The organism is Klebsiella sp. D-Nf1, from assembly GCF_002810515.1.
GTDB lineage: Bacteria > Pseudomonadota > Gammaproteobacteria > Enterobacterales > Enterobacteriaceae > Klebsiella > Klebsiella variicola.
In genome coordinates, this window is the sequence record NZ_PIOK01000013.1 from 1 (window position 1) to 86,124 (window position 86,124).

The window sequence follows — 86,124 nt, forward strand, 5'->3', positions numbered from 1 at the left end:
AGCAAGCTCTCTGTGCTACCGCTCGACTTGCATGTGTTAGGCCTGCCGCCAGCGTTCAATCTGAGCCATGATCAAACTCTTCAATTTAAGTTTGATGCTCGTGAATTAAACTTCGTAATGAATTACGTATGTTCACTCAGAGACTTGGTATTCATTTTTCGTCCGAGGACGTTAAGAATCCATGTCACTTTGAGTGCCCACACAGATTGTCTGATAAATTGTTAAAGAGCAGTGCCGCTTCGTTTTTCGCTGCGGCGCGGGGTGTGCATATTACGCTTTCCCGCTGCAGAGTCAAGCATTTATTTTTGCTTTTCTCTGCGAGGTTCTCACCGGAACCCCGCTGACCCGGCGGCTTGCTTGCCGTTGTTCCGTGTCAGTGGAGGCGCATTATAGGGAGTAATTCTGAGGTGACAAGGGGAAATTCAAAAAAACTTTTCGTTCGCTCAATTCTCCACCACAACGCGAGTTTTACGCGCTATTTGCTCGCCATTTGAGCGATTTCTCGAGCAAACCGGGATACCTGTTGCCAGTCGGTATAAACCACCTCTTTCCGGATATCCGTTTCGCCTCCAGTCATTTTCATAATCAGGCGGATCATAAACCGATCGTACCAGCGGTAGCGCGGGTAGCGCAGCGCGCCGGCAAACACCGCGCAGCTCTGCGGCTGCCACGGCGAGTTCAACAGAAACTTACGCGTATAGCTGTTGGTCTGCGGCGTACGCTTCTCGGGTTTACGGGCTACCAGGTTGACCGAGAAGAATGCTCCCGGCAGCGCCTGCAATGATGCCAGATGCTTTTTCACAAAGCGGTCCACCGCCGGATGAAAGTGCCCGTAGCGAATCGACGCGCCAATGACCACCCGATCGTAGTGATGCCATTCGACGACATCGGTACGATTCAGGTTCAAGGTATCCGCATCAATGCCCAGCTCTTTTAGCTCGGAGGCCAGAAACGAAGCGATTTCACGGGTCTGCCCGTCGCGGGTGGAGAAGAGTATTAAAGTTTTCACGAGCACTCCTGTTATTCGCGCCAGAAAGTGGGAGTAAAGAGCACCAGTAAGGTGAACACTTCCAGACGACCAAACAGCATATTAGCAATCAGGATCCATTTCGCGACCGGGTTCATGGTGGCAAAGTTGTCCGCGACAACGCCAAGCCCAGGCCCGAGGTTGTTCAACGTCGCCACTACGGAGGCGAAGGCAGAGAAGTCATCCACCCCGGTGGCAATAATCGCCAGCATACTAATGATAAAGACCAGCGCATAGGCGGAGAAGAATCCCCACACGGCTTCAAGAATACGTTCCGGCAGCGCGCGGTTACCTAACTTGATGCTATACACCGCATTCGGGTGTACCAGACGCTTAAGCTCACGGTTGCCCTGCTTGAACAGCAACAGGATACGGATCACCTTTAAGCCACCGCCCGTGGACCCGGCGCAGCCGCCGATAAATGCGGAGCAGAGCAGCAGCACCGGCAGGAACAGCGGCCAGCGCGCAATGCTATCGGTGGTGAACCCCGCGGTGGTCGCCATCGACACCACCTGGAAAAATGCCTGATTCAGCGTCGTCAGCACCGATCCGTACACGTTATGAAGCCATAGCACCAGCGTACAGATGATGACCAGCGTCAACTGGACGCCAATGAACATCCGAAATTCTGGGTCGCGCCAGTACACCTTCAGGCTGCGTCCGCTCAATAATGAAAAATGCAGACCGTAGTTACAGCCGGAGATCAGCAAAAAGATCGCGATGATGGAGTTAATCATCGGGCTATTGAAATAGCCGACGCTGGCATCATGAGTCGAGAAACCACCGATAGCGATGGTGGAAAAGCTATGACCAATCGCATCGAAGGCCGGCATACCGGCAAACCAGAGCGCCAATGCGCAGGCTATCGTCAATAACACATAGATAAGCCACAGCGTCTTCGCCGTCTCGGCGATACGCGGGCGCATCTTGTTGTCTTTCAAGGGGCCGGGCATTTCCGCACGGTAGAGCTGCATCCCCCCAACGCCGAGGATAGGCAGAATCGCCACCGCCAGCACAATGATCCCCATACCACCGAACCATTGCAGCATCTGCCGGTAAAAGAGAATTGCATGAGGTAACGAGTCCAGCCCCACCAGCGTGGTCGCCCCGGTCGTCGTCAGGCCGGAAAATGACTCGAAGAAGGCATCCGTCACCGTCAGGTTCGGCTGCTCGGCGAAAATAAAGGGCAAGGCCCCCACGCTCCCCAGCACGGTCCAGAACAGCACCACGATCAGAAACCCTTCGCGGGATTTCAGTTCGCCTTTTTGCTTACGATTCGGCCACCACAGCATGGAGCCAATCGCCAGCGCAACAAAAAAGGTTTGAGTGAAGGCCCGCCCCGCGCCATCGCGATATATCAGGGCCACTAATCCCGGAACGATCATCGTCCCCGAAAATAAGATGACCAACAGTCCAACGATTCGGGTTATGGCGCGAAAATGCATCTCTGGCGCTTCCTTTGATAGGCAAAAAAACAGAGGGGATTATTCGTCAATCTTCAGTAATTGCAATGAACCGCGACTAAAATCAGCCAGTTTTGCTGAAAAAGCCGCCACTTCGGCCCGGGGAAGCGCCACGCGAAGCCGAACCGACGCCAGATATTCGCTTTCGACTACGCTCCCGGAGAATTGGGCAAGCAGCGATTCGACGCCAGCCAGTTGCCCATACTCACATTGCAAAGTATATGCCGTTAGCGGCGTCTTGCGCTGCGTTGTCAACTGCGCCAGCGCCTGATGAACACCGCCGCCATAGGCTTTGACCAGGCCGCCGGTGCCCAGCAGGATACCACCGTAGTAACGCACGACGACAGCGGTTATCTCACCCACACCGCACCCCATCAACTGTGCCAGCATCGGTTTGCCCGCCGTCCCCGCCGGTTCGCCATCGTCAGAAAATCCCAGCTGTTGCGAATCATCAGGCGGCCCGGCGACCCACGCCACGCAGTGGTGACGGGCATCAGGGTGATCCGCTCTGACGGACTCGACAAAGGCTTTAGCCGCCGCCACGCCGTCGGTATGCGCCAACAACGTGATAAAACGGCTTTTTTTAATCTCCTCAACGACGGTAACCGGCGCCGCCGGGATTAACCAACTTTCCATTACGCCAGCTTCAGATCGCGCGTCATATTTTCAATGCTGTTTTCGTGGACCACCACGTTATCTTCGATACGGATCCCGCCAAACGGTTTCATGGCGTCAATTTTCTGCCAGTTGAAGTGCTTGCTGAACGGGCCTTCACGCCACGGCGCCAGTAACGACTCGATGAAGTAGATGCCGGGTTCAATGGTCAGCACCATGCGCGGCTCGATAATACGGGTGCAGCGCAGATACGGATATTTCGACGGCGCCGCCAGATGCGTACCGGTGTCATCCTGCATAAAGCCAGCAACATCATGTACCTGTAGACCCAGCGGATGGCCAATCCCGTGCGGCATAAACGGACCGGTCAGGTCATTCTCCACCATCGCCTCTTCGCTCATATCGGAGACTAACTGATGTTTACGCAGCAGCTTTGCGATGCGCTGATGGAACTGGATATGGTAATCAACATAACGGGTCCCGGCCTTCATGGTGCTAATCAGCGCCAGCTGCTCGTCATTAACGTCTTTAATCAGATGGGCAAAGTCGTTGTCGCCGTGTGCCGCCCAGGTTCGCGTCAGATCTGCGGCATAGCCGTTATATTCTGCACCGGCGTCGAGCAGGAAGCTGCGCATCTCCGCCGGGGCGCGATGATCCAGTTTGGTGTAGTGCAGGACGGAAGCATGCTCATTCAGCGCCACGATGTTGCTGTAAGGCACATCGGTATCACGATGGCCGGTGGCGGTGAGATAGGCCTGGTTAATATCGAATTCGCTCATTCCGGACTGGAACGCTTCATAGGCCGCGCGATGGCCATTGACCGCCGATTTCTGCGCTTCACGCATGCAGGCCAGTTCGTAATCCGTTTTGTAAGCCCGATAGTAGTGCAGGTAATCGATAACCCCTTTCGGGTTGATCTTATCCGCAGCGATACCCAGCCCCAGCGCGCGCTCCGGTACCGGCCCAATATAGCCGATATTACCGCGAGCGGCAGGCAGCTGGCTGCCGATGCCATCGGCCTTCGGCAGAGCAATGACGTCAACCTCTTCGGTCCAGAATGAGGTCGGCAGCGGCTCGACGTTGTGCCAGTAATCGACCGGCAGATAGAACCACAGCTTCGGTTTGTTGACGCCATCCACCAGCAGCCAGCAGTTAGGCACCTGGGTCACTGGCACCCAGGCTTTGAACTGCGGGTTGACCTTGAACGGATACGGATGGTCGTCAAGGAAGACGTTAACCAATTCACCGGAGTGAATCAGCAACGCATCCATTTGAAAACGGGTCAGCACGTCACGGGTACGTTCTTGTAGGGTAACAATATGATTTTTATAGAGCGCGGACAGGGATTCCATCTTTCATCCTTTGCTTTTATGGGATCGTGATACTCCGCATCTTAGCACATCACCCTGCGTGCGGGTGATTTCCGCCGGATGTGATCCGACCAGCAATTATTTAAAGAGTAATTTGCAATTCTTTAACATAAATTCCACACTCCGTTTCATCTGGTATGACCAGATCATATTGCTGGATTCAGGAGACTGACATGCTCTACAAAGGCGACACCCTGTACCTCGACTGGCTGGAAGATGGCATCGCCGAACTGGTGTTCGATGCCCCAGGTTCGGTCAACAAGCTTGATACCGCAACCGTAGCCAGCCTCGGTCACGCGCTGGACGTACTGGAAAAACAACACGATCTCACAGGTCTGCTGCTGCGCTCTGAAAAAGCGGCTTTTATCGTCGGCGCGGATATCACCGAATTTCTCTCGCTGTTCCTGGTCCCTGAGGAGCAGTTAAGCCAGTGGCTGCATTTTGCTAACAGCGTTTTCAATCGTCTGGAAGATCTTCCCGTCCCGACTATCTCTGCCGTCAATGGTTACGCGCTGGGCGGCGGTTGTGAATGCGTCCTGGCGACCGATTACCGCCTGGCGACGCCGGATCTGCGTATCGGTCTGCCGGAAACCAAGCTCGGCATTATGCCAGGCTTCGGCGGTTCCGTGCGTCTACCGCGCCTGCTCGGCGCCGATAGCGCGCTGGAAATTATTGCCGCCGGAAAAGACGTCGGCGCCGATCAAGCGCTGAAAATCGGCCTGGTGGATGGCGTGGTCGCAGCGGAAAAACTGCGCGATGGCGCGCTGGCGATCCTGCGTCAGGCCATTAATGGCGACCTGGACTGGAAAGCTAAACGTCAGCCAAAACTGGAACCGCTGAAGCTCAGCAAAATTGAAGCCACCATGAGCTTCACGATTGCCAAAGGCATGGTCGCGCAAACTGCCGGGAAACATTACCCGGCGCCGATCACCGCGGTGAAAACCATTGAAGCCGCCGCGCGTCTTGGTCGTGAAGAAGCCCTGGTGCTGGAAAATAAAAGCTTTGTCCCGCTGGCCCATACCAATGAGGCCCGCGCGCTGGTTGGTATCTTCCTGAACGACCAGTACGTCAAAGCGAAAGCGAAAAAGCTGACCAAAGATGTCGAGACGCCGAAGCATGCTGCTGTCCTGGGCGCTGGCATTATGGGCGGCGGTATCGCATATCAGTCAGCCTGGAAAGGCGTGCCGGTGGTGATGAAAGACATTAGCGACAAATCGCTGACCCTGGGCATGACCGAAGCGGCGAAGCTGCTGAACAAGCAACTGGAACGCGGCAAAATCGACGGACTGAAACTGGCCGGAGTGATCAGCACCATTCAGCCAACTTTGGAATACAGCGGCTTTGATCGCGTCGACGTGGTTGTTGAAGCGGTGGTGGAAAACCCGAAAGTGAAGAAAGCGGTGCTGGCCGAAACCGAGGCAAAAGTGCGCCCGGATACCGTGCTGGCGTCTAACACCTCTACAATCCCCATCAGCGAACTGGCCAGCGTGCTGCAGCGCCCGGAAAACTTCTGCGGTATGCACTTCTTTAACCCGGTGCATCGCATGCCGCTGGTTGAAGTGATCCGCGGCGAAAAAACCTCAGATAAGACCATCGCCACAGTTGTGGCCTGGGCCAGCAAAATGGGCAAGACGCCAATCGTGGTGAATGATTGTCCCGGCTTCTTCGTCAACCGCGTGCTGTTCCCCTACTTCGCCGGCTTTAGCCAGCTGCTGCGTGACGGGGCGGATTTCCGCAAAGTCGACAAAGTGATGGAAAAACAGTTTGGCTGGCCGATGGGCCCGGCTTATCTGCTGGACGTGGTCGGCATCGATACCGCCCACCATGCCCAGGCCGTCATGGCGGCGGGCTTCCCGCAGCGGATGCAGAAAGATTATCGCGACGCCATCGACGCCCTGTTTGACGCCAGCCGTTTCGGTCAGAAGAACGGCCTCGGCTTCTGGCGTTATAAAGAAGACAGTAAAGGCAAGCCGAAGAAAGAAGAAGATGCCGCAGTCGACAGCCTGCTGGCCGACGTCAGCCAGCCGAAGCGCGATTTCAGCGATGAAGAGATTATCGCTCGCATGATGATCCCGATGGTTAATGAAGTCGTCCGCTGCCTGGAAGAAGGCATTATCGCCAGCCCGGCGGAAGCGGATATGGCGCTGGTATACGGCCTGGGCTTCCCTCCGTTCCACGGCGGCGCATTCCGCTGGCTGGACACCATTGGCAGCGCGAAGTATCTCGATATGGCACAGCAATACCAGCACCTTGGCCCGCTGTATGAAGTGCCAGCCGGTCTGCGTGACAAAGCGCGCCATAACGAAGCGTATTATCCCCAGGTAGAGCCAGCCCGTCCGGTTGGCGCTCTGAAAACGGCTTAAGGAGTCACAATGGAACAGGTTGTCATTGTCGATGCAATTCGCACCCCGATGGGCCGTTCGAAGGGCGGCGCCTTTCGCAACGTGCGTGCGGAAGATCTCTCCGCGCACCTGATGCGTAGCCTGCTTTCGCGTAACCCGTCGCTTGAGGCGAGCGCGATTGACGATATTTACTGGGGCTGCGTGCAACAAACGCTGGAGCAGGGTTTCAACATTGCGCGTAACGCCGCGCTGCTGGCAGAAATCCCGCACTCGGTACCGGCGACGACGGTTAACCGTCTTTGCGGTTCCTCCATGCAGGCGCTGCACGATGCGGCCCGTATGATCATGACCGGCGATGCCAGCGTCTGCCTGATTGGCGGCGTTGAACACATGGGCCATGTGCCAATGAGCCACGGTGTCGATTTCCATCCGGGCCTCAGCCGTAATGTGGCGAAAGCCGCCGGCATGATGGGGCTGACCGCGGAAATGCTGGCGCGTCTGCACGGCATTAGCCGCGAAATGCAGGATCAGTTCGCCGCACGCTCTCACGCTCGCGCCTGGGCGGCGACGCAATCAGGCGCCTTCAAAGCGGAGATTATTCCCACCGGCGGCCACGATGCCGATGGCGTACTGAAGTCTTTTAACTATGACGAAGTGATCCGCCCGGAAACCACCGTCGAAGCGCTGGCGGCGCTGAGACCGGCATTTGATCCGGTGACCGGCACGGTAACGGCAGGCACCTCTTCCGCCCTTTCCGACGGCGCGGCGGCGATGCTGCTGATGAGCGAAAGCCGCGCCCGCGAGCTGGGGCTGAAGCCACGCGCCCGCGTCCGTTCGATGGCGGTGGTCGGCTGCGACCCGTCCATTATGGGTTATGGCCCGGTTCCGGCCTCAAAGCTGGCGCTGAAAAAAGCGGGCTTATCCACCAGCGATATTGACGTCTTTGAAATGAATGAAGCGTTTGCCGCGCAGATCCTACCGTGTATTAAAGATCTGGGGTTAATGGAGCAGATTGACGAGAAGATCAACCTCAACGGCGGCGCGATCGCGCTCGGACATCCGCTGGGCTGCTCCGGGGCGCGCATTAGCACCACGTTGATCAATCAGATGGAACGCAAAGACGCGCAGTTCGGTCTGGCGACCATGTGTATCGGTTTAGGTCAGGGTATTGCCACTGTGTTTGAGCGGATTTAATCGAAGGGTTATCTCAACGCCATTGCGACCAGAAACAGGCAGCAATGGCGAAGAGAGCAGGTTTAGTTGCCGTTCTTCCCGCCTGTCAGGGGCGGGTTTTTTCTTTTCAGATAAAGGCAAACGCATCGCCAAACAGGCGATCTTCGCGCGCGCCGCGTTCGTTGCAGAACAGGTCGCGGGCAATCTTGGCCATCTCAAAACGACCGGCAATGTAAATATCATGCTCGGCCAGCGTACCGTAATCCTGCAGCACGGCGGTGAGTACCGTACCGGAGCGACCACGCCACCCTTCTTCCGGTTGCTCGACCACCGGCTCGATGCGCAGATTCGGATGCTTGATGCTTAACGCTTCCAGCTCGGCCAGATCGTACAGATGCTTAGCCTCGCGGCCGCCCCAATAAATGGCGATATCGCGATCCGGGTTACGCGCCAGCGCGGTTAACAGAATAGAACGCACATAAGAGAAACCGGTGCCGCCGGCGATCAGAATCAGCGGACGTTCTTCGTCATCGCGCAGCCACGCTTCGCCATGCGGAATATCAACCTCAATTTCACGCTCTTTCAGAATGCGATCCATGACCGCCATCGCATACAGATTGAGTTCAGAAGCACCAATATGCAGCTCGATAAACGCGTGTTCCGACGGCGTGGAAGCCATAGAGAATGGACGCTTGTCGCGCTCGTCCATTACCACCATCAGATACTGGCCAGCGCGGAAAGAGAATGCCGCTTCCGGTACTAATCGAACGCGATACACGGTATCGGTAATCGCCTCCACTGAGGTCACTTTACAGCTTAAGGTTGTCATGCGTCCCCTCTGTCGGGTCTATAGAGCAAAACAGCGGCGTTAGCCCCGCTTACTGTTATTTAAAGATGGCCAGTTCATCCCAGATGGCGTCGATGCGCGCCGTCACCTGAGGATCTTTTTTGATTGGACGACCCCATTCACGCTGGGTTTCGCCAGGCCATTTATTCGTGGCATCCAGCCCCATTTTTGAACCCAGGCCGGAAACCGGCGAGGCAAAATCCAGATAATCTATTGGCGTATTTTCTACCAGTACCGTATCACGAGCCGGGTCCATACGGGTAGTGATCGCCCAAATCACATCGTTCCAGTCGCGTGCGTTGACATCGTCATCGCAAACGATCACGAATTTGGTATACATGAACTGGCGCAGGAACGACCAGACGCCCATCATCACGCGCTTGGCATGACCCGCATACTGTTTTTTCATCGTCACCACCGCCAGGCGGTAGGAACACCCTTCCGGCGGCAGATAGAAGTCGACGATTTCCGGGAACTGCTTTTGCAGAATGGGCACAAAGACTTCGTTCAGCGCCACGCCCAGCACCGCAGGTTCATCCGGCGGACGACCGGTATAGGTCGAATGATAAATCGCGTCTTCGCGCTGGGTAATGTGGGTTACCGTAAACACCGGGAAGCTATCCACTTCATTGTAGTAGCCAGTATGATCGCCATACGGGCCTTCCGGCGCCATCTCACCGGCCTCAATGTAACCTTCGAGCACAATTTCCGCGCTGGCTGGCACTTCAAGGTCATTGGAAACGCACTTCACCACTTCGGTCTTGGTGCCGCGCAGCAAGCCTGCGAAAGCGTATTCCGACAGCGTATCGGGCACCGGCGTCACCGCGCCAAGAATGGTCGCCGGATCGGCGCCAAGCGCTACGGAAACCGGGAAGCGCTCGCCGGGATGCGCCGCGCACCACTCCTGGAAATCCAGCGCGCCGCCGCGGTGGGACAACCAACGCATGATGAGTTTATTTTTGCCGATCAGCTGCTGGCGATAAATACCCAGATTTTGCCGCTCCTTGTGCGGGCCGCGGGTCACCGTCAGCCCCCAGGTAATCAGCGGCGCGGCATCTTCCGGCCAGCAGGTCATAATCGGGATTTTATTCAGGTCGACGTCATCGCCCTGGATGATTTTTTGCTGGCAGGGCGCGCCGCGCAGGCGTTTGGTCGGCATATTCAGCACTTGCTTGAACTGCGGCAGCTTATCAAACAGATCGCGGAAGCCTTTTGGCGGTTCCGGCTCTTTCAGAAAAGCTAACAGCTTACCCACCTCGCGCAGAGAACTGACCTCTTCCTGCCCCATCCCCAAGGCCACGCGACGCGGCGTACCGAACAGGTTGCACAGCACCGGCATGGTATAGCCTTTCGGATTTTCAAACAGCAGCGCCGGGCCACCGGCGCGAAGGGTCCGGTCGGCAATTTCGGTGATTTCCAGGTGAGGATCGACCGGCAGAGTGATACGTTTTAGTTCGCCCTGTTGTTCCAGGAGTGTCAGAAAGTCGCGAAGATCGTGGTATTTCATGAAAGTGTTATAGACCTCTCTACAGGCGGCTAATTATACGGTGTTCGGCGGCGCGATGCTGTAATTTTGTTAAATTAGCGTGAAAGAACGCTGAAATTTGGATTTCAATTATAATGGCTTTCGCGATTACACCAGCCATTTGTTATGCTTGCCGTTATTAGAAGTGGAATGAGTCATTATGCAAGCCTGGTACTTACTGTATTGCAAACGTGGGCAGCTACAACGAGCCCAGGAACATCTGGAACGTCAGTCAGTTAACTGCCTGATGCCGACGATTGCGCTGGAAAAAATCATTCGCGGTAAACGCACCATGGTCAGCGAACCGCTGTTCCCGAACTACCTGTTTATTGAGTTCGATCCAGAGGTGATTCATACCACTACCATCAGCGCCACCCGCGGGGTTAACAACTTCGTGCGCTTTGGCGCCCTGCCCGCTGTCGTTCCCTCGGCGGTGATTCATCAGCTCTCTATCTACAAACCAGAAGGCATTACCGACCCGGAAACGCCGCATGAGGGCGATAGCGTGCTAATCACCGACGGCGCGTTCGAAGGCTTACAGGCTATCTTCACCGAGCCGGACGGCGAAGCTCGTTCTATGTTGCTGTTAAACCTGCTGAATAAGCAAGTCCTGCAGAGCGTTAAAAATACCGACTTCCAGAAAATCTAAACGCCGTTAACGTCGATGCCAAACAGCGTCCTGACGTTTGCGTCCGTTTGCGCCTCCAGCCATTGCGTCTCTTCGCCCCGCCAGCTCGCGACGCTGGCCAGGATATGCGGCAAATACGCGGGCTCGTTACGCCGCGAGGCCGGTCTCGGCTTGAGGTCGCGCGGCAGCAGATAAGGCGCATCGGTCTCCAGCAGCAGACGTTCCGCCGGGATCGCCGGCAGCAGCTCGCGCAGCTCCAGTCCCCGCCGCTCATCGCATACCCAACCGGTAATACCGATAAACAGGCCCAGATCCAGGCACTCCTGCACCTCGCTGCGGCTGCCGGTAAAGCAGTGCAGCACCGCGCCCGGGATCTTCTCAAGCCAGGGTTTAAGCAACGCCAGAAACCGGTCGTGAGCGTCGCGGCAGTGTAAAAACACCGGCATCGCCAGCTCAGCGGCCAGCGCCAGCTGGGCGCTGAACGCTGCCTCCTGCGCCTGCGGCGTGGAGAAATTACGGTTGAAATCCAGACCGCACTCACCTATCGCCACCACCTGTGGCTCGCGGGCGAGGGTATAAATCGCCTCGGCGACCGCTGGCGACCAGCTGCTGCCGTCATGGGGATAAACCCCTGCCGTGGACCAGCAACCGGAATAATGGCTCGCCATTCTCTGGGCCTGCTGGCTCTCCGGCAAATTTGTGCCGGTCAGCAGCATGCCGTGAACCCCCGCCGCCCGGGCGCGCGCCACCACCTCATCATGGTCGCGGGAAAACTGCGAACTGGTGAGATTAACGCCGATATCAAACATGATCGCTCCCATATGACAACCGCCCTGACGGGCGGTTGGCGGTATTACTCTTCTCTGTGCTGTGCGGCTTCAGCTTCGGCCGCAGCGTCGTCATCACGCGTCAGGCGCTTCCCGGTGTAGAAGCGGGCGAAGAACACCCCGACTTCAAACAGACAGTACATCGGAATGGCCAGCAGCGTCTGCGAGAATACGTCCGGCGGCGTCAGCAGCATACCCACCACGAAGGCGCCCACCAGCACATACGGCCGTTTTTTGCGCAGCTCTTCCGGCGTGGTAACGCCCATCCAGCAGAGCAGCACAATGGCGACCGGTACCTCAAAAGAGACCCCGAAAGCCATAAACAGCGCCATCACGAAGTCGAGATAGCTGCGGATATCGGTCGAGACCAGCACCCCCTCCGGGGCAGCATGGGTCAGGAAGCCGAACGCCAGCGGAAACACGACAAAATAAGCGAAAGCCATGCCGATATAGAACAGCAGCGTACTGGATACCAGTAAAGGCACCACCAGCCGGCGCTCGTGCTTATACAGCGCCGGCGCGACGAAGGCCCATACCTGGTAAAGAATAATCGGTACTGACAGGATCACCGACACCATGAAGGTCAGCTTTATCGGCGTAAAGAAAGGTGAAGCGACATCGGTGGCGATCATCGTCGCGCCCACCGGCATCTTGCTGATAAGCGGGGCCGAGACCAGCTGATAGATATCGTTGGCGAAATAGACCAGCGCCAGGAAGATCACCAGGATAGCAATGATGCTGTTGAGCAGACGCTTGCGCAGCTCAATCAGATGCGAAATTAACGGTTGAGTATCGTCTACGCCCATGTTTACGGTTTATCACTCGATGCGGGGGAAGAATGCGGAGCTGCCGCAGTCGCGGGGGTTTTCTCTGCCGGAAGGTCAGCCGGTGAAGCGGGTTGCTCATCGAGAACCGCCTCCGGCGCATGAGCCGGAGCGCTGGCCTGATGCTCTGCCGTCGCCGGCGTGACGTCCTGCCGTTGCGCTTCGCTGCCTTTCACCACCGGATTATGGATGGTATTGGCTTCGTCGCTGGCCTTTTCAGGATCGTGGGCGCTATAGGAACGCTTCATCGACTCTGCGGCCTCGCGCAGTTCATCCATGGAGGCTTTCAGCTCCGGCGTCAGGTTGTTCAGGCTGGCCTTTTCCACCTTTTTGAGGCTCTCCTGGAACTCCTGCAGTTTTAGCTCCTGGGCCAGCTCATTTTGTACCGTGGTCGCCAGCGACCGTAGCGTACGGATCCAGCCAACTACCGTTTTAACCGCTACGGGGAGCCGCTGTGGCCCCAGAACAATGAGGCCAATCACAAACACCAGCAGTAGTTCACTAAAACCAATATCGAACACGAGTTACACCTGCTCTTTGTCGTGGCGTTTTGTCTCGTCTTTTTTTGCATCATCCTGTTTATCGGCGATGGTTTTCGCCGTGAAATCTGCGTCTGGTGCCGACTTTTCGGGTTTATCATCATCACTCATGGCTTTTTTAAAGCCTTTGATCGATGCCCCTAAGTCTGACCCCAGTGAGCTCAGCTTCTTCGTCCCAAAAAGCAGAACTACGATGACGACAACAATTAATAACTGCCAAATACTGATACCACCCATACACGTTCCCCTATGACAGATGATGATTTGTGTGGACGCATTATACACGCCATCCTGCAAGCCGCCTCTTCGTCAGGCGACTGGCATGATTTTGCGCAAATTAGCCTGCGTCATGAAGAGGCGAACCGATCAGTGGGTTTTCCGCCAGCCAATCAGCCAGGTGACGATACCGCCGGCCATCAGCCAGCCGGGCATCATTCCCCACTCAGGGCGATGGATAAAGAGCAGCGTACCACTGAGCAATAAAACCGCGCCTATACCAAACAGATAACGGGACTGCCCCTGGCGGACATGACGCACATGCATATCCCGCACGATGGTATCGACGCTGGTCTGCAGCTGTTTGCTCTGCTGCAGGCTCTGATACACCAGCTCAGGTATTTCGGGCATTCTTTCGATCCAGAACGGCGCTTTGTCTTTAAACGCGCGCACCAGCGCCGGAATGCCGACCTGATCTTTGATCCACGACTCGAGGAAAGGCTTCGCCGTTTTCCACAAGTCTAACTGAGGATAGAGCTGCCGGCCTACCCCTTCTACGTAAAGTAATGTCTTCTGCAGCAAAACGAGCTGCGGCTGGACTTCCATATTGAAGCGCCGCGCAGTGTTGAACAGGTTAAGCAGCACGTGGCCGAACGAGATCTCCGCCAGCGGCTTCTCAAAGATCGGCTCGCAAACCGTGCGGATCGCGAACTCAAACTCTTCGACGTTGGTATCGGGCGGTACCCAACCGGAGTCCACGTGTAACTCGGCAACCTTACGATAATCGCGGTTGAAGAAGGCGATAAAGTTTTCCGCCAGATAGCGCTTATCTTCTTTGTTCAGCGAGCCGACAATACCGCAGTCGATGCCGATATACTGCGGATCTTCCGGGTGCTCGTAGCTGACGAATATGTTGCCAGGGTGCATGTCGGCATGGAAAAAGCTGTCGCGGAACACCTGGGTAAAGAAGACCTGCACGCCCCGCTCCGCCAGCAGCTGCATATTGGTCCCCTGGGCCTCCAGCGCTTCCACGTCGGACACCGGGATACCGTAGATGCGCTCCATCACCATCATGCTTTCGCTGCAGTAGTCGGGGTAAACCTCCGGCACATACAGCATCGGGCTGTCTTCGAAATTACGCCGTAGCTGAATGGCGTTGGCGGATTCCCGCAGCAGGTTCAGCTCGTCCAGCAGCGTTTTTTCATACTCGCGGACCACCTCCTGCGGGCGCAGACGACGGCCGTCAGGCAGCAGACGAGGCACCCAGCGCGCCAGGCGGTAGATGAGCTTCATGTCCGCTTTAATGATCGGCAAAATATCCGGGCGGATAACCTTGATAACCACCTCTTTGCCATTCTCTTTCAGACGCGCGGTATGCACCTGGGCGATGGACGCCGAGGCTAACGGCTCTACGGAGAAATCATCAAACCAGGCTTCCACCGGCAGGCCACCCATCGCTTTCTCTATCTGCTGCTGCGCGAGCTTTCCTTCAAAGGGCGCCACGCGGTCCTGCAACAGCGCCAGCTGATCGGCGATTTGCGGCGGGAAGAGATCCCGCCGCGTGGAAAGCATCTGGCCAAATTTGATCCACACCGGCCCCAGCTCCTGAAGCGCCAGGCGGAGACGGGTGCCAAGAGGTTGGTCTTGATGACGATTTGGCATCCAGAACAGCATCCGCCGCCAGATACGCAGCGGCAGCGTGAGACGAATTTTGGGGATGAGCTCATCGAGCCCGTAGCTCAAAAAGGTGTGGATGATGAAATACAGGCGCCGTAATTCTCCTGGCGTCATTTGCCCTCCAGCGTTTCCAGCCGTTTTTCCAGTGCGGCCAGCGCGCGTTCAATAGCCGTCGTTTCTTCCGCAAACCATGCCAGCTCCAGCGGCCCAGGCGCCAGTCGCCACTCTTCAGTGATCGCTTCCGCGACATAGCGCTGCTGGCGCTGCGCACCCTTCAGTAGAAACTGAGCGCCGCCGCGGAGGGCTTTGCCGACACCTTCGGCCACGATATCGCCGGTATAAGGCGCCAGCAGTTCAGCGGGATCGAACTCCGCCAGATCGCACAGGGAGACCATGTTCTGCACCACCTGCAGATCGCCCTGCACTTCCAGATCGCCGCTACGAATAAGCGCCGTGAGCTGCTGACGATTACGCAGTTTGGGCAGCACGCTGAGCCGGGTAATCACAGTGCAGTCGGCCTCACCCTCCCAGGCACTCAGGACATCTATCTGGCGTTCGCTGAACGCCAGTACGATCGGGGTGGAAAAGTCCTGCAGTTGAACTCGCAATACCTTACCCAGCAGGCGCTGACGGGCGGGTTTTAGCGCCTTGTCGCGCCAGAGAAAAGTATTCAGCGCCGTTTCAATGCCAGCGGTCACCAGAGGTGTGAAAGGCATAGCGTCCCTCCTGTCAGAACTTGTAACCGCGATGCAAGGCAACGATACCCGCCGTCAGGTTGTGATAGTCGACACTTTCAAAACCGGCATCCTGCATCATCCCTTTCAGGGTTTCCTGATCCGGGTGCATACGGATAGATTCTGCCAGATAGCGATAGCTGTCGCCGTCTTTTGCCACCAGTTCCCCCACCTTCGGCAGGATATGGAAGGAGTAAGCGTCGTAGGCTTTGCTGAGCGGTTCGATAATCGGTTTAGAAAACTCCAGCACCAGCAGACGTCCGCCCGGCTTCAGCACGCGGTACATCGAACGCAGCGCTTTTTCTTTATCGGTCACGTTACGCAGACCGAAAGAGATGGTGATGCAGTCAAAGGTATTATCAGCAAACGGCAGGGCTTCCGCGTTGGCCTGAACATACTCAACGTTACCCACGATGCCGATATTGCGCAGCTTTTCGCGGCCCATTTTGAGCATGGAATCATTGATATCAGCAAGCATGACGCGACCGGTTTCCCCTACCAGACGGGAGAACTTGGCCGTCAAATCGCCGGTCCCCCCCGCCAGATCCAGCACGGTCTGCCCGCGACGTACGCCGCTGCAGTCGATGGTGAAACGCTTCCACAAACGATGGATACCGAACGACATCAAGTCGTTCATCACATCATACTTTGCCGCGACAGAATGGAATACATGCGCCACCATGTCCTGTTTCTGCTCTTTAGCGACCGTCTGAAAGCCAAAGTGCGTCGTTTCTTGTGAATCCTCAACCATCTCTATGCCTGCTTGCTTTTCAAGAAAATGTTCACTGAGTGTATCAGATTCAGCGCATTTCCCATACGTTTCAGCGTGGCGGAGCCGCCTCCCGATTATGCAACGCCTCGGCAGAGTCGGGTGAAAACGCGTCATTTTCCGGGAGGTTATCCTCCTCTTCGAGACGATATTCATCGTCCTGGGCAGTGGCTTGTTCGACTAAATCAGGATTTATCCCGCGCTTCACCTCCACCCCCAGGCCGCGAAAGGCCTCCGCCTGGGCCAGCAGATTCCCGCGCCCGGAAGCGAGCTTTTTCATCGCCTGGCGATAGTTCTCTTGCGCCTTATCCAGACTCTGGCCAATGGCGGACATATCATCCACAAACAGGCGCATTTTGTCGTAAAGGCGCCCCGCCCGCTCGGCGATCTTCTGCGCGTTGCGGCTCTGATGCTCATAGCGCCACAGATTGGCGATAGTGCGCAGGGCTACCAGCAGCGTCGTCGGGCTGACCAGCATGATATTATTTTGCAACGCCTCGCTGATGAGCTCGGGCTGACGGTCGATGGCCACCAGGAACGCCGGCTCGACGGGAATAAACATCAGCACGTAGTCAAGAGATCGCAGGCCCGGCAGCTGTTGATAATCCTTGCGCCCCAGCAGGCGAATATGGTTTCGCACCGAGGCAAGGTGTTCCTGCAGCGCGGCTTCGCGGGTGTAGTCGTCTTCGGCGTTAAAATAGCGCTCATAGGCGACCAGGGTCATTTTGGCATCGATAACGACGTCTTTGCCCTGCGGCAGGCGCACGATAACGTCCGGCTGCATCCGCGAGCGGTTGTCGGTCTCGATGCTAACCTGAGTCTGGTACTCATAACCTTCGCGCAGGCCGGAGGCCTCCAGCACGCGGGTTAAAACTACTTCCCCCCAGTTGCCCTGGGTTTTGTTATCACCCTTCAGCGCTTTGGTCAGGTTCAGCGCCTCCTGCGCCATCTGCGCGTTCAGCTGCTGCAGATTGCGGATCTCATGCGCCAGGGTGTGCCTTTCCCGCGCCTCCTGGCCAAAGCTCTCCTGCACCTGGCGACGGAACCCGTCGAGCTGTTCGCGCAGCGGGGTCAGCAGGCCATGCAGGCTCTGGCGATTTTGCTCATCGACGCGCCGGTTGCTGTGTTCGAAAATGCGGTTGGCGAGGTTTTCAAACTGCTCGCTCAGGCGCTGCTCGCTGTTAACCATCTGACGGATCTTATCTTCCGCATGCAGTTGGGTGGATTCGAGCCGGGTGGTGACTTCACGCAGATCGGCCTCCAGCGAGGTATTGATATCCCGCAGGCTGCGCAGCTCATTGTTCAGCAGCTCGCACTCCTCCCGCCAGTGGGACTCCTGCACCAGCTGCTGGCGGGCGGCGCTCAGCTCAATATCCAGCTCTCGCCGCTCCTCAATGAGATCGGCCCGGATTTGGTCCGCGCGCGCTTTGGTTGCCAGCCAGCCGACAATTAACCCGGCAGCCAGTGCGATAATCGCGCTGATAATGATTGAGAGATCCACGACGCCCCCTGCGATAACCTAATGGCACAAAATAGAATTGTGCTGTACAAACGTCCAGTTTAAAAGGGATTTCCTGCGAGGAGCAACGCAAAAAAGAAAGGCCGGAGGACCCGGCCTGACAGAGAAGGGGTTGAATTACAGCAGACGGCGCGCCGCTTCCACGACGATTTTGACCGCGTGGCTTTCGGTTTGCTTCATGGTTTCGGCGTTAGGGATCTCTTGCTGGGTACGGTTAACGATAACCCCAGCAACCATCCCGGCACGCAGGCCCTGGCTGGCGCACATGGTCAGCAGCGTGGCGGATTCCATTTCATAGTTCATCACGCCCATTGCCTGCCACTCTTCCATTGAGCCCTTGAAGCGGCTCACCACGCGGCCGGAGAAGGTGTCGTAACGCTCCTGACCCGGGTAGAAGGTATCCGAAGAGGCGGTCACGCCGATATGGGTGGTGGCACCAATAGATTTCGCCGCTTCCACCAGCGCGGTGGTGCAGGCGAAGTCTGCGACGGCCGGGAATTCCATCGGCGCAAAGTGCAGGCTGGCGCCGTCCAGGCGAACGGAAGCGGTCGTGACCAGCACATCGCCAACGTTAATGTGCGGTTGAATCGCGCCGGTGGTGCCGATGCGCAGGAAGGTACGCACGCCCAGCTGCGCCAGCTCTTCCACGGCGATAGAAGTCGACGGGCCGCCGATGCCGGTAGAGCAGACGATCACCGGTTTGCCGTCCAGCTCCGCGCGCCAGGAGGTAAATTCGCGGTGGGATGCCAGCTTAACCGGCTTATCCATCAGCGCGGCGATCTTTTCCACACGCTCCGGATCGCCAGGGACGATAGCCAGCGTAGCCCCTTGTAAATCGTTCTTGGTGAGGCCGAGATGAAAAACATCAGACTTGGACATAAAAAACTCCTCTGTGGGTCGAATTATCAGCAGAAGCAAAACGGTACTGTACCGAAGCCCCTGGCATCTTTTTGTGATGATAGTCACCAAGACCAATAATGATTGCAGTTGTTTTTCAGTAAATAGTGATACACATCACATTAACAAGTTATATTCATCGTCACAGAACAAAAGATAGCCGCTTTCAGGCACTGTGCTTTATTACCGCCCGCACTAAAGGCAAAGGGTCTATAGTTACTGATGCGCTAATAAATAAGGGTACGGAGAATACCATGACCACCACCAAACAACCTGGATTCGCACCTGCTGCTTCACCACACGCCGCCACCGCCGTTCATACGCCGGAAGAGCATATTATCGCCGGAGAGACGTCTATTCCCTCCCAGGGTGAAAACATGCCGGCCTACCACGCCCGCCCGAAAAATGCCGACGGTCCGCTGCCGATCGTTATCGTGGTACAGGAAATTTTCGGCGTGCATGAACATATTCGCGATCTTTGTCGCCGCCTGGCGCAGGAAGGCTATCTGGCTATTGCGCCTGAATTGTACTTCCGTCAGGGCGATCCGAATGAGTACCACGATATCCCGACCCTGTTCAAAGAGCTGGTTACCAAGGTGCCGGACGCGCAGGTGCTGGCGGATCTCGACCATGTCGCCAGCTGGGCGGCGCGCCACGGCGGCGATGCCCATCGTCTGCTAATCACCGGCTTCTGCTGGGGCGGACGCATTACCTGGCTGTATGCCGCGCATAACCCGCAGCTGAAGGCAGGCGTGGCCTGGTACGGCAAGCTGGTGGGAGAAAAATCGCTGAATTCACCGAAGCATCCGGTGGATATCGCCGTTGATCTCAACGCCCCGGTGCTTGGTCTGTATGGCGCTAAAGACGCCAGTATTCCGCAGGACACCATCGAGACCATGCGTCAGGCGCTGCGGGCGGCGAATGCCACAGCGGAAATCGTGGTCTATCCCGAAGCCGATCATGCCTTTAACGCCGACTATCGCGCCAGCTATCACGAAGAGTCAGCCAAAGACGGCTGGCAGCGGATGCTCGCGTGGTTTGCTCAGTATGGCGGTAAAAAAGGGTAATAACCCGATGCAAAAAAAGGAGGCAAATGCCTCCTTATTATTTTTCGCCTGACTATCAGGCGGATTCGCGCAGATTCTGCGCCGCTTGCACCATATTCGCCAGCGCGGCGCGGGTTTCCGGCCAGCCGCGAGTTTTCAGACCGCAGTCCGGGTTAACCCACAGCCGCTCCGCCGGGATACGCTGCGCGGCTTTTGCCAGCAACGCTTCAATCCACTCCACGCTCGGCACGTTCGGCGAGTGAATATCATATACCCCCGGCCCGATTTCATTGGGGTACTCAAACGCTTCGAACGACTCCAGCAGTTCCATATCGGAACGCGAAGTTTCAATAGTGATCACGTCGGCATCCAGCGCGGCAATGGAGTCCATGATGTCGTTGAACTCGCAATAGCACATGTGGGTGTGGATCTGAGTGTCGTCTTTGGCGACCGCAGCGTTAAGGCGGAAGGCTTCCACACCCCACTGCAGATAGGCATCCCAGTCGCTGCGCTTCAGCGGTAACCCTTCGCGTAAAGCCGGCTCATCAATCTGGATGATGCCGATCCCAGCCTCCTCCAGATCCGCCACTTCATCACGCAGCGCCAGCGCAATCTGTTTCGCGATGGTTTCACGGCTGACGTCTTCCCGCGGGAAGGACCAGCACAGAATGGTCACCGGTCCAGTGAGCATCCCTTTCACCGGTTTGTCGGTCAGCGACTGCGCGTACTTCGCCCAGTCGACGGTGATCGCCTGCGGACGGCTGACGTCGCCGATCACCACCGGCGGCTTCACGCAGCGGGAACCATAGCTCTGCACCCAGCCGTTTTGCGTGAAGATGAAACCGTCCAGGTGTTCGCCGAAATACTCCACCATATCGTTACGCTCGGCTTCCCCGTGCACCAGTACGTCTAAACCTAACCGCTCCTGCTCGACGATCGCCTGCTTAATATGTTCCGCAATCCCGGTACGATAATGACTGGCATCCAGGTTGCCCTTTTTGAAGTCCAGGCGCAGGCCGCGGATCTCGGTCGTCTGCGGGAATGACCCGATGGTGGTGGTCGGCCATGCCGGCAGGTTAAAGCGTTGACGCTGTGCCTGAGCGCGAACTTCATAAGGGCTGGCGCGCTGGCTGTCCTGAGCGGTGATCGCCGCCAGCCGTTTTTCTACTTCCGCGTTGTGTACACGAGTCGAATGGCGACGGGCCTGGATTGGCGCGCTCCACTCGGTAATCGCCGCCGTATCGCCGCTGTTCAGCGCATCGCGCAGCAGCGCCAGCTCGCCGCATTTCTGCAGCGCGAAAGCAAACCAGCTCTTCACTTCCGTATCAAGGCGCGTCTCCACGCTCAGATCGATCGGGCTATGCAGCAGAGAGCAGGATGACGCGACCCAGAGGTCGCGTTTACCGACGAGGTCTTTAATTTGCGCATACTTTTCGGTGAGATCGGCGCGCCAGACGTTGCGCCCATTGATCAGACCCGCGGACAGCAGCCAGTCGGCCGGCAGGCGGTTATGCAGTTCAGCAACATCATCTTTGCCGTGCACCAGATCGACGTGCAGCCCCTGGACCGGTAGCGCAGCAATGGTCGTGAGATTGTCGCTAATGCCTTCAAAATAGGTGGTCAGCAGCAGTTTCACCTGGCCCTGCAGGGCGTCATAAGCCGGTTTAAAGGCCTCCCGCCACGTTGGCGGCAGCTCCAGCACCAGCGCCGGTTCATCAATCTGCACCCACTCGATGCCACGCTTCGCCAGTTCGGCCAGCACCTGCTGGTAAACCGGCAGGATGTCACTCAGCAGGCTCAGACGGTCAAACGGTTCACCTTTCACTTTGCCCAGCCACAGGTACGTTACCGGCCCCAGCAGCACGGGCTTGATCTTGTGGCCCAGCGCCAGCGCTTCGTCTACTTCATCCAGCAGTTGGGTCCAGGTCAGTTTGAACTGCTGGCCCTTCACGAACTCCGGCACCATGTAGTGATAGTTGGTGTTAAACCATTTGGTCATTTCCGCAGCGGCGGCCGGTTCGCCAGTCGGCGCGCGGCCGCGGCCAATGCGGAACAGGGTGTCGATATCGATGGATCCGTCTTTGTTCTGATGACGAGCCGGCACGTTGCCCAGCAGCAGGCTGGTAGTCAGAACATGGTCGTACCAGGCGAAATCCCCCACCGGTAACAGGTCTACCCCCGCCTGTTTCTGCTGCTCCCAGTGCCGGGCACGCAGCTCACGGCCTACTGTCAGCAGTTCCTCGCGAGTGGCGTTGCCCGCCCAGTAGCTCTCTTGCGCTTTCTTCAGCTCGCGACGCAGGCCAACGCGAGGAAAACCGAGGGTGTGGTTAATAATTGTCATGTGTTCTTCCTCTAATTAATTATTAATCCAAGGGATTTTGTATTTAGGGAAGGCGGCAAGTTTGCTCATCCCCAGGAGCTTACTGAAGTAAGTGACTGGGGTGAGCGAACGCAGCCAACGCACCATAAATTCAAAAGACTAAGGATTTTAGCCATCCAGATGTTTACACATCCATAATTGGCAGTTACTGTATATTCCTCAAGCGCAAATTGCTCATGGCGAAGTGAAGGACTTTCATGATCGAAATTAAACACCTGAAAACGCTGCAAGCGTTGCGGAACAGCGGTTCACTGGCGGGCGCGGCAGCGGCCCTGCACCAGACCCAGTCCGCCTTGTCTCACCAGTTCAGCGATCTGGAACAGCGCCTTGGCTTCCGTTTGTTTGTGCGTAAAAGCCAGCCACTACGCTTCACGCCGCAAGGGGAAATTCTGCTGCAGTTGGCCAATCAGGTGCTGCCGCAGATCGCTCGCGCCCTGCAGGACTGTAACGAACCGCAGCAGACCCGGCTGCGCCTGGCTATCGAATGTCACAGCTGTATTCAGTGGCTGACGCCGGCGCTGGAGAATTTCCGCGCCCGCTGGCCGCACGTGGAGGTCGACTTCCATTCCGGAGTGACCTTTGACCCGCAGCCTGCGCTGCAGCAGGGCGAACTGGATCTGGTGATGACCTCTGATATCCTGCCGCGCAGCGGTCTGCACTACTCGCCGATGTTTGATTATGAGGTGCGTCTGGTGCTGGCGCCCGAGCACCCGCTAGCCATGAAGACCCTGATTACGCCAGAGGACCTGGCCGCGGAAACGCTGCTGATTTATCCCGTGCAGCGCGGGCGCCTCGATATCTGGCGCCACTTCCTGCAGCCGGCCGGCATCAATCCCCAGCTGAAAAGCGTCGATAACACGCTGTTATTGATCCAGATGGTGGCCGCCAGGATGGGCATCGCTGCGCTGCCGCACTGGGTGGTGGAAAGCTTTGAACGCCAGAGTCTGGTGGTCACCAAAACCCTGGGTGAGGGATTATGGAGCCGGTTGTACGCGGCCGTCCGCGATGGCGAACAGCGTCAACCGGTCACTGAAGCGTTTATTCGCTCTGCGCGGAATCACGCCTGCGATCATCTGCCGTTTGTCCGGAGTGCGGAGCGACCCAGCGGCGATGTACCCACAGCGAGGCCAGGATCACCAACGCTCCGCTAATAAAGCTCGGCCAGTGCGGCTGCTCCTGCCAGATGGCAAGGTTAACCAGTAGCCCGGCGGGGACATGGACGTTATTCATGATCCCCAACGTGCCGGCATCCACCTGCGTGGCGCCATAGTTCCACATAAAGTAGCCCAGCCCTGAAGCCACCACGCCGAGCCACACCAGCACGCTCCACTGCAGCGTGGTGGTCGGCAGCTTCTGGGGGTTGCCCAGCATAAACCACGCCGCCACCGCCACGATAAAGGCCCCGACATAGAACCAGGCAAAGGCATTGTGCTGCGGCATCGGACGCACCTCCATCAGACGCTTATACCCCACCATACCGATGGCGAAGCAAAGATTTGACAGCTGTACCAGTAACAGCCCGGTCCAGAAATGATCGCTGACTTTGTCATAGCGGATAATCGCCGCCCCCAGCACCGCCAGCGCGGCGCTCAGCAGATAGCCCCAGCGCAGCTTACGTCCGCTGAGCAGGTCGTAGATCAGCGTGATATACAGCGGGGTAAATACGGTAAACAGCAGAAATTCCGAGACCGTCAGATAGAGATAGGCACGGAAAGCCAGCAGATACATGATGCCAAGCTGCATCGCGCCCACCAGCATATAGAGCACGATCGTGCGCGGAGACTGGCCGCGCGTGCGCAGGAAAGGCAGGAACACCAGCGCCGCCAGGCCCACACGCATCAGCACCGAAAAATAGCTGTCGACGCTACCGGCCAGGTATTCGCCAATCAGGCTAAAAGAAAAGGCCCACAGGATAGTGGTGATAATTAACAGCGCCACAATGATCGTCTCGTTGGATAAAGAACAGGCATTGTAGCGAAGAGTTAGGTTGACGACTGAACACTAATTAATCAGTCGTCAATCTTTTTCAGTCGAGGTATAGCTTACGCAGGTAGTGCGGGACCGCATCGTCGGCGTTGCTGCCGATCACTTCCAGTTCCGGATGCAGATCCTTCAGCCGTTGATGGGCGTTGGCCATGATGCAACCCTTGCCGGCCATCGACAGCATCTCAGCGTCGTTCATACCGTCGCCGAAGGCGATGCAATCGGAAAGACTGTAGCCAAGCATTTTCGCCACCGCCTCCAGCGCATGTCCCTTCGATACCCCACCCGCCATGACTTCCAGGCAGGTTAAGGTGGAGAAGCTGACGTTCACGCGATCGCCCCAGCGGGCGTTCATCGCCTGTTCAAGCGGCAGAAGATGCTCGTGATCCTCGCAGGTAAAGAACACTTTGCTGATCCCCTGCGGATCCAGTTCGCCCGGCTCATAAAGCTTGTAGTTAAACACCGCCTCCTTGAAGAAGCGCATCTCTTCCGGACGATGGCGGTTCATATACCACTCGTCTTCCCGATAGACGTTAGTGACGATTTTCGGGTCGTTACGCACGATCTCAAACAGGTCGGCGGCAATATCGCGGTCGAGGTTATGGGCGAAGATTTGCTGGCCATCGCTATCGTGAACGCGGGCGCCGTTAGAGGTGATCATGTACGACCGGATGCCGAGATTATCGCGGATCTGCCCGACGTCGATGTAGTGACGGCCAGTGGCGAAGACGAAATTGATCCCACGGGCGGTCAGCAGCTTCAGCGTCTCTTTGGCATACGGGGTCAGGAAATGATCGGGGGAAAGCAGCGTGCCGTCTAAATCAGACGCAACAACCTGGTACATAAAAAAGTTAACCTCTAAGCAGGGCGACGAGCGTTATCGTCGGATTAAGTATGTCGATTGAAAAACTCGACGATGGCATTTAGCGCGACTGAGCGCATATCGTCCTTTTCAAAAAGGATCTCATGGTATGCCCCTTTGATGACGAGCGGCTTACCGCCCTCACAGGGATGGCCAGCAGTGGCCCGTAATTCACAATAGCGGTCGTGCATCAGATTATCGACCACCCGCTCCTCCTCTGCCTGCAAAAGCAGCGTCGGAGCCGTATCTTTCTCGACATTCGCCAGTACTTCCTCGCCGGCAAGCATGCCCTCACGCACCCAGTGCCAGGTAGGGCCGCCGACCTGCAGTCGCGGTTCATCGGCATAGAAGCGCAAGTTGCGACGATAGCGTTGTCGACTGTGCGTCAGCACGTTAACGGCAAAAGGCAGCGCCCGCCAGCGCCCGGTGCCGATGGCATACTCTTCACGAATGCGCTGATGGCCCTCAGCCCAGTCGAGAATATGGCGCACCATCCAGTCCGGAAGCCGAATGATAATCCCGAACATCGGCGCGCAGAGCGCAATCGCATCGCAATGCGCCTGGTAACGTTGCAGAAAAAGCGTGGCAATCGCCCCGCCCATAGAGTGAGCGAGGATAAACCGTTTTCGCCAGTGTCCGGGGACCACCTGCTGCTGCCAGAGCGCCGCCAGGTCATCGACATAGTCGCTGAAGTTAACGACGTGTCCGCGGTGGGTATCAGAGAGCAGGCGGCCCGAGCGTCCCTGGCCGCGATGGTCAATAATCATCACGTCAAAGCCGCTGTGAAAGAGATCGTAGGCCACTTCGGCATACTTCACGTAGCTTTCAATGCGCCCGGGGCAAATCAGCACCAGACGATCGTTATTTTGCGCGCAAAAGCGAACAAAGCGTACCGGTACATCATCGACGCCTTTAAATTCAGCCTCTTCGCGCTGTCGCCAGAAATCCGTCAGCGGCCCCATGCTAAAGGCCGCAAACGCGTTTTCTCGTGTTTCCCAGTCCTTTTTCTGCCCAAACATCGGGTTTACACCCCTGTTAACCGCTGAAAATCGTTTTTTTGCCGTGTATCACACAATGCTGACACAATAGCGTATTGTGGCATAAAAACAGACAATCAGGGAGTTTCTCATGACCATTGAGTGGTGGTTTGCCTACCTGCTGACATCAATCATTCTCAGCCTGTCGCCGGGTTCCGGCGCGATTAATACCATGACCACCTCCATTAACCACGGTTACCGCGGCGCGGCGGCGTCGATTGCCGGTTTGCAGACTGGTCTGGTTATTCATATCGTGCTGGTTGGCGTCGGTCTCGGCACCCTGTTCTCCCGCTCGGTGCTGGCCTTTGAAGTGCTGAAATGGGCCGGTGCAGCCTACCTGATCTGGCTGGGTATCCAGCAATGGCGGGCAGCTGGGGCCATCGACCTGAATACGCTGGCGAAGGCGCAGACGCGCGGCAAACTGTTCCAGCGCGCAGTTTTCGTGAATCTCACCAATCCCAAAAGCATTGTTTTTCTGGCCGCTCTGTTTCCACAGTTTATCCTGCCGCACCAGCCGCAGCTGATGCAGTATCTCGTTCTGGGTATCACCACCATTGTCGTCGATATCATTGTGATGATTGGCTATGCGACCCTGGCGCAGCGCATTTCAGCGTGGATTAAAGGTCCAAAGCAGATGAAGGCACTGAACAAAGTCTTTGGTTCACTGTTTATGCTGGTCGGGGCGCTGCTGGCCTCCGCCCGTCACGCCTGAATATAAGCTGGCACAGCGCGTGCCGCAGCATGGAGGATTACTGATGACGCTGGCGGAAACATGGCTTGCAGAAGGTATGGAGAAAGGCGTACAGCAGGGCATAAAAGAAGGTAAACACCAGGCCTTGCTGCAGGTTGCCGAAGCAATGCACAAACGCGGTATTGATGACGCAGCCATTATGGAAATGACCGGTCTGGCTGAGGATGAGCTGCAGCGGCTTCGCCACTGACACTCTCTCCACCCGGGTTTGTCCGGGTGGAGGACCACATACAGATTAACGCGAGATAATCAGGTGGATGCCGAAGCCCGCAAACAGCGTACCGGCGATACCATCGATCCACTTCGCCATCCGCTGATAGCCGCGGCGCATCCCCGGCAGGGCGAACAGGCTGGCAACCACCATAAACCAGGCCAGCGTCTCAACGATAATCAGCAGGAAAATACCCCAGCGCGCACCAGCGCCGACGCTGTCACCCACGAACAGCGAGAACACCGAGCCGAAATAGATAATCGCTTTCGGATTCGCCAGATTGGTCAGCAATCCCTTCACGAAGCTGCGTCCACTGCGGGCCAGCTCCACCTGCGGCTCCGCCGAGGCCACCGCCTCTTTTTTCAGCGCGCCGCGCAGCATCTGGTAGCCCATCCAGCACAGATACAGACCGCCACCAACCATAATGATGTTATGCAGCCACGCCATCTGCGCAAGGATCAGGTTCAGGCCGAGCAGGGCAACCCCCGCCCAGACCATTACGCCGCAGGTGATCCCCAGCACACCCATCATCGCCTCTCTGCGCGAGCGGCTGATGGCCGTTTGTGAGACAAAGAAAAAGTCCGGCCCCGGGCTCATCAGCGCAATGATATGCACCAGCGCCACGGTGAGGAAAAGCATCAGCATAGTTAACTCGCAGGAAAATAGTGAAGAGGGAAACTATTCTGGCACCTTTTCCCGCGGCTGACTACTCATCATCACCATCGACATGAGCACGTATCAATGCCATGAATTCTTTACCGAAGCGCTCAAGTTTGCGCGTCCCCACGCCGTTGACGCTGAGCATCTCGCCGGCGGTGAGTGGCGACTGTTCCGCCATCTCGATCAGCGTCGCGTCGTTGAAGACCACGTATGGCGGGATATTCTCTTCGTCGGCGATCGCTTTACGCAATTTGCGCAGCTTGGCAAACAGCTTGCGGTCGTAATTGCCGCCAAAGGATTTCTGCATCGCCTTCGGCTTCAGCGCCACGATACGCGGCACGGCAAGCTGCAGCGGCACCTCGCCGCGCAGAACCGGTCGTGCGGCTTCGGTCAGCTGCAGTGCGGAGTGCTGGGCGATATTCTGCGCCACCAGCCCAAGGTGAATCAGTTGGCGGATCACGCTCACCCAGTGCTCGTGACTCTGCTCCCGGCCGATGCCGTAAACCGGCAGCTTATCGTGGCCCATGTCACGGATGCGCTGGTTGTTGGCCCCGCGCAGGACCTCCACCACGTAACCCATCCCGAAACGTTGATTCACCCGGTAAATCGTTGAAAGCGCCTTGCGCGCATCCATTAAGCCATCGTACTGCTTTGGCGGATCAAGACAGATATCGCAGTTGCCGCACGGCTCCTGGCGCCCTTCGCCAAAGTAGTTCAGTAGCACCAGACGACGACAGGTTTGCGCTTCGGCAAACGCCCCCATCGCATTCAGCTTATGCCGCTCGATATCCTGCAGCGGCCCGGCGGGCTTTTCTTCCAGACAGCGGCGCAGCCACGCCATATCCGCCGGATCGTAAAACAGCATCGCTTCCGCCGGCAGGCCATCACGCCCGGCGCGGCCGGTTTCCTGGTAGTAGGATTCAATATTGCGCGGGATATCGAAGTGCACCACAAAACGGACGTTCGGCTTGTTGATGCCCATCCCGAAGGCCACCGTCGCCACCACGATCTGCAGATCGTCGCGCTGGAATTTCTCCTGCACGTCGGCGCGGACGGCGTTTTCCAGACCAGCATGGTAAGCCGCTGCGCTGATGCCGCGGCTCTGCAAACGCGCTGCGGTATCTTCCACTTTCGAGCGGCTGTTGCAGTAGATGATGCCCGATTTGCCGCGCTGATCCTGAACGTAGCGCATCAGTTGATCGAGCGGTTTGAATTTCTCCATCAGCATATAGCGGATGTTCGGCCGATCGAAGCTGCTGACCTGAATCAGCGGATCGTTAAGCCCGAGCAGACGGACGATATCACGGCGGGTGGTGTCATCGGCGGTGGCGGTCAATGCCATAAACGGGATCTGCGGCATCCGCTGGCGCAGCTGGCCCAGCGCGGCATATTCCGGACGGAAGTCATGGCCCCACTGGGAGATACAGTGCGCTTCGTCTACCGCCAGCATCGCCAGGTTCCAGTTCGTCAGATGCTCAAGAAAGTTATCCAGCATCAACCGTTCCGGCGCGATATACAGCAGACGAACCTGCCCGCTGCGACAGCCGGCCATCACTTCCTGCTGCTGCTCGCGGCTTTGCGTCGAGTTCAGACAAGCCGCCGCCACGCCGTTGGCCAGCAGTTGATCGACCTGGTCCTTCATCAGCGAGATCAGCGGCGAGACCACCACCGTCAAACCGCCCATGACCAGCGCCGGCACCTGATAGCACAGCGACTTGCCGCCACCGGTCGGCATGACCACCAGGCAGTCCCGGCCCTCAAGCACCGTCTCGATAATCGTTTCCTGGCCAGGACGGAACTGCTGGTAGCCGAAGGTCTCTTGTAAAACCTGCTTAGCCAGCGATTCCTGATTTAATACTTCCGCCTGTGCCACGTTGACCCCATTTGCCTGAAAAGAAAACAGGCGCTATTTTCAGCGCCTGTGAGCCAGAGTGCAACGATTAAAACAGATCGTTGAGCATTAGCCCGATGCCGACGCGCGTTTGATTAAAGTTGTAGTCGATAAGCGATTCGCCGTAACCGCTGTAGATCTGCGTATAGGCGCGAACATGTTTAGTAATGGGATAGCTCACGCCGAGCTCCGCCCCGCCATAGCCGGTGTTCCAGTTATATTGCCCCTGCGCGCTGAGGATCGCCTCTCCCAGCTGGTAACCCACCTTCAGCCGGTAATAGCCCATATATTTGGTGATATCCGGGTTATCATCGGTGTTGCCCACCACGTACCAGGGCTTCACTTCCACCAGCCAGTTGCCGTTTTGCGCCATCAGGCGGGCATAAAGCCGGTTCCAGCTGCGCGAGGTAGGGTCGGAACGACCATTCGAGTCGTGGTTATACCCCATCTCGATGTCGCGCAGCGTCCAGCCAGCAAACTGATAGTCAGTCGCAAAGCCCAAAAACAGCTGTGGTTCGTAATTAGTCTCGCGAAACGGCGCCGACTCTTTGCTGTTGGAAAGCTGCCACCAGGATTTCTGGGTGTACGATGCGCCGAGCAGCGAATTATCGCCCAGGATGCCACGCCACAGCGGGACCGCCAGACTCAGCTGAAATTTCACTTCATCTTTACGGGCGTTTTCGGCCCAGTCATAGCTGCGGATCGCCTCTTTATTGAGGTCGCTGGTCCAGGTGTAGAGCAGATAGTTGCTCTCATAAGGATAGAGCAGGAAAGGATTATCATGGTCCTGGAGCAGGTTGGCGATAATGCTGCCGCGCACGGCAGGTTTGTCGTGAACCGACGCATCCTGCGCCATAACACCGGCCGGTAACGCGCACAGCGCCACCAGGCTGGCCAAAGAGATACGCATGCTGGTCTCCTGATAAATAGTTTTTATTTTTGTTTAACCCGAAGCCATTCTACCTGTTTATTAATCACCTGCCCCTTAATCCGCTCCGAAAGTGGAAATCAATATTTTAGAAGCATAAAATCAACATTTTGTTAACGAATGGAACCGGTGTTATGTCTGAACTTACTGCCGAAGCAGCGCTGAAACTGGTGGGGGAGATTTTCGTCTATCACATGCCGTTTAACCGCGCCCTCGGCCTCGAACTGGATCGCTATGAAAAAGCGTTTGCCCAGCTCAGCTTTAATAATCAGCCGATGATGGTCGGCAACTGGGCGCAGAGTATTTTGCATGGCGGAGTGATCGCCTCCGCGCTGGACGTCGCCGCTGGCCTGGTCTGCGTCGGTAGCACCCTCACCCGCCATGACACCATCAACGAAGAAGAGCTGCGCCAGCGCCTCTCCCGCATGGGAACCATCGACCTGCGCGTGGACTACCTGCGTCCGGGCCGCGGCGAACGGTTTACCGCCACCAGCAGCCTGCTGCGCGCCGGCAATAAAGTGGCGGTAGCCCGCGTGGAACTGCATAACGAAGCTCAGGTATATATTGCCAGCGCTACGGCCACCTATATGGTGGGTTGATTGGCCAAAATCGAGTAACATCACTCTCTTTGGCAATGGATTTTACCGATGGATGCGAAACAGACGCGGTTAGGGATCATTCTGGCCCTCGCCGCCTACTTTATATGGGGTATCGCGCCAGCGTACTTCAAACTTATCTACTATGTTCCCGCCGATGAAATTCTGACCCATCGCGTGATCTGGTCCTTCTTCTTCATGGTGGCGCTCATCAGCGTCAGCCGCCAGTGGCCGCAGGTGAAAAAGCTGCTGAAGACGCCGCGCAAGATCTTCCTGCTGGCGCTCTCTGCGGTGCTGGTCGGCGGCAACTGGCTGCTCTTCATCTGGGCGGTGAATAACCACCATATGCTGGAAGCCAGCCTCGGCTACTTTATTAACCCGCTGGTGAACATTCTGTTAGGCATGATTTTCCTCGGCGAACGCTTCCGTCGTCTGCAGTGGCTGGCGGTGATCCTCGCCTTTTGCGGCGTGCTGGTGCAGCTGTGGACCTTTGGTTCGCTGCCGGTAATTGGCCTTGGACTGGCCTTCAGCTTTGCCTTTTACGGCCTGGTGCGGAAGAAAATTGCTGTCGACGCGCAGACCGGTATGTTGGTGGAAACACTGTGGCTTCTGCCGGTGGCGGCAATCTGGCTGTTCGGCATCACCGATAGCCCGACCAGCCATATGGGGGAAAACCCCTGGTCGCTCAATCTGCTCCTGATGGCCGCGGGCGTGGTAACCACCATTCCCCTGCTGTGCTTCACCGGCGCGGCAACCCGCCTGCGCCTGTCGACGCTGGGTTTCTTCCAGTACATCGGTCCGACACTGATGTTCCTGCTGGCGGTGACGTTCTACGGCGAAGTGCCGGGCAAGGATAAAATGGTGACCTTTGGCTTTATCTGGGTCGCGCTGGCGGTGTTTATCGTCGATGCGCTGTATACCCAGCGCCGGCTGCGCAGAGGCTAAGCCTCCCTCAGCCAGTAAAAAAGGGAGCCGGCGCTCCCTTTTTTTACAGCCAGTTTTTACGCTTGAAGTAGAGATACGGCGCCAGGCCGGCCAGCATCATAAAGACGATCGCCCCCGGGTAGCCGAAGCTCCAGTGCAGCTCCGGCATAAATTCAAAGTTCATCCCGTAGCTGGACGCCACCAGGGTCGGCGGCAGGAACACCACCGACACCACCGAGAAGATCTTGATGATGCGGTTCTGCTCGATATTGATGAAACCCATCGCCGCCTGCATCAGGAAGTTCACCTTCTGGAACAGCGATTCGTTGTGCGGCAGCAGGGATTCGATATCGCGCAGGATCTCCCGCGCCTGCTCCAGCTGGCCCGCCGGCAGGCGCGCCTTACGCACGAGGAAGTTCAGCGCGCGCTGGGTATCCATCAGACAGAGGCGCACCTTCCAGCCGATATCTTCCAGTTCAGCCAGCGTCGACAGCGCTTCGTCGTACTCGTCGCCCTGATGGCCTTCCATAATCACGCGGCTCAGCTTTTCCAGGTCGCTGTAGATGTTTTCAATTTCATCCGCCAGCTGCTCGATTTTGGTTTCGAACAGGTCGAGCAGCAGTTCATAGGCGTTACCGTCGACCAGCGTCTGGTTACGCACGCGCATACGGTACAAGCGGAAAGCGGGCAGTTCGCGCTCGCGCAGCGTGAACAGGCGGCCTTCGCGGATGGTAAACGCCACGGTAGAGTTGCCGGCGTGATCTTCGGCATCTTCAAAAAAGAAGAAGGAGTGGATGTGTAACCCATCTTCATCTTCAAAGAAACGCGCGGAGGCTTCGATATCTTCCAGTTCCGGGCGCGTCGCCAGGTTCTGACCCAGTTCCGTCTGCACGCGGCTTCGCTCATCGTCGTCAGGCTCGACCAGATCGACCCACACCGAGCTGGCGAGGTGCTTGATCTCATCGGCTTCCAGGCGCGTTAAACGATTGTTTTCCAGTTGAAATGCGCTCAGCATGACCGGGACTCCCAATGCAAAAAAATTATCGGACAGTTCGGTGGGCACACAGAAACAAATTGGGTTTCAGACCATTAAGCCTGACTCAGCGCGACGGGAATGGGGCAGGTCGCTGACAACCGCTAAGGCTATCAGCATAAGAGGATAGCCTTAGGAGTTGTTCCTGAATGACAGGAAGTTGAGCCAGCATCTACTGGGTGTGTCCAAGGCGAATGTCCTCTTAGCGTAATCGTGCGCGCATGTTACGCCAGCGCAAAATCGGCGTCAACACGCAACGGAACGCGAAAGCGCAAATCAGGCGCCTTAACGTATAAAGGTAGCAGATTATTACAAAATAATGATATTTTTCTTAATGTTACACTTCCTCAAGCCGTGCGTAAGCCGCCACCAGCCATTTGATTCCCTGGCCCTGAAAAGCCACCTGCAGCCGGCTGTGCTCGCCGCTGCCTTCGAGGTTGACAATAGTGCCTTCGCCAAACTTCGGATGACGCACCCGCTGACCTAACTTGTAGCCGGTATCGCTCTCGGCAATCGGCGCGCCCAGCCGCTGATGGTTTACCGGGCGGCTCACCGTAGCCCGCAGACGCACTTCTTCTACGCACTCCTGCGGCAACTCCCCGATAAAGCGCGACGGGCGGTGATAAACCTCTTTGCCGTACAGACGGCGGGTTTCGGCGTAAGTCAGCGTCAGCTTCTGCATGGCGCGCGTTACGCCAACGTAGGCCAGACGACGCTCTTCTTCCAGACGGCCACCTTCATCAAGCGCCATCTGGCTCGGGAACATCCCTTCTTCGACGCCGACGATAAACACCTGCGGGAACTCCAGCCCTTTCGCCGAGTGCAGGGTCATCAGTTGAACCGCGTCCTGCCAGGTATCCGCCTGCCCTTCGCCCGCTTCCAGCGCGGCGTGGGAGAGGAACGCCTGCAGCGGCATCAGGTCTTCATCTTCTTCGTTGTAGCTGAACTGGCGCGTCGCCGTCACCAGTTCCTCTAAGTTTTCAATACGGGTCTGGCCCTTCTCGCCTTTCTCCTGCTCATACATCGCGCGCAGCCCGGAGTCTTTAATCACCCGATCGGTCTGGACATGTAGCGGCATATCGGCGGTTTCCTGCGCCAGCGCGTCGATAAGCTCCATAAAGCGCTGCAGAGCGCTGGCGGCACGGCCAGCCAGCACTTTCTCTTTCAGCAGCTCGCGGCAGGCCTGCCATAGCGTCAGCTGACGATCGCGCGACGTCTGGCGCACCACGTCCAGCGTACGGTCGCCGATGCCGCGAGTCGGCGTATTGACCACCCGCTCAAACGCTGCATCGTCGTTACGGTTGGCAATCAGGCGCAGATAAGAGAGCGCATCTTTGATTTCCTGACGTTCGAAGAAGCGCATACCGCCGTAGATACGGTACGGCATGCTGGCCTGCAGCAGCGCTTCTTCCAGCACGCGCGACTGGGCGTTACTGCGATAGAGAATGGCGCATTGCTCCAGCGCGCCGCCGTTCTCCTGCCAGGTTTTAATTCGGTTCACCACGAAACGCGCTTCGTCGAGATCGTTGAAGGCGCAGTACAGCGAAATCGGCTCGCCGTCGGCGCCGTCGGTCCACAGTTTCTTGCCCAGGCGCCCGTTGTTGTTTTCAATCAGGGCGTTGGCAGCGCTAAGAATATTGCTGGTTGAACGATAGTTCTGCTCCAGGCGAATAGTTTCCGCGCCGGGGAAGTCGTTGAGGAAGCGCTGAATGTTCTCGACCTGCGCGCCGCGCCAGCCGTAAATCGACTGGTCATCATCGCCAACGATCATCACTTTGCCGGTATCGCCCGCCAGCAGGCGGATCCAGGCGTACTGGATGTTGTTGGTGTCCTGGAATTCATCGACGAGGATATTGGTGAAACGCTCACGGTAGTGCTGCAGGATATGCGGCTTGTTCAGCCATAGCTCGTGCGCACGCAGCAGCAGCTCAGCGAAATCCACCAACCCGGCGCGGTCGCAGGCTTCCTGGTAGGCCTGATAGACCTTCTGCCAGGTCTGCTCCACCGGGTTGCCGTAGCTCTGAATGTGATGCGGGCGCAGCCCTTCATCTTTCTGGCTGTTGATGTACCACATCGCCTGACGCGGCGGCCATTGTTTCTCGTCCAGGTTCATCGCCTTAATCAGACGCTTCAGCAGACGCAGCTGGTCTTCGCTATCGAGGATTTGAAAATCCTGCGGTAGATTGGCGTCCAGATGGTGCGCACGCAGCAGGCGGTGCGCCAGCCCATGGAAGGTGCCCACCCACATGCCGCCCTGGGTAGTGCCCATCAGTTGGCCGATACGGTGGCGCATTTCCGCCGCCGCTTTGTTGGTAAAGGTCACCGCCATAATTGAGTACGGCGAGCAGTTCTCCACGCTCAGCAGCCAGGCAATACGGTGCACCAGAACGCGCGTCTTGCCACTGCCCGCCCCTGCCAGAACCAGCATATTGGTGCGCGAAGCGGCTACGGCTTCACGCTGTTTGTCATTAAGGCTGTCGAGCAGGTAAGAAACGTCCATTGGCACCGCCGGAAGAGAAGGGGTTCCACGAACCCCTGTTAATATATACAGAGTTACTGGTGATTATATCAGCGAGGTCAGAGATGCCAACCGTGAAATTTCAATATGCGGCAGCAGACGGCTGTCCGCGGTGTGCATCAGGTCCGCGCCTTGCGGTTTGATCCAGCAGGCCTGCATCCCGCAGCGCAGCGAACCGGCAACGTCGGTCGTCAGGTCATCGCCGACGTGCAGAATGTGCCCGAGCGGTAAATCCAGACGCTCCGCCGCCAGGTGGTACATATCGGCAAATGGCTTGGAACGACCATCCGGACCGGCACGCAACACGAAGCGGAAATAGTCGCTCAGGCCGAACAGCTCCGGGCGGGCGTTACCATTGGTGATGGCCACCAGCGGCCACTTCTGTGCCAGCTTCGCCAGCGTATCGTGGGTCTCCTGCGGAACATCGACCCGACTGCGCCAGTGCGCGAAGTTTTCCATCGCCGCCTCAGCGCCCGCTTTCGCCGCTTCGGCAGAGAGTCCGGCGTTACGCATCCCTAACTCCAGCGCGCGGTGGCGCCAGAGAGTGACGTCGTGGTAGATCTCAGGCTCGGAAGCCAGCAGCGTCTGGCGCAGCTGGTTAAGCTCATGGGCGTCAAACTGGCTGAGCGACGGATGGTAATTGCGCACAAAGGCCAGCGATTCGTGCATCGTCCGGTCAATCACCGGGCGGTTATCATAAAGGGTGTCGTCCAGGTCAAACGTCAGCGCGGAGATCGGGCCCAGAGGTCGGTAAAAACGCATTATTTCCCCCGTTTAGCGCGCGGATGCGCGGCATCGTACACCGAGGCAAGGTGTTGAAAGTCAAGATGGGTATAGATTTGAGTGGTGGAGAGGTTAGCATGGCCCAGCAGCTCCTGCACGCCGCGCAGATCGCCGCTGGACTCCAGCATATGGGTGGCAAAGGAGTGGCGCAGCTTGTGCGGGTGCACATGGCTGTTCAGCCCCTGTTTAATCCCCCACTCGGCAAACCGCTTCTGCACGTTGCGAGCCGAAATGCGTTTACCCAGCTTCGACAAAAACAGCGCGTCGTCGTCAGTGCCGAACAGGCCGCGCAAATCCAGCCAGTGCTCAATCCACGCCACCGCGTTGCGACCGATCGGCAAACGACGTTCTTTGCTGCCTTTGCCCATCACCCAAACCTCTCCACTTTCAAGGTCGAGGTGCTTAATATCAAGGTTGACCAGCTCGGACAGACGCAGACCTGCGCCGTACATCACTTCCAGCATCGCCCGGTCGCGCACCGCAAGTGGGTCGTTGAGGTCGATATCCAGCAGCCGATTGACGTCATCGACATCAATATTTTTCGGCAAGTGGCGGGGAATTTTCGGCGCCGCAATCCCCTTCGCCGGGTTCGCGGCCAGCTCGCCCTGACTGACCATCCAGTCAAAGAAACTGCGCAGGGCGGAAAGCCGCAGCGCCAGGCTAGCCGGGCCTAAACCCGCACGGCGGCTGCGAACCGCAAAGCTACGCACCTGAGCGGCATCGCACTGCTGCCAGCTTTTCAGCCCAGCCTCATCCGCCAGGGCGATCAACGCGTCCAGCTGACGCTGGTAGTTAGTCAGCGTAATCGGGCTAAGCTGACGCTCAACGCCGAGATAGCGCAGGAAGCGGTCGACGCAGGCGAACAGCGGAGAGTCGGTCATGCGCGTTCAATCCAGCGCTCCAGCAGGCCAGGGAGCATCTGCGCAATTTCCTGCAGCAACTGCGTCCCCTGCCCTGACTGATAATGCTGCGCATCGCGGCTGCTAAAGAGCATCACGCCCGGAGCGTTATCACCGCCCAGCATCGACATCGCCACGGATCCAATGGCCTTCGCTTCCGGTAGCACCACCAGCAGCTCCGGACCGTTCAGCGGCCCAAGATAGTGGCGCGCCTGGCCCAGACGTTGAATACGGATCGGCTCAAACGCCTGCCGGTTTAACGCCAGATGGGTAAACTTCGAGGGCGCGCCGAGGCGCCAGCTGTCAGGGAACAGGCGCACCGTAGCGCCAGCCAGCCCCAGCTCGCGAGCCCAGCGATGAAGGCGGTTGAGCATATCGTCGAGGCTCTCCGCAGCCGCCAGCCGCGTTTGTAGCTGCAGCAGGCGCTGGAACAGACTTTCATTGGTGACCGCCTGCTCCATCAGCAGCGACATATTCTCTTCCAGCACATGAATATGGTTACGCGCCCGCATCATGTGCCACTCCACCAGCGAAATCGAACCGCGGACCGGATGCGGGACGCGGATATGTTCGACCTGGGCGGCATTACGAATAAAAAATTCAGGATGTTGCAACAGATAGTCCACCACCGCACGATCGTTCAACGCGCTGGCAACCTCCTGCTGTTCTTCCCCGATTGGTTTCATAAATGAATAAATCCATCATAGACATGGGCCGCCGGGCCGGTCATAAACAGCGGCTGGCCCGGGCCTTTCCAGGCGATATCAAGACGACCGCCGGGTAATTCCACACGTACTGTTTCAGCCAGCAGCCCCTGCTGGATCCCCACCGCCACCGCGGCGCAGGCGCCGCTGCCGCAGGCCTGGGTTTCCCCCGCCCCGCGCTCGTAGACGCGCAGACGGATATGGGACCGGCCGACCACCTGCATAAAGCCGATATTGGCGCGCTCCGGAAAACGCTCGTGGCTTTCCATCACCGGGCCCAGCGTTTCCACGGCCGCCGTATCCACGTCATCCACCTGGATGACGCAGTGCGGGTTCCCCATGGAAACCACGCCGCACAATACTGTCTGCTCGGCGGCACGCATGATATAGGTCTTTTCCGCTTTGTTGGCGCGGAACGGCACCTGGGACGGCTCAAAGTTGGGCTCGCCCATATTCACCCGCACCAGATCGTCTTCCGTTACGCTTAATACCATACGCCCGTTGGCCGTACTCACGCGGATATCACGTTTATTGGTCAGGCCTTTCAGCCGGACAAAGCGGGCAAAACAGCGCGCGCCGTTGCCGCACTGCGACACTTCGCTGCCGTCGGCGTTAAAGATCCGGTAATGGAAATCCAGATCGGGATCGTAGGGCGGCTCGACGACCAACAGCTGATCGAACCCGACGCCAAGGTGGCGATCCGCCAGGCGGCGAATCAGCTCCGGCGAGAAAAAAACATTCTGCGTTACCGCGTCAACGACCATAAAATCGTTGCCAAGGCCATGCATTTTAGAGAACTGCATCATCTACTCCAGTTGCGCGGAACAGAACGTTATCGTTAGTAATTGACCTGGCTCGGACCACCGGTATCGCCACGATCGTTACGATCCGGCGTTGCGCTCTGAATGCCTGGGTTAACCGGTTTGGTCGGCGGCGGCGCGGTTTTGTCCGCCGGCGGGAAATAAAGAGGCCCTTTCAGACCGCAGCCGGTCAGGCTGAAGATCGCAAACAAAACGGCAAGCGTAGGAAAAACGTTTTTCATTGATAGTTGCCCGTGATTCATTCTTTCTGCTTTCTATCATCGCAGGAGAAGACGTAAAAGCAAGCGTTTAGCATCCGACTGCGCGCGCTTTTGTTTCGCGCTATGCTGCCGCCATCTTCAAAAAAGCAGGCTATACCCGTTATAATTCAAGCTGCATGTACGTTGGCTTTCCTCGCTCGCCCCAGTCACTTACTGGAGTAAGCTCCTGGGACTCCCTGCGTCGCCGCCTTCCTGCAACTCGAATTATTTAGGGTATATAACCATGAACGACAGTGAATTCCATCGCCTGGCCGATAGCCTGTGGATGACCATCGAAGAACGTCTGGACGACTGGGACGGCGACAGCGACATCGACTGCGAAATCAACGGCGGCGTACTGACCATCAGCTTTGAAAACGGCAGCAAAATCATTATTAACCGTCAGGAGCCGCTGCACCAGGTGTGGCTGGCCACCAAACAGGGCGGCTACCACTTCGATCTCAAAGGCGACGAGTGGATCTGCGATCGTAGCGGCGAGACCTTCTGGGATTTGCTGGAGCAGGCGGCGAGCAATCAGGCCGGTGAGACGGTGAGCTTCCGTTAATGACGTGTTTCCCGGATGGCGGCGCATCGCGCCTTATCCGGGCTACCCGACGACATAGAACCGTAGCCCTGCTAAGCACAGCGCCAGCAGGGAATATCTCCGGATAGCGGCTCACGCCTTATCCGGGCCAAATCTACGAGTAGCGCTGCTGCAGTACCGGCGAGGCGGTAACGTCCTGGCTGGTGGGTATCGCAGCGGCAATCGCCTGGGTGCGGAATGGGATCACCTGGGTGCGCCCGTCTACCTCGACAATCTGATAGAACTGCGGCAGGTTGAAGTTGATAAAGCTGGAGCCGTAGGTGAAACGATCGTGCGATGACGAATAGAAGCGGCTGACGTCGCGCACCAGCTCCTCTTTGCTGCCCTCGCAGTGGTGATACACCTCCGCGCGGTTGCTCTCATCAAGAATATAGATGTTAAAGCCGCTGTCGTTGTTATCCGCGTCTTCAAAGAAGAACTGAATAATCCCTTCGCTGGCGAAGCCGTCCACTACCGCCGGCAGCTTAACGTGATTGGTTTCCACCTGTACCGACAGGCCATGAAGCTTGTTGTGCGAGATAGCGCCGTAGAACTCAATGGCGTTTTCCAGCTTCTGCACCGAAACGTTAAGACGCTCGAAGAACAGCCCCCAGGTCTGGCCGGAGACGCGCAGCGCTTTGAAGCGTCCGGTATCCTGGCGGGTACTGGAGAGACGCAGTTCGATGCATTCGGAGATCATCTGCTGCACGCGGGTACGGATCAGGCCGCGCAGGTGCTGGCTATAGCAGAACACCTCCACGCTGTCCGGCGGCGCGGCGTCCTGATGCATTTTGCCGAGAATCGTCTTCAGCGCTTCGATCATCGCCTGCTCGCCGTTAAAGTGCAGCGTACGCACTTCGTTCCACGAGTTGCGATACAGCAGGTCGACGCTGCCGATCAGGCATTTTTGCTCTTCGCCAAAGCTGAAAACATCCAGCTTACGGAAATCGAAGTGCACCACCTGGTTGCGAAAAGCCGCGGTCGGGTCATATTCGAGGTTGACGATAATCGCCAGATGGCGGATTTCGCACGGGCTGTACAGCGCTTTTGGCGTCGGCGCCGGCAGGCGCAGCGGGAAGTGGTGCGACACGTCGGCCACCATCTCCTGCAGCTTCGCCAGATCGACGATGCCGTTGCCCTTAATAAACAGGCGGGTGCGTGAGGTCAGCAGGCCGTTAAACCAGGCCCAGGCCACCAGCTTATTAAGATAACGGTTATATTCCAGCGGCTGATGGCTGATGATCGATTCCATATCCGGCGCGCGGTTATACAGATACCAACCGGTACGGTTGGCGCGACCCGGCGGCACGTGGATAAAGGTCAGGTTCGGTTCCGACAGATCCGGCGAAATTTGCGGGTTCACCAGCGTCACTTTCCCCGGCAGCGCTTCAAAGGCTGCATACAGCTTACGCGTCAGCACGCCAATATCCTGAGGGCTGGCGGAGACGCTGAGATTATTGCGCCGCGCGAAGCGGATCAGATTACGATAGCTCTGCATCATGGCGTCGAGCAGTTCGTTGTGCGCCTTGCGCACTTCATCAATTTTCCAGTTGGCGCGGTTGTCGAGCATCATCAGACGCTTTTCGTCCCAGCCCCAGGCATTCACCAGCTGGCTGACGACTTCGCGACGCCAGCCGACGCAGGCGCGTTCGCGGCTGAGTTTTTCACAGACTTTCAGATAGAAGCAGCGGCGCACCAGGTCGAGGCGGGTTTCATCTTCGATGGCCTGCAGATAGGTAGTCACGCGCTCCAGCATCATGCAGTACGGGTCGAGGCCGAAGGAGACAATCTCGCCGTCGTGCAGACGCTGTTTGATATCTTTCGCCAACAGCCGGTTATTAGGATATTCCCAGGAGTAGGCTTCCAGCAGCAGCGTTTTCAGCACCGCTTTATAGGGGGAGTCGATACTCTTATACAGCTGCCACAGGCTGGCGCCGAAGTACTCTTCCGCCGACAGTGAACTGAGGCCGCCGAGATCGAGCCATTCGTTAGGCGTCAGCACGCCCTGAGCATACAGCCCCATGACGTAATCATCGTAATGCTCTTCTTCATCGCACGGCACCATATTCCACAGAATACGCTTGCCGGCGAGACGCACCGCGGTGCGATAGAACTCATCGAGCAACAGGATATGCTGAGTCGAACCGCAGTCTTCGCCGCCGAGGCTGCCACTTTCATTATGACGGAAGCGGTTTTCGTCGATCAGGAAGAAGCTGACTTCCACGCCGAGCGATGCCGCCCAGCTCTCAAGCAGGCTGCATTTTCGCTGCAGCAGCTGGCGCTCTTCGCTATCCAGCCAGGCCTGGTGACATACCCAGATATCAAGATCGGAAGAACAGCTCTGACCAACGGAGGAAGTACTGCCCATCGAGTAGACGCCGGTGATCGGCAACTCGCCTTTCGGCGGCTCCTGGGTCTGCATGCCGCGATGCAGTTCCAGTTCTTCAAGATAGTGGCGTTGGGTTTCATCAGGCGTGTAGAGGCAAATGCCACGGGGAACGTTACCGTCAAGGTAACCCGGCATCAGCGGGTGATGATAATGTAGTAACGTTGGCAGTAGACTGTAAACCTGCTGGAAAGCGGGTCCCATGGCAGCAAGCGCGCGATCCACGCGCAATTGGTTGATGGCATCCAGTCTCTGTTTCAGTGTCTCAATATAGAGGTACAAGACATATCGCCTGATGTTCAAAAACCCGAAGTACAATAGTACGGAGGATTTCAGTATTTCAACAAAAACCGTCACCATTCGTCGTCGGTGTGGTTGTGATGAGCAGCGGACGGACAAATGGTTTAAAACGTGATCAATTTAACACCTTGCTCATTGACCGTAAAGAAAGATGCGCTACATACAAGTGTAGCACCGTTTATTAGCTGTAAATTCCTCACTACGCCTCCGGCAACCGCCACGCGCATGAAAGGTTAAAAAAAGAGTCGGCCGGAGCCATCTCCCACATAAACCGTGAAAACTAACATCCGTAAGACAACAATGTTAGGATGGATAGTGGTCGACAATGACGGTAACAAGCATGTTAGACAAAGTTTTGAAAATTGCCACACGGCAAAGCCCGCTTGCGCTATGGCAGGCGCAGTATGTTAAAGCACGCCTGGAACAAGCGCATCCTGGACTGAACGTCGAGCTGGTGCCGATGGTCACGCGCGGTGATGTCATCCTTGATACGCCCCTGGCAAAAGTGGGCGGCAAGGGCTTATTTGTGAAAGAGTTAGAGCTCGCCATGCTCGAAGGGCGGGCCGATATCGCCGTCCATTCGATGAAAGATGTCCCGGTGGAATTCCCGGAGGGGCTGGGGTTGGTCACCATCTGCGAGCGCGACGATCCGCGCGACGCGTTTGTTTCCAATCACTATGCCTCAATTGACGAACTGCCGGCTGGCAGCATCGTTGGCACGTCAAGTTTACGTCGCCAGTGCCAACTCGCCGCCGAACGCCCCGATCTGGTGATCCGCTCCCTGCGCGGCAACGTTGGCACCCGATTGGGCAAACTCGATAACGGCGAGTATGACGCCATTATCCTTGCCGCCGCCGGGCTGAAGCGCCTGCAACTGGAGGCGCGAATTCGCCAACCGCTGTCGCCTGAGCAATCCCTGCCGGCCGTCGGCCAGGGCGCGGTGGGTATCGAATGCCGTCTTGACGATGCATGGACCCAGGCGCTGTTAGCGCCCCTCAACCATGCGGAAACCGCGGTACGCGTGCGCGCCGAACGGGCGATGAACACCCGCCTCGAAGGCGGTTGTCAGGTGCCAATTGGCAGCTATGCGGAACTCGTCAACGGCGAATTGTGGCTGCGGGCGCTGGTTGGCGCCCCGGATGGTTCGCAGATGGTACGCGGCGAACGGCGCGGGCCAGCAGAGCAGGCCGAAGCGCTCGGCATCTCGCTGGCGGAAGAGCTCCTGGATAACGGCGCCCGCGACATTCTCGCGGCAGTTTATGATGGAGAAGCCCCACGATGAGCATCCTGGTCACTCGTCCACTTCCGCAAGGAGAAGCGTTGGTCAGCCGTCTGCGGGCCATGGGACGCGTGGCCTGGAGCTTTCCGCTGATAGAATTTACGCCTGGCCGGGAGCTTCCCGCGCTGGGCGACCATCTTGCCCATCTGGGGTCCGACGACCTGCTGTTTGCGCTATCCCAGCATGCGGTGGAATTCGCCCATGCCCGTCTGCAGCAGCAGGGCCTGTCCTGGCCCACTTCTCCACACTATTTTGCCATTGGCCGAACGACGGCGCTGGCCCTGCATACGGTCAGCGGGCAGCACATCCGTTATCCGTTAGATCGGGAAATTAGCGAAGTCTTGCTACAATTACCTGAATTACAAAACATTGCCGGGAAAAATGCGCTGATCTTACGCGGCAATGGTGGGCGGGAACTCTTAGGCGCCACGCTGGCTGAACGCGGCGCCAGGGTCACATTTTGTGAATGTTATCAACGTAGTGCAAAACATTACGATGGCGCAGAAGAAGCGATGCGCTGGCAGTCTCGCGGGGTCACCACGCTGGTGGTCACCAGCGGCGAGATGCTGCAGCAGCTGTGGTCGCTGATACCGCAATGGTATCGCGAACAGTGGCTCCTGCACTGCCGCCTTGTCGTTGTCAGCGAACGTCTGGCCCTTCAGGCCCGGGAACTGGGCTGGCAGGAGATTCAGGTTGCCGATAACGCTGACAACGATGCGCTGCTACGCGCATTACAATAACTCTCAACATTGGAAGCCATAATGACGGAACAACAAAATCAATCCGCCGTGGTTGAAGAGACCAGGGAGGCCGTGGAAACCACACCACAGCCAGAAAACAATAATAAGAACAAGGCTGGCAACAAAACCAGCCTGGCGCTCAGTGCGATCGCTATCGCCATTGCGATAGCCGCCGGCATCGGCCTGTATGGCCTGAACAAACAGCAGGTCACGCGGCAAAACGCAACCACGTCTGAGTTATCAAGCCAGCTTGCGGCACTGCAAAAAGCGCAGGATAGCCAAAAGAGCGAACTGGAAGGCATTATCAAACAGCAGGCCGACCAGCTGAGCCAGGCCAAACACGAGCAGGAAACCCTGACTAAACAGCTTGATGAGTTGCAGCAGAAAGTCGCCGTGATCTCCGGCAGCGATGCCAAAACCTGGCTGCTGGCCCAGGCCGACTTCCTCGTCAAGCTGGCGGGACGTAAGCTGTGGAGCGATCAGGATGTCACCACCGCCGCCGCGCTGCTGAAAAGCGCCGACGCCAGCCTCGCCGACATGAACGACCCCAGCCTGATCGGCGCCCGCCGGGCCATCACCGATGACATCGCCACCCTCTCCGCGGTGAGTCAGGTGGATTACGACGGCATTATTCTCAAGGTTAATCAGCTGGCAAACCAAATCGACAACCTGCGGCTGGCCGATAATAACGATGACGATTCGCCGATGGATTCTGATAGCGATGAGCTCTCCAGCTCTATCAGCGAATGGCGCGTCAATCTGCAGAAAAGCTGGCAGAACTTTATGGACAGCTTTATTACCGTGCGCCGCCGTGATGAAACGGCAGTCCCGCTGCTGGCGCCGAATCAGGATATCTACCTGCGGGAAAATATTCGCTCCCGCCTGCTGGTCGCCGCGCAGGCGGTGCCACGCCATCAGGAAGAGACCTGGAAACAGTCACTGGATAACGTCTCGACCTGGGTACGCGCCTACTACGATACCGAAGACGCGACCACCAAAGCCTTCCTCGACGAGTTGGACAAGCTCAGTCAGCAAAGCATTACCATGACGGTACCGGAAACGCTGCAGAGCCAGGCGTTGCTGGAAAAACTGATGCAGACCCGGGTGCGCAACCTGATGGCGCAGCCCGCCGTCACCGCGAGCAGTGCGCCCTCACCCGCGCCTGCTGCACCGGCCGCCCCTGCTGCGCCGCAAGGAGAGTAACGCATGCTGAAAATTCTTTTACTCTTCGCACTGTTGATCGCCGGGATCGTCCTTGGCCCGATGATCGCCGGGCATCAGGGCTACGTCCTGATCCAGACCGATAATTACAATATCGAGACCAGCGTGACCGGGCTGGTGATCATCCTGATCCTCGCCATGGTGGTGCTGTTCGCCATTGAATGGCTGCTGCGCCGCATTTTCCGCACCGGGGCGCATACGCGCGGCTGGTTTGTCGGCCGTAAACGCCGTCGCGCGCGTAAGCAAACCGAGCAGGCGCTACTCAAGCTGGCGGAAGGTGATTACCAGCAGGTTGAAAAACTGATGGCGAAAAATGCCGATCACGCCGAACAACCGGTGGTGAACTATCTGCTGGCGGCGGAAGCGGCCCAGCAGCGCGGCGATGAAGCGCGGGCCAACCAGCATCTGGAGCGCGCCACCGAGCTGGCGGGCGATGACCTGATCCCGGTGGAAATCACCCGCGTTCGCCTGCAGCTGGCACGTAATGAAAATCACGCCGCACGCCATGGCATCGATAAGCTGCTGGAAATTACCCCGCGTCATCCGGAAGTGCTGCGCCTCGCCGAACAGGCATACACCCGCACCGGCGCCTGGCAGTCGCTGCTGGACATCATTCCGTCTATGGAGAAAGCTAACGTCGGCGATGAAGAGCACCGCGCCGCGCTGGAACAGCTGGCCTGGATTGGCCTGATGGATAAAGCGCTGGCCGACGGCGGCAGCGAAGGGCTGCGCGAATGGTGGCGCAACCAGAGCCGCAAAACGCGGGCGCTGGTGCCGCTGCAGGTGGCGATGGCCGAGCGCCTCATCGAGAGCGACGATCACGATACCGCGCAGCAAATTATCATTGATGGTCTGAAGAAACAGTATGATGACCGTCTGGTGATGCCGATCCCGCGTCTGAAGACCAATAACCCGGAACAGCTGGAGAAAGTGCTGCGCCAGCAGATCAAAGCCGTTGGCGACCGTCCGCTGCTGTGGAGTACCCTGGGCCAGTCGCTGATGCGTCATGGCGAATGGCAGGAGGCCAGCATCGCCTTCCGCGCCGCGCTTAAGCAGCGTCCGGATGCCTTTGATTACGCCTGGCTGGCGGATGCCCTGGATCGCCTGCATCAGCCGGAGGAAGCGGCCACTATGCGCCGCGATGGTCTGCTGCTGACGCTGCAGAATAACCCTCAGCCGTAACCTGCCGTTGCTATCGCCTCTTGCGGGGCGATAGCCCCTTCTTCCCCGCCTTCGTATTGACGGATCCCTGAAAGAAAAAAACGCCTGCGCTGAAATCAGGGCAGGCGTTAAAACAGGTCTGTTTGACAACAAATTGGGTGCTTCACTCAACGTAATGTCCATGGTGTTTGATGAGGCATAAATGCGACATCTGTCAGTGGACGATAAGCACCGTAAGAACGGCTCTGCATCATTCCGGAGTTTATGAGGCACAAAGGCGAACATAAGAGATGGAATGAGCATCTACCCGATTATTATCGCACAGGATCCAGGGAAATTGCATCTACCACAGTGATGAATTGAGATTTTTCCTGACGCGTATTCTTAAGCAAAGAGAAGTTTTTTTATCAGCAAAATCAGGGAAATAAGTGATGGCAGGAAGTGATTGAAAACAAAAAACCCCGCCGAAGCGGGGTTCAAAATTGGTCGGCGAGAGAGGATTCGAACCTCCGACCCACTGGTCCCAAACCAGTTGCGCTACCAAGCTGCGCTACTCGCCGAAATACTGCTTTTTGAATTTTTAGTTCAATTCGTTAAAGTCGTGGTGCGAGGGGGGGGACTTGAACCCCCACGTCCGTAAGAACACTAACACCTGAAGCTAGCGCGTCTACCAATTCCGCCACCTTCGCAAATTCACAACTCTATCAAATAATGGGGTGGCTAATGGGATTCGAACCCACGACAACTGGAATCACAATCCAGGGCTCTACCAACTGAGCTATAGCCACCACTGCAAACCTTTTACGCGGTATTAAAACCACCGCAGCTCCAGCACCGGGTTAATGGTGCGCCCGACAGGATTCGAACCTGAGACCTCTGCCTCCGGAGGGCAGCGCTCTATCCAGCTGAGCTACGGGCGCTTAGCGCCGTTGCGGGGTCGGATAATACGGACTTCCTACCCCGCTGTCTAGTGCCTTTTAAAAGAAAATTATCGTTTGCTCATGCTTTGTTCGTTTTGACGGTTATTCAGCCGTATTATTGACTTGCCCCTGTCTTCCGAGGCCAAACACCTTATAAATCAGGGTGACGGCAACCAGGAAAATAATGCCGACAAACAGCGACATCCGGGTTTCATCATTCAGCCCCATCCCTACCAGCACACAGATCAGGAAGGCCATGGTGAGATAGTTGGCCCACGGAAACAGCAGCGAACGGAACGGATGGCTGACGATTGCTGCCTGATGTACGCGACGGAAACGCAGCTGGCTAATCAGGATCACAAACCATGGCACCATCCCTGGCAACACGCTGGCGCTGTAGACATAGACAAACACCCGCTGCGGATTAGGAATGATGTAATTCAGGCAGGAGCCCACCAGCAGGATCAGAATCGACAGCGCCACGCCGACGGCCGGAACGCCGTTGCGCGATACCTTACCGATCGCCGCCGGCAGTTGGCGGTTCTTCGCCAGGGCGTACAGCATACGCCCACAGCTGTACATCCCACTGTTGCAGCCGGAAAGCGCCGCCGTCAGCACCACGAAGTTGATAATTCCCGCCGCCGCGGTAATACCGATTTTGGCAAACGTCAGTACGAACGGGCTGCCGTTGGAGCCAATTTGATCCCACGGGAAGATAGTGACGATAACGAAAATCGCGCCCACATAGAAAATCAGGATCCGCCACAGCACTTTGCCCACCGCGCTGCGCAGGGTCACCTGCGGATTTTTCGCTTCACCTGCGGTAATGCCGATGAGCTCTACCCCCTGATAGGACGCGACCACGATGCACAGCGCCGTCAGGAAGCCCTTCCAGCCGCCGGCAAAGAAGCCACCATGTTCGGTGAGATTACCAAAACCAATGGAGTGCCCACCGTTGCCAAAGCCGAAGAAAATGACGCCCAGCCCGACGACGATCATCACGATAATAGTGGTGACTTTAATCATGGCGAACCAGAACTCGATTTCACCATACAACCGGACTGCCGCCAGGTTAGCCAGCGCCACCAGCCCCACGGCAATCAACGCCGGGATCCACTGCGCCATCTCCGGGAACCAGAACTGCACATAGACCCCGATGGCGGTAATCTCCGAGATCCCCACCGCCATCCACATAAACCAGTAGGACCACGCGGTCAGGTAGCCGAAGAAGGGGCTCATATAGCGATGCGCATACACCGCGAAGGAGCCAGTGACAGGCTCAAGGAACAGCATTTCGCCCATTGAGCGCATAATGAAAAAGACGAACAGGCCAGCGATAATGTACGCCAGCAGCACGGAAGGCCCAGCCCATTTCAACGTACTGGCCGCCCCCATAAACAACCCCACGCCAATCGTCCCGCCAAGGGCGATCAGTTCAATATGCCGGGCCTCCAGTCCACGCTGGAGTTCCGCTTTTTTCTCAGTCATATATCCTCTTGTGTTTGCCGTATTCCGGGTACTCCCGGTTATTGTTATTAACTGAAACCATAGCCTTGCCGACGCGCAGGTCTCCCCTGCGCGTATGAAGCCTGCGAATGGTTAATTAATTTTGAGGAAATGGCAAATAAAGTATCAGGCGAGTGAAGAGATTACACAGAATATGTATGCAAACTCGCCTGGTTGCAGTGGAATATCAGAGCTTGCCGGTATAATGCCAACGTAAATAGCGCAGTAAACGGAACTGTCTTTTGATGCGGCTCGGCTGCAAAAGCAGGCGATAGAACCACTCCAGCCCCAGATCCTGCCAGAACTTCGGCGCCCGATGGACGTGTCCGGTGAAGACATCATAAGTGCCGCCGACGCCCATATACAGCGCGTGCGGGTACAGACGCCGGCAGTCGCGCATGAAGATCTCCTGGCGCGGCGACCCCATCGCGACGGTGACGATTTTCGCCCCGCTGTCGCGAATGCGTTCGAACAATGCCTGGCGCTGCTCAGGGGCAAAATAGCCGTCCTGGCTGCCAACGATATTCACCTGCCAGTGCTGACGCAGCCTGGATTCTGTCTGCGCCAGGACCTCAGGTTTACCGCCAACCAGAAACACCGGTGTCCCTTCAGCGCCGGCGCGCTGCATTAACGCTTCCCAGAGATCGGCCCCGGCGACGCGGGACACCTGGGCCTGCGGGTATTTTTTGCGCAGCGAACGCACCACGCTGATGCCATCCGCATACTTAAACTCCGCCGCCTCAATCAGCGCCCGAACCTCCGGGTTATCTTCTACGGCCAGCATTTTCTCGGCATTAATGGCCACCAGCGTTCCCTCCCGGAGCGCGCCGTCGGCATACAAATAATCCAGAGCGTGCTGCATATCGCGCCAGCCTATGAGCTGCAGCCCTCTTAACAGGTACAACGGCGCGGAAATGGTCCCAGTCATGTCCATCCTTCTCAGACTTGCGGTTGCGAAAGCGGTTTTACGCGCTTATGAATCAGTCCCACGCTATCCAGGAACCAGTACAGCAATTTCGCCGCCAGCAAGCAGATACCAAAGATCACGAGGAAAAACACCACGCGGGAGCCGAACGAATCCAGACCCTCGCGCGCCAGCACTATCATGTTGAAGATAGCGCCGAAACAGAAACTGTGCAGGATAGCCGCTTTGTAACGATTGCTCTCCCGGTTGCCCAGCTCATACAGCCAGTCGAACCATTTAATAATCAACCCTACCGCCACAGCGCCCAGCGGCACAAACCAGACGCCGCCCATCACCACCAGAGAGCCAATCAGCGTTGGCGAAATCGCCAGCCCCGAATGGTTGTTTAACACTTCCCAGGTGAAGTAGTTGGCGGTATTCAGCACCATTGTCGGACGACCGTGCCACATCCAGCTGGGGATAAAGACGTAGAAGTCGCGGATCATCGGCGCCAGCCCCTGGAAATCGATCTTGTCGTAGTTCTGCAGCAGCAGCGCCAGGTTTTCCCACGGCGAGAAAGTATCGCGCGTGAGATAGAGGAAAGTATAAAACGCTTCGTCGCCGCTGACGTTCATCCCGTAGCGCTTCAGCGCCAGCCAGAACATGCCGACAATGCCCAACACGCCCGCCGCCGCCAGCATCCACAGGCTGATCCAGCCGCGAATAATGCCGATAAACAGGAAAATAGCGAAAGCGATGATGATATTGGCCCGGGTACCGCCGACGATGGCGTAAGTCAACAGACCAAAGGCGACGGTGCTGACGAGGAAGAAGATCCACGCCTTATAGTCCTGGCGCAGGAAATAGACCACCAGCATCGCCGGAATAAAGAAGTAGAAGAAGCGCTTCAACGCCACACCGGAGACTTCGGCAGAGAAGATCTGGCTGTAGGAATTGAGCTTAAACAGCAGAAAGCCGTTGTGGGCGAAGAAGATGCCGACGCACAGCAGCGCCAGCCCCATCAACATTCCCCACGCCAGATGGGTTTCCACCCGGTTCATGGTAAACAGCGGGCGATGCGCAACCTCTCGCGAGGCTGGGCGCAGGCGCGTTTTGTAGGTTACGTAGTAGACTGCGTAGAAGCACACCGCGATCAGCAGCGTCTGCAGCAAAATCTCCGGCGGCGCAACGCTGACGTCAAAGCGGAACACCAGAATACTGGTCAGCGGGAAGCCGAAGAAAAAGGTCAGCAGAAACAGCAACGAGAAAAAGACGTTGAAGTTGAAGCGTACCCGGCGAAATTCAAACCAGGTCGCGGTGGCGATAAACAGCGTCGACAGCAGCCAGACCACCAGCAGCCCGCTAAATTGCATTAACGTCATGCCTGCCCCTCCGCCGCTAACCGTAGCGCCCGCTGCCAGCCTGTTAGATAGTTCGGCCGGAAGAAGGCGATAGCGGATTTATCCACGCTCGCCAGCTGGCGCTGCGCTTCGCGCACCACGCTGACGTCCAGCGCATCGCTGGTGAACAGCACCGGCACATGCTGCTCGGTCATATCCTGCCAGAACGGGTTTTCCCGGTTGAGCACGCAGGGAATGCCCGCCTGAATCAGCAGGCACAGGGTGCCGATCCCTTGCTGGCGCGCAAACAGAAAATAGCCCAGATCGCAGCGGCGCAGCAGCGCCAGATAATCATTAAATTCAAGCTTCTCGCTGAGGATCTGCAGATGCTCACCGCTAAACAGCGCCGTCCCCGCTTCGCGAACCTCGTTGATATAGGCGTCATTATTCGCCGGATAACCCATCGGCACGATGACATTCACCGTATCGCCAAACTGCTGATGGATAGCCTTCAGCGCGGCAATATGTTCATTGCTGCGATCCCCGGAGTTGCCGACCAGAATGGTCAGGGTATCACCGCGCGGGGCGTTCTCGGCCAGGGTATTTAGCGCCGGATCCATACGGGTCGGGAAGTAGAGCAGTTCGCCGGGAACCCGCGGATGGCGGTTAGCGAACCAGCTAAGATCGCCGCGGGTGGCGAAAACGCGCCCTACTCGCCCCTGCGCCATGCGGCGTAGCGGATAGAACAGGCGAAACTTCAGGCTGGCAGAGTTTTCATACAGATCTGCCCCCCAGATATGCCAGTTAAACTGCGACGGGCGGATACCGCCACTCAACAGCGCCAGCCACAGCCCGGTATTAAACTGGCCGTGGAAGAAAAAGCGCTGCTGGCGGTTGGCTTTCGCGGTGGCAATCACTGCCTGCGCCAGCGCTTTCTTTCCTCGATAGCAGGTGATATCCAGTGCCGGATATCCATCACGCACGCTGGCCTCATCACCGACGACCAAAAATCTCCGCGCCTGCGGGTCGGCGGCCAGTTCGTCGTTAAAGAACCGCAGTACGGTCTGGTTGTGGTGCGGGATATCCGATCCCAGTACATGTATCAGTGCTGTCATGCCCGTTTACGCCAGAGTAAAAACACGCCACTACAAAGGGCGAAATAAACAATATACGTGGCCATATACGCCTGCGCCGCGCCAATTGCGCCATGCGCCGGAATAAGCCAGTGTGAGAATGCGGTCAGCAGTGTGAACTGGCTGATTTCCGTCAGAATATAAAAACGCAGTGACGCTTTGGCGATCACCAGATAGCCGTAAACGTAGGCGCCCACTTTTAAGACGTCGCCCACCAGTTGCCAGGCGAACAGGTCACGCATCGCGGTAAAGCGATCGGAAAACAGCAGCCAGATGGCAAAATCGCGCAGCAGCCAGACCGTCAGGCTCGCAGCCGCCACCGCCGGCAGAACGAATTTCAATGACTTGACAATCTCGCGGGTGATATCCGTTTTGGCGCTCAGCCGCGACAGCGTCGGCAGCAGATAGACGCTAAAGGAAGCGGTAATAAACTGCAGGTAGGCATCGGAAATGCTGCTCACCCCCTGCCAGATCCCGACCGCTTCCCAGCCGTAATGCGCCGCCAGCAGATTACGCATCATCACATAGGCCACCGGCAGCGTCACCGAGGTTATGAGCGCCATCAGGGTAAATTTCGATAGCTGACCCGCCAGACCGTTATCCCAGCGCGGACGCAGGGCGCTCAGCGGAATATTACCCCGCCGCCAGAGCATGATGCCCGCCGGGACCACCACCAGCGCCGGCACTAACGCCAGCCCCAATAGCGCCCCCTGGTAACCCCCGAAGTAGTAACAGGCGTAATAGGCCGCGACGCCAATCAGGCTCCCGGCAATCAGCGAGAAGGCGTTACCCGCCGCATCGCGAAAGCCTTTCATCAGCGCCAGCAGGAAGTTCGCCCAGGCGATCCCCATCTGCACCAGCGCCACCAGGCGTACCAGCCCCTGATAGTGCGTATGGCCGAACAGCCCCTGGCTTATCGGCGCCGCCGCCAGTAAAAACACCAGCGCCAGCAGCGTGGAAAAGCCAAGCACCATAGCCGACGAGGTACCCACCACCTGTTTCAGACGTGGGGGATCGTCGTGATGCTGAGCCACCAGCTTCGTAACGCCGTTAAATATCCCGGCACCCGCCAGCACGCCGAGCACGGTGACCAGTTGTCGGAAGTTACCGGCCTGGCCAACGCCCGCCGGCCCAAACGAGACGGCCAGCAGCTTGACGACCAGCAGACCGGCGCCGATTTTGACCAGCGTCGATGCCGCCGTCCATAGTGAGGCTTTTGCTAACGACATATCAGGAGAAATAGCTCAGCAGCGAGTTAATCACCGTCCGCTGGTTCACCAGAGAGAGATTGTAAAACAGCGGCAGGCGCACCAGGCGCTCGCTCTCCTGGGTGGTGTAGCGGTCTTCACCGTGGAACTCGCCGAAGTGTTCTCCGGCCGGACAGCTGTGCAACGGAATATAATGGAATACCGCGAGGATCTCCGCCTCTTTCAGCCAGGCGATCAGCCTGCTGCGATCCTCGATATCGCGCAGCTTAATGTAGAACATGTGCGCGTTTTGCCCACAGTCGGCCGGAATCGTCGGCAGTTCGATACGCCCGGCGCGCGCCAGCGGCAGCAGCGCATCGTGATAGTTCTGCCACAACGCCAGGCGCTGCTGGTTGATCCGCTCCGCCGCTTCCAGCTGCGCCCACAGATAGGCGGCCTGCAGGTCGGACATCAGATAGCTGGAGCCAATATCGCGCCAGGTATATTTATCCACCAGACCGCGAAAGAACTGGCTGCGGTTGGTGCCTTTTTCACGAATGATCTCCGCGCGCTCCACCAGCGTGCGATCGTTGATCAACGTCGCCCCACCCTCACCGCCAGCGGTGTAGTTTTTGGTTTCATGGAAGCTAAAGCAGCCGATATGGCCGATGGTGCCCAGAGCGCGTCCCTTGTAGGTAGACATTACCCCCTGCGCGGCATCTTCCACCACAAACAGGTTGTGCTTGTCGGCGATGGCCATGATGGTGTCCATCTCGCAGGCTACGCCGGCATAGTGCACCGGGACAATCGCCCGGGTTTTATCGGTGATGGCGGCTTCGATGAGCGTTTCGTCGATATTCATCGTATCGCGGCGGATATCGACGAAGACGATTTTCGCCCCGCGCAGTACAAAGGCGTTGGCGGTAGAGACAAAGGTATAGCTGGGCATAATCACTTCGTCGCCCGGCTGGATATCCAGCAGCAGCGCGGCCATCTCCAGCGAAGCCGTGCAGGAGGGCGTCAGCAGGGCTTTTGCCGTGCCAAATCGCTGCTCCATCCATTGCTGGCAGCGGCGCGTAAAACCGCCGTCGCCGCACAGCTTGCCGCTGCTCATCGCAGACTGCATGTAATCAAGCTCGGTTCCAACCACCGGCGGCGCGTTAAATGGGATCATGGGGTCACCTGTATAGCCAGTAGGCGGTGCTTTCCACGTTAGCACCGCTGAGAATATAACGTTTAAGCGCGGCGGTGTTGCCCATCTGGGTCGCCACCCGCAATGTAGAAAGCCCGCGCGAGGCGGCCCAGTACTGCGCCGCCTGCATCAGTTGCGCCCCGGCGCCGCGCCCGGCCAGCAGGCCAATACGCGCCTCGGTCGCGTTGAGCTGGCGCAGGGAGACAAAGGCGCGAATATCGCCCTCAGGATGGCGGTAAATCAGGCACTGATGATCGAAGGTGCCGCGCACCGCATTTTCAATCCACTGGGCATAGAAGCGGCGGCTGGCGTCGTCGGCGTACCAGGGCGCGCGAAAACGGCTCATGGCAAAGGCCTGCGCCGCCAGCTCGCCTAGTGGCGCAATATCCGCTTCCACGGCGACGTCGGCACCCGCATCAGCAGGGTTGCCCACCGGTAGCGCCAGATCGACCTCGCCTTCCACCAGCTGAAAACCCAGCTGCTGTAGCGCGTCCAACCGGACAGTGTCACTGGCGGCCACCTTCGCCTGCACCCGCGACCACCCCGCCAGCGCCTCAGACGTCAGCCGCGGCGCGTGCTCGTCAAAGCGCACGATGGCGCTGTTAACGGCAAAGAAGCGGTTCTCCCACTCCAGGAGATCAATACTGGCGCGGACGGGCACGGAGCAGATCCAGCAGGTATTGGCCGTAGCCGGTTTTTTCCAGTCGCTTCGCGGCGCGTTTGACGCCGTCATCGTCCAGCCAGCCGTTACGCCAGCCGATCTCTTCCAGACAGGCGATTTTAAAGCCCTGACGCTTCTCGACGGTCTGCACGAACATGCTGGCCTCGATCAGGCTATCGTGCGTGCCGGTGTCCAGCCACGCAAAACCGCGCCCGAGAAGTTCGACGGTCAATGCGCCATCCTCAAGGTACATCTGGTTGATGGAGGTGATTTCCAGCTCGCCGCGCTCGGACGGCTTGACCCGTTTGGCATACTCCGTCACCTTGCCATCATAGAAATAGAGTCCGGTGACAGCCCAGTTCGACTTCGGCTGCTTCGGCTTCTCTTCCAGCGACAGCGCGCGGAAGTTGTCATCAAACTCCACCACGCCAAAGCGCTCAGGATCCATCACCTGATAGCCAAAAATCGTCGCCCCTTCCGTGCGGGCAGCTACGCTGCGCAGCTTCGGGCTAAAGCTCTGGCCGAAGAAGATATTGTCGCCTAGCACCAGGCACGCCGGTTCGCCGTTAAGAAAGGTTTCACCGATGATAAACGCCTGGGCTAAACCATCCGGCGTCGGCTGTACGGCATAGTGCAGCGCAATGCCAAACTCTGAGCCATCGCCGAGCAGACGCTGGAAATCGCGCAGATCGTCCGGCGTGGTGATGATCAGGATCTCACGTATCCCGGCCAGCATTAATACCGATAGCGGATAGTAGATCATCGGCTTGTCGTAGATCGGCAACAGCTGCTTCGATACGCCGCGGGTGATGGGATGCAGTCGCGTTCCGGAACCGCCCGCCAGAATAATACCTTTCATCATTCCCCCCAGAGATGATTAGCCTTGCAGCCCAAGACGCTCGCCCTGATAGCTTCCGTCCTGAACCTGACGCCACCAGGTCTCGTTCGCCAGATACCACGCTACGGTCTTACGCATACCGGAGGTAAAGGTCTCTGCTGGCGTCCAGCCCAGCTCGCGGGCAATCTTCGAGGCATCAATGGCATAGCGCAGATCGTGGCCCGGACGATCGGCAACGAAGGTGATCAGATCGCGATAGTGCGCCACGCCCTGCGGTTTATGCGGCGCCAGCTCTTCCAGCAGCTGACAAATGGTTTCCACCACCTCAATATTTTTACGCTCGTTATGACCGCCAATATTGTAAGTTTCGCCCGGTTCGCCGCGAGTCGCCACCAGATACAGCGCTCTGGCATGATCTTCTACGTATAGCCAGTCGCGGATCTGCTGCCCATTGCCATACACCGGCAGCGGCTTGCCCGCCAGCGCGTTGAGGATCGTCAGCGGGATCAACTTCTCGGGGAAGTGATACGGGCCGTAGTTATTTGAGCAGTTGGTGATAAGCGTCGGCAGGCCATAGGTCCGCAGCCAGGCGCGCACCAGGTGGTCGCTGCTGGCTTTCGAGGCCGAATAGGGGCTGCTTGGCGCATAGGGCGTGGTCTCGGTAAAGAAATCCTCGCTGCCGTGCAGATCGCCATACACTTCGTCGGTCGAGATATGGTGAAAACGGAACGCCGATTTTTTCTCCGTGGCCAGCGTATTCCACCAGCTGCGGGCCGCCTCCAGTAGCGTATAGGTGCCTACGATATTGGTTTCGATAAACGCCGCCGGGCCGTCAATCGAACGATCGACGTGGCTTTCCGCCGCCAGGTGCATCACCGTATCCGGTTGATGCTGACGGAAAATACGCTCCAGCTCGCCGCGGTCGCAGATATCCACCTGTTCAAAGGCGAAACGCGCATCCTGCGCCACTGGCGCCAGCGACATTACATTGCCGGCATAAGTCAGTTTATCCACCACCACCACGCGATCGGCGGTGTGCTGGATAATCTCCCGCACCACCGCCGAACCAATGAAGCCCGCGCCGCCGGTGACCAGAATGGTTCTCACCGCCACACTCCTTTGGTGTCGATGATATACGCCTGGGTGACGCTATCGCCGCTAACGGCTTTGAATTCGTTATGATCGACCAGCATCACCAGCACATCGGCGCTGGCCAGCGCCGCATCGAGGGTCGCCAGCGTACACAGGCCGTCGAGTTTCTTCGGCAGCGTGTGAATATTGGGCTCAACCACCTGCGTCGTGCCGCTGTGCCAGCGGGCAATCTGCGCGGCAATTTCCATCGCCGGGCTTTCGCGCAGGTCGTCAATATTCGGCTTAAAAGCGAGGCCAAAACAGGCGATCGTCAGTTCGCTGGCCCGTTTGTTGGTGGCATTCAGGCAGTCCGCCACCTGCGCTTTCACCTGTTCGATAACCCATTCCGGCTTATGGTCGTTGACCTCGCGAGCGGTGCGGATCAGACGCGCCTGCTGCGGGTTTTGCGCCACGATAAACCACGGGTCGACGGCGATGCAGTGGCCGCCGACGCCCGGACCCGGCTGCAGGATATTGACGCGCGGATGGCGGTTTGCCAGGCGGATCAGTTCCCAGACGTTAATGCCCTGGTCGGCGCAAATCAGCGACAGTTCGTTGGCAAAGGCGATGTTGACGTCGCGGAAGCTGTTTTCCGTTAGCTTGCACATCTCGGCGGTGCGCGAGTTGGTCACCACGCATTCGCCTTCGAGGAAGATTTTATACAGCTCGCTGGCGCGAGCGGAGCAGACCGGCGACATGCCGCCGATAACGCGATCGTTTTTAATCAGCTCGACCATCACCTGGCCGGGCAATACTCGCTCCGGGCAGTAGGCGATATTGACGTCAGCGGCGTCGCCCGCCTGCTGAGGGAAGCTGAGGTCCGGGCGCATCCCCGCCAGCCAGCCGGCCATCTGTTCAGTCGAACCCACCGGCGAGGTGGACTCGAGGATAACCAGCGACCCTTTCTTTAACGTCGGCGCAATGGATTTGGCCGCCGATTCGACAAACACCATATCCGGCTCGTGACGATCTTTAAACGGCGTCGGCACGGCAATCAGGTAGGCATCCGCCTCCACCGGGGTGGTGGTGGCGCTTAAATAACCCTGTTCGACCGCGGTCTTCACCACGCTCGCCAGATCCGGCTCCACGATATGAATCTCTCCACGGTTAATGGTCTCCACGGCATGTTGATTAACATCAACGCCGACCACCCGCTTCTGCCGGGAGGCGAACGCGGCAGCGGTTGGCAGCCCGATATAGCCAAGGCCAATCACTGAAATGGTAGAAAAACTCATAACGTTACCTGATTATTTTTAAGTGCAGACAAAATTCGACGACATGCTTCGCCATCGCCATAAGGATTATGCGCGCGGCTCATCGCCTGGTATGCGGCATCATCCTGCAGCAGTCGCGTGACTTCCGCCACGATGCGCTGGCTGTCGGTACCCACCAGGCACACGGTGCCGGCGGCCACCGCTTCCGGACGTTCGGTCATATCGCGCATAACCAGCACCGGTTTCCCAAGAGAAGGGGCCTCTTCCTGAATGCCGCCAGAATCGGTCAGGATCAGCCAGGCGCGATCCATCAGCCAGACAAATGGCAGGTAATCTTGCGGTTCAATCAACATCACATTGTCGATGTGGCCAAGAATACGGTTCACCGGTTCGCTGACGTTAGGATTCAGGTGAACCGGATAGACAATCTGCACCTCAGGGTGGGTATGGGCTATCTCCGCCAGCGCCTGGCAGATCTGTTCAAAGCCGAGCCCGAAGCTTTCCCGCCGGTGGCCGGTAACCAGAATCATCTTTTTACCGTGACTGATGAAAGGATAGCGCTGTAGCAGGGTCTCCCGTAGCGCTTCATCACCCAGAACCCGGTCCCGCACCCAGAACAGGGCGTCAATGACCGTATTCCCGGTAACCGTAATGCGACTGTCGGCGATATTTTCCCGCAGCAGATTCTGCCGCGAGGTTTCCGTGGGGGCGAAATGGTACGTCGCCAGATGCCCGGTCAACGTACGGTTGCCTTCTTCCGGCCACGGCGAACTTAAATCGCCGGTGCGCAGGCCGGCCTCTACGTGACCCACCGGTATCCGCTGGTAAAACGCCGCCAGGCTCGCCGCCATAGTGGTCGTAGTATCGCCATGCACCAGCACCACGTCGGGTTTAAACGACTCCAGGACCGGCTTCAGCCCCTCAAGAATGCGGCAGGTGATCTCGGTCAGCCCCTGCCCCGGCTTCATGATGTTGAGATCGTAGTCCGGGACAATAGAGAAAAGTTTCAACACCTGATCGAGCATCTCCCGATGCTGCGCGGTCACGCATACTTTCGCCTCAAAATGAGGATCCTTTGCCAGCGCATGGACCAGAGGAGCCATCTTGATGGCTTCCGGCCTCGTGCCAAATACAGTTAGTACTTTCACATCGATTCTCTTCGATTAGGCGATGAAGGTCATCTGCCCTTCACCACAGGCCGCAATCACAGGACACGACGACGCGATAACGCCACGCCTGCGCCGATGAGCGCACCCACAATCCCCCACATCACCATCAGAAATACTCGGCGCGGGCTATCGCGTTTTACAGGTTCTTCCGGCGTACGCAAATACCGGTAAGTCTGAAAACGCGGATCTAACGTTGGACCAACGTTCAACGTGCTCAGCATGGCGCGGTTCTGGTCGTAATCGAGGTCATATTCCGGCCCGACGGCCTGCAGGTTTTCCAGCCTGGCCTGCAGCATCGGCCTGCCCAATAAAAATAGCTCTGAATCCGGCAACTGATCGGCAGGAACATCCGTTTCGCTACGAGAAATATTGTGCTGCTGAGCCACCTTCAGCGCTTGCTCCACGCTGTGCGTCCGGCGATTGAAGATAGCCTCGGCCACCTCTTCCTGGCGCTTCACCTGCGCCTTCATTTGCACCGTCCGCGCCGCCCAGGCGCCTTTGAGTTCGTCGTTGAGATGGCCCGCTGACCGCTGGCTGGCGAAAGCCACATACTGACGCAGCAGATTATTAGCATCCTGCCCGGTCTCGGCGGTCAGTTTGACGCTGTCGTTAATACTTTTAGCCGCATCACCTGGCATAAACTGGATATTGTTAATCAGGTCATCCAGCATCGCCGCATCAGCACGAGCATTACCCGACTGGCGCTGCTTGTAGTAGTCCGTTTGCAGCCAGAAGTCACGCCGGGTATCCCAGGAGGCCAGCTGCATGATGAACTCTTTATACGCTTCATCCATGGCGGAAGGCTGATCGACCGAGGCGAGGTCGGCTTTAATGTCCAGATTGCGTAAGAACTGCTGCTGGGAATAGTACCCTCCCAACATGTTGACAGTCGGCCGATCGGTGATCGCCGTGGCGCTCCACTCCTGGCGAGCAAAAAAGGTATATACCAGCACGATGGCGGCGAAGAGTACGGCGCCGCCGACTATCCAGCCTTTTCCTGCCCATAAAGCGCGAAACAGCCCGCGAATATCCAGCTCGTTCTCAACGTTCACTGCTTGTGCTCCCGGTAATGGTTGAGTCATCACATCCCCAGCTTTACTTGGTTAGTTTCGGATTATTGCCGCTGTGTCGCCGAATTCTGCGTCTGATGCGCTTAACCAGGCGCGCCACTTTCCACGCGCGCTTAATACAGTAGCCATAAAGGAAGAAGGCTACCAAAAAGAGAATTAACATCACCCATTCCGGCACAATGCGGGTATATTCCGCCGCGACGCCAACCAGCGCCAACAGAGCGGCGGCCAGGGTAATCAGGACGAACGCCTGGCGGGAAGTAAACCCGGCGCGCATGATCAAATGATGAATATGCTGACGATCCGGAGAGAAAGGACTCATGCCTTTGCGCAGGCGGCGATACATAATCGCCACCATGTCCATCAACGGGATAGCGATAATCCACAGCGCGGTAACCGGGCTAATGGGATGTGTTTTACCTTGCGTGGTTTCCAGCAGGATCCAGATAATGGTGAAGCCAATCATCGTGCTGCCGGCGTCACCCATAAAGACTTTATAGCGGCGGCCGAGGGCGCCAAGATTGAGAAGAATATAGGGCAGAATGGCGGCGATCATCGCGAAGCACCACATCGCCAGGCTGTACTGACCATCAAACCAGAGGATGATCCCAGTCGCCGCAAAGGAGACCGATGACAGACCGCCGAGCAGGCCGTCGATCCCGTCGACCATGTTAAACGCATTGATGGCGGCCCACACGGCAAACAGCGTCAGGAAGAAGCCGAAAGGCCCCAGCACCAGCTCCCACGAGCCAAAAATAAAGCCGAGACTACTCAGATGCAGATTCCCTGCCATCATCATAATCACGGCGATCGCAGCCTGTATGACTGCGCGAATTTTCACGCTGATATCGAAGCGATCGTCAAGCGCGCCAACCAGCACCAATACCCCCGCGCAGGCCAGATACAGCGAGGCGTGAGGAATATAATAATCGGCGATGGCGAAGGTAAAACAGATGCCTGCATAAACTGAGATACCACCGACCAACGGAATCAACCCCTGATGCCGTTTGCGATAGTTTGGTTTATCCACTAACCCGATCCTTTTTGCCACTTTCCGCGCGACAAAAATAAAGAGGGTCGTGAATAAGAAAATACTGATTAATTCAGTAATAGCAGTGAGTAAATTCACAACGCATGTGCTCTCAGCATAGTTAATCCGGGAAGTATAGCGATGATGCCCCAACTCCAGAAGGGGAAAAGCAGAACATTACAAATTTATTGTATAGATTTTAGTCTGTTAAAGCTGTCTCCGCCTGCTATCCGGCGCCATTATACGACAACTTTCGTCCTGCTTTCTCTGTCTCTGGATCATACAAACCCAAAAATGAAAACGCCACGCAAAGGCGTGGCGTTTTTGGCTTTTTTTACCTTACGAGCGCTTCATCATATCGAAGAAGTCATCATTCGTCTTGGTCATCGCCAGCTTGTTAATGAGGAATTCCATCGCGTCGATCTCACCCATCGGATGAATAATTTTGCGCAGGATCCACATTTTCTGCAGCTCTTCCTGAGTGGTGAGCAGCTCTTCTTTACGAGTACCGGAACGGTTGTAATCGATAGCCGGGAAGACGCGTTTTTCGGCAATCTTACGAGAGAGGTGCAGCTCCATGTTACCGGTGCCTTTAAACTCTTCGTAGATAACTTCGTCCATTTTGGAACCGGTGTCGATCAGCGCCGTAGCGATGATGGTCAGGCTACCGCCCTCTTCGACGTTACGTGCCGCACCGAAGAAACGCTTCGGACGATGCAGGGCGTTGGCGTCCACACCACCAGTCAGGACTTTACCGGAAGCCGGTACCACGGTGTTGTAGGCACGCGCCAGACGGGTAATGGAGTCGAGCAGGATGATAACGTCTTTCTTGTGTTCAACCAGACGTTTCGCTTTCTCGATCACCATCTCTGCGACCTGGACGTGGCGGGATGCCGGCTCGTCAAAGGTGGAAGCAACCACTTCACCTTTCACCAGACGCTGCATCTCGGTCACTTCTTCCGGACGTTCGTCGATCAGCAGCACCATCAGCACGCAGTCCGGGTGGTTGTAAGCGATGCTCTGCGCGATGTTCTGCAGCAGCATGGTTTTACCGGCTTTCGGCGGCGCGACGATCAGACCACGCTGGCCGCGGCCAATCGGGGAGGCCAGATCCAGTACGCGAGCGGTTAAGTCTTCGGTAGAACCGTTACCACGTTCCATACGCAAGCGAGAATTCGCGTGCAGCGGCGTTAAGTTCTCGAACAGGATCTTGTTACGCGCGTTTTCCGGCTTGTCGTAGTTAACTTCGTTAACTTTCAACAGTGCAAAGTAACGCTCACCCTCTTTCGGAGGACGAATCTTACCGGAAATGGTGTCACCAGTGCGAAGGTTGAAACGGCGGATTTGGCTGGGGGATACGTAGATGTCGTCAGGGCCGGCGAGGTAGGAGCTGTCTGCGGAGCGGAGGAATCCAAATCCATCCTGCAGTATCTCCAGTACGCCGTCGCCAAAGATATCTTCGCCACTCTTCGAATGCTGCTTGAGGATGGCAAAAATAATATCCTGCTTACGCATACGAGCCAGGTTTTCCAGCCCCATATTTTCGCCGAGAGTAATCAGCTCAGAAACCGGCGTATTCTTTAATTCGGTAAGATTCATAGTGGTGTGGGTTCTTAAACTCGGGGTAAATCTCGAACTTAATGTTGTGAATGGTATGGCAGGAACATCCATGCCTGTTAGCGGCTTCATCTCGTGTCTGTACGTTGCCTGGTCACAGGAAAGAACGCAGAACTGAAACGACAAGACGGAATGAGTGATAAGCCCGGAATTATTAGCCTCACGCGCATCGTCTGCGGGACGCTTTGGGTAAAACAAGATTCAAACAATAGGTATGTTTAAAACGAAGTCTGTGAGTTAACTTAGCACGACTCCAGCCGGGCGTCCAGAGTTCCGCAAAAAATAGGAATCTGGACGCCGGACCAGCAATTCGCTTACGCCAGGTTGGCGTCGAGGAACTCTTTCAGCTGACCCTTGGACAGTGCGCCAACTTTAGTGGCCGCCACTTCGCCGTTTTTGAACAGCAGCAGGGTTGGGATACCGCGAATGCCGTATTTCGGCGCGGTGCCCGGGTTCTGGTCGATGTTCAGCTTAGCTACGGTCAGTTTGCCCTGATACTCTTCAGCGATCTCATCCAGAATCGGGGCGATCATTTTGCACGGACCACACCACTCTGCCCAGAAATCGACGAGGGTCAGCCCGTCAGCCTTGAGTACGTCCGTGTCAAAACTGTCGTCAGTCAGGTGAATAATTTTATCGCTCATATTTAACTCCACAGGAATAAGCCTGGTGTGTTGGTGTCGTAGCCATCAACGACGTGCTGCGGCCACGTTATGCACGCTATTCTTCAGGATACCTCAATTCTCTGAGCTGCCAACTGGCGCGATCCATCATGGACCCGCCCTTTGACGCCAGGGTCACCCGAACGCGAACTGCATGCTGCAGATTTATCGCTCCCGACTCGCTTAGTAGTCTAAGCTATCCTGGATTCGTTCAGTTACCGTAGACGTACCTTGAATAATTTCGTACACCGCCAACGAAAGGTTGACGTTATTTCACCGGATACGCTTTCTTAATGCAATAGTTAGCTGATATTCTACCACACTATGAGCAAAACACATTTAACAGAACAGAAGTTTTCCGACTTCGCCCTGCACCCGGCAGTCATTGAAGCCCTTGAAAAGAAAGGGTTTCATAATTGCACACCCATTCAGGCCCTCGCCCTTCCGCTGACGCTGGAAGGCCGCGATGTCGCCGGGCAGGCGCAAACCGGTACCGGTAAAACGATGGCGTTCCTGACGTCAACGTTTCATTATCTTCTCTCTCACCCGGCTATCGCCGATCGCCAGGTTAACCAACCGCGCGCGCTGATTATGGCGCCGACGCGTGAACTGGCGGTACAGATCCACGCGGATGCTGAACCGCTGGCGCAGGCCACGGGTCTGAAGCTGGGTCTGGCTTACGGCGGCGACGGCTACGATAAACAGCTGAAAGTGCTGGAAAGCGGTGTCGATATTCTGATCGGTACCACCGGTCGTCTGATCGATTACGCGAAACAGAACTACATTAACCTCAGCGCCATTCAGGTCGTCGTGCTGGACGAAGCCGATCGCATGTACGATCTCGGCTTTATTAAAGATATCCGCTGGCTGTTCCGTCGTATGCCACCGGCGACGCAGCGCCTGAACATGCTGTTCTCCGCGACCCTTTCTTATCGCGTTCGCGAACTGGCGTTCGAGCAGATGAACAACGCCGAATATGTCGAAGTGGAGCCGGAACAGAAAACGGGCCACCGTATTAAAGAAGAGTTGTTCTACCCTTCCAACGAAGAAAAAATGCGCCTGCTGCAGACGCTTCTGGAAGAAGAGTGGCCCGATCGCGCCATCATCTTCGCCAACACCAAGCACCGTTGTGAAGATATCTGGGGTCATCTCGCCGCTGACGGTCATCGCGTAGGTCTGCTGACCGGCGACGTAGCGCAGAAAAAACGCCTGCGTATTCTCGACGAATTTACTCGTGGCGATCTCGATATTCTGGTCGCAACTGACGTCGCTGCTCGCGGCTTACATATTCCGGCCGTGACCCACGTCTTTAACTACGATCTACCGGATGACTGCGAAGATTACGTTCACCGCATCGGTCGTACCGGGCGCGCTGGCGCCAGCGGCAACTCCATCAGCCTCGCCTGTGAAGAGTATGCGCTGAATCTGCCGGCTATCGAAACCTATATTGGTCACTCGATTCCGGTCAGTAAGTACAACCCGGACGCGCTGATGACCGACCTGCCTAAGCCGCTGCGCCTGACCCGTGCGCGGCCAGGCAACGGCCCACGCCGCAACGGCCCACCGCGCAATCGTCGTCGTTCAGGTTAAGAAATCTATGTCATACGCTCAATCATTCAGAATCGGCCAGGGCAACCTTCCCCTGGCAACCTGCTCAGTGATGTGGATCGGGCACAAGTGCCCCGCCGACCAGGGAGCATTCTGAACGATGAAGAGTATGAGCTCCACCTCGCTATATGCCGCCATTGATTTGGGCTCCAACAGTTTCCATATGTTGGTGGTGCGCGAGGTGGCGGGCAGCATCCAGACGCTGAGCCGTATTAAGCGTAAGGTTCGTCTGGCCGCCGGCCTGAATAGTGATAACACGCTCTCCGCAGAAGCGATGGAGCGCGGCTGGCAGTGCTTACGCCTGTTTGCCGAACGCCTGCAGGATATTCCGCCGACGCAAATCCGCGTCGTGGCCACCGCCACGCTGCGTCTTGCCGTCAATGCGGGGGAGTTTCTGGCGAAAGCACAGGAGATCCTCGGCACGCCAGTGCAGGTGATCAGTGGCGAAGAAGAAGCGCGTCTGATTTACCAGGGTGTCGCCCACACCACCGGCGGCGCCGATCAGCGTCTGGTAGTCGATATCGGCGGCGCCAGCACCGAGCTGGTGACTGGCACCGGCGCGCAAACGACCTCGCTGTTCAGCCTCTCGATGGGCTGTGTGACCTGGCTTGAACGCTATTTCGCCGACCGTAGCCTGACGAAAGAGAATTTCGATCTCGCCGAAGCGGCCGCGCGTGAGGTGTTATTGCCGGTCGCCGATGTGCTGCGTTATCACGGATGGAAAGTGTGCGTCGGCGCCTCCGGTACCGTGCAGGCTCTACAGGAAATTATGATGGCGCAGGGGATGGATGAACGAATCACTCTCGCCAAACTCCAGCAGCTTAAACAGCGCGCTATCCAGTGCGGACGTCTGGAAGAGCTGGAGATCGAAGGCTTAACCCTTGAGCGGGCGCTGGTGTTTCCGAGCGGACTCGCGATCCTTATCGCCATCTTCAGCGAACTGAATATTCAGTGTATGACCCTGGCGGGCGGCGCGTTACGTGAAGGTCTGGTGTACGGCATGCTACATCTCTCTGTCGAACAGGACATTCGCAGCCGCACCCTGCGCAATATTCAGCGCCGTTTTATGATCGACACCGAGCAGGCCCAGCGTGTCGCCAGTCTGGCCAGCCATCTGCTCAGTCAGCTGGATGGCAGCTGGGAGCTGGATCCGCTGAGTCGCGATTTACTTCTCAGCGCCTGCTCGCTGCATGAAATTGGGCTGAGTGTGGATTTCAAGCGCGCGCCGCAGCACGCGGCCTATCTGGTCAATAACCTCGACCTGCCCGGCTTTACCCCAGCGCAGAAGAAGTTGATTGCCACGCTGCTGCTGAATCAGACCAACGCCATCGACCTGTCTTCACTTCATCAGCAAAACGCAGTCCCGCCGCGAGTGGCCGAACATTTGTGTCGCCTGCTGCGACTGGCGATCCTGTTTGCCAGCCGACGGCGCGACGATTTGTTGCCGGCGATTCAGTTGGCTGCTCACGACGACCAGTTGACGCTGACGCTGCCGGAAAACTGGCTGGCTGAACATCCGCTGGGCCGGGAAATGGTCGATCAGGAGTGTCAGTGGCAAAGCTACGTCCACTGGACGCTACGGGTCACCAGCGGCGATACGCCAAGATAATATCCAGCCAGGAGGGCGGATGCGGGAAGAACTGGATTTCAAATCGCTACGCTTTTTCTCCGCACTCTACCGGTTAGGCAATGTTTCGCCGGCGGCAGACGCGCTGAATATCAGCCAGCCCACGGGTAGTCTGCTGCTAAAAAAACTGCGTGACCATTTTGCTGACCCGCTGTTTGTCCGGGTAGGACAGCGGATGATACCGACGCCGCGAGCGGACGCGATCGCCCCGACTATATTTACCCTTCTCCAGCTTGCCGATAACGATTTGTCCATCAAACCTGAGTTTCTTCCCCAGCAGAGCCAGCGAAACTTTACGATCGGTATGACCGATATCAGTCAAATGACGCTGTTGCCTTTGCTGCAAATTGCGCTCCAGCAGCAGTCAGCGGATGGGATCACTTTTACAGTGCAGAATCTGGATGAGCAGACGCTCAGCGCTCTCGAATCCGGGAAGTGTGATTTAGCGATAGGCTATCTGACGCAGCTTCCGGAAAGCGTCTACCAGCAGCATCTCTTCGATCAATCGTATGTCTGTCTGGCGGCGGAAAATCACCCGCGCATTCGAACCCAGCTCCGTGCCGAAGACTGGCGGCAGGAAAAACATCTGGCGATCCGCGTAGTGGGTACTGCCCACGGCGATATGGATAAGCTGCTTGATGAGCACAGTATGCCCCGGCGGATCGCGCTCACGCTACCGAGCTTTTTAGGTACCGGCGAGCTGGTGGCCGAAAGCGACATGATTGCCGTCGTCCCGGAACAGGTGGCGCGGCATATCACCCGACGCTATCCCTGCCGCAGCTGGCCGCTGCCTTTTCCCCTTGCGGGGATCGCCATCCGTCAGGTCTGGCATCAGCGGCTGCACCGCGATCCCGGGCATATCTGGCTACGCACGCTGATCGCCACGCTTGCCGATCCCGCTCAGCAGAATGACTCTATTAAGATTTAAGCTGCAAAATATCCCGCTGTATTGGTTTTATTGATAACCTGTATTACGTTTGGTTTATTGCTGTCAATACGTGAAAGCTTTTATTCTCCTCGCATCAAGTCACACCGACTAATATAGTAAGGAACACATCATGCGCGGAAAAATCGCTTTAGAAGAACACGTCTCCACACCTGAAAATAACCGTCTGTGGGATTCAACCGGCGAAGCTAACCGTAACGGTAGCGAATATATGAAAGACGTTGAGCGCCGCCTGCTGGATCGCAGCATTCAGCTGGAAGAAATGGCGCAGCGTAATATTGACCATGTCATTCTTTCCCTGACCTCACCTGGTGCTCAATCTATTTTAGACAAAGGCAAAGCCGTCTCTTTTGCTCGTGATACTAACGATTTTATCGTTGAGAATTATGTGAAGCCAAATCCGGATAAATTTAGCGCTTTCGCCACCCTGGCCTTGCAAAACCCGGAAGCCGCGGCGGAAGAGCTGGAGCGCGCCGTGAAGAAATTAGGCATGAAAGGCGCGCTGATCAACGGCTATACCAACGTTAAAGATAGCGAGCATGGCCTGTATCTTGATGACGAATCGATGCTGGTTTTCTGGGATAAGGTCAACGAGCTGAACGTGCCGGTGTACCTGCATCCTCGCGAACCGCTGGAAGGGCCGGCGCGCGGTATCTACACCGGTTACGAAAGCCTGATCGGCTCCGCGTGGGGCTTTGCGCAGGAAACGGCGGTTCATGCTATCCGTCTGATGATGAGTGGTTTGTTCGATCGTTATCCTAATCTCAATCTGGTGCTGGGTCACCTCGGCGAAGGGCTGGTTCATATGCTGCCGCGTACTCAGCACCGCCTCTATCGTCAGCGTTTCGGCTGCGGTCTGGGTAAAGCGGAAAAACCGTTAATGCACTACCTGCAGAATAATTTCATCGTCACCACCAGCGGTCATTTTAATACTCACTCGCTGAATAATGCCATTGAAGTGATGGGTGCGGATCGCGTGATGTTCTCCGTCGATTATCCATATGAAGATATTCATCAGGCCTGTGACTGGTTTGATCCGTTAGAAATGGAGTCGGAGCTGAAAGATAAAATTGCCTGGGGCAATGCCAGCCGCGTCTTTAACATTAAATAATATTAAAGACAGATTTCAGGGCCTGAATATTCAGGCCCTATTTTTATTAGGGAGAATAAATGATGGCAATAGGTATATTTGTCTGTAGCGGCTCGCTTCTCGTCGGTGCGCTGGCTGGCGCCTCGCTAAATCGCTTTATTCCGGAACACTTCAAGAAAACCTTGCCGCTAATTGCCGGTCTGATCTCCATCAGCATGGGTATCTTCTTTGTCAATAAATTGCACAATCTGCCACCCATTGCCCTGGCCATTATTGTCGGCACGATTATCGGCGGCCTGCTGAATATTGAAAAATGGATTGAGCGGGCCGGGACAACGCTACGCACTCCCATTGAGCGCATTTTCCCGGCGCAAGCTAGCACCAGCGTGAGTGCGGAAGATTTTATGAATCAGTTCATCGCCGTGCTGATCCTGTTCTGCGCCAGCGGCACCGGGATCTTCGGTGCTTTAACCGAAGGGATGACCGGCGACCCGACCATTCTGCTGACCAAGTCGATACTCGACTTTTTCACTGCCGCGATTTTCGCCTCTACGCTGGGGTATATCATCACCGTGATCTTTATTCCCCAGCTGATTGTCTTCATTATCCTGTTTTTCGCGGCAACCTTTATCATGGCGCTGATCAATCCGGCGATGATCGCCGACTTCACCGCCTGCGGCGGCATCATTATGCTGGCGACTGGTTTTCGTCTGTGCGGGATCCGCGCCTTCCCCACCGCCAATATGCTGCCCTCACTGCTGCTGGTAATGCCCTTCTCCGCCGCCTGGCAGCAGTTTGTCGCCTGAGGCGTTAGCCTTTTTTCGCCTTCGCCAGCATCGCTTTAATATTCGCGACGTTGGCCTGGCCTTTATGCATACGTTCTTCCGCAGAGATGACTTTTCGCTCCTGCTCCCATATCAGATCGTCCTGCGGGAGCTCGAGCAGGAAACGGCTTGGCTCCGGGCGCACCAGCTCACCATACTGCCGGCGTTCCTTGCACAACGTAAAGGTCAGCTCTTTTTGCGCGCGCGTGATGCCGACGTAAGCCAGCCGCCGTTCTTCATCGACGTTATCTTCATCGATGCTGCTCTGGTGCGGCAGCAATCCCTCTTCCATTCCCACCAGGTAAACATACGGGAACTCCAGCCCTTTTGAGGCATGGAGGGTCATCAGCTGCACCTGATCGAGCTCTTCATCCGATTCGCCACGTTCCATCATATCGCGCAGGGTAAAGCGGGTGACCACCTGCGTCAGGGTCATCGGCTCATCGATTTCGCTACCTTCCAGCATCTCGGTCATCCAGGTAAACAGCTGGTTGACGTTTTTCATCCGCATTTCCGCGGCTTTCGGGCTGGGCGAGGTTTCATACAGCCAGGATTCATAATCAATCCCACGAATCAAATCACGAACGGCGGCAACGGGCTCGCGTTCGGTCAGTTGCTGAATTTCCCGCAGCCAGTGGGTAAAGCGCGTGAGGGATTCGTACCCGCGCCCGGTCAGCGTCTGGCTTAACCCCATGTCAAAGCTGGCGGTGAATAAGCCTTTATTGCGGCTCATCGCCCACTCACCCAGCTTTTGCAATGTCGCCGGACCAATCTCGCGCTTCGGCGTATTAACGATGCGCAGGAAGGCGCTGTCGTCATCCGGATTGGTCAGTACGCGCAGATAGGCCAGCAGGTCTTTAATTTCCGGACGCGAGAAGAACGAGGTGCCGCCGGAGATTTTGTATGGGATGCGGTTCTGCATCAGCATCTTTTCAAAGACCCGCGACTGGTGGTTGCCGCGGTAAAGGATCGCGTAGTCTTTGTAGTTGGTTTTATTAATAAAGTGGTGGGCGATCAGTTCCCCGGCCACGCGCTCCGCTTCATGATCTTCATTGTTGGCGGAGAGTACTTTCAGCTCGGTACCGTAGCCCAGTTCTGAAAACAGCCGCTTTTCAAAAACGTGCGGATTATTAGCGATCAAAATGTTAGCGGCTTTCAGAATACGCCCGGAGGAGCGGTAGTTCTGTTCTAGCTTGATCACCTGCAGCGCCGGGAAATCCTGGCTGAGCAGCACCAGGTTCTGCGGTCGCGCGCCGCGCCACGAGTAGATCGACTGGTCATCGTCACCCACCACGGTAAAACGCGCGCGCTGTCCCACCAGCAGCTTCACCAGTTCATACTGGCTGGTGTTGGTATCCTGATACTCATCCACCAGCAGGTAACGGATCTTGTTCTGCCAGCGTTCGCGCACCTCTTCATTACGCTGCAGCAGCAGCGTCGGCAACAGGATCAGATCGTCAAAATCGAGGACGTTGCAGGCCTTCATATGGGCATCGTACAGCCCATAGCAGTGCGCGAAGATGCGGTCCCTTTCGCCTTTCGCACCAGCCGCCGCCTGCGCCGGGGTTTTCAGATCGTTTTTCCAGTTGGAGATCGTCGAGATCAGCTGCTGCAACACCACTTTGTCATCTTCGATCAACCCTTCGGTGAGCTCTTTCAGCAGCGCGACCTGGTCAGTATCATCGAACAAGGAAAAGTTAGATTTCATTCCCAGCGCGGCGTATTCACGTTTGATGATATCCAGGCCCAGGGTGTGGAAGGTGGAGATCATCAGCCCGCGCGCCTCTTTGCGCCCCAGCGTTTGCCCGACGCGCTCTTTCATTTCGCGCGCGGCCTTGTTGGTGAAGGTGACGGCCGCGATATGGCGCGCCTGATAACCGCAGCCGCGGATCAGGTGGGCGATTTTATTCGTAATAACGCGGGTCTTACCGGAACCGGCGCCCGCCAGCACCAGGCACGGTCCGGTAACGAATTCGACGGCTTGTTGTTGGCCAGGGTTTAAACGCATGGGAATATTGCTCAATCTTCGAACGGGGTGTGGATTGTAGCAGAAAGCGAGGCCGAGATTTACCGGCTGATGGTAAAGTGTCAGCCACGCAATTCATCCTGAGGCTCCGGTTATGGCAAAAAGCGCAGCGGCCCTGCATATTCTGGTTAAAGAAGAGAAACTGGCGCACGAGATCCTCGCCAAACTGGAACGGGGCATCAGCTTCGATCATCTGGCGAAGCGCTACTCAAAGTGTCCGTCCGGACGTCATGGCGGTGATTTAGGCGAATTCCCGCAGGGGACGATGGTCGGCCCGTTTGATCAAGCCGTTTTCAGCTGTCCGCTGCTCAAACCCTATGGCCCGGTGAAAACCAAATTTGGCTACCATATCATCAAGGTGCTGTATCGCCGGTAACGCGTGCTACTATGGCGCCCTGATTTATCCCAACTCAATCAAGGCGCAATCATGGCTAAAACCGCGGCAGCACTGCACATCCTGGTAAAAGAAGAGAAACTGGCGCTCGATCTGCTCGAGCAGCTTAAAAACGGTGCCGATTTCGGCAAGCTGGCAAAGAAACACTCCATTTGTCCGTCAGGCAAACGCGGCGGCGATCTGGGTGAATTCCGTCAGGGCCAGATGGTGCCGGCATTCGATAAAGTGGTCTTCTCCTGCCCTGAGCTGGAGCCGACCGGCCCGCTGCATACTCAGTTCGGTTACCACATCATCAAAGTGCTGTACCGGAAATAATAAAAAAACCCGGGGACCTTAATCTCCGGGTTTTTGCCTGATGGCGCTTCGCTTATCAGGCCGACTAAACAAATCCATTCCTCTATGGATTTCGGCTTGCCGGAAGGCGGCAAGGAAGTACATCCCCAGGAACATAGATTCCTATGTGACTGGGGTGTACGTACCGTAGCCAACACATCGGCAAGTCGAAAGACGACGAGGAATTAGCCGGCTACCGCGATACGTTTCATATCGGTCATATAACCGCGCAGTTTCTTACCTACCGCTTCGATAGCGTGGTTACGAATCGCTTCGTTCACGTCACGCAGCTGAGCGTTATCTACCGCGCCTTCAGCAATCGCTTTGCCCAGGTCGCCGGTCTGCAGGGTAGTCATGAACTCTTTCAGCAGCGGTACGCAAGCGTAAGAGAACAGGTAGTTACCGTACTCAGCGGTATCAGAGATAACCACGTTCATTTCATACAGACGCTTACGGGCGATAGTGTTCGCGATCAGCGGCAGCTCGTGCAGTGATTCATAGTAAGCGGACTCTTCGATAATGCCGGAATCAACCATGGTTTCGAACGCCAGCTCAACGCCCGCTTTCACCATCGCGATCATCAGAACGCCTTTATCGAAGTACTCCTGCTCGCCGATTTTGCCTTCATACTGCGGGGCGGTTTCGAAGGCGGTTTTGCCGGTCTCTTCACGCCAGGTCAGCAGTTTCTTATCATCGTTCGCCCAGTCCGCCATCATACCGGAGGAGAATTCGCCGGAGATGATGTCATCCATGTGTTTCTGGAACAGCGGCGCCATGATCTCTTTCAGCTGTTCGGACAGCGCATAAGCGCGCAGTTTCGCCGGATTAGACAGGCGATCCATCATCAGCGTGATGCCGCCTTGTTTCAGCGCTTCGGTGATGGTTTCCCAGCCGAACTGAATCAGTTTTTCCGCATACGCCGGGTCGGTACCTTCCGCCACCAGCTTGTCGAAGCACAGCAGCGAACCCGCCTGCAGCATGCCGCAAAGGATGGTCTGCTCACCCATCAGGTCAGATTTCACTTCCGCCACGAAGGAGGATTCCAGAACACCCGCGCGATGGCCGCCGGTCGCCGCTGCCCAGGCTTTGGCAATGGCCATGCCTTCGCCTTTCGGATCGTTTTCCGGGTGGACGGCGATGAGCGTCGGCACGCCGAAACCGCGTTTGTACTCTTCACGAACTTCGGTACCCGGGCACTTCGGCGCCACCATCACCACGGTGATGTCTTTGCGGATCTGCTCGCCCACTTCAACGATGTTGAAGCCGTGGGAGTAACCCAGCGCCGCGCCGTCTTTCATCAGCGGTTGTACGGAACGCACAACGTCAGAGTGCTGTTTGTCCGGCGTCAGGTTAACTACCAGGTCGGCCTGCGGGATCAGCTCTTCATAGGTACCGACTTTGAAGCCGTTTTCGGTCGCTTTACGCCAGGAAGCGCGCTTCTCGGCAATCGCTTCTTTACGCAACGCATAGGAGATATCCAGGCCGGAATCACGCATGTTCAGACCCTGGTTCAGGCCCTGCGCGCCACAGCCGACGATGACTACTTTTTTACCCTGAAGATAGCTTGCGCCATCGGCAAATTCATCGCGCCCCATAAAGCGGCATTTGCCCAGCTGTGCCAGCTGCTGGCGCAGATTCAGTGTGTTGAAGTAGTTAGCCATGGTGATACCTCGTGATGTTGTGTTGTCGTGCTTATTGTTCGGTTCGCTTTTGCGAGAATGAACTTACTATATGACAGGAATTTTATTGCGGAAATTGATATATTCACAACGTCACGTTGCAATTTATGAAATACAAAATCGGGGAGTACGCGCCGTGGATTTACGCGATCTGAAAACCTTTCTGCATCTGGCGGAAAGCCGCCATTTTGGCCGCAGCGCGCGGGCCATGCACGTTAGTCCCTCGACGCTTTCGCGACAGATTCAACGCCTCGAAGAGGACCTCGGCCAGCCGCTGTTCGTTCGCGATAATCGCACCGTGACCCTAACCGAGGCTGGCGAAGAACTTCGCACCTTTGCCCAGCAGACTTTACTGCAGTATCAGCAACTGCGTCACGCCATCGACCAGCAGGGACCGTCGCTCTCCGGCGAGCTACATATTTTCTGCTCCGTGACCGCCGCTTATAGCCATCTGCCGCCGATCCTCGATCGCTTTCGCGCTGCGCATCCTTCGGTGGAGATCAAGCTCTCGACCGGCGACGCCGCTGACGCCATGGAGAAAGTCGTCACCGGCGAAGCCGACCTGGCGATTGCCGGTAAACCAGAAACTCTGCCGGGATCGGTGGCGTTTTCAATGCTGGAGAACCTCGCCGTGGTGTTAATTGCCCCGGCCCTTCCCTGCCCGGTGCGTAACCAGGTGACCGTTGAGCGTCCGGACTGGTCGACAGTGCCGTTTATCATGGCTGACCAGGGGCCGGTACGTCGGCGTATCGAGCTGTGGTTTCGACGGCATAAAATCAGCAACCCGTCGATCTACGCCACCGTCGGGGGCCACGAAGCGATGGTGTCGATGGTCGCCCTCGGCTGCGGCGTGGCGCTGCTACCGGAGGTGGTACTGGAAAACAGCCCGGAACCAGTACGCAACCGGGTGATGATTCTGGAGCGCAGCGATGAGCAAACCCCGTTTGAGCTGGGCGTTTGCGCACAAAAAAAGCGGCTGCATGAGCCGCTTATTGATGCTTTCTGGAAAATCCTGCCTAACCACTAGCCCGCGAGAAAAAAGCGGAACGCCGGGTTATGGGTTTCGTCGTGGCACTCATAGCCCAGCTCGTTAAGACGGGTTTCAAAGTCCGGCTCGTGCTCGCCCAGCTCGAAGGCCGCTAACACCCGACCATAGTCGGTGCCGTGGCTACGGTAGTGGAACAGCGAAATATTCCAGTGGGTGCCAAGGGTGTGCAGGAACTTCAGCAGCGCCCCCGGCGATTCAGGGAACTCGAAGCTGAACAGCCGCTCCTGCAGCGCTTTGGACGGCCGGCCGCCGACCATATAGCGCACATGGAGCTTGGCCATTTCGTCATCGGAAAGGTCAACGACGCTGTAGCCGCCATCGTTCAGTAACTGGAGGATCTCTTTCCGCTCCTCCAGCCCGCGACTCAGGCGCACCCCGACAAAAATACAGGCGTCTTTGGCATCGGCAAAGCGGTAGTTGAACTCCGTCACCGAGCGCCCGCCCAGCAGCTGGCAAAACTTCAGAAAGCTGCCCTTCTCTTCCGGGATCGTCACCGCCAGCAGCGCTTCGCGTTGTTCCCCAAGCTCGCAGCGCTCAGACACGTAGCGCAGGCCGTGGAAGTTAACATTGGCACCGGACAGGATATGAGCCAGTCGCTCGCCGCGAATATTGTGCTGGGCGACATATTTCTTCATCCCCGCCAGCGCCAGCGCGCCGGAAGGCTCCGCCACCGCCCGCACATCTTCGAACAGATCTTTCATCGCCGCGCAAATAGCGTCGCTGTCGACGGTGATGATGTCGTCCAGATACTCCTGGCACAAACGGAAGGTTTCATCGCCGATGCGTTTGACCGCCACGCCTTCAGCAAACAAACCGACGCGCGGCAGATCCACCGGATGACCGGCATCCAGCGCCGCTTTCAGACATGCCGAGTCTTCCGCTTCTACCGCTATCACTTTAATCTGCGGCATCAGCTGCTTGATCAGCACCGCCACGCCCGCCGCCAGACCGCCGCCGCCCACCGGAACGAACACACGATCGATGTGGGCATCCTGCTGCAGCAGCTCCAGCGCCAAGGTTCCCTGACCGGCGATCACCATCGGGTGATCGAACGGCGGCACCCAGGTAAAGCCCTGCTGCTGCGCCAGTTCAATCGCCCGGGCTTTCGCTTCGTCAAAGTTGGCGCCATGCAACAGCACTTCGCCGCCAAAGCCGCGAACGGCATCGACTTTAATATCCGCGGTCGCCACCGGCATCACGATCAGCGCCTTAACCCCAAGCCGGGAGGCTGAGAAAGCCACTCCCTGCGCATGGTTGCCTGCAGACGCCGTGATCACCCCATTCGATTTCTGTTCCGCCGTCAGGCTGGACATCATCGCGTAGGCGCCGCGCAGCTTAAAGCTGTGTACCGGCTGGCGATCTTCGCGTTTGACCAGAATAACGTTATCCAGCCGCGAAGAGAGCTTGTCCATTTTTTGCAGCGGCGTTTTCTGCACCGCTTCATAAACCGGCGCGCGCAGCACTGCTCTCAGGTATTCGGCGCCCTCAGGGGCACCGGACAGGGGTTGTGAGTCCGCCATAATTAGCCACCCAGTTTTGATTTATCGCGTACCGCGCCTTTGTCGGCGCTGGTCGCGAGGCTGGCATAAGCGCGCAGCGCAAAGGAGACCTGGCGCTCGCGGTCTTTCGGCGTCCACGCCTTATCGCCACGCGCTTCCTGTGCTTCGCGACGGGCGGCGATTTCTGCATCGCTCAGCTGCAGCTGGATACCGCGGTTCGGGATATCGATAGCAATCATGTCGCCATCTTCGATAATCGCAATGTTGCCGCCGCTCGCCGCTTCCGGCGATACGTGGCCGATGGAAAGCCCGGAGGTGCCGCCGGAGAAACGACCATCGGTGATCAGCGCGCACGCTTTACCAAGCCCCATAGACTTCAGGAAGGTGGTCGGATAGAGCATCTCCTGCATCCCCGGCCCGCCTTTCGGCCCTTCATAGCGGATAACCACGACGTCGCCTGCCACCACTTTACCGCCGAGGATGGCATCAACCGCTTCGTCCTGGCTTTCATAAACTTTCGCCGGGCCGGTAAATTTCAGGATGCTATCGTCCACGCCAGCGGTTTTCACGATACAGCCGTTTTCGGCAAAGTTACCGTACAGCACTGCCAGTCCGCCGTCTTTACTGTAGGCATGTTCCAGAGAACGGATACATCCCTCGGCGCGATCGTCATCCAGGGTATCCCAGCGGCAATCCTGCGAGAACGCCTGGGTGGTACGGATCCCCGCCGGGCCGGCGCGGAACATTTTTTTCACCGCGTCGTCCTGGGTCACCATCACATCGTACTGTTCCAGGGTCTGCGGCAGCGTCAGGCCAAGGACGTTTTTGACATCGCGGTTGAGTAAACCGGCGCGGTCCAGTTCGCCCAGAATGCCCAGCACGCCACCAGCGCGGTGCACGTCTTCCATGTGGTATTTCTGTGTACTCGGCGCCACTTTACACAACTGCGGAACCTTGCGGGAGAGCTTATCGATATCGCTCATGGTGAAGTCGATTTCGGCTTCCTGCGCCGCCGCCAGCAGGTGCAGAACGGTGTTGGTTGAACCGCCCATCGCGATATCGAGGGTCATGGCGTTTTCAAATGCCGCCTTGCTGGCGATATTGCGCGGCAGGGCGGAAGCATCATCCTGCTCGTAGTAGCGTTTGGTCAGCTCTACGATACGTTTACCGGCGTTCAGGAACAGCTCCTTACGATCGGCGTGGGTCGCCAGCAGAGAGCCGTTACCCGGCTGTGACAGGCCCAGCGCTTCGGTCAGGCAGTTCATGGAGTTCGCTGTGAACATCCCGGAACAGGAGCCGCAGGTCGGACAAGCGGAACGTTCCACCTGGTTACTCTGTTCGTCGGACACTTTCGGATCCGCCCCCTGGATCATTGCATCCACCAGGTCGAGCTTGATGATTTTATCTGACAGCTTGGTCTTCCCGGCTTCCATTGGGCCGCCGGAAACAAAGATTACCGGAATGTTCAGGCGCAGAGAGGCCATCAGCATCCCCGGGGTGATTTTGTCGCAGTTGGAGATACAGACCATGGCATCGGCGCAGTGGGCATTAACCATGTACTCGACCGAGTCGGCGATCAGCTCACGGGATGGCAGTGAATAGAGCATACCCCCGTGGCCCATGGCGATGCCATCATCCACCGCGATGGTGTTAAATTCTTTGGCGACACCGCCTGCCGCTTCAATCTGCTCGGCAACCAGTTTGCCGAGATCGCGCAGGTGCACGTGCCCGGGGACAAACTGGGTAAAGGAGTTGACGACGGCGATAATCGGTTTGCCGAAATCGGCATCGGTCATTCCGGTTGCGCGCCACAACGCGCGGGCGCCCGCCATGTTGCGGCCATGTGTGGTGGTGGCGGAACGGTACTTAGGCATGCTCTTTTTACTCCCATCTCTGTTTATTAAATGGGACGGTGCGTGCCGTCCCATTTTTAATTACTTACTTACCGGATCCAACCAGCCCCATTTATCTTCTGTTTCACCGGTGAAGAGGCCAAAGAAGGCTTCCTGAATGCGTTTGGTCACCGGCCCGCGGCGACCTGCGCCGACCTGGATGCCGTCAACGCTGCGTACCGGGGTGATTTCTGCCGCGGTGCCGGACATGAACACTTCATCCGCGAGGTACAGCGACTCACGGGACAGCACCTGCTCGCGCACTTCGATGCCAAGATCTTTCGCCAGTTTGATAATGGCGTCGCGGGTAATGCCCGGCAGCGCGGACGAGGTGAACGGCGGAGTAAACAGCGCGCCATCTTTTACCTCAAACAGGTTTTCGCCTGCACCTTCGGAGATATAGCCGTTAACATCCAGCGCGATACCTTCCTGATAACCGTGACGACGCGCTTCGCTGCCGACCAGCAGAGAGGAGAGATAGTTGCCGCCCGCTTTCGCCGCGGTTGGGATGGTGTTCGGCGCCGCGCGGTTCCAGGAAGAAACCATCGCATCGATCCCCTGCTCCAGCGCTTCTGCGCCGAGGTAGGCGCCCCACGGGAACGCCGCGATGATAACGTCGGTTTTGTAACCGTCCGGCGGGTTAACGCCCATGCCAACATCGCCAACAAACACCAGCGGACGAATATAAGCGCTGGTCAGTTTATTGGTACGGATAACTTCGCGGCAGGCTTCCATCAGCTCATCAACACTCTGCGAGACCGGGAAACGATAAATTTTGGCTGAGTCATGCAGACGCTGCATATGTTCGCGATGACGGAACACCACCGGGCCTTTGTGCGAGTCGTAGCAGCGGATGCCTTCGAATACCGAAGTACCGTAGTGCAACGCATGGGACATGACGTGCACTTTCGCCTCGCCCCATGGGGTCATCTCGCCATTGAACCAAATGTAATCAGCTTTCTTCGTCGTCATTTTTTTTATTCCTCTGCGCTCAGGCGCGGATTTGTTGTGATGTGGGTTGCTGGATCTCGACGCAGGCAACGTCGACCAGTTTACTTAATTGGCTAAACAGTAATTCGACGGGCCGCGGGCTGGCAACGGTCAATTCGATATTTATATTTTGCGCATCTGGCGCGGTTTCCATGTTCATTGAGCAGATTTGAAAACCACGGTGGCGGACCACGCGCAGCACGCGCTCTAAGGTTTCCGGATTGAAACGCGCCTGCAAAGCGACCTGATGTTGCTTCATGATAATTTCTCCAGCATTTCTGCATTACTGGCGCCGGGCGGCACCAACGGCCAGACATTCTCAAGTTCGTCGATTGAGACATGAAGCAGGTATGGCCCCTGGCTCGAAAGCATGGTGTCGAGTGCCGCTTCAACCTGGTCTTTACGGGTGATGTGTTGGCCAGGAATACCGAAGGCGCTGGCCAGCGTGAGGAAATCAGGGTTATCAGTCAGAGTGGTTTCGCTATAACGTTCCTGGAAAAACAGCTGCTGCCATTGTCGAACCATCCCTAACCGCTGGTTGTCGAGTAACACGATCTTCAACGGTAACTGCTTGCGTTTGACGGTGCCCAGCTCCTGCACGTTCATCATGAAGGAACCGTCACCGGAGATACAGATCACCGTATCATCCGGGCGCGCCACCTGGGCGCCAACAGCGGCCGGCAGGCCAAAGCCCATCGTGCCTAAGCCGCTGGAGGTGATAAAGTTTTCCGGGCGGGTATAGGTCATATGTTGAGCCGACCACATCTGGTGCTGGCCAACGTCGGTTGTCACAACGCTGTCCGCCGGCTTACGGTCGGAAAGCTGCTTCAGCAGCAGCGGCGCGTAGATCGCCTCGCCGGGATGATCGTAACGCCAGGCGTGCTCGGTACGCAGTGCGGCATTATGCTCGCGCCAGGCATCGATAGCTAACGGCTGCTGCAGCGCCGGCAGCAAGCGGTTCAGCTCGCCGGTCAGACCGATGTGCGCCTGACGCAGCTTGTTCAGTTCAGCCGGATCGATGTCCATGTGGATCACTTTGGCATGCGGAGCGAAGGTATTGAGCTTACCGGTCACACGGTCGTCAAAGCGCGCGCCGACAGCGATCAGCAGATCGCACTCCTGTACCGCCATGTTGGCCGCCTTAGTGCCGTGCATGCCCAGCATACCGAGATAATACGGATAATCTGCGGCCACCACGCCCAACCCTTTCAGCGTGCAGGTTGCCGGCATTCGGGTCACCGCCAGGAATTCACGCAAAGCCGGTACCGCCTGCGCCATACCCACCCCACCGCCAACATACAGCATCGGTTTCTGTGACTGAGCCAGCATCTGCAGAGCCTGAGCAACCTCCGCCTGCGGGAACGCCATCTCATCGTCGACGGTAGAGAAATGAGGATCAAGGTCGCCCTGCGCCATCTGAATATCTTTAGGGATATCAACCAGCACCGGGCCCGGACGGCCTGAGTTTGCCACCTGGAAAGCTTCAGCGATAACCCGCGGCAGCTCATCCAGAGACTGCACGAGGAAACTGTGCTTAGTACAGGCCAGTGACAAACCGAGAACGTCTACTTCCTGGAACGCATCCGTGCCGATGAAGGGAGCGGCCACCTGGCCGGTGATAGCGACAATGGGGATGGAATCAAGCAGGGCGTCCGCCAGGCCAGTGATCAGGTTGGTCGCGCCCGGGCCGGACGTCGCTATGCACACCCCGGTTTTCCCGGTCGCTCGCGCATAGCCAATGGCCGCCATGGCTGCCCCTTGCTCATGCCGACACAGCAGGTGCTCCACGCCGCCGTCATACAGTGCATCGTAAACCGGCATAATTGCGCCACCCGGATAGCCAAAAACTGTGTCGACTCCCTGTGTCCGCAAAGCATGTACCACCCACTGCGCACCATTCATAGTTAGTTCCCCGTCATAAATCGGGAGAAACAGAATTTTATGCTAAAAGTCATCATCTGCTCCTCGCTTAGGTTATTTCAGTTATAAAAAAACCCCCGGACCTTTCGGTGCGGGGGTCTTAGTTCGTTAAGGCTTGATTCTTAAGCCTTTCCTCGTCCAAGTGCAGCCCCGCACGGTGGGATAATAATCACCACCACGCTAATCACGACCAGGCTAATCACTCGTAGAAGGGCTGTCATTTTCTGTACTTTCTGGCTTCTTGTTCGAAGGAATACCTAAAGAGGTACCACAGACATCACATAAAACACAAGATTTTTTTATATTTCCGTTTCTGAGCAGCCTAACAGTTTCAGGAAAAATAATTGTTTTATATGAAGAAAATCAGAAATGAAAAAAATTCAGTTTTCTTTCACGCTGTACGCTCAGCGCCAATCTCTGTTTCGGATGCACCACGTTTTTCGATCACGTTTCCATTTTCGGCTAAATGTAACGAGATGGCGTTAAAATAATGGATTTCTGCTTCTAACTTCGTGTTATTGCCGCTGCCGTTTCACGGCAGGCTCGTCATAATCCGTCTCTGTCCAGGAGGTTTTATGTCGCTCGCCATCGTTTACACACGCGCGGCGCTCGGTATCGAAGCGCCATTGATTACTATCGAGGTTCATCTCAGCAGCGGTCTGCCTGGCTTGACCATGGTCGGACTACCGGAGACCACCGTGAAAGAGGCCCGCGACCGGGTACGCAGCGCCTTGATCAATAGCGGCTACGCTTTCCCTGCGAAGAAAATAACCATTAACCTGGCACCCGCGGATCTGCCTAAAGAGGGTGGACGATACGACCTTCCCATCGCTCTCGCGCTTCTCGTCGCCTCAGAGCAGCTCAACACCACCCGATTGAATCAATATGAGTTTGTGGGCGAACTCGCCCTTACAGGCGGCTTACGCGGCGTTCCTGGGGCGATCCCCAGCGCAATGGAAGCCATTAAAGCCGGCCGGCGCATTGTCGTCTCCTCTGACAATGCGGCTGAGGTGGGTCTGATCGGCGGCAGCGATTGCCTGGTCGCCGACCATCTGCAGCAGGTGTGCGCGTTTCTCGCGGGGCAAGCATCGCTTTCACCGCCTCTCGCCGAAGTGCCCGCCGTTGATGAACGCTGCGAAGATCTGCGAGATGTTATCGGCCAGCAACAGGGCAAACGGGCGCTGGAGATTGTGGCGGCCGGTGGCCACAACCTGCTCCTGATTGGCCCACCAGGCACCGGCAAAACCATGCTTGCCAGCCGGCTCCCCGGCCTTTTGCCACCATTAAGCAATCAGGAAGCGCTGGAGAGCACGGCCATTCAAAGTCTGGTCAACCTCCACACCGCAAAGACCCGGTGGCGTCAGAGGCCGTTCCGCGCCCCTCACCATAGCGCCTCGCTGGCAGCGATGGTGGGCGGGGGCTCAATACCTGCCCCAGGCGAGATTTCACTGGCCCATAATGGCGTGCTATTTCTTGATGAGCTACCGGAGTTTGAGCGGCGGGTGCTGGATGCGCTACGTGAGCCCATTGAGTCAGGCAAGATCCACATATCGCGATCGCGCGCCAAAATTGACTATCCGGCGCGCTTTCAGCTTATCGCAGCAATGAACCCAAGCCCGACCGGGCATTATCAGGGCAAACATAATCGCGCGTCGCCTGAGCAGACATTGCGCTACCTTGGGCGCCTGTCTGGCCCTTTTCTCGACCGCTTCGATCTCTCCTTAGAGATCCCGCTGCCACCGCCGGGGATACTGAGCCAGGGCATACGAGGTGAAGAATCGAGTGCGACAGTCCGTCAGCGTGTGCTGGCGGCGCGTGAACGTCAAATGCTCAGGCAAAATAAGCTGAATGCGCATCTTGAGAATCGTGAAATGAAGAGCTGCTGCCACTTGCGGCAGGATGATGCTGTCTGGCTGGAACAGACGCTAACTCACCTGGGGCTTTCTATACGGGCCTGGCAGCGTCTGTTAAAAGTGGCAAGAACCATTGCCGATCTGGCAGAGGCTGAAGAGATTGAACGCCACCATTTGCAGGAGGCGCTTAGCTATCGGGCAATAGATCGGATGCTTAGCCATCTGCAGAAAATGATGGCGTAAAAAAAGGGCTTACGCCCTTTTCTTAGTCATCGCTTTCGGTGTAATCGTCAGCGCCTTCCATCTGCGGTTTGCCGCCGGAAAGAGTATGGAAACGCTTCGGCCGCTTGATGCGTGCCATATACTTAATCCATACGCGTTCTGCTTCCGTTACCGGCTCACGTTCACCACGGCACACCGAGACAAATTGTTTTTCATCATCGGTAACAGGTTCGCGTTTACCCAGTTCCAGTTCATTAAAGGCATAACCATGACGTTCCAGCAGTTGCGCCTCTTTGATGGTGAAATCACCATGACGGGAGAACCCGCGTGGATAATTTTTATTGTCGAAAAAACGATTAGTCGTCGTAAAGCTTTCCGCCATCCTACACGCTCCTGATTCTTTGGCCGAGCTATTTATGGCGCGGAGTATTAGTTACGCTTGACAGAGCGTCAAACAAAACATTTAAATCATGACGACAAATAATTTTGTGGAGAACGGTGTGGATACGGAATTGCTCAAGACTTTCCTGGAAGTGAGCAGAACTCGTCACTTTGGGCGGGCAGCAGAGGCACTTTACCTGACGCAGTCAGCGGTCAGCTTTCGTATTCGTCAGCTGGAGAATCAACTTGGCGTGAACCTGTTCACCCGCCATCGTAATAACATTCGTCTGACGACCGCCGGAGAAAAGCTCCTGCCCTACGCCGAAACATTGATGAACACCTGGCAGGCCGCGCGCAAGGAGGTCGCTCACTCTTCGCGACATAACGAATTCTCCATCGGTGCCAGCGCGTCGCTTTGGGAATGTCTGCTGAACGGCTGGCTGGGGACTCTCTACAAAGATCCCTATAACCTGCAATTCGAGGCGCGGATCGCCCAACGTCAGTCATTAGTTAAACAGTTGCATGAACGCCAGCTCGATCTCTTGATCACAACTGAATCACCGAAGATGGATGAATTAAGCTGCCAGTTGCTGGGTAATTTCACCCTGGCGCTCTATTGTGCCGCCCCAGGGAAAAATAAGAATGATTTGAACTACCTGCGTCTGGAATGGGGGCCGGATTTTCAGCAAAACGAAGTGGGGCTGATTGGTAGCGATGATGTGCCACTGTTGACAACGAGCTCCGCGGAACTGGCCTATCAGCAACTCAGTACCTTGAATGGCTGTACCTGGTTACCCGTCAGTTGGGCGCAGCAGAAAAGCGGTCTACATACGGTGACCGATAGCGCGACACTCTCACGTCCTCTGTATGCCATTTGGCTACAAAATAGCGATAAACAAGCGCATATTCGCGAGATCCTGAAAAGCAGCATACTGGAATAAAGATCTGACTCCATGGATGGAGTGACCAAAACGGGGGAAGGCAGAGGAATGGACGAAATGACAAACAAAAAAAAATCCTTTGCCGAAGCAAAGGATTATATATGGCAGGGGCGGAGAGACTCGAACTCGCGACACCCGGTTTTGGAGACCGGTGCTCTACCAACTGAGCTACGCCCCTAAATCTTTCTCGCTATTAAGCCCGCTAATATAGCAGGCTTAATTTTAATAAGTGGCGGAACGGACGGGACTCGAACCCGCGACCCCCTGCGTGACAGGCAGGTATTCTAACCGACTGAACTACCGCTCCACCGAATTTCTTCGCTTTATTACCACCGGTTGTCACCCCGGC

General features: G+C 56.9%; 80 protein-coding genes, 6 tRNA genes, 1 rRNA gene and 1 pseudogene. 24 read left to right on the top strand and 64 right to left on the bottom strand.

What is annotated here, in order from left to right; genetic code table 11:
* The 5 genes from CWM54_RS26500 to pepQ form a co-directional block, all read right to left on the bottom strand.
* A 16S ribosomal RNA gene (locus CWM54_RS26500) occupies nucleotides 1-87 on the bottom strand; the annotation flags it as partial.
* Between the two features lie 388 nt (nucleotides 88-475).
* Nucleotides 476-1,009 carry a menaquinone-dependent protoporphyrinogen IX dehydrogenase gene (gene hemG, locus CWM54_RS26505; protein WP_061156163.1) on the bottom strand — a complete coding sequence of 178 codons (534 nt, stop codon included), beginning with the start codon at nucleotides 1,007-1,009 and terminating at the stop codon, nucleotides 476-478.
* 11 nt (nucleotides 1,010-1,020) lie between these two features.
* Nucleotides 1,021-2,472 carry a Trk system potassium transporter TrkH gene (gene trkH / locus CWM54_RS26510; RefSeq protein WP_061156164.1) on the bottom strand — a complete coding sequence of 484 codons (1,452 nt, stop codon included), beginning with the start codon at nucleotides 2,470-2,472 and terminating at the stop codon, nucleotides 1,021-1,023.
* A gap of 39 nt (nucleotides 2,473-2,511) precedes the next feature.
* Complete coding sequence (locus tag CWM54_RS26515; protein ID WP_061156165.1) at nucleotides 2,512-3,126, bottom strand: IMPACT family protein; 615 nt, start codon at nucleotides 3,124-3,126, stop codon at nucleotides 2,512-2,514.
* Complete coding sequence (gene pepQ / locus CWM54_RS26520) at nucleotides 3,126-4,457, bottom strand: Xaa-Pro dipeptidase (protein WP_016160083.1); 1,332 nt, start codon at nucleotides 4,455-4,457, stop codon at nucleotides 3,126-3,128. Before pepQ ends, CWM54_RS26515 begins: the two co-directional genes overlap by 1 nt.
* Nucleotides 4,458-4,648: 191 nt before the next feature.
* On the opposite strand from pepQ, the gene fadB reads away from it, so the two are divergent.
* Nucleotides 4,649-6,838, top strand: coding sequence for a fatty acid oxidation complex subunit alpha FadB (gene fadB / locus CWM54_RS26530; RefSeq protein WP_100699094.1), 2,190 nt, complete (start codon nucleotides 4,649-4,651; stop codon nucleotides 6,836-6,838).
* A gap of 9 nt (nucleotides 6,839-6,847) precedes the next feature.
* Nucleotides 6,848-8,011: an acetyl-CoA C-acyltransferase FadA gene (gene fadA, locus CWM54_RS26535; protein ID WP_008807927.1), complete on the top strand. Its 1,164-nt coding sequence runs from the start codon at nucleotides 6,848-6,850 to the stop codon at nucleotides 8,009-8,011.
* Nucleotides 8,012-8,117: 106 nt separating this feature from the next.
* Here the strand turns inward: fadA and fre are convergent, their stop codons facing one another.
* Together fre and ubiD are read right to left on the bottom strand one after the other, a co-directional pair.
* The gene (gene fre, locus CWM54_RS26540; RefSeq protein ID WP_100699096.1) at nucleotides 8,118-8,819 is read right to left on the bottom strand and encodes an NAD(P)H-flavin reductase; all 702 of its coding nucleotides are present in this window, start codon (nucleotides 8,817-8,819) and stop codon (nucleotides 8,118-8,120) included.
* Between the two features lie 55 nt (nucleotides 8,820-8,874).
* Nucleotides 8,875-10,344 (bottom strand): 4-hydroxy-3-polyprenylbenzoate decarboxylase, encoded by a 1,470-nt coding sequence (gene ubiD, locus CWM54_RS26545; protein ID WP_074387399.1) that lies wholly within the window; start codon nucleotides 10,342-10,344, stop codon nucleotides 8,875-8,877.
* A 178-nt stretch (nucleotides 10,345-10,522) separates the two neighbouring features.
* Here ubiD and rfaH point away from each other — a divergent pair, with 178 nt between their 5' ends.
* A complete protein-coding gene (rfaH, locus tag CWM54_RS26550) occupies nucleotides 10,523-11,011 on the top strand; it encodes a transcription/translation regulatory transformer protein RfaH (RefSeq protein ID WP_008807930.1) in 489 nt (162 codons plus the stop codon).
* Here rfaH and tatD read toward each other — a convergent pair.
* The 9 genes from tatD to udp all read right to left on the bottom strand — a co-directional run bounded on the left by tatD (nucleotide 11,008) and on the right by udp (nucleotide 18,974).
* On the bottom strand, nucleotides 11,008-11,811 hold the full coding sequence (gene tatD, locus CWM54_RS26555; protein WP_165785977.1) for a 3'-5' ssDNA/RNA exonuclease TatD: 804 nt from the start codon (nucleotides 11,809-11,811) through the stop codon (nucleotides 11,008-11,010). The genes rfaH and tatD overlap by 4 nt on opposite strands.
* Before the next feature lie 32 nt (nucleotides 11,812-11,843).
* Nucleotides 11,844-12,623, bottom strand: coding sequence for a Sec-independent protein translocase subunit TatC (tatC, locus tag CWM54_RS26560; RefSeq protein WP_061156171.1), 780 nt, complete (start codon nucleotides 12,621-12,623; stop codon nucleotides 11,844-11,846).
* Nucleotides 12,624-12,625: 2 nt separating this feature from the next.
* Entirely contained in the window at nucleotides 12,626-13,162 is a 537-nt protein-coding gene (gene tatB / locus CWM54_RS26565) for a Sec-independent protein translocase protein TatB (protein ID WP_061156172.1), read from the bottom strand.
* A gap of 3 nt (nucleotides 13,163-13,165) precedes the next feature.
* Nucleotides 13,166-13,417 carry a Sec-independent protein translocase subunit TatA gene (tatA, locus tag CWM54_RS26570; protein WP_002883425.1) on the bottom strand — a complete coding sequence of 84 codons (252 nt, stop codon included), beginning with the start codon at nucleotides 13,415-13,417 and terminating at the stop codon, nucleotides 13,166-13,168.
* Nucleotides 13,418-13,546: 129 nt separating this feature from the next.
* Nucleotides 13,547-15,187, bottom strand: a complete 1,641-nt coding sequence (ubiB, locus tag CWM54_RS26575) for a ubiquinone biosynthesis regulatory protein kinase UbiB (protein ID WP_061156174.1) — start codon at nucleotides 15,185-15,187, stop codon at nucleotides 13,547-13,549.
* Nucleotides 15,184-15,789, bottom strand: a complete 606-nt coding sequence (gene ubiJ / locus CWM54_RS26580) for a ubiquinone biosynthesis protein UbiJ (RefSeq protein WP_061156175.1) — start codon at nucleotides 15,787-15,789, stop codon at nucleotides 15,184-15,186. Before ubiJ ends, ubiB begins: the two co-directional genes overlap by 4 nt.
* Nucleotides 15,790-15,802: 13 nt before the next feature.
* A complete protein-coding gene (ubiE, locus tag CWM54_RS26585) occupies nucleotides 15,803-16,558 on the bottom strand; it encodes a bifunctional demethylmenaquinone methyltransferase/2-methoxy-6-polyprenyl-1,4-benzoquinol methylase UbiE (protein ID WP_008807935.1) in 756 nt (251 codons plus the stop codon).
* A gap of 70 nt (nucleotides 16,559-16,628) precedes the next feature.
* A complete protein-coding gene (gene rmuC, locus CWM54_RS26590) occupies nucleotides 16,629-18,077 on the bottom strand; it encodes a DNA recombination protein RmuC (protein WP_061156176.1) in 1,449 nt (482 codons plus the stop codon).
* Nucleotides 18,078-18,212: 135 nt separating this feature from the next.
* Entirely contained in the window at nucleotides 18,213-18,974 is a 762-nt protein-coding gene (gene udp, locus CWM54_RS26595) for a uridine phosphorylase (protein ID WP_002883419.1), read from the bottom strand.
* A gap of 272 nt (nucleotides 18,975-19,246) precedes the next feature.
* Here udp and CWM54_RS26600 point away from each other — a divergent pair, with 272 nt between their 5' ends.
* Nucleotides 19,247-20,059: a dienelactone hydrolase family protein gene (locus CWM54_RS26600; protein WP_012543223.1), complete on the top strand. Its 813-nt coding sequence runs from the start codon at nucleotides 19,247-19,249 to the stop codon at nucleotides 20,057-20,059.
* 55 nt (nucleotides 20,060-20,114) lie between these two features.
* On the opposite strand, the gene metE is transcribed toward CWM54_RS26600, so the two are convergent.
* Nucleotides 20,115-22,379, bottom strand: coding sequence for a 5-methyltetrahydropteroyltriglutamate--homocysteine S-methyltransferase (gene metE, locus CWM54_RS26605; protein WP_100699100.1), 2,265 nt, complete (start codon nucleotides 22,377-22,379; stop codon nucleotides 20,115-20,117).
* 236 nt (nucleotides 22,380-22,615) lie between these two features.
* Here metE and metR point away from each other — a divergent pair, with 236 nt between their 5' ends.
* Nucleotides 22,616-23,569 carry an HTH-type transcriptional regulator MetR gene (metR, locus tag CWM54_RS26610; protein ID WP_100699102.1) on the top strand — a complete coding sequence of 318 codons (954 nt, stop codon included), beginning with the start codon at nucleotides 22,616-22,618 and terminating at the stop codon, nucleotides 23,567-23,569.
* On the opposite strand, the gene CWM54_RS26615 is transcribed toward metR, so the two are convergent.
* The 3 genes from CWM54_RS26615 to pldB all read right to left on the bottom strand — a co-directional run bounded on the left by CWM54_RS26615 (nucleotide 23,457) and on the right by pldB (nucleotide 26,282).
* A complete protein-coding gene (locus CWM54_RS26615) occupies nucleotides 23,457-24,356 on the bottom strand; it encodes a carboxylate/amino acid/amine transporter (RefSeq protein ID WP_100699104.1) in 900 nt (299 codons plus the stop codon). The genes metR and CWM54_RS26615 overlap by 113 nt on opposite strands.
* Nucleotides 24,357-24,444: 88 nt before the next feature.
* The gene (gene yigL / locus CWM54_RS26620) at nucleotides 24,445-25,245 is read right to left on the bottom strand and encodes a sugar/pyridoxal phosphate phosphatase YigL (protein WP_017899394.1); all 801 of its coding nucleotides are present in this window, start codon (nucleotides 25,243-25,245) and stop codon (nucleotides 24,445-24,447) included.
* Nucleotides 25,246-25,289: 44 nt separating this feature from the next.
* The gene (pldB, locus tag CWM54_RS26625; RefSeq protein WP_061156182.1) at nucleotides 25,290-26,282 is read right to left on the bottom strand and encodes a lysophospholipase L2; all 993 of its coding nucleotides are present in this window, start codon (nucleotides 26,280-26,282) and stop codon (nucleotides 25,290-25,292) included.
* Nucleotides 26,283-26,391: 109 nt separating this feature from the next.
* On the opposite strand from pldB, the gene rhtB reads away from it, so the two are divergent.
* Both rhtB and CWM54_RS26635 read left to right on the top strand, forming a co-directional pair.
* Nucleotides 26,392-27,012 carry a homoserine/homoserine lactone efflux protein gene (gene rhtB / locus CWM54_RS26630; protein ID WP_100699106.1) on the top strand — a complete coding sequence of 207 codons (621 nt, stop codon included), beginning with the start codon at nucleotides 26,392-26,394 and terminating at the stop codon, nucleotides 27,010-27,012.
* Nucleotide 27,013: 1 nt separating this feature from the next.
* Nucleotides 27,014-27,241 (top strand): annotated as a pseudogene (locus CWM54_RS26635) (ISNCY family transposase); the annotation flags it as partial.
* A gap of 45 nt (nucleotides 27,242-27,286) precedes the next feature.
* Here the strand turns inward: CWM54_RS26635 and rhtC are convergent.
* The 3 genes from rhtC to pldA all read right to left on the bottom strand — a co-directional run bounded on the left by rhtC (nucleotide 27,287) and on the right by pldA (nucleotide 30,723).
* Nucleotides 27,287-27,907, bottom strand: coding sequence for a threonine export protein RhtC (rhtC, locus tag CWM54_RS26640; RefSeq protein WP_061156184.1), 621 nt, complete (start codon nucleotides 27,905-27,907; stop codon nucleotides 27,287-27,289).
* Between the two features lie 61 nt (nucleotides 27,908-27,968).
* Nucleotides 27,969-29,795: an ATP-dependent DNA helicase RecQ gene (gene recQ, locus CWM54_RS26645; protein WP_100699108.1), complete on the bottom strand. Its 1,827-nt coding sequence runs from the start codon at nucleotides 29,793-29,795 to the stop codon at nucleotides 27,969-27,971.
* Between the two features lie 67 nt (nucleotides 29,796-29,862).
* Nucleotides 29,863-30,723: a phospholipase A gene (gene pldA, locus CWM54_RS26650; protein WP_100699110.1), complete on the bottom strand. Its 861-nt coding sequence runs from the start codon at nucleotides 30,721-30,723 to the stop codon at nucleotides 29,863-29,865.
* Nucleotides 30,724-30,875: 152 nt separating this feature from the next.
* Here pldA and yigI point away from each other — a divergent pair, with 152 nt between their 5' ends.
* Together yigI and rarD are read left to right on the top strand one after the other, a co-directional pair.
* A complete protein-coding gene (gene yigI, locus CWM54_RS26655; protein ID WP_061156187.1) occupies nucleotides 30,876-31,340 on the top strand; it encodes an acyl-CoA thioesterase YigI in 465 nt (154 codons plus the stop codon).
* A 48-nt stretch (nucleotides 31,341-31,388) separates the two neighbouring features.
* A complete protein-coding gene (gene rarD, locus CWM54_RS26660; RefSeq protein WP_061156188.1) occupies nucleotides 31,389-32,282 on the top strand; it encodes an EamA family transporter RarD in 894 nt (297 codons plus the stop codon).
* Between the two features lie 43 nt (nucleotides 32,283-32,325).
* Here rarD and corA read toward each other — a convergent pair whose 3' ends face one another.
* The 8 genes from corA to lptM form a co-directional block, all read right to left on the bottom strand.
* On the bottom strand, nucleotides 32,326-33,276 hold the full coding sequence (corA, locus tag CWM54_RS26665) for a magnesium/cobalt transporter CorA (RefSeq protein WP_012543234.1): 951 nt from the start codon (nucleotides 33,274-33,276) through the stop codon (nucleotides 32,326-32,328).
* Between the two features lie 150 nt (nucleotides 33,277-33,426).
* Nucleotides 33,427-33,483: a YsgD/CorL family protein gene (gene ysgD / locus CWM54_RS29565; RefSeq protein WP_349815745.1), complete on the bottom strand. Its 57-nt coding sequence runs from the start codon at nucleotides 33,481-33,483 to the stop codon at nucleotides 33,427-33,429.
* A gap of 148 nt (nucleotides 33,484-33,631) precedes the next feature.
* Complete coding sequence (uvrD, locus tag CWM54_RS26670) at nucleotides 33,632-35,794, bottom strand: DNA helicase II (RefSeq protein ID WP_087805325.1); 2,163 nt, start codon at nucleotides 35,792-35,794, stop codon at nucleotides 33,632-33,634.
* 63 nt (nucleotides 35,795-35,857) lie between these two features.
* Nucleotides 35,858-36,574, bottom strand: a complete 717-nt coding sequence (gene yigB / locus CWM54_RS26675) for a 5-amino-6-(5-phospho-D-ribitylamino)uracil phosphatase YigB (RefSeq protein WP_074387409.1) — start codon at nucleotides 36,572-36,574, stop codon at nucleotides 35,858-35,860.
* A complete protein-coding gene (xerC, locus tag CWM54_RS26680) occupies nucleotides 36,574-37,476 on the bottom strand; it encodes a tyrosine recombinase XerC (RefSeq protein WP_012543237.1) in 903 nt (300 codons plus the stop codon). Before xerC ends, yigB begins: the two co-directional genes overlap by 1 nt.
* Nucleotides 37,473-38,180 (bottom strand): DUF484 domain-containing protein, encoded by a 708-nt coding sequence (locus CWM54_RS26685; RefSeq protein WP_061156191.1) that lies wholly within the window; start codon nucleotides 38,178-38,180, stop codon nucleotides 37,473-37,475. Before CWM54_RS26685 ends, xerC begins: the two co-directional genes overlap by 4 nt.
* Entirely contained in the window at nucleotides 38,177-39,001 is an 825-nt protein-coding gene (dapF, locus tag CWM54_RS26690; protein WP_002883394.1) for a diaminopimelate epimerase, read from the bottom strand. The genes CWM54_RS26685 and dapF overlap by 4 nt, the downstream gene beginning before the upstream one ends.
* Nucleotides 39,002-39,036: 35 nt before the next feature.
* The gene (gene lptM / locus CWM54_RS26695) at nucleotides 39,037-39,240 is read right to left on the bottom strand and encodes an LPS translocon maturation chaperone LptM (protein ID WP_002883392.1); all 204 of its coding nucleotides are present in this window, start codon (nucleotides 39,238-39,240) and stop codon (nucleotides 39,037-39,039) included.
* Between the two features lie 262 nt (nucleotides 39,241-39,502).
* Between lptM and cyaY the strand changes: the two genes are divergently transcribed.
* Nucleotides 39,503-39,823 carry an iron donor protein CyaY gene (cyaY, locus tag CWM54_RS26700; protein ID WP_061156192.1) on the top strand — a complete coding sequence of 107 codons (321 nt, stop codon included), beginning with the start codon at nucleotides 39,503-39,505 and terminating at the stop codon, nucleotides 39,821-39,823.
* Between the two features lie 133 nt (nucleotides 39,824-39,956).
* Here cyaY and cyaA read toward each other — a convergent pair whose 3' ends face one another.
* Nucleotides 39,957-42,509: a class I adenylate cyclase gene (cyaA, locus tag CWM54_RS26705; protein ID WP_002883383.1), complete on the bottom strand. Its 2,553-nt coding sequence runs from the start codon at nucleotides 42,507-42,509 to the stop codon at nucleotides 39,957-39,959.
* Between the two features lie 358 nt (nucleotides 42,510-42,867).
* On the opposite strand from cyaA, the gene hemC reads away from it, so the two are divergent.
* The 4 genes from hemC to hemY are packed head-to-tail and all read left to right on the top strand — an operon-like array spanning nucleotide 42,868 to nucleotide 46,949.
* Nucleotides 42,868-43,809, top strand: coding sequence for a hydroxymethylbilane synthase (gene hemC, locus CWM54_RS26710; RefSeq protein WP_061156193.1), 942 nt, complete (start codon nucleotides 42,868-42,870; stop codon nucleotides 43,807-43,809).
* Nucleotides 43,806-44,546: a uroporphyrinogen-III synthase gene (gene hemD / locus CWM54_RS26715; protein WP_061156194.1), complete on the top strand. Its 741-nt coding sequence runs from the start codon at nucleotides 43,806-43,808 to the stop codon at nucleotides 44,544-44,546. Before hemC ends, hemD begins: the two co-directional genes overlap by 4 nt.
* A 21-nt stretch (nucleotides 44,547-44,567) precedes the next feature.
* A complete protein-coding gene (hemX, locus tag CWM54_RS26720) occupies nucleotides 44,568-45,749 on the top strand; it encodes a uroporphyrinogen-III C-methyltransferase (RefSeq protein WP_061156195.1) in 1,182 nt (393 codons plus the stop codon).
* A 3-nt stretch (nucleotides 45,750-45,752) separates the two neighbouring features.
* A complete protein-coding gene (gene hemY, locus CWM54_RS26725) occupies nucleotides 45,753-46,949 on the top strand; it encodes a protoheme IX biogenesis protein HemY (protein WP_100699112.1) in 1,197 nt (398 codons plus the stop codon).
* A gap of 462 nt (nucleotides 46,950-47,411) precedes the next feature.
* Here hemY and CWM54_RS26730 read toward each other — a convergent pair.
* The 20 genes from CWM54_RS26730 to trxA all read right to left on the bottom strand — a co-directional run bounded on the left by CWM54_RS26730 (nucleotide 47,412) and on the right by trxA (nucleotide 64,484).
* Nucleotides 47,412-47,488: transfer RNA gene (locus CWM54_RS26730), tRNA-Pro, on the bottom strand.
* Between the two features lie 42 nt (nucleotides 47,489-47,530).
* Nucleotides 47,531-47,617, bottom strand: a tRNA-Leu gene (locus CWM54_RS26735).
* Between the two features lie 23 nt (nucleotides 47,618-47,640).
* A tRNA-His gene (locus CWM54_RS26740) sits at nucleotides 47,641-47,716 on the bottom strand.
* A gap of 55 nt (nucleotides 47,717-47,771) precedes the next feature.
* Nucleotides 47,772-47,848: transfer RNA gene (locus tag CWM54_RS26745), tRNA-Arg, on the bottom strand.
* A gap of 102 nt (nucleotides 47,849-47,950) precedes the next feature.
* Entirely contained in the window at nucleotides 47,951-49,336 is a 1,386-nt protein-coding gene (gene thrP / locus CWM54_RS26750) for a bifunctional threonine/serine APC transporter ThrP (protein WP_061156197.1), read from the bottom strand.
* A gap of 205 nt (nucleotides 49,337-49,541) precedes the next feature.
* Complete coding sequence (gene wecG, locus CWM54_RS26755; RefSeq protein ID WP_061156198.1) at nucleotides 49,542-50,282, bottom strand: lipopolysaccharide N-acetylmannosaminouronosyltransferase; 741 nt, start codon at nucleotides 50,280-50,282, stop codon at nucleotides 49,542-49,544.
* An 11-nt stretch (nucleotides 50,283-50,293) separates the two neighbouring features.
* Complete coding sequence (wzyE, locus tag CWM54_RS26760; protein WP_061156199.1) at nucleotides 50,294-51,640, bottom strand: ECA oligosaccharide polymerase; 1,347 nt, start codon at nucleotides 51,638-51,640, stop codon at nucleotides 50,294-50,296.
* Entirely contained in the window at nucleotides 51,637-52,713 is a 1,077-nt protein-coding gene (locus CWM54_RS26765; protein ID WP_100699114.1) for a TDP-N-acetylfucosamine:lipid II N-acetylfucosaminyltransferase, read from the bottom strand. The genes wzyE and CWM54_RS26765 overlap by 4 nt, the downstream gene beginning before the upstream one ends.
* Entirely contained in the window at nucleotides 52,710-53,960 is a 1,251-nt protein-coding gene (gene wzxE, locus CWM54_RS26770) for a lipid III flippase WzxE (protein WP_100632173.1), read from the bottom strand. The genes CWM54_RS26765 and wzxE overlap by 4 nt, the downstream gene beginning before the upstream one ends.
* A 1-nt stretch (nucleotide 53,961) precedes the next feature.
* Nucleotides 53,962-55,092 (bottom strand): dTDP-4-amino-4,6-dideoxygalactose transaminase, encoded by a 1,131-nt coding sequence (gene rffA / locus CWM54_RS26775; RefSeq protein WP_100682131.1) that lies wholly within the window; start codon nucleotides 55,090-55,092, stop codon nucleotides 53,962-53,964.
* Between the two features lie 4 nt (nucleotides 55,093-55,096).
* A complete protein-coding gene (gene rffC, locus CWM54_RS26780) occupies nucleotides 55,097-55,771 on the bottom strand; it encodes a dTDP-4-amino-4,6-dideoxy-D-galactose acyltransferase (protein ID WP_100699116.1) in 675 nt (224 codons plus the stop codon).
* Nucleotides 55,749-56,630, bottom strand: coding sequence for a glucose-1-phosphate thymidylyltransferase RfbA (rfbA, locus tag CWM54_RS26785; RefSeq protein WP_100682129.1), 882 nt, complete (start codon nucleotides 56,628-56,630; stop codon nucleotides 55,749-55,751). The genes rffC and rfbA overlap by 23 nt, the downstream gene beginning before the upstream one ends.
* Nucleotides 56,631-56,648: 18 nt before the next feature.
* The gene (rffG, locus tag CWM54_RS26790; protein ID WP_100682128.1) at nucleotides 56,649-57,716 is read right to left on the bottom strand and encodes a dTDP-glucose 4,6-dehydratase; all 1,068 of its coding nucleotides are present in this window, start codon (nucleotides 57,714-57,716) and stop codon (nucleotides 56,649-56,651) included.
* Entirely contained in the window at nucleotides 57,713-58,975 is a 1,263-nt protein-coding gene (gene wecC / locus CWM54_RS26795) for a UDP-N-acetyl-D-mannosamine dehydrogenase (protein WP_100699118.1), read from the bottom strand. The genes rffG and wecC overlap by 4 nt, the downstream gene beginning before the upstream one ends.
* Nucleotides 58,972-60,102, bottom strand: a complete 1,131-nt coding sequence (gene wecB, locus CWM54_RS26800; protein ID WP_008807966.1) for a non-hydrolyzing UDP-N-acetylglucosamine 2-epimerase — start codon at nucleotides 60,100-60,102, stop codon at nucleotides 58,972-58,974. Before wecB ends, wecC begins: the two co-directional genes overlap by 4 nt.
* Before the next feature lie 56 nt (nucleotides 60,103-60,158).
* Nucleotides 60,159-61,205, bottom strand: a complete 1,047-nt coding sequence (gene wzzE / locus CWM54_RS26805; protein ID WP_061156206.1) for an ECA polysaccharide chain length modulation protein — start codon at nucleotides 61,203-61,205, stop codon at nucleotides 60,159-60,161.
* Nucleotides 61,206-61,218: 13 nt separating this feature from the next.
* A complete protein-coding gene (gene wecA, locus CWM54_RS26810; RefSeq protein ID WP_061156207.1) occupies nucleotides 61,219-62,322 on the bottom strand; it encodes a UDP-N-acetylglucosamine--undecaprenyl-phosphate N-acetylglucosaminephosphotransferase in 1,104 nt (367 codons plus the stop codon).
* Nucleotides 62,323-62,562: 240 nt separating this feature from the next.
* On the bottom strand, nucleotides 62,563-63,822 hold the full coding sequence (rho, locus tag CWM54_RS26815; protein ID WP_002883293.1) for a transcription termination factor Rho: 1,260 nt from the start codon (nucleotides 63,820-63,822) through the stop codon (nucleotides 62,563-62,565).
* An 86-nt stretch (nucleotides 63,823-63,908) separates the two neighbouring features.
* Nucleotides 63,909-64,010: a rho operon leader peptide gene (locus tag CWM54_RS29570; protein WP_049245627.1), complete on the bottom strand. Its 102-nt coding sequence runs from the start codon at nucleotides 64,008-64,010 to the stop codon at nucleotides 63,909-63,911.
* A gap of 144 nt (nucleotides 64,011-64,154) precedes the next feature.
* Nucleotides 64,155-64,484, bottom strand: coding sequence for a thioredoxin TrxA (trxA, locus tag CWM54_RS26825; protein ID WP_002883224.1), 330 nt, complete (start codon nucleotides 64,482-64,484; stop codon nucleotides 64,155-64,157).
* A gap of 342 nt (nucleotides 64,485-64,826) precedes the next feature.
* Here trxA and rhlB point away from each other — a divergent pair, with 342 nt between their 5' ends.
* The 5 genes from rhlB (at nucleotide 64,827) to CWM54_RS26855 (ending at nucleotide 70,579) form a co-directional block, all read left to right on the top strand.
* Nucleotides 64,827-66,092, top strand: a complete 1,266-nt coding sequence (gene rhlB / locus CWM54_RS26830) for an ATP-dependent RNA helicase RhlB (protein WP_074387418.1) — start codon at nucleotides 64,827-64,829, stop codon at nucleotides 66,090-66,092.
* 118 nt (nucleotides 66,093-66,210) lie between these two features.
* Entirely contained in the window at nucleotides 66,211-67,719 is a 1,509-nt protein-coding gene (gene gppA / locus CWM54_RS26840) for a guanosine-5'-triphosphate,3'-diphosphate diphosphatase (RefSeq protein ID WP_165785978.1), read from the top strand.
* 19 nt (nucleotides 67,720-67,738) lie between these two features.
* Complete coding sequence (locus CWM54_RS26845) at nucleotides 67,739-68,665, top strand: LysR family transcriptional regulator (protein WP_100699122.1); 927 nt, start codon at nucleotides 67,739-67,741, stop codon at nucleotides 68,663-68,665.
* Between the two features lie 130 nt (nucleotides 68,666-68,795).
* Nucleotides 68,796-69,794 carry an amidohydrolase family protein gene (locus CWM54_RS26850; protein WP_100699124.1) on the top strand — a complete coding sequence of 333 codons (999 nt, stop codon included), beginning with the start codon at nucleotides 68,796-68,798 and terminating at the stop codon, nucleotides 69,792-69,794.
* A gap of 62 nt (nucleotides 69,795-69,856) precedes the next feature.
* Nucleotides 69,857-70,579: a DUF554 domain-containing protein gene (locus CWM54_RS26855; RefSeq protein ID WP_061156212.1), complete on the top strand. Its 723-nt coding sequence runs from the start codon at nucleotides 69,857-69,859 to the stop codon at nucleotides 70,577-70,579.
* A gap of 4 nt (nucleotides 70,580-70,583) precedes the next feature.
* Here CWM54_RS26855 and rep read toward each other — a convergent pair whose 3' ends face one another.
* On the bottom strand, nucleotides 70,584-72,605 hold the full coding sequence (rep, locus tag CWM54_RS26860; RefSeq protein ID WP_012543251.1) for a DNA helicase Rep: 2,022 nt from the start codon (nucleotides 72,603-72,605) through the stop codon (nucleotides 70,584-70,586).
* A gap of 112 nt (nucleotides 72,606-72,717) precedes the next feature.
* Between rep and ppiC (CWM54_RS26865) the strand changes: the two genes are divergently transcribed.
* Both ppiC (CWM54_RS26865) and ppiC (CWM54_RS26870) read left to right on the top strand, forming a co-directional pair.
* Complete coding sequence (gene ppiC, locus CWM54_RS26865) at nucleotides 72,718-72,999, top strand: peptidylprolyl isomerase PpiC (protein WP_008807974.1); 282 nt, start codon at nucleotides 72,718-72,720, stop codon at nucleotides 72,997-72,999.
* Nucleotides 73,000-73,050: 51 nt separating this feature from the next.
* Entirely contained in the window at nucleotides 73,051-73,332 is a 282-nt protein-coding gene (gene ppiC / locus CWM54_RS26870) for a peptidylprolyl isomerase PpiC (protein WP_002883180.1), read from the top strand.
* 203 nt (nucleotides 73,333-73,535) lie between these two features.
* Here the strand turns inward: ppiC (CWM54_RS26870) and ilvC are convergent, their stop codons facing one another.
* On the bottom strand, nucleotides 73,536-75,011 hold the full coding sequence (gene ilvC, locus CWM54_RS26875; protein ID WP_061156214.1) for a ketol-acid reductoisomerase: 1,476 nt from the start codon (nucleotides 75,009-75,011) through the stop codon (nucleotides 73,536-73,538).
* Nucleotides 75,012-75,165: 154 nt separating this feature from the next.
* Between ilvC and ilvY the strand changes: the two genes are divergently transcribed.
* Entirely contained in the window at nucleotides 75,166-76,056 is an 891-nt protein-coding gene (gene ilvY, locus CWM54_RS26880; protein WP_012543253.1) for an HTH-type transcriptional activator IlvY, read from the top strand.
* On the opposite strand, the gene ilvA is transcribed toward ilvY, so the two are convergent.
* From ilvA to ilvL, 7 genes are all read right to left on the bottom strand, one after another.
* The gene (gene ilvA, locus CWM54_RS26885) at nucleotides 76,053-77,597 is read right to left on the bottom strand and encodes a threonine ammonia-lyase, biosynthetic (RefSeq protein ID WP_061156215.1); all 1,545 of its coding nucleotides are present in this window, start codon (nucleotides 77,595-77,597) and stop codon (nucleotides 76,053-76,055) included. The genes ilvY and ilvA overlap by 4 nt on opposite strands.
* 2 nt (nucleotides 77,598-77,599) lie before the next feature.
* Nucleotides 77,600-79,450, bottom strand: coding sequence for a dihydroxy-acid dehydratase (gene ilvD, locus CWM54_RS26890; RefSeq protein ID WP_100699126.1), 1,851 nt, complete (start codon nucleotides 79,448-79,450; stop codon nucleotides 77,600-77,602).
* 60 nt (nucleotides 79,451-79,510) lie between these two features.
* Nucleotides 79,511-80,440 (bottom strand): branched-chain amino acid transaminase, encoded by a 930-nt coding sequence (locus CWM54_RS26895; RefSeq protein ID WP_100699128.1) that lies wholly within the window; start codon nucleotides 80,438-80,440, stop codon nucleotides 79,511-79,513.
* A 19-nt stretch (nucleotides 80,441-80,459) separates the two neighbouring features.
* Nucleotides 80,460-80,717 (bottom strand): acetolactate synthase 2 small subunit, encoded by a 258-nt coding sequence (gene ilvM / locus CWM54_RS26900; protein ID WP_032736936.1) that lies wholly within the window; start codon nucleotides 80,715-80,717, stop codon nucleotides 80,460-80,462.
* Entirely contained in the window at nucleotides 80,714-82,360 is a 1,647-nt protein-coding gene (gene ilvG / locus CWM54_RS26905) for an acetolactate synthase 2 catalytic subunit (RefSeq protein WP_100699130.1), read from the bottom strand. The genes ilvM and ilvG overlap by 4 nt, the downstream gene beginning before the upstream one ends.
* A gap of 2 nt (nucleotides 82,361-82,362) precedes the next feature.
* On the bottom strand, nucleotides 82,363-82,416 hold the full coding sequence (gene ilvX, locus CWM54_RS29575) for a peptide IlvX (RefSeq protein WP_201281575.1): 54 nt from the start codon (nucleotides 82,414-82,416) through the stop codon (nucleotides 82,363-82,365).
* A gap of 84 nt (nucleotides 82,417-82,500) precedes the next feature.
* Nucleotides 82,501-82,599: an ilv operon leader peptide gene (gene ilvL, locus CWM54_RS26910; protein WP_001311244.1), complete on the bottom strand. Its 99-nt coding sequence runs from the start codon at nucleotides 82,597-82,599 to the stop codon at nucleotides 82,501-82,503.
* Between the two features lie 354 nt (nucleotides 82,600-82,953).
* Here ilvL and CWM54_RS26915 point away from each other — a divergent pair, with 354 nt between their 5' ends.
* Complete coding sequence (locus tag CWM54_RS26915; protein ID WP_100699132.1) at nucleotides 82,954-84,474, top strand: YifB family Mg chelatase-like AAA ATPase; 1,521 nt, start codon at nucleotides 82,954-82,956, stop codon at nucleotides 84,472-84,474.
* 22 nt (nucleotides 84,475-84,496) lie between these two features.
* On the opposite strand, the gene CWM54_RS26920 is transcribed toward CWM54_RS26915, so the two are convergent.
* Nucleotides 84,497-84,835 (bottom strand): DUF413 domain-containing protein, encoded by a 339-nt coding sequence (locus CWM54_RS26920; protein WP_004886877.1) that lies wholly within the window; start codon nucleotides 84,833-84,835, stop codon nucleotides 84,497-84,499.
* A 118-nt stretch (nucleotides 84,836-84,953) separates the two neighbouring features.
* On the opposite strand from CWM54_RS26920, the gene hdfR reads away from it, so the two are divergent.
* Nucleotides 84,954-85,775: an HTH-type transcriptional regulator HdfR gene (gene hdfR, locus CWM54_RS26925; RefSeq protein WP_061156219.1), complete on the top strand. Its 822-nt coding sequence runs from the start codon at nucleotides 84,954-84,956 to the stop codon at nucleotides 85,773-85,775.
* A gap of 102 nt (nucleotides 85,776-85,877) precedes the next feature.
* Here hdfR and CWM54_RS26930 read toward each other — a convergent pair.
* A tRNA-Trp gene (locus tag CWM54_RS26930) sits at nucleotides 85,878-85,953 on the bottom strand.
* Between the two features lie 52 nt (nucleotides 85,954-86,005).
* Nucleotides 86,006-86,082 (bottom strand) — tRNA-Asp (locus CWM54_RS26935).
* Between the last annotated feature and the right edge of the window lie 42 nt (nucleotides 86,083-86,124).

Bases quoted from the DNA above. Each gene is read 5' to 3' on its own strand.
- tatA (WP_002883425.1), bottom strand. From the start codon at position 13,417: ATGGGTGGTATCAGTATTTGGCAGTTATTAATTGTTGTCGTCATCGTA.
- dapF (WP_002883394.1), bottom strand. From the start codon at position 39,001: ATGCAGTTCTCTAAAATGCATGGCCTTGGCAACGATTTTATGGTCGTT.
- rho (WP_002883293.1), bottom strand. From the start codon at position 63,822: ATGAATCTTACCGAATTAAAGAATACGCCGGTTTCTGAGCTGATTACT.
- gppA (WP_165785978.1), top strand. From the start codon at position 66,211: ATGAAGAGTATGAGCTCCACCTCGCTATATGCCGCCATTGATTTGGGC.
- thrP (WP_061156197.1), bottom strand. From the start codon at position 49,336: ATGACTGAGAAAAAAGCGGAACTCCAGCGTGGACTGGAGGCCCGGCAT.
- ilvD (WP_100699126.1), bottom strand. From the start codon at position 79,450: ATGCCTAAGTACCGTTCCGCCACCACCACACATGGCCGCAACATGGCG.
- udp (WP_002883419.1), bottom strand. From the start codon at position 18,974: ATGTCCAAGTCTGATGTTTTTCATCTCGGCCTCACCAAGAACGATTTA.
- tatD (WP_165785977.1), bottom strand. From the start codon at position 11,811: ATGGGAGCGATCATGTTTGATATCGGCGTTAATCTCACCAGTTCGCAG.
- xerC (WP_012543237.1), bottom strand. From the start codon at position 37,476: ATGACCGACTCTCCGCTGTTCGCCTGCGTCGACCGCTTCCTGCGCTAT.
- wecG (WP_061156198.1), bottom strand. From the start codon at position 50,282: ATGACTGGGACCATTTCCGCGCCGTTGTACCTGTTAAGAGGGCTGCAG.
- CWM54_RS26895 (WP_100699128.1), bottom strand. From the start codon at position 80,440: ATGACGACGAAGAAAGCTGATTACATTTGGTTCAATGGCGAGATGACC.
- wzzE (WP_061156206.1), bottom strand. From the start codon at position 61,205: ATGACTCAACCATTACCGGGAGCACAAGCAGTGAACGTTGAGAACGAG.
- CWM54_RS26600 (WP_012543223.1), top strand. From the start codon at position 19,247: ATGACCACCACCAAACAACCTGGATTCGCACCTGCTGCTTCACCACAC.
- yigL (WP_017899394.1), bottom strand. From the start codon at position 25,245: ATGTACCAGGTTGTTGCGTCTGATTTAGACGGCACGCTGCTTTCCCCC.
- ubiJ (WP_061156175.1), bottom strand. From the start codon at position 15,789: ATGCCTTTCACACCTCTGGTGACCGCTGGCATTGAAACGGCGCTGAAT.
- ubiD (WP_074387399.1), bottom strand. From the start codon at position 10,344: ATGAAATACCACGATCTTCGCGACTTTCTGACACTCCTGGAACAACAG.
- ilvC (WP_061156214.1), bottom strand. From the start codon at position 75,011: ATGGCTAACTACTTCAACACACTGAATCTGCGCCAGCAGCTGGCACAG.
- trkH (WP_061156164.1), bottom strand. From the start codon at position 2,472: ATGCATTTTCGCGCCATAACCCGAATCGTTGGACTGTTGGTCATCTTA.
- lptM (WP_002883392.1), bottom strand. From the start codon at position 39,240: ATGAAAAACGTTTTTCCTACGCTTGCCGTTTTGTTTGCGATCTTCAGC.
- pldB (WP_061156182.1), bottom strand. From the start codon at position 26,282: ATGTTTGGGCAGAAAAAGGACTGGGAAACACGAGAAAACGCGTTTGCG.
- CWM54_RS26515 (WP_061156165.1), bottom strand. From the start codon at position 3,126: ATGGAAAGTTGGTTAATCCCGGCGGCGCCGGTTACCGTCGTTGAGGAG.
- pepQ (WP_016160083.1), bottom strand. From the start codon at position 4,457: ATGGAATCCCTGTCCGCGCTCTATAAAAATCATATTGTTACCCTACAA.
- trxA (WP_002883224.1), bottom strand. From the start codon at position 64,484: ATGAGCGATAAAATTATTCACCTGACTGACGACAGTTTTGACACGGAC.
- rffA (WP_100682131.1), bottom strand. From the start codon at position 55,092: ATGATCCCATTTAACGCGCCGCCGGTGGTTGGAACCGAGCTTGATTAC.
- pldA (WP_100699110.1), bottom strand. From the start codon at position 30,723: ATGCGTATCTCTTTGGCCAGCCTGGTGGCGCTGTGCGCGTTACCGGCC.
- metR (WP_100699102.1), top strand. From the start codon at position 22,616: ATGATCGAAATTAAACACCTGAAAACGCTGCAAGCGTTGCGGAACAGC.
- rhtC (WP_061156184.1), bottom strand. From the start codon at position 27,907: ATGCTGATGCTTTTCCTCACCGTGGCGCTGGTGCATATCATTGCGCTG.
- rep (WP_012543251.1), bottom strand. From the start codon at position 72,605: ATGCGTTTAAACCCTGGCCAACAACAAGCCGTCGAATTCGTTACCGGA.
- wecC (WP_100699118.1), bottom strand. From the start codon at position 58,975: ATGAGTTTTTCTACCATTTCAGTGATTGGCCTTGGCTATATCGGGCTG.
- fre (WP_100699096.1), bottom strand. From the start codon at position 8,819: ATGACAACCTTAAGCTGTAAAGTGACCTCAGTGGAGGCGATTACCGAT.
- ilvG (WP_100699130.1), bottom strand. From the start codon at position 82,360: ATGAATGGTGCGCAGTGGGTGGTACATGCTTTGCGGACACAGGGAGTC.
- tatC (WP_061156171.1), bottom strand. From the start codon at position 12,623: ATGGGCGTAGACGATACTCAACCGTTAATTTCGCATCTGATTGAGCTG.
- CWM54_RS29570 (WP_049245627.1), bottom strand. From the start codon at position 64,010: ATGCGCGTGAGGCTAATAATTCCGGGCTTATCACTCATTCCGTCTTGT.
- cyaY (WP_061156192.1), top strand. From the start codon at position 39,503: ATGAACGACAGTGAATTCCATCGCCTGGCCGATAGCCTGTGGATGACC.
- CWM54_RS26855 (WP_061156212.1), top strand. From the start codon at position 69,857: ATGGCAATAGGTATATTTGTCTGTAGCGGCTCGCTTCTCGTCGGTGCG.
- rfaH (WP_008807930.1), top strand. From the start codon at position 10,523: ATGCAAGCCTGGTACTTACTGTATTGCAAACGTGGGCAGCTACAACGA.
- yigB (WP_074387409.1), bottom strand. From the start codon at position 36,574: ATGCGTTTTTACCGACCTCTGGGCCCGATCTCCGCGCTGACGTTTGAC.
- CWM54_RS26685 (WP_061156191.1), bottom strand. From the start codon at position 38,180: ATGAAACCAATCGGGGAAGAACAGCAGGAGGTTGCCAGCGCGTTGAAC.
- CWM54_RS26920 (WP_004886877.1), bottom strand. From the start codon at position 84,835: ATGGCGGAAAGCTTTACGACGACTAATCGTTTTTTCGACAATAAAAAT.
- rfbA (WP_100682129.1), bottom strand. From the start codon at position 56,630: ATGAAAGGTATTATTCTGGCGGGCGGTTCCGGAACGCGACTGCATCCC.
- ilvA (WP_061156215.1), bottom strand. From the start codon at position 77,597: ATGGCGGACTCACAACCCCTGTCCGGTGCCCCTGAGGGCGCCGAATAC.
- ubiE (WP_008807935.1), bottom strand. From the start codon at position 16,558: ATGGTTGAGGATTCACAAGAAACGACGCACTTTGGCTTTCAGACGGTC.
- CWM54_RS26765 (WP_100699114.1), bottom strand. From the start codon at position 52,713: ATGACAGCACTGATACATGTACTGGGATCGGATATCCCGCACCACAAC.
- wzxE (WP_100632173.1), bottom strand. From the start codon at position 53,960: ATGTCGTTAGCAAAAGCCTCACTATGGACGGCGGCATCGACGCTGGTC.
- ppiC (WP_002883180.1), top strand. From the start codon at position 73,051: ATGGCTAAAACCGCGGCAGCACTGCACATCCTGGTAAAAGAAGAGAAA.
- corA (WP_012543234.1), bottom strand. From the start codon at position 33,276: ATGCTGAGCGCATTTCAACTGGAAAACAATCGTTTAACGCGCCTGGAA.
- fadA (WP_008807927.1), top strand. From the start codon at position 6,848: ATGGAACAGGTTGTCATTGTCGATGCAATTCGCACCCCGATGGGCCGT.
- ilvL (WP_001311244.1), bottom strand. From the start codon at position 82,599: ATGACAGCCCTTCTACGAGTGATTAGCCTGGTCGTGATTAGCGTGGTG.
- hemC (WP_061156193.1), top strand. From the start codon at position 42,868: ATGTTAGACAAAGTTTTGAAAATTGCCACACGGCAAAGCCCGCTTGCG.
- hemX (WP_061156195.1), top strand. From the start codon at position 44,568: ATGACGGAACAACAAAATCAATCCGCCGTGGTTGAAGAGACCAGGGAG.
- yigI (WP_061156187.1), top strand. From the start codon at position 30,876: ATGTCTGAACTTACTGCCGAAGCAGCGCTGAAACTGGTGGGGGAGATT.
- rarD (WP_061156188.1), top strand. From the start codon at position 31,389: ATGGATGCGAAACAGACGCGGTTAGGGATCATTCTGGCCCTCGCCGCC.
- CWM54_RS26850 (WP_100699124.1), top strand. From the start codon at position 68,796: ATGCGCGGAAAAATCGCTTTAGAAGAACACGTCTCCACACCTGAAAAT.
- rhlB (WP_074387418.1), top strand. From the start codon at position 64,827: ATGAGCAAAACACATTTAACAGAACAGAAGTTTTCCGACTTCGCCCTG.
- ppiC (WP_008807974.1), top strand. From the start codon at position 72,718: ATGGCAAAAAGCGCAGCGGCCCTGCATATTCTGGTTAAAGAAGAGAAA.
- ubiB (WP_061156174.1), bottom strand. From the start codon at position 15,187: ATGACGCCAGGAGAATTACGGCGCCTGTATTTCATCATCCACACCTTT.
- hemY (WP_100699112.1), top strand. From the start codon at position 45,753: ATGCTGAAAATTCTTTTACTCTTCGCACTGTTGATCGCCGGGATCGTC.
- metE (WP_100699100.1), bottom strand. From the start codon at position 22,379: ATGACAATTATTAACCACACCCTCGGTTTTCCTCGCGTTGGCCTGCGT.
- CWM54_RS26845 (WP_100699122.1), top strand. From the start codon at position 67,739: ATGCGGGAAGAACTGGATTTCAAATCGCTACGCTTTTTCTCCGCACTC.
- ilvM (WP_032736936.1), bottom strand. From the start codon at position 80,717: ATGAAGCAACATCAGGTCGCTTTGCAGGCGCGTTTCAATCCGGAAACC.
- fadB (WP_100699094.1), top strand. From the start codon at position 4,649: ATGCTCTACAAAGGCGACACCCTGTACCTCGACTGGCTGGAAGATGGC.
- hemD (WP_061156194.1), top strand. From the start codon at position 43,806: ATGAGCATCCTGGTCACTCGTCCACTTCCGCAAGGAGAAGCGTTGGTC.
- uvrD (WP_087805325.1), bottom strand. From the start codon at position 35,794: ATGGACGTTTCTTACCTGCTCGACAGCCTTAATGACAAACAGCGTGAA.
- wzyE (WP_061156199.1), bottom strand. From the start codon at position 51,640: ATGACGTTAATGCAATTTAGCGGGCTGCTGGTGGTCTGGCTGCTGTCG.
- CWM54_RS26915 (WP_100699132.1), top strand. From the start codon at position 82,954: ATGTCGCTCGCCATCGTTTACACACGCGCGGCGCTCGGTATCGAAGCG.
- rhtB (WP_100699106.1), top strand. From the start codon at position 26,392: ATGACCATTGAGTGGTGGTTTGCCTACCTGCTGACATCAATCATTCTC.